95 protein-coding genes and 2 pseudogenes (2 of these 97 cut by a window edge) are annotated in these 115,343 nt (G+C 46.0%); 69 read left to right on the top strand and 28 right to left on the bottom strand.

The features are described from left to right. From BMZ72_RS19320 to BMZ72_RS19370, 11 genes are all read left to right on the top strand, one after another. A protein-coding gene (locus BMZ72_RS19320) for a TerD family protein (protein WP_089811228.1) crosses the window boundary here: on the top strand, positions 1-120 show its 3' portion. 549 nt of this gene lie to the left of the window's left edge; 120 of the gene's 669 nt are visible here — the last part of the coding sequence; its start codon lies beyond the left edge, outside the window; the stop codon is at positions 118-120. Between the two features lie 25 nt (positions 121-145). Continuing rightward, complete coding sequence (locus BMZ72_RS19325) at positions 146-784, top strand: vWA domain-containing protein (RefSeq protein WP_089811230.1); 639 nt, start codon at positions 146-148, stop codon at positions 782-784. Between the two features lies 1 nt (position 785). Further along, entirely contained in the window at positions 786-1,496 is a 711-nt protein-coding gene (locus BMZ72_RS19330) for an HAD family hydrolase (RefSeq protein WP_089811232.1), read from the top strand. Continuing rightward, positions 1,471-2,361 carry a phosphoribosyltransferase family protein gene (locus BMZ72_RS19335; protein WP_089811604.1) on the top strand — a complete coding sequence of 297 codons (891 nt, stop codon included), beginning with the start codon at positions 1,471-1,473 and terminating at the stop codon, positions 2,359-2,361. Before BMZ72_RS19330 ends, BMZ72_RS19335 begins: the two co-directional genes overlap by 26 nt. Next, positions 2,295-2,849, top strand: coding sequence for a TerD family protein (locus BMZ72_RS19340; RefSeq protein ID WP_012788843.1), 555 nt, complete (start codon positions 2,295-2,297; stop codon positions 2,847-2,849). Before BMZ72_RS19335 ends, BMZ72_RS19340 begins: the two co-directional genes overlap by 67 nt. Positions 2,850-3,037: 188 nt before the next feature. Then, on the top strand, positions 3,038-3,673 hold the full coding sequence (locus BMZ72_RS19345) for a vWA domain-containing protein (RefSeq protein ID WP_012788844.1): 636 nt from the start codon (positions 3,038-3,040) through the stop codon (positions 3,671-3,673). 80 nt (positions 3,674-3,753) lie between these two features. Further along, positions 3,754-4,005: a YggT family protein gene (locus tag BMZ72_RS19350; protein WP_089811234.1), complete on the top strand. Its 252-nt coding sequence runs from the start codon at positions 3,754-3,756 to the stop codon at positions 4,003-4,005. Continuing rightward, positions 4,002-5,060, top strand: a complete 1,059-nt coding sequence (locus tag BMZ72_RS19355) for a TerY-C metal binding domain-containing protein (RefSeq protein WP_089811236.1) — start codon at positions 4,002-4,004, stop codon at positions 5,058-5,060. The genes BMZ72_RS19350 and BMZ72_RS19355 overlap by 4 nt, the downstream gene beginning before the upstream one ends. After that, positions 5,060-6,472 carry a PP2C family serine/threonine-protein phosphatase gene (locus BMZ72_RS19360; RefSeq protein WP_089811238.1) on the top strand — a complete coding sequence of 471 codons (1,413 nt, stop codon included), beginning with the start codon at positions 5,060-5,062 and terminating at the stop codon, positions 6,470-6,472. The genes BMZ72_RS19355 and BMZ72_RS19360 overlap by 1 nt, the downstream gene beginning before the upstream one ends. Before the next feature lie 11 nt (positions 6,473-6,483). Further along, a complete protein-coding gene (locus BMZ72_RS19365; protein WP_089811240.1) occupies positions 6,484-8,001 on the top strand; it encodes a helix-hairpin-helix domain-containing protein in 1,518 nt (505 codons plus the stop codon). Between the two features lie 35 nt (positions 8,002-8,036). Beyond that, positions 8,037-8,852, top strand: coding sequence for a TerC family protein (locus tag BMZ72_RS19370; protein WP_089811242.1), 816 nt, complete (start codon positions 8,037-8,039; stop codon positions 8,850-8,852). 90 nt (positions 8,853-8,942) lie between these two features. Here BMZ72_RS19370 and BMZ72_RS19375 read toward each other — a convergent pair whose 3' ends face one another. From BMZ72_RS19375 to BMZ72_RS19385, 3 genes are all read right to left on the bottom strand, one after another. Further along, entirely contained in the window at positions 8,943-9,677 is a 735-nt protein-coding gene (locus BMZ72_RS19375) for a peptidase associated/transthyretin-like domain-containing protein (protein ID WP_089811243.1), read from the bottom strand. 111 nt (positions 9,678-9,788) lie between these two features. Further along, a complete protein-coding gene (locus BMZ72_RS19380) occupies positions 9,789-10,484 on the bottom strand; it encodes a LytR/AlgR family response regulator transcription factor (protein ID WP_089811245.1) in 696 nt (231 codons plus the stop codon). Further along, positions 10,481-11,650, bottom strand: coding sequence for a sensor histidine kinase (locus BMZ72_RS19385; RefSeq protein ID WP_177222844.1), 1,170 nt, complete (start codon positions 11,648-11,650; stop codon positions 10,481-10,483). The genes BMZ72_RS19380 and BMZ72_RS19385 overlap by 4 nt, the downstream gene beginning before the upstream one ends. Before the next feature lie 62 nt (positions 11,651-11,712). On the opposite strand from BMZ72_RS19385, the gene BMZ72_RS19390 reads away from it, so the two are divergent. Beyond that, on the top strand, positions 11,713-13,410 hold the full coding sequence (locus tag BMZ72_RS19390) for a peptidoglycan DD-metalloendopeptidase family protein (protein WP_089811249.1): 1,698 nt from the start codon (positions 11,713-11,715) through the stop codon (positions 13,408-13,410). Positions 13,411-13,427: 17 nt separating this feature from the next. Then, positions 13,428-13,889, top strand: coding sequence for a thioredoxin-dependent thiol peroxidase (bcp, locus tag BMZ72_RS19395; RefSeq protein WP_089811251.1), 462 nt, complete (start codon positions 13,428-13,430; stop codon positions 13,887-13,889). Positions 13,890-13,969: 80 nt separating this feature from the next. Here bcp and BMZ72_RS19400 read toward each other — a convergent pair whose 3' ends face one another. After that, complete coding sequence (locus tag BMZ72_RS19400; RefSeq protein WP_255373240.1) at positions 13,970-15,448, bottom strand: SUMF1/EgtB/PvdO family nonheme iron enzyme; 1,479 nt, start codon at positions 15,446-15,448, stop codon at positions 13,970-13,972. A 643-nt stretch (positions 15,449-16,091) separates the two neighbouring features. On the opposite strand from BMZ72_RS19400, the gene porU reads away from it, so the two are divergent. The 7 genes from porU (at position 16,092) to BMZ72_RS19435 (ending at position 26,122) form a co-directional block, all read left to right on the top strand. Beyond that, positions 16,092-19,448 (top strand): type IX secretion system sortase PorU, encoded by a 3,357-nt coding sequence (porU, locus tag BMZ72_RS19405; protein ID WP_177222845.1) that lies wholly within the window; start codon positions 16,092-16,094, stop codon positions 19,446-19,448. A 181-nt stretch (positions 19,449-19,629) separates the two neighbouring features. Further along, positions 19,630-20,742 carry a type IX secretion system outer membrane channel protein PorV gene (gene porV / locus BMZ72_RS19410; RefSeq protein ID WP_255373241.1) on the top strand — a complete coding sequence of 371 codons (1,113 nt, stop codon included), beginning with the start codon at positions 19,630-19,632 and terminating at the stop codon, positions 20,740-20,742. A gap of 126 nt (positions 20,743-20,868) precedes the next feature. Beyond that, positions 20,869-21,351, top strand: coding sequence for a 2-C-methyl-D-erythritol 2,4-cyclodiphosphate synthase (ispF, locus tag BMZ72_RS19415; RefSeq protein ID WP_089811258.1), 483 nt, complete (start codon positions 20,869-20,871; stop codon positions 21,349-21,351). Between the two features lie 70 nt (positions 21,352-21,421). Beyond that, a complete protein-coding gene (dut, locus tag BMZ72_RS19420; RefSeq protein ID WP_012788859.1) occupies positions 21,422-21,865 on the top strand; it encodes a dUTP diphosphatase in 444 nt (147 codons plus the stop codon). Positions 21,866-21,868: 3 nt separating this feature from the next. Next, positions 21,869-23,707 carry a tetratricopeptide repeat protein gene (locus BMZ72_RS19425; RefSeq protein WP_089811261.1) on the top strand — a complete coding sequence of 613 codons (1,839 nt, stop codon included), beginning with the start codon at positions 21,869-21,871 and terminating at the stop codon, positions 23,705-23,707. A gap of 42 nt (positions 23,708-23,749) precedes the next feature. Continuing rightward, entirely contained in the window at positions 23,750-24,583 is an 834-nt protein-coding gene (locus BMZ72_RS19430; protein ID WP_089811263.1) for a lipoprotein insertase outer membrane protein LolB1, read from the top strand. A 63-nt stretch (positions 24,584-24,646) separates the two neighbouring features. Further along, positions 24,647-26,122: a murein hydrolase activator EnvC family protein gene (locus BMZ72_RS19435; protein ID WP_143087728.1), complete on the top strand. Its 1,476-nt coding sequence runs from the start codon at positions 24,647-24,649 to the stop codon at positions 26,120-26,122. A 123-nt stretch (positions 26,123-26,245) separates the two neighbouring features. Here the strand turns inward: BMZ72_RS19435 and bshA are convergent, their stop codons facing one another. Further along, positions 26,246-27,397, bottom strand: coding sequence for an N-acetyl-alpha-D-glucosaminyl L-malate synthase BshA (gene bshA, locus BMZ72_RS19440; protein WP_089811267.1), 1,152 nt, complete (start codon positions 27,395-27,397; stop codon positions 26,246-26,248). A 252-nt stretch (positions 27,398-27,649) separates the two neighbouring features. On the opposite strand from bshA, the gene BMZ72_RS19445 reads away from it, so the two are divergent. Together BMZ72_RS19445 and BMZ72_RS19450 are read left to right on the top strand one after the other, a co-directional pair. Next, positions 27,650-29,026, top strand: coding sequence for a M20/M25/M40 family metallo-hydrolase (locus tag BMZ72_RS19445; RefSeq protein WP_089811269.1), 1,377 nt, complete (start codon positions 27,650-27,652; stop codon positions 29,024-29,026). 24 nt (positions 29,027-29,050) lie between these two features. After that, positions 29,051-29,428: a hypothetical protein gene (locus tag BMZ72_RS19450; protein ID WP_089811270.1), complete on the top strand. Its 378-nt coding sequence runs from the start codon at positions 29,051-29,053 to the stop codon at positions 29,426-29,428. A 168-nt stretch (positions 29,429-29,596) separates the two neighbouring features. Here the strand turns inward: BMZ72_RS19450 and BMZ72_RS19455 are convergent, their stop codons facing one another. From BMZ72_RS19455 to BMZ72_RS19475, 5 genes are all read right to left on the bottom strand, one after another. Next, the gene (locus BMZ72_RS19455; protein ID WP_089811272.1) at positions 29,597-30,304 is read right to left on the bottom strand and encodes an SAM-dependent methyltransferase; all 708 of its coding nucleotides are present in this window, start codon (positions 30,302-30,304) and stop codon (positions 29,597-29,599) included. After that, positions 30,288-31,067, bottom strand: coding sequence for an EI24 domain-containing protein (locus BMZ72_RS19460; RefSeq protein WP_089811273.1), 780 nt, complete (start codon positions 31,065-31,067; stop codon positions 30,288-30,290). Before BMZ72_RS19460 ends, BMZ72_RS19455 begins: the two co-directional genes overlap by 17 nt. Positions 31,068-31,223: 156 nt before the next feature. Then, complete coding sequence (locus tag BMZ72_RS19465) at positions 31,224-32,240, bottom strand: PorP/SprF family type IX secretion system membrane protein (RefSeq protein ID WP_089811276.1); 1,017 nt, start codon at positions 32,238-32,240, stop codon at positions 31,224-31,226. 202 nt (positions 32,241-32,442) lie between these two features. Further along, positions 32,443-33,096, bottom strand: coding sequence for a uracil phosphoribosyltransferase (gene upp, locus BMZ72_RS19470; protein ID WP_089811278.1), 654 nt, complete (start codon positions 33,094-33,096; stop codon positions 32,443-32,445). A gap of 129 nt (positions 33,097-33,225) precedes the next feature. Continuing rightward, positions 33,226-35,172, bottom strand: a complete 1,947-nt coding sequence (locus BMZ72_RS19475; protein WP_089811280.1) for a vWA domain-containing protein — start codon at positions 35,170-35,172, stop codon at positions 33,226-33,228. Between the two features lie 113 nt (positions 35,173-35,285). On the opposite strand from BMZ72_RS19475, the gene BMZ72_RS19480 reads away from it, so the two are divergent. Then, positions 35,286-36,365, top strand: a complete 1,080-nt coding sequence (locus BMZ72_RS19480; RefSeq protein ID WP_177222846.1) for an anhydro-N-acetylmuramic acid kinase — start codon at positions 35,286-35,288, stop codon at positions 36,363-36,365. 51 nt (positions 36,366-36,416) lie between these two features. Here BMZ72_RS19480 and ade read toward each other — a convergent pair whose 3' ends face one another. Together ade and BMZ72_RS19490 are read right to left on the bottom strand one after the other, a co-directional pair. Next, on the bottom strand, positions 36,417-38,054 hold the full coding sequence (ade, locus tag BMZ72_RS19485) for an adenine deaminase (RefSeq protein ID WP_089811284.1): 1,638 nt from the start codon (positions 38,052-38,054) through the stop codon (positions 36,417-36,419). A 12-nt stretch (positions 38,055-38,066) separates the two neighbouring features. After that, on the bottom strand, positions 38,067-39,074 hold the full coding sequence (locus BMZ72_RS19490; RefSeq protein WP_089811286.1) for a helix-turn-helix transcriptional regulator: 1,008 nt from the start codon (positions 39,072-39,074) through the stop codon (positions 38,067-38,069). A gap of 101 nt (positions 39,075-39,175) precedes the next feature. Between BMZ72_RS19490 and BMZ72_RS19495 the strand changes: the two genes are divergently transcribed. Together BMZ72_RS19495 and BMZ72_RS19505 are read left to right on the top strand one after the other, a co-directional pair. Beyond that, positions 39,176-39,760 carry a hypothetical protein gene (locus BMZ72_RS19495; RefSeq protein ID WP_089811288.1) on the top strand — a complete coding sequence of 195 codons (585 nt, stop codon included), beginning with the start codon at positions 39,176-39,178 and terminating at the stop codon, positions 39,758-39,760. A 267-nt stretch (positions 39,761-40,027) separates the two neighbouring features. Then, a complete protein-coding gene (locus BMZ72_RS19505) occupies positions 40,028-40,663 on the top strand; it encodes a peroxiredoxin (RefSeq protein WP_089811292.1) in 636 nt (211 codons plus the stop codon). A gap of 367 nt (positions 40,664-41,030) precedes the next feature. Here BMZ72_RS19505 and BMZ72_RS19510 read toward each other — a convergent pair whose 3' ends face one another. Genes BMZ72_RS19510 through rlmN form a run of 3 tightly spaced genes read right to left on the bottom strand, consistent with a single transcriptional unit; the run spans position 41,031 to position 44,418 of the window. Further along, a complete protein-coding gene (locus tag BMZ72_RS19510; protein ID WP_089811294.1) occupies positions 41,031-41,774 on the bottom strand; it encodes an RluA family pseudouridine synthase in 744 nt (247 codons plus the stop codon). A 3-nt stretch (positions 41,775-41,777) separates the two neighbouring features. Then, positions 41,778-43,340 carry a pseudouridine synthase gene (locus BMZ72_RS36995; protein WP_255373242.1) on the bottom strand — a complete coding sequence of 521 codons (1,563 nt, stop codon included), beginning with the start codon at positions 43,338-43,340 and terminating at the stop codon, positions 41,778-41,780. 34 nt (positions 43,341-43,374) lie between these two features. Further along, on the bottom strand, positions 43,375-44,418 hold the full coding sequence (gene rlmN, locus BMZ72_RS19520; RefSeq protein WP_089811296.1) for a dual-specificity RNA methyltransferase RlmN: 1,044 nt from the start codon (positions 44,416-44,418) through the stop codon (positions 43,375-43,377). A gap of 342 nt (positions 44,419-44,760) precedes the next feature. Here rlmN and BMZ72_RS19525 point away from each other — a divergent pair, with 342 nt between their 5' ends. Beyond that, positions 44,761-45,963 carry a thiolase family protein gene (locus BMZ72_RS19525; RefSeq protein ID WP_089811298.1) on the top strand — a complete coding sequence of 401 codons (1,203 nt, stop codon included), beginning with the start codon at positions 44,761-44,763 and terminating at the stop codon, positions 45,961-45,963. Between the two features lie 61 nt (positions 45,964-46,024). Here BMZ72_RS19525 and BMZ72_RS19530 read toward each other — a convergent pair whose 3' ends face one another. Further along, positions 46,025-46,597, bottom strand: a complete 573-nt coding sequence (locus BMZ72_RS19530; protein WP_012788880.1) for a sigma-70 family RNA polymerase sigma factor — start codon at positions 46,595-46,597, stop codon at positions 46,025-46,027. Positions 46,598-46,919: 322 nt separating this feature from the next. Here BMZ72_RS19530 and uvrA point away from each other — a divergent pair, with 322 nt between their 5' ends. Beyond that, positions 46,920-49,736, top strand: coding sequence for an excinuclease ABC subunit UvrA (uvrA, locus tag BMZ72_RS19535; protein ID WP_255373243.1), 2,817 nt, complete (start codon positions 46,920-46,922; stop codon positions 49,734-49,736). Positions 49,737-49,934: 198 nt separating this feature from the next. On the opposite strand, the gene BMZ72_RS19540 is transcribed toward uvrA, so the two are convergent. Beyond that, positions 49,935-50,375 (bottom strand): DUF4293 domain-containing protein, encoded by a 441-nt coding sequence (locus BMZ72_RS19540; RefSeq protein WP_089811302.1) that lies wholly within the window; start codon positions 50,373-50,375, stop codon positions 49,935-49,937. 120 nt (positions 50,376-50,495) lie between these two features. On the opposite strand from BMZ72_RS19540, the pseudogene BMZ72_RS37195 reads away from it, so the two are divergent. The 15 genes and pseudogenes from BMZ72_RS37195 to BMZ72_RS19610 all read left to right on the top strand — a co-directional run. Then, a pseudogene (locus BMZ72_RS37195) lies at positions 50,496-51,722 on the top strand (malic enzyme-like NAD(P)-binding protein); the annotation flags it as partial. A gap of 75 nt (positions 51,723-51,797) precedes the next feature. Beyond that, positions 51,798-52,781, top strand: a pseudogene (locus BMZ72_RS37200) (phosphate acyltransferase); the annotation flags it as partial. A gap of 165 nt (positions 52,782-52,946) precedes the next feature. Next, positions 52,947-53,978 carry a hypothetical protein gene (locus BMZ72_RS19550; RefSeq protein ID WP_089811305.1) on the top strand — a complete coding sequence of 344 codons (1,032 nt, stop codon included), beginning with the start codon at positions 52,947-52,949 and terminating at the stop codon, positions 53,976-53,978. A 57-nt stretch (positions 53,979-54,035) separates the two neighbouring features. Further along, positions 54,036-54,779, top strand: coding sequence for an MlaE family ABC transporter permease (locus BMZ72_RS19555; protein WP_089811307.1), 744 nt, complete (start codon positions 54,036-54,038; stop codon positions 54,777-54,779). Positions 54,780-54,856: 77 nt separating this feature from the next. Further along, the gene (locus tag BMZ72_RS19560) at positions 54,857-55,660 is read left to right on the top strand and encodes an ABC transporter ATP-binding protein (RefSeq protein ID WP_089811309.1); all 804 of its coding nucleotides are present in this window, start codon (positions 54,857-54,859) and stop codon (positions 55,658-55,660) included. A 65-nt stretch (positions 55,661-55,725) separates the two neighbouring features. Next, the gene (gene sucD, locus BMZ72_RS19565) at positions 55,726-56,607 is read left to right on the top strand and encodes a succinate--CoA ligase subunit alpha (RefSeq protein WP_012788887.1); all 882 of its coding nucleotides are present in this window, start codon (positions 55,726-55,728) and stop codon (positions 56,605-56,607) included. 220 nt (positions 56,608-56,827) lie between these two features. Further along, the gene (locus BMZ72_RS19570) at positions 56,828-62,953 is read left to right on the top strand and encodes an alpha-2-macroglobulin family protein (RefSeq protein ID WP_177222847.1); all 6,126 of its coding nucleotides are present in this window, start codon (positions 56,828-56,830) and stop codon (positions 62,951-62,953) included. A gap of 181 nt (positions 62,954-63,134) precedes the next feature. Then, the gene (locus tag BMZ72_RS19575; RefSeq protein WP_089811313.1) at positions 63,135-65,510 is read left to right on the top strand and encodes an ABC transporter permease; all 2,376 of its coding nucleotides are present in this window, start codon (positions 63,135-63,137) and stop codon (positions 65,508-65,510) included. A 28-nt stretch (positions 65,511-65,538) separates the two neighbouring features. Further along, positions 65,539-66,594 carry an NAD(P)/FAD-dependent oxidoreductase gene (locus BMZ72_RS19580; RefSeq protein ID WP_089811315.1) on the top strand — a complete coding sequence of 352 codons (1,056 nt, stop codon included), beginning with the start codon at positions 65,539-65,541 and terminating at the stop codon, positions 66,592-66,594. Between the two features lie 87 nt (positions 66,595-66,681). Next, positions 66,682-68,430: an aspartate--tRNA ligase gene (gene aspS / locus BMZ72_RS19585; protein ID WP_089811317.1), complete on the top strand. Its 1,749-nt coding sequence runs from the start codon at positions 66,682-66,684 to the stop codon at positions 68,428-68,430. Between the two features lie 210 nt (positions 68,431-68,640). Continuing rightward, positions 68,641-69,171 carry a glucosaminidase domain-containing protein gene (locus BMZ72_RS19590; protein ID WP_143087729.1) on the top strand — a complete coding sequence of 177 codons (531 nt, stop codon included), beginning with the start codon at positions 68,641-68,643 and terminating at the stop codon, positions 69,169-69,171. A gap of 45 nt (positions 69,172-69,216) precedes the next feature. Further along, positions 69,217-70,662, top strand: a complete 1,446-nt coding sequence (locus BMZ72_RS19595; protein ID WP_089811319.1) for an SGNH/GDSL hydrolase family protein — start codon at positions 69,217-69,219, stop codon at positions 70,660-70,662. After that, positions 70,634-71,908: a GDSL-type esterase/lipase family protein gene (locus BMZ72_RS19600; RefSeq protein WP_089811321.1), complete on the top strand. Its 1,275-nt coding sequence runs from the start codon at positions 70,634-70,636 to the stop codon at positions 71,906-71,908. Before BMZ72_RS19595 ends, BMZ72_RS19600 begins: the two co-directional genes overlap by 29 nt. Next, complete coding sequence (locus tag BMZ72_RS19605) at positions 71,905-73,389, top strand: MBOAT family O-acyltransferase (protein ID WP_089811323.1); 1,485 nt, start codon at positions 71,905-71,907, stop codon at positions 73,387-73,389. Before BMZ72_RS19600 ends, BMZ72_RS19605 begins: the two co-directional genes overlap by 4 nt. Positions 73,390-73,559: 170 nt before the next feature. Next, positions 73,560-74,867 (top strand): porin, encoded by a 1,308-nt coding sequence (locus tag BMZ72_RS19610; protein WP_177222848.1) that lies wholly within the window; start codon positions 73,560-73,562, stop codon positions 74,865-74,867. A gap of 3 nt (positions 74,868-74,870) precedes the next feature. Here the strand turns inward: BMZ72_RS19610 and BMZ72_RS19615 are convergent, their stop codons facing one another. The 3 genes from BMZ72_RS19615 to BMZ72_RS19625 all read right to left on the bottom strand — a co-directional run bounded on the left by BMZ72_RS19615 (position 74,871) and on the right by BMZ72_RS19625 (position 77,664). Then, the gene (locus BMZ72_RS19615; protein ID WP_177222849.1) at positions 74,871-75,917 is read right to left on the bottom strand and encodes a sensor histidine kinase; all 1,047 of its coding nucleotides are present in this window, start codon (positions 75,915-75,917) and stop codon (positions 74,871-74,873) included. Positions 75,918-76,062: 145 nt separating this feature from the next. Then, positions 76,063-76,746, bottom strand: a complete 684-nt coding sequence (locus BMZ72_RS19620; RefSeq protein ID WP_012788898.1) for a response regulator transcription factor — start codon at positions 76,744-76,746, stop codon at positions 76,063-76,065. A gap of 171 nt (positions 76,747-76,917) precedes the next feature. Then, positions 76,918-77,664 carry a DUF1003 domain-containing protein gene (locus BMZ72_RS19625; protein WP_089811327.1) on the bottom strand — a complete coding sequence of 249 codons (747 nt, stop codon included), beginning with the start codon at positions 77,662-77,664 and terminating at the stop codon, positions 76,918-76,920. 125 nt (positions 77,665-77,789) lie between these two features. Here BMZ72_RS19625 and BMZ72_RS19630 point away from each other — a divergent pair, with 125 nt between their 5' ends. From BMZ72_RS19630 to BMZ72_RS19675, 10 genes are all read left to right on the top strand, one after another. Next, on the top strand, positions 77,790-79,991 hold the full coding sequence (locus BMZ72_RS19630) for a hypothetical protein (RefSeq protein ID WP_089811329.1): 2,202 nt from the start codon (positions 77,790-77,792) through the stop codon (positions 79,989-79,991). A gap of 167 nt (positions 79,992-80,158) precedes the next feature. Beyond that, complete coding sequence (locus tag BMZ72_RS19635) at positions 80,159-81,829, top strand: ABC transporter ATP-binding protein (protein ID WP_255373244.1); 1,671 nt, start codon at positions 80,159-80,161, stop codon at positions 81,827-81,829. A 288-nt stretch (positions 81,830-82,117) separates the two neighbouring features. Next, positions 82,118-83,257 (top strand): F0F1 ATP synthase subunit A, encoded by a 1,140-nt coding sequence (gene atpB / locus BMZ72_RS19640; RefSeq protein WP_089811333.1) that lies wholly within the window; start codon positions 82,118-82,120, stop codon positions 83,255-83,257. 49 nt (positions 83,258-83,306) lie between these two features. Beyond that, complete coding sequence (gene atpE, locus BMZ72_RS19645; RefSeq protein WP_012788904.1) at positions 83,307-83,588, top strand: ATP synthase F0 subunit C; 282 nt, start codon at positions 83,307-83,309, stop codon at positions 83,586-83,588. Between the two features lie 118 nt (positions 83,589-83,706). After that, on the top strand, positions 83,707-84,201 hold the full coding sequence (gene atpF, locus BMZ72_RS19650; RefSeq protein WP_089811335.1) for a F0F1 ATP synthase subunit B: 495 nt from the start codon (positions 83,707-83,709) through the stop codon (positions 84,199-84,201). A 94-nt stretch (positions 84,202-84,295) separates the two neighbouring features. Then, on the top strand, positions 84,296-84,856 hold the full coding sequence (gene atpH / locus BMZ72_RS19655; RefSeq protein WP_089811337.1) for an ATP synthase F1 subunit delta: 561 nt from the start codon (positions 84,296-84,298) through the stop codon (positions 84,854-84,856). 86 nt (positions 84,857-84,942) lie between these two features. Next, a complete protein-coding gene (gene atpA, locus BMZ72_RS19660) occupies positions 84,943-86,520 on the top strand; it encodes a F0F1 ATP synthase subunit alpha (RefSeq protein ID WP_089811340.1) in 1,578 nt (525 codons plus the stop codon). Between the two features lie 184 nt (positions 86,521-86,704). Further along, a complete protein-coding gene (locus tag BMZ72_RS19665) occupies positions 86,705-88,855 on the top strand; it encodes a TonB-dependent receptor (protein ID WP_089811342.1) in 2,151 nt (716 codons plus the stop codon). Positions 88,856-88,907: 52 nt separating this feature from the next. Then, the gene (locus BMZ72_RS19670) at positions 88,908-89,555 is read left to right on the top strand and encodes a hypothetical protein (RefSeq protein WP_089811344.1); all 648 of its coding nucleotides are present in this window, start codon (positions 88,908-88,910) and stop codon (positions 89,553-89,555) included. Positions 89,556-89,742: 187 nt separating this feature from the next. Then, positions 89,743-90,588, top strand: a complete 846-nt coding sequence (locus tag BMZ72_RS19675) for a class I SAM-dependent methyltransferase (RefSeq protein ID WP_177222850.1) — start codon at positions 89,743-89,745, stop codon at positions 90,586-90,588. Between the two features lie 71 nt (positions 90,589-90,659). Here BMZ72_RS19675 and pdxA read toward each other — a convergent pair whose 3' ends face one another. Continuing rightward, entirely contained in the window at positions 90,660-91,724 is a 1,065-nt protein-coding gene (gene pdxA / locus BMZ72_RS19680; protein WP_089811607.1) for a 4-hydroxythreonine-4-phosphate dehydrogenase PdxA, read from the bottom strand. Positions 91,725-91,837: 113 nt separating this feature from the next. Between pdxA and rsmA the strand changes: the two genes are divergently transcribed. The 4 genes from rsmA (at position 91,838) to BMZ72_RS19700 (ending at position 94,642) form a co-directional block, all read left to right on the top strand. Further along, positions 91,838-92,587 (top strand): 16S rRNA (adenine(1518)-N(6)/adenine(1519)-N(6))-dimethyltransferase RsmA, encoded by a 750-nt coding sequence (gene rsmA / locus BMZ72_RS19685; protein ID WP_089811348.1) that lies wholly within the window; start codon positions 91,838-91,840, stop codon positions 92,585-92,587. Beyond that, positions 92,584-93,513 (top strand): NAD(P)-dependent oxidoreductase, encoded by a 930-nt coding sequence (locus tag BMZ72_RS19690; RefSeq protein WP_089811350.1) that lies wholly within the window; start codon positions 92,584-92,586, stop codon positions 93,511-93,513. The genes rsmA and BMZ72_RS19690 overlap by 4 nt, the downstream gene beginning before the upstream one ends. Positions 93,514-93,684: 171 nt before the next feature. Further along, the gene (greA, locus tag BMZ72_RS19695) at positions 93,685-94,158 is read left to right on the top strand and encodes a transcription elongation factor GreA (RefSeq protein ID WP_089811352.1); all 474 of its coding nucleotides are present in this window, start codon (positions 93,685-93,687) and stop codon (positions 94,156-94,158) included. 88 nt (positions 94,159-94,246) lie between these two features. Further along, a complete protein-coding gene (locus tag BMZ72_RS19700) occupies positions 94,247-94,642 on the top strand; it encodes an HIT family protein (RefSeq protein ID WP_089811354.1) in 396 nt (131 codons plus the stop codon). Here the strand turns inward: BMZ72_RS19700 and BMZ72_RS19705 are convergent. Together BMZ72_RS19705 and ruvC are read right to left on the bottom strand one after the other, a co-directional pair. Further along, on the bottom strand, positions 94,620-95,324 hold the full coding sequence (locus BMZ72_RS19705; RefSeq protein WP_089811356.1) for a response regulator transcription factor: 705 nt from the start codon (positions 95,322-95,324) through the stop codon (positions 94,620-94,622). The two genes, BMZ72_RS19700 and BMZ72_RS19705, sit on opposite strands and share 23 nt — an antisense overlap. 158 nt (positions 95,325-95,482) lie before the next feature. Then, positions 95,483-96,043, bottom strand: coding sequence for a crossover junction endodeoxyribonuclease RuvC (gene ruvC, locus BMZ72_RS19710; protein WP_255373245.1), 561 nt, complete (start codon positions 96,041-96,043; stop codon positions 95,483-95,485). 76 nt (positions 96,044-96,119) lie between these two features. Here ruvC and BMZ72_RS19715 point away from each other — a divergent pair, with 76 nt between their 5' ends. The 7 genes from BMZ72_RS19715 (at position 96,120) to BMZ72_RS19745 (ending at position 102,440) form a co-directional block, all read left to right on the top strand. Next, entirely contained in the window at positions 96,120-97,067 is a 948-nt protein-coding gene (locus BMZ72_RS19715; protein ID WP_177222851.1) for a lysylphosphatidylglycerol synthase transmembrane domain-containing protein, read from the top strand. A gap of 11 nt (positions 97,068-97,078) precedes the next feature. After that, positions 97,079-97,873: a DUF3108 domain-containing protein gene (locus BMZ72_RS19720; protein WP_089811362.1), complete on the top strand. Its 795-nt coding sequence runs from the start codon at positions 97,079-97,081 to the stop codon at positions 97,871-97,873. A gap of 121 nt (positions 97,874-97,994) precedes the next feature. Next, complete coding sequence (locus tag BMZ72_RS19725) at positions 97,995-98,696, top strand: response regulator transcription factor (RefSeq protein ID WP_012788920.1); 702 nt, start codon at positions 97,995-97,997, stop codon at positions 98,694-98,696. A 99-nt stretch (positions 98,697-98,795) separates the two neighbouring features. Next, complete coding sequence (locus tag BMZ72_RS19730; protein ID WP_089811364.1) at positions 98,796-99,500, top strand: response regulator transcription factor; 705 nt, start codon at positions 98,796-98,798, stop codon at positions 99,498-99,500. Beyond that, positions 99,497-100,873: a sensor histidine kinase gene (locus tag BMZ72_RS19735; protein ID WP_089811366.1), complete on the top strand. Its 1,377-nt coding sequence runs from the start codon at positions 99,497-99,499 to the stop codon at positions 100,871-100,873. Before BMZ72_RS19730 ends, BMZ72_RS19735 begins: the two co-directional genes overlap by 4 nt. A gap of 149 nt (positions 100,874-101,022) precedes the next feature. Beyond that, positions 101,023-101,502 carry a hypothetical protein gene (locus BMZ72_RS19740; protein WP_089811368.1) on the top strand — a complete coding sequence of 160 codons (480 nt, stop codon included), beginning with the start codon at positions 101,023-101,025 and terminating at the stop codon, positions 101,500-101,502. Positions 101,503-101,522: 20 nt separating this feature from the next. Next, positions 101,523-102,440: a bestrophin family protein gene (locus BMZ72_RS19745; protein ID WP_089811370.1), complete on the top strand. Its 918-nt coding sequence runs from the start codon at positions 101,523-101,525 to the stop codon at positions 102,438-102,440. A gap of 210 nt (positions 102,441-102,650) precedes the next feature. On the opposite strand, the gene ruvB is transcribed toward BMZ72_RS19745, so the two are convergent. After that, positions 102,651-103,679: a Holliday junction branch migration DNA helicase RuvB gene (gene ruvB / locus BMZ72_RS19750; protein WP_089811608.1), complete on the bottom strand. Its 1,029-nt coding sequence runs from the start codon at positions 103,677-103,679 to the stop codon at positions 102,651-102,653. A gap of 114 nt (positions 103,680-103,793) precedes the next feature. On the opposite strand from ruvB, the gene BMZ72_RS19755 reads away from it, so the two are divergent. Continuing rightward, positions 103,794-105,098: a M28 family metallopeptidase gene (locus BMZ72_RS19755; RefSeq protein ID WP_089811372.1), complete on the top strand. Its 1,305-nt coding sequence runs from the start codon at positions 103,794-103,796 to the stop codon at positions 105,096-105,098. 3 nt (positions 105,099-105,101) lie between these two features. Here the strand turns inward: BMZ72_RS19755 and BMZ72_RS19760 are convergent, their stop codons facing one another. Both BMZ72_RS19760 and leuS read right to left on the bottom strand, forming a co-directional pair. After that, entirely contained in the window at positions 105,102-105,776 is a 675-nt protein-coding gene (locus BMZ72_RS19760) for a peptidoglycan DD-metalloendopeptidase family protein (protein WP_089811374.1), read from the bottom strand. 221 nt (positions 105,777-105,997) lie between these two features. Then, entirely contained in the window at positions 105,998-108,766 is a 2,769-nt protein-coding gene (gene leuS, locus BMZ72_RS19765; protein WP_089811609.1) for a leucine--tRNA ligase, read from the bottom strand. Between the two features lie 139 nt (positions 108,767-108,905). Between leuS and BMZ72_RS19770 the strand changes: the two genes are divergently transcribed. The 4 genes from BMZ72_RS19770 (at position 108,906) to BMZ72_RS19785 (ending at position 112,279) form a co-directional block, all read left to right on the top strand. Next, complete coding sequence (locus tag BMZ72_RS19770; protein ID WP_012788929.1) at positions 108,906-109,781, top strand: cell division protein FtsX; 876 nt, start codon at positions 108,906-108,908, stop codon at positions 109,779-109,781. A 26-nt stretch (positions 109,782-109,807) separates the two neighbouring features. Then, positions 109,808-110,074, top strand: coding sequence for a DUF3098 domain-containing protein (locus BMZ72_RS19775; protein WP_012788930.1), 267 nt, complete (start codon positions 109,808-109,810; stop codon positions 110,072-110,074). 97 nt (positions 110,075-110,171) lie between these two features. Next, on the top strand, positions 110,172-110,981 hold the full coding sequence (locus BMZ72_RS19780) for an undecaprenyl-diphosphate phosphatase (RefSeq protein ID WP_089811377.1): 810 nt from the start codon (positions 110,172-110,174) through the stop codon (positions 110,979-110,981). Positions 110,982-111,076: 95 nt separating this feature from the next. Then, positions 111,077-112,279, top strand: a complete 1,203-nt coding sequence (locus BMZ72_RS19785) for a hypothetical protein (RefSeq protein ID WP_143087730.1) — start codon at positions 111,077-111,079, stop codon at positions 112,277-112,279. Here the strand turns inward: BMZ72_RS19785 and BMZ72_RS19790 are convergent. After that, complete coding sequence (locus BMZ72_RS19790; protein WP_012788933.1) at positions 112,276-113,493, bottom strand: alanine dehydrogenase; 1,218 nt, start codon at positions 113,491-113,493, stop codon at positions 112,276-112,278. The two genes, BMZ72_RS19785 and BMZ72_RS19790, sit on opposite strands and share 4 nt — an antisense overlap. Positions 113,494-113,560: 67 nt before the next feature. After that, positions 113,561-113,983 (bottom strand): tRNA (adenosine(37)-N6)-threonylcarbamoyltransferase complex ATPase subunit type 1 TsaE, encoded by a 423-nt coding sequence (tsaE, locus tag BMZ72_RS19795; protein WP_089811382.1) that lies wholly within the window; start codon positions 113,981-113,983, stop codon positions 113,561-113,563. Between the two features lie 195 nt (positions 113,984-114,178). Here tsaE and BMZ72_RS19800 point away from each other — a divergent pair, with 195 nt between their 5' ends. Then, positions 114,179-115,343, top strand: partial view of a heavy metal translocating P-type ATPase gene (locus tag BMZ72_RS19800; protein ID WP_089811384.1) — the 5' portion only. 941 nt of this gene lie beyond the right edge of the window; only the first 1,165 of its 2,106 coding nucleotides appear in the window; its start codon is at positions 114,179-114,181; the stop codon falls past the right edge of the window.

The raw sequence follows: 115,343 nt of genomic DNA on the forward strand, positions 1-115,343 counted from the left end.
ATGTGCTCACTGGTATTTGCAGAAGTATACCGTAACAATGGTACCTGGAAATTCAGAGCACTGGGAGATCCTCAGCCAGCTGATAGCTTCGTGGAAATCCTGCGGAACTATGTTTATTAATTAACCCTTTCTATAAGAGTCATTCATGAGAAGATTACCGGTTTATTTAGTGTTGGATACCTCTGGCTCTATGAGCGGTGAGCCCATAGAAGCTGTGAAAAATGGTGTGCAGGTACTGATCTCTACCCTGAGACAGGATCCGTATGCCCTGGAAACTGCATTCCTCAGCCTGATCACTTTTGACAGTGATGCGCGCCAGCTGGTGCCACTTACAGATCTGTCCTCTTTCCAGATGCCTGAATTAAAGGCTTCAGGCGGTACCTCTCTGGGTTCTGCACTGCAACTGGTGGCTGACAGTATCAACAGGGAAGTAGCGAAATCTACGCCTGACGTAAAAGGTGACTGGAAACCGCTGGTTTTCCTGATGACAGATGGTATTCCAACCGATACGTGGCAGAACGGATTGAATGCCTTTCAGAATACCAAAATAGGTATTACAGTAGCCTGTGCCGCTGGCAATGGCGCTGATGTGAACCTGTTGAAGCAGATCACCAATACCGTTGTTTCACTCGATACGGCAGATGCCGCTACAATCAAAGCCTTCTTCAAATGGGTGTCTGCTTCCGTAAGCACCGGCAGCCAGAAAGTAGAAAGCGGCGATAAAGAAGTAGCCGGCCTGAATGAATTGCCACCACCTCCACCGGAAGTGAATATCGTCGTGTAACATGGGAAAAATCAGGCACGTATCTTTCGATCTGTGGATGACGCTGATCCGTTCGCATCCTTCCTTCAAAACGAAGCGTGCAGCCCTGTTCCGCTCTTTCTTTTCCCTGGAGGCATTTGCGCCGGAAAAGGTAGAAGCCGTATTCAGGGAAACAGATGTGCTCATCAACAACATGAACGAAATTACCGGACGTAATGTGCATACATTCGAAATGTATCTGTTATGTCTGCACCTGTTGGGAATAGATATTAAAAGTGTACACCCGGACAAACTGGAGGAATTCTACAGTTTGTCCGAGGCACTTTTCTTTCAGTATGCTCCATTGCATTTGTATGAGGACACAACAACGTTGTTAGCCGCTTTGCAGGAACAGGGCATTACAACCAACCTGCTGAGCAACACGGGATTTATTCAGGGTCGTACATTACGTAAACTAATGGCAGAATGGGGATGGGACGCCCTTTTTGCATTTCAGTTGTATTCAGATGAAACCGGCTATTCAAAACCGGATGCGCAAATGTTCAACCGGATGCTGGACAAAGCTGCTTCTCTGCATACAGACCTTTTATCCACGGAGGTATGGCATCTGGGTGATAACCAGCTTGCCGATGTTCAGGGTGCACAACGTTTGGGTATAACTGCAACACTGACTGACATTGTCCATAACCCCTTAAACAAGTTGTTAAATGAAAGATGTTTATGCCTTACATAACATTGTAGATGCTGCTCAATTCCCGTTTGATCCTGCAGCTTACAGCTGCTTCAAATTTGGGGACGGAGCTGTTGCGGAGGCATTCGGTACTGCACTGGCTACCGGTTTCATTGCTACTTACGAAGACAGGTTGTCAGAGAATGAACAGCTGGTCGTGTTACCCAGCCCATATACTACTATCCCCACCGCTTCCTATCATATGACCACAGCATTTGTAAAAATGCTGAACCGCCATTTGTGTATGAGGGGATACAACCCGGCAGAAACCGCCAAGATTCATCGCTATAAAACTTATAGCATTGATTACGGCGCGCTGGATATGGAAAGCAGGAAAGCACTGATCATCAATGACAGATACCATCTGGATAAGGAGTTCCTTGCTGGTAAAACACTGATCTTTACGGACGATATCCGTATAACGGGTAGCCATGAACTGATCATCCGGAATCTGCTGAAGAAATTCGGGCTGAGCAACGATGCTTATTACCTGTACTATGCACAGTTGCAGAACCAGGATATTCATCCCAACATAGAAAATAAGTTAAACTACTATAGTGTACATTCCCTGCAGAGTCTTGAAGCCGTAATCGGATCACCTTCCTTCTGCTTCAATACACGAGTGGTGAAATACATACTCAATGCGCCCTTCGCTGAGTATGAAAAATTGCTGATGAAACAAACGCATGCGTTCCTCCAGGAACTGGCGGATTGCTGCATTGGTAATAATTATCACCAGATGGAAGAGTACAGGAACAACGCAAACTTTTTATTTGATCATCTTCAAAAAATCATACCATCATGGCAATCAATCTGCAAAAAGGAGAAAGAGCCAATATTGAGTTACCAAAATTCACTATTGGCTTAGGATGGGATATTAATGAATCTCATACAGGCGGCGAATGCGACCTGGATGCTTCTGTATTTCTTTTAGGAGAAAACAGAAAGATCATATCAGATCCATACTTCGTGTTTTATAATAACCTGGAATCTCCTGATGGCGCTGTAAAACATTCCGGTGATAACCGTACCGGTGCTGGTGATGGCGATGATGAAACCATCCACGTAGACCTGTCTGTTATCAATCCTGCTGTAAAGGAGATCTGTGTGGTTGTTACCATCCATGAAGCAGCTGCACGTAAGCAGAACTTTGGTCAGATCCGTAATTCATTTATACGCATCTATGATGCTGCGAAAAATGTTGAGCTGGTGAAATATGAACTGGGAGAAGATTTCTCTATCGAGACTTCCGTTGAATTCGGCCGTATCTATAAACGCGAGAACCAATGGCGTTTTGAAGCGGTAGGTATCGGACAGAGCGGTGGACTGGAACAGTTCCTTTCAAAGTACGCCTGATTCAATTAAGAATTAAAAATGGATAATTGATATTTAAGAATTATCAGGTGATAATAGTCTGTATCTCTAAAGAATAGATTCATTATTCATCTGATAATTCCTGATCCTTCAGTAACAGCAACCCAATGCTTAATTTTTAATTCTTAATTTATAACTACTAATTACAGACCCGATATTATTATAAGAGTATGAGACGTCTTCCGGTATACCTGTTGCTTGACACTTCCGGCTCCATGCGCGGCGAACGTATTGAAGCTGTAAAAAACGGCCTGCAGGTATTGGTGTCAAAATTAAGACAGGACCCCTTTGCCCTGGAGTCAGTGTGGATCAGTATCATTACGTTTGATCGTGAAGTGAAACAGCTGCTGCCACTGACTGCTTTGGAGTCATTACAGTTACCTGAGATCACAACGCCCGAATCAGGCCCAACCAATATGGGCGCAGCGCTTGAAATGCTGTGTTCCAAACTGGATGCGGAAGTTGCAAAGGGTAGCGATACGCAGAAAGGCGACTGGCGCCCCTTACTTTTTTTAATGACGGATGGTAAGCCTTCCGACCTGGCGGCTTTCCGTGAAGTCGTTCCTAAAGTAAAAAGTAAAAATCTTGCTGCACTGGTGGCCTGTGCCGCCGGGGCAGAAGCACAGGACAGTTTCCTGAAAGAACTGACGGATAATGTTGTACACCTTGACACGGCAGATAGTTCAACGCTGATGTCCTTCTTTAAGTGGGTATCAGCATCTATCGGTACCGGCAATAAGAGTGTGGGTACGACAGAAGAAATACAACTGCCACCACCACCGGCGGAAGTACATGTGATTATCTAAACAAATATAGCAGCAATCGCTATATAACATAACCATGGCTCATGCAGGTACAGCCGGCATGACATTAAAGAACTATACCAATGTTTTTATTATATCTGATCGTTAATATCCTGATAGTAGGACTCTTCTTATATTCCAAACTGCTGCCTTATGAGGAGCGCTTAACCGGCTCCTATAAGCAGGCATTCAGCTTTTTCAAAAGTATCTTCAAACCCGTACTGAGCTTATTCAGTGGTATCAAACCGTTTCAGGTAGGTACAGGATTGTCTGTGGATATGACGCAGATCATCTTACTGATCATCCTGCTCGTACTTAATTATTTCTGTCTATGAGAAGGTTACCCATTTATTTTCTGATAGATGTCTCTGAGTCTATGGTAGGGGAACAAATTCAGTTTGTTGAGGAAGGACTTGCAGCGATCATAAAAGAGTTGAAATCCGATCCATATGCGCTGGAAACTGCATGGGTATCTATCATCGTTTTTGCCGGTCAGGCAAAAACAATAGTACCATTGCAGGAAGTGATCAGCTTCTATCCGCCGAAATTTCCAATTGGCGCAGGCACCTCCCTCAGTAATGGCCTGGGACACCTGATGTATGAAATGCGTAAGAATACTATACAGACCACCGCTACACAGAAAGGTGACTGGAAACCGATCGTATTCCTTTTCACAGATGGTACGCCTACAGACGACACAAGCGCTGCTGTTCGTGAATGGAAGCAGAACTGGCAGAATAAATCTAATCTGATAGCAATCTCCTTTGGAGAAGAAAATAACCTGAGTGCCCTGAAAGAACTTACAGAGACCGTATTATTGTTTAAAAATGCAACCCCACAGTCTTATAAGGAGTTCTTCAGATGGGTTACCGCTTCCATCAAATCCAGCAGCGTGAGCGTCAGCAATAACGGTTCAGGTATAGAACTGGCCAAGCTGAGCGATGGCGTGATAGAAAAGGTGGATGTTGATAAACTACCACCGGTGAAGCCCGGATTCGTAGATACAAACTACGCCATCTTCGCCGCCAAATGTCAGAACACAGGTAAGCCTTATCTCATCAAGTATAAGAAAGGATTACGTCCTGTAAATATCAGCGGACTCGATATGCAGTCAATGGGATACCGCCTCAACGGTGCATTTCCTGTAGATAATGTGTATTTTGAATTGTCTGCCGAAGGTGGGGTGCTCAACAGCAAGGTAAGCACTGATGAACTGGAAGGATTTCCTACCTGTCCATGCTGTGGTAATCAGTATGGTTTCAGTGTCTGTTCCTGTGGAAAGGTACATTGTGTAGGACAGGAAGAAGTAAGTACCTGTTCCTGGTGTGGTAAACAAGGCAAATACGGCTTTGGAGACGGACACCTGGATATTAACAGAACTCAGGGATAATGACGAAACACGATCAGTCTTTTATAGAATCATTGCTGAGGCATAAAGGCAATACTGTAAGGGAAAACCAGCAGGCATTGTTCGAGAAGTTTATACAGGAAGAACATATCCTTCAGGCCGTGCAGATGATTATAAAATCTCAAAACGATATAGTGGAATCCTGGAAAGAAAGATCAATGATCGACGATATCCTGCAGAAGCATATTACATTGCCCAATGGCAGGGTAAACAAAGCATACAATTTCACATTTGATCCTGCAGCATTGGGATTACAGGAAATGGGAGACTTTGACTGGAGCATACCACCGGAACTGGGTATTGCTTTCGATGAAGCGACCAATACGATTTCCGGTATACCAAAACAGCAGGGCGAATTTATTTTGTCACTGCTGTTCCGTTTGAAGCATCATCCGGCTGACAGAGCATTCTCCGAAAAGAAAATACATCTTGTTGTTAACCCGGACCCGAAATCATTGTGGCAGTATCTGCCTTCCGATAAGGAAGATAAATACTGGCAGCCTGACCAGGATGCAGTAACGTTGCCTTTTGGTGACCGCAAACTGGTGATTGCTTCAAAGAGAGGACGTAGTCATGCGCATGAAGGTAAATTCAGAGATGATAGCTTTGGATGCGATTTTAATACGGAGAAAGGATGGGGGATCATAACAGTAGCTGATGGTGCCGGTTCTGCGAAATACAGCCGTAAAGGGGCTAAGATAGCCTGTAATGCGGCCGTGACCAGTTTCCAGGAACTACTTGCCAGCGACAGGATCACTGTGCTGGAAGAAGCCCTTGCTGCTTATCTGGGTGATCCTAATGAAGACAACCAGAAAAAAGTGAGTGTACAGTTTATCGAGCAACTTGGTAAGCTGGCCTTTATCGCCCAGGGAAAGATCAAACAGGAAGCCCAGGACAACGGAGCGGAAGTGAAAGATTATGCCACGACCCTTATTTTTGCCCTGGTGAAAAAATATGCAGCTGGTTATGTGATCAGCTCCTTCTGGGTAGGAGATGGTGGTATCGGCATTTACCAGGACACTACAGGCGAGGCTTTTGTCATGGGTACGCCTGATAGTGGTGAATTTGCCGGACAGACACGTTTCCTGACGATGTCTGATATTTTCGCAAACGGTGCTTATGTGAACCGTATCCGCTTCAAAGTAGTACCTGATTTCACAGCATTACTGCTGATGACGGACGGTATTACTGATCCTAAGTTCCAGACGGACGCCAATCTTCAGAAAAATGAGGTCTGGCGTGAACTGTGGAAGGATCTGAACGGCACTAATGAAGATGGTGCGAAAGTAAACTTTGCCGGTTCACCCGCAGAGGTACAGGAATGCCTGCTTAGTTGGCTGGATTTCTGGTCTCCGGGCAATCATGACGATCGTACCATTGCTATTTTATACTGATAAGGGATTACATGAGCAACATTATCACAGTAACAGCGCAGGACGGGAAAACCTATCAATATGTTGATAACGGTGATCCTATGCAGGGAGGAATGAAGGACGTGTACTTTTCTCCGGATAAGTCATATGTCGTGGCATTCTTCCGGGATAAACAGGACTTCAATTCCAAAGAACGACTCAACAATATTGTCAACGTTTTCAGAGACAGGATCTTCAATCAGCCGGGAGGCGAATACTGGAAAGACCTGTTCTGCTGGCCAAATAATATTGTAGAACGTGATGGAAAGACCGGCATTATCGTGCCGGTGTATCAGCAGAAATTCTTCTTTACCACAGGATATAATGCCGGCGCCGCCCAGATGGTTTCCATCGCGGGAAAGGAAAAAGAAGGCCGCTGGTTTGCCTCTCCGCAGTTCAGGAGCCGTCAGTTCAAACTGCACCTGGACCCGAGCGAACTGGGGGACTGGTTCAAATTCTTCCTTATCAATATCAAGATCGCACGTGCGGTAAGACGTATGCATGCTGCCGGACTGGCGCATTCTGATCTTTCCTATAAGAACGTGCTGATAGATCCCCGTACAGGGAGTGCGACGATCATTGATATCGACGGACTGGTAGTACCAGGTAAATTTCCTCCTGACGTGATCGGTACGCCTGATTTCATCGCTCCGGAGGTAATGGCCACCAAGCATCTTCCAAAAGAAGATCCGGCCCGTAAACTGCCTAGTATTGCGACTGACAGGCATGCCCTGGCAGTCATGATCTATATGTACCTGCTGTATCGTCATCCGCTGCGTGGTGGAAAGATCCATGATACGGATGCGCAGAAGGACGAAGAACTGTCTATGGGCGCCAGGGCTCTCTTTATAGAACATCCTACAGATGCCTCCAACCGGCCGCGTCTGGATCAGGTAAAACCAACACATCTGCCCTGGGCAGACGTGAGTAAAGTGCCATATACCATTTGTGGCCCGTACCTGAAGGAACTGTTCGATAAGGCTTTCATCGATGGTCTGCATAATCCATCCCTGCGCCCTACGGCGGACGAGTGGGAGCAGGCGCTGATCAAAACGGTAGACCTGCTGCAACCTTGCCAGAATAAGAACTGTGACCAGAAGTGGTTCGTATTTGACAATACGACCAGTCCCTGCTGTCCACATTGTAATACACCCTATCGCGGACAATTACCTGTGCTTAATTTGTATTGGTCGAGAAAACCGGGTAGCTTTACGCCCGAAAATCACCGGTTAATGGTTTATCATAACCAGTATTTGTATCCCTGGCATGTGAATAGAAACATTTATCCGAACGAAAGACTAACAGATCAGCAGAAAAAACCGGTGGGATATTTTGTATTTCATAATAATAAGTGGCAACTTGTCAATCAAACGCTTACATCATTGAAAGACGTTACCGAAGGAAAAGATATTCCGGTGAATTCTATGGTGGAGCTAACAGACAATAAACAGCTGCTGCTGTCTCAGGAAGAAGGGGGACGGCTTGTTGTGGTACAACTCGTAAACAATTAGTCTATCAACGAAAAACAAGAAAATAACAAACAACTATGCAAATCGCTGAAATGTTCCAGCAGATCATGGATAACCCGATCCCGGCGTTACTGATCGTTGGAAACCTGATTATTATTGAAAGCCTCTTGTCGGTGGATAATGCGGCTGTACTGGCTACAATGGTAATGGACCTGCCTAAGGATCAACGTAACAGAGCCCTGAAATACGGTATTATAGGAGCTTACGTGTTCCGTGGTATCTGTCTGCTGTTTGCGTCTCTCCTCATTAAAGTATGGTGGCTGAAGCCGATCGGTGGTCTTTATCTCCTGTACCTGACCTTTGACTATTTTAAGAAGAAAGCGGAGAAATCCCGGGCTGAAAAAGCTGGTGTTGTAGAAGAGGAAGCTGAGGAAATTGACAAAAGCCAGAACTGGTTATATAAATCTACTATTGGCTGGATGGGTCAGTTCTGGGCTACAGTGGCACTGGTAGAAATTATGGACCTCGCGTTCTCTATTGATAACGTATTTGCAGCAGTTGCATTCAGCGATAATATCGTACTGATCTGGACCGGTGTATTTATCGGTATCCTGGCCATGCGTTTTGTAGCACAGGGTTTCGTACGCCTGATGGAAAAATATCCTTTCCTCGAAACAGCCGCATTCCTGGTAATCGGTGTACTGGGTATCAAACTGATGCTGGCTATTTACGAACATTTCTTCCCGGAAACAGCAGCTTCCAAATTCCTGGAAAGCCATGAGGCTGACTGGGCTACTTCTATCATCACAGTGTCTATCTTCCTGATTCCTATCATCACAAGTGCACTGTTCAACTACCCTAAAAAACATAAGGTAGAACCAAAAGCTGAATAGTATTTAACAGATACACCCAACAGCAACATATTAAAAAGGACCAGCCTATCGCTGGTCCTTTTGCTTTGATAACAAGTGCTCACCCGTTACTTAAGCAGAAATGTAGATAGTATGCGTCAGATCATACCCCCCTGTGGTTGTGTTGGCAGTCAGCGTTGCCAGTTCATTGTCCAGTGAATCCATAATAATATTGTCCTGCGCATTGGTCATAGAATTCTGTCCATGTGCACTGTATAATGAGGTCTTATAAACTGCTGTGTTGATGGCATCCGGGAAAGCGATCTGCGTGGTCAGTTTCAGCGAACTATCCACATAGATCTGTGCATGTATGTGTGTGACACGACCTGTATACCATCCCGGATAAACAGAGGTGAATTTTACTTGTCCGTTACTATCGCTATATTGTAAACCTCTGCAGAATACCAGTGCGCTGTTGTCCTGTGTACCCAGATAGCCGGTATTACTGTAACCGGAATAATACCCATCCTTATCACAATGCCAGATATCCACGCGCGCATTGTTAACCACATTACAACTGTCCTTCACATTACGCACAGTGATGGTAATGCTCAGCGGCAGTCCTGTTTTACCATCTGTAATATCCACACGTTGAATGGATGAACCTCTGCTTTTATACAGCGGATATGGTCCATCAGTTTCTGTATCTGTTACAGTACAGGAGCCCCCTTCCGTATCTGTGCCGGTAGTTGTATCAGTATCCGTACTGGTCGTATCGTTATCTTTTCCGCACGCGTTCAGCATTGGTACGATGGAAGCGAGGCCCAGTATACCCATCCCGTTTCTGAGAAAATCTTTTCTTTCCATTGTGAGTTGGTTTAGTCAGTGATATAACTGCGTTACCCAGGCAAATATTTCCCTATTACGGCACATGGCCATAAGATTGAGGTCAAGGGGGTATTTGTTGCGGTAAATGAGTTACTGCTGCCTGAACTGACTGAAGAAAGCAGTCTCATAGCTGGTGCTGACAGGGATTTCCTGCCCGGCAATATGAATGGTTTTATTGCGTACCTGCTCTACACGGTCGAGTGCAACAATGTAAGATCTGTGTACACGGATGAATGATTGTGGCGGGAGTTTTTCCAGCAGGGTTTTCATGGTCATTCTGACGATGAGCGGTGGCTGCTGCTGCAGGTGTATTTTCAGATAATCGTCCAGTCCTTCGATAAAGAGTATTTCATTGACTTGTACTCTTGTCAATCCATAATCTACCCTGAATATGAGGGGAGGTGTGGCTGATGGTTGCGTGTGCCGGGATTGTATGAGTTGCTGTGCTTTCTGTATGGCCTGTTGGAAACGTTCGAATGTAAAAGGCTTCAGCAGATAATCGACCGCATTCAGATTAAATCCTTCCACCGCATATTCTGCATGTGCAGTCGTAAAGATAACCATTGCTTCCTGTTGCAGGGAACGATAGAAATCCGTGCCTGTAACAGAAGGCATATTGATATCAAGAAAGAGCAGATCGACCGGATATTTCCCGATATGTTTTAATGCTTCTGCGGGTACATTGAACGTTTTCTGTAACTGTATACCCTCTGTTTTTGAACAGAAATTTTCAATGATTTTCAGCGCCGGTAATTCGTCATCTATGGCGATCGCTTGTATGGTCATGATAGTTGTAATGAGAGAGACACTTCAAAATAGTTTATTTCATCTTTGATCACCAGTGTATGACTGGCAGGATATAATAACTGCAGGCGTTTGCGTGTATTTTCCAGACCGATGCCGCCTTCTGTTTCCGGCAATTCTTTTATGTTCACCTTGTTATTAAACGCAGAAAAGTGCAGTTGATTTTCCAGTATGCTGACAGCTATTTTAATGTCTGTATTTTCAGCTGCGTTGACGCCGTGTTTGAAGGCATTTTCGACAAACGAGATCAGTATCAATGGGGCGATCAGCTGGCCGGTAGCCTGTCCTGTCACTGTAAACGATAAGGGAAGCTGATCGCCGAAACGCATTTTCTGTAATTCAATATAATTGCCTAAATAGTCGATCTCTCTGGATAGTGGGACCAGCTGGTGCCCGGCATCGCTGATCACATAACGCATCATCTGTGATAGCTTGACGACCGCCGTGCCTGTCTGATCTGATTTCTCGACGGCCAGCGAATAGATCGTATTCAGGATATTGAACAGAAAATGTGGATTGATCTGTGCTTTCAGATAAGATAACTCCGCGTTGAGTTTTTCTTTTTCTGTTTGTCGCCACCTGTCGGTAATGCGGAGTATCAGGGAAAAGAAAAATACGGCCAGAAAGAGGAAGACCTGGTGGCCGATATCCAGTAAGATAGAACGGGATACCATGTGATGATCTCGTTGGGGCATGGCGCCGGGATGCATACCGGGCGGAGGAGCATCGTTACCCTGGCGGCTCATTTCGTCAGCCTGCTCCATCGGAGAATGCTGCATCTCGTGTGGATGCCTGTCTGAAGGCATTGGCATGGGATTATTGGCCGGCCACTCATAACCTTCCCGGGGAGGACCACCTCTGAAGTCCACCAACATATTTGGTAATAATACAATTACAGTGAAAGAAACCAGGGAGATCAGAAAGAACGCCAGGTATTTCCGCCGGAAATAGTACTGTGGGATCAGTACAAAATAGTTGAAATAGAAGAACAGCAGGATGACCAGGTATACCAGGAAATCTTTCAGGGCAGGCGGGTATCTCCATAGGTCTGACAGGTTGCTGGCATCCGGAGAGAACACGATGGGGAGTGCCAGAAAGATCACGCAACCGGTAATATGTATAAGCACCTGACTAACTCTTCCTTTCATAATGAGGAGATTCTGGTTATTACAAATGTAGGCAATCATTTAAATCGCCTTATTTTTGCGTCATGATAAAACGAATATTCGGGTTATGCATCCTGGTGCCTCAGCTGTTACACGCTCAATTACCGGAAAAGAACTACCCTCAGGGGTATTTCCGCAATCCGCTGAACGTGCCTATCCAACTGGCGGGTAATTACGGAGAGCTTCGTCCCAACCATTTTCACGCGGGCATTGATATTAAGACCCAGCAACAGGAAAACCTGCCCGTATATGCAGCGGCAGATGGCTATGTCAGCAGGATCGGCGTTTCTCATACAGGGTATGGCAACATCGTCTACGTCACCCACCCGAACGGGTATACCACTACATATGGTCACCTGAACCGTTTTTTCCCGGCATTGGAGCAGTATGTAAAGCAACAGCAATATGCGGCAGAGAGCTGGGCTACTGACCTGAAGATCCCGGCAGACAAGTTCCCTGTTAAAAAGGGCGAATTCATTGCCTGGAGCGGTAATACCGGCGGTTCTGCTGGTCCGCATGTGCACTTTGAAGTAAGGGATACACATACGGAAAAGCCGCTGAACCCATTACTGTTCGGTTTCGATATTCCGGATACGAAAGCGCCTGAAGTGACCAGGATCGCGATCTATGACATGGACAGAAGTGTTTATGATCAGACACCCCTGATACTGCCGGTAAAGAAAGTAGACGGGGAATATGTCACCACCACACCTGTGATAAAGGTGAGGGCAGCCGTTGCTGGTATTGGCCTGAATGCGGTAGACCGTATGAGCAATGCGCCTAACAGTTATGGGATCTATGAAGTGGTGATGTTTGATAAGGATGTGCCTAATAGTGGCTTCCAGATCGATAATATCGGCTTTGATGAATCCAGGTATATCAACGCGCATGTGGACTACAAGCTTAAAAAAGGTGGTGGTCCGTGGATGCAGCTGTTATTCTCTGTGCCAGGCAATAAACTGGGTATCTATAAGGATGTGCAGGGAGACGGTACTATTGACCTGTCAGACGGCACGCCTCATCCGGTAAAGTTGCTGGTGAAGGATGCCTATGGCAATTCCACGACTGTCAAATTCTCTTTACAGCAGAGTGGAGAGGCAATAGAGCCTACCAAATGCGCTAACACGATGTTTGCGGAATCCAGGAATATCTTTGAAAACAACCAGGTGGAGTTTTCGCTGGATGAGGAGGCATTATATGACAGGATCTGCTTTAACTATGCAGAGATTCCGGCAGGAGAGAAGTCTAAATCAGTTTCTTCTATCTTCAGGCTGCATTCGGCATTAATACCGATACACGATTATTTTACCCTGCGTATTAAGCCTGACAGGGCGATCCCTGCGGCGGTGCAAAACAAGGTAGTGATGATCCGCGAGGGGCTGGGAGAGACGATTGTGGGTACCAAACTAGATAATGGCTGGTATACCGGGGAGTTCAGAGAGCTGGGTAACTTCCACCTGGAAGTAGATACAGTGATGCCTAAGATCACCTTACTGGGTGGTGTAAAGAGTGGTGCAAACCTGTCCAAGGCAGCCAGACTGTCTTTCACGATCAGCGATAACTCGGGTATCAAAGCCTATAAGGCAGAACTGGATGGCAAATGGCTGATGTTCTCCCGCAAAGGCAATACAATCACTTATACATTTGACGAGCATTGTAAGGCTGGCAAACACAGTTTACGTTTACTGGTGACTGACCTTGCCGGTAATACAAAAGAACAGACCATTACTTTTACAAGATAGAAAGCACGGAATAAAGAATGACACATTTGAAAGAAGGGGACAAGGCGCCCATATTCAAGGGCATTGACCAGGAAGGAAAACAGGTATCCCTGACAGATCTGAAAGGAAAGAAGGTGATCCTCTATTTTTATCCGAAAGATATGACGCCCGGTTGTACCGCCCAGGCATGTAACCTGAGAGACAATTATCAGGCTTTGCTAAAAAAGGGATTTGCAGTGGTAGGCGTCAGTACGGACAGTGAGAAAAGGCATCAGAAATTCACCGAGAAATATGACCTGCCTTTCCCATTACTGGCAGATGAGGATAGATCGATACATACACAGTATGGTGTGTGGGGAGAGAAGAAGTTTATGGGGCGTATTTTTGACGGCACACATCGTACGACTTTCCTGATCAATGAAAAGGGGGTGATAGATAAGATCATTATCAAGCCTGATACAAAGAATCATACAGAAGAGATCCTTGAGATCTGGCAATAGGCGAAAGCTGATAAACTACTGATAAATAAAAAAGCCCTCCTGGATCCAGGAGGGCTTTTTTGTATGCACTGTGTGCAGTACTATCTTTTCTGGCGTTGTTTTTTGAACAGCTGACCAGTTTTGAACTTGTTACCTTCAGGGCTACCCACACGGTCCATTGCACAACGGAAACCTACTGTGTTAGTTGCCATATCTTCCTGCATGTAGCGACGTGCACCTGGAGACAGCCAGTAAGCGCGGTCGTTCCAGCTACCACCTTTTACAACGTGAGATTTATCGTTGATCAGGGAAGTGATACCGTAACCGTATTCTACGTTAGACAGGGAGTCACCATCGAGGTAGTTGATAACATCACCTTTCTGGTAGTTCAGACGGTTAGCACTTTCTTCGTCGGTTACGTCACGCATTTTCAGGTGACCCAGGCTATCTTTTTCAGGCTCGCTTTCGCCGTTCATATAGGTAGTCTGGAATTTGTTACCACGGAAATAGTTGAAGTCATCACCGTCGATTGGGTTCAGCGGACGATAAACGTCCAGTACCCACTCGCTCACGTTACCTGACATATTATAGATACCGAAAGTGTTCGGGAAGAATGCAATTACAGGACCAGGGATAGATGCACGGTCATTCAGACCACCAGCCATACCCATGTTATCACCGGAACCACGTTTGAAGTTCGCCAGGAACTGACCCTGCCATGCACCACGGCGGATATCTCTCAAACCGCTGTTGTTGGTACCCCAGGAATAAACCTGTTTGTTCATGATTAACTCCTCACCACGTTTACCTTCTTTTTTAGAAGGGCCAGGGTTCTGACCGATGTAACCGAGTGCTGCGTATTCCCACTCAGCTTCTGTCGGGAGGCGGTAGTTTGGTAACATTACACCATCTTCGAACTGAGCAGTACGAGGAGAACCGTCTGCGTTTCTGAATTGTTCCTTGGTAGATTTTGACATTTTACCAGGGATACCTTCGTAAAGACCCGCAGTATATGCTTTGGTATCGAAGGTGTTGTCGTCAGACTGGTTTTTTGTATCATTCTGAGACAGCAGACCTTTATCGATCAGCATTTTTTCGTTCACACGGTTGGAACGCCATTTACAATAGTCAACGGCTTGTTTCCAGTTTACACCTACTACCGGATAATCGTTATAGGCCGGGTGACGGAAGTAGTACTCTACAAGTGGCTCGTTGTAAGCCAGTTCGCTACGCCATACCAGGGTATCCGGTAAAGCTTTGCGGTATACTTCAGGGAAGGACTCATCGTACATACGGCGTAACCAGAAGAGGTACTCGCGGTAGTGAACGTTGGCAACTTCCGTTTCATCGATGTAGAAGGAAGAAACAGTAATACGTCTTGGGATGTTATTCCAGTCAGCCATTACGTCCTGTTCAGTCGCTCCCATGGCGAAGGTACCGCCCTGCACGAAAACAAGACCCGGACCAGTCTGCTGGTCCTTATTTTTGGCCACACTGAAACCACCCATCTTAGGATCATTGTAATTCCAGCCAGTAGCAGTGGATTTCTCCTTTTTCTTGCCAAATGAACATGCGGACATTGACAGGATTATACTGGCGCCTAAGAGCATTGAGACAGAGGTTAATCTATGCATGCGATTCAGCTTTTTTATTTGATGTTATTGGTAAACGCAAATGTAGGATAATTTATTTTATAGTAAAAATAATTAATCTGTAAGCGTTCACCGGTTTTAAGTGTTTATGTTATTGATAATCAGTTGATAGTATTTCTGTGGGCGGACTGAACTACGTATTAAGTTAATCTTAACTGTAATCCCTGCCAATGGCTTTCTGGCGGCTGTCTGGTAGTAGGTGGCGTTGGTTTTATGATTCATAGATATATGGTTACTACATACATATCACTCCATTACTTCCTTTTTTGCGATCCCCCGGGTACGTAAATATACGAATTTCCTGTTCCGGTTGTCAGTCCCGATAATTCATCTTTTATTTCACTGGCTACAGGCAGCAACGACCGATAATAGAACGCTGCAATACCGCTACTTATTATACTCAGTGGAAATACTATGTCATAAAATGTCCCGCCTGTGTATCTTCACATGTTATAAAAAGCTGAAATACAATCAGGCTGTCCCATGCAGACATTTCGTGACAACTGTCCTATTGGCTGATTTCGCCCTATAAATATATTTTATAATTATTATGTTTGCGCAAATAACCACTATGAAGCTAACCGTCTTCTTCTGTTTATTACTTGCCTGTTACCTGCCGGTAGCAGGAGCTAACGGGAGAGGTGGTCCTTACGCTGCACATTCAGTGCTTTCCCAAGGGAGCTGGTATAAGCTCGGTGTAACCCGGGAAGGCATCTACAAAATAGATAAGTCTCTGCTGAACAGAATTGGTATCAGCGGGAGTCTCAGTGAAGTAAGATTATATGGTACGGGAGGACAAATGTTACCTGAGAGCAATGCTGTCAGCAGGCATGATGATTTGCCGGAGGTAGCGCTGCTGGAGCAGGGAGATGCATTGTTTTTCTATGCACCGGGTCCTCACAGCTGGCAATACCAGGGAGGAAATTTTACACGGAGCACGAACCTGTATACTGATACGGCCTGGTATTTCGTAACCATTGGAAAAGGTCCGGGAAAGAGAATCACGCAGGATCTGACCACACCTGCAGCCACTGTTACTGTCAACAGTTATGATTATCGCGTATGGCATGAAAGCGATAGCATCAATTTTCTGAGCAGTGGTAAACAATGGTGGGGTACTAACTTCAGTAGCGTAAAACCTTCTGTTGGTATCGCATTTCCAATGGAACAGACTCCTACGTCACTGAAGGTAGGACTGAGGGTAGCCGCCAGAGGCACCAGTACCAGCAGGTTTTCCATAAAGGTGGGGAATAGTGTCGCGGGCACGCTTAATTTGTCGCCCGTCAGTGGCAATATATTTGAATCATTTGCAGCGGTGGCCTCAGGCTATTACCCGGCTTCCTATGCAGGTGAGATGCTGCCGGTTGAACTCACATTCACACCGGGTGGTGGCGGTGCTCAGGGATGGCTGGACTACCTCAGTGTGCAGGCCAGGTGTCCCCTGAAAAAAGGAGGTCTGGATCAGCTGTTTTTCCGGGACGCAACATCCGTTGCGGCAGGACAGATTGCACAGTATCGTATCGGAGAAGCAAATAACGTTACGATCGTACTGGACGTGACATCGCCCCTCGCGCCGATAAGGGTTACAACGCAGCTGACAGGTACGACACTCACTTTCTCAAGAGAATGCAGCACATTACATGAATATGTGGCATTCGACGGAAAACAGGATCTGACGCTTATTAACGGTGGCGTAGTACCTAATCAGGACTTACACGACATAAGTGGCGCAGATATGCTGATAGTGACCACACCGTCCCTGCGGACAGCAGCTTCCAAACTGGCTGCATGGCATGGTACACATGACGGACTGGATGTACGCGTGGTAACAGTGAATGAGATCTATAATGAATTTGCTTCCGGTTCGCCGGATCCAACGGCCATCAGGGACTTTGTGAAGATGTGTCATGATCGTGGAGGGCTGCAATACCTGTTGTTGTTTGGAGATGCGTCCTACGACTATAAAAACAGGATAGCAGGTAATACGAACATGGTACCAACCTGGCAAAGTACTATTTCTACGGATCCTGTATATGCCTATCCTTCAGATGACTTCTATGGTTTTCTGGATGATATGGATGATATTAACGATAACGGAAGGGTAAATCTGCTCGATGTAGCGATAGGCAGGTTGCCGGTGCAACAGCCTTCACAGGCGGAAAGTGTAGTGAATAAGATCATCGGATATAATGTGCCGGCTAACTACGGTCGCTGGCAACAGCATATTACGATTGTGGCAGATGATGGCGATGATAATCTGCATCTTGCCGATGCGGAAAGTATGAGTCAGATAGTAAGTACGCAATGGCCGGCAGGCAATATCAGAAAGATATACCTGGATGCCTATCCGAAAATAGCGGATGCAGGTGGTAGCCGTTATCCTGCGGTCAACACGGCTATAGCAGAAGACTTTTTTGACGGGACGCTGATATGGAACTATACCGGCCATGGTAGCTATTCCCGGCTGGCAGAAGAGGTCATATTGGAAGAAAGTTCTTTGGATACCTGGAAAAATGCTGGCAGACTGCCGTTGTTTATCACTGCAACGTGCGATTTTGCACCCTTTGATAACCCGGCCTATGTTTCCCTGGGAGAAAAGTTGTTGCTGAAGGAACAGGGTGGTGGTATTGCATTGATGACCACTACAAGGACAGTATTCTCTGCTTCCAACAAGGTGATGAATGCCAATTATCTGGAAAAGCTGCTGACACCCCGTGAAGATGGTCGTATGCCCACATTGGGAGAAGCGGCCCTGATGGCTAAGAATAAGACATCTGCTACACTCATTGACATTCCGAATAACCGGAAGTTTCAGTTGCTGGGTGATCCTGCGCTGACGCTGGCGTTTCCGCAGTATCATGTAGTGACGGACTCTATCAACGGAAAGGCTGTCGGAGATATCCCTGATACGCTGAAAGCGATGGGGAATTATACGGTGAAAGGCCATCTGGAAGATGAGCAGGGCATACGGCAGGATAACTACAAGGGGACCCTTTACACGACTGTGTATGATAAACCTGTTCTGCAGTATACGCTTGGTAATGATGCAGGAAGTTCAAAGGCGGCTTATTATCAGCAGCAGAACATCTTATATCGTGGTCAGCAAAGCGTTCAGAATGGTCAGTTTTCCTGCTCATTCGTAGTGCCGGCAGATATCGATTATCAGTCAGGCGCGGGTGCACTGAGTTTCTATGCAGCCAACAGTACCATGGCGGCTGGTGGCGTCTACTCAGGTGTGCAGATAGGCGGTACGGCTGACGATATTGAACAAGATCAGTCAGGACCTGTTATTAAAGCATATCTGGACAATGAGTATTTTCGTAACGGAGGGTTGACTGGCGAGAATCCGGTGCTGCTGCTGCATCTGAAGGACGACCAGGGTATCAATACTTCCGGCTATGGGATAGGGCATGATCTGATTGCGACACTTGACAATGATGAAGGGCAGTATTACATACTGAATAACTTCTTCGAAGCCACAACGGACAGCTATCAGGAAGGCCATGTACGGTTTCCGCTGTACAATCTTACAGAAGGGCCGCATACAATGGCTATCAGGGCCTGGGATACACACAATAACTCAGGTAAGGCCACATTGCAGTTCCGGGTGATAAAGTCATCCGGGATGACGGTAGGAAAAGCCAGCTGTTATCCAAACCCGTTTCATGACCAGACACAGTTCACGTTTGAGCATAATCAACAGAACCAGGTACTGGATGTCATCGTGCGGATCTATACGATAACAGGGCAACAAATAAAAACTATGCGTCATACAATAAATGATGGTGGTAGCCGTTATGTAGGGGCATCCTGGGATGGAACGAACGATTCCAAAGCAAGGGTGCCGCCTGGAATGTATATATATAGTATTTTGGTAACAGCGAATGGTAAAACATCGATTTTAGGCGGAAAAGTATCTGTATTTTAACCTATGCATCAAAATGCAAAAACTAAATTCGCACGTCCCTTACCAGGCCCCTGTTATTGAACATATTGAATTTCGTACTATTTTTACAACTCGTTCTAAACACTATTGCATGTATAATTGCATGATCAGAAAGGTGACTATCAACCTTGTCTTTATTTGTTGCATCCTATTTTCTCTGTCGATGAGTGCTCAGATTGGATCTGGTCAGCTCGATGGTCGAACAAACACTATTAATACAGCTGTACCTTTCCTTCGTATTTCGCCGGATGCAAGGGCGGGCGCGATGGGTGATGCTGGTGTAGCTACCTCTCCGGATGCGAATTCCATGTACTGGAACCTCTCCAAGGTGGCGTTTGCAAAATCCCGCTCTAATATTTCTGTTACTTATACTCCCTGGTTGAAGGAACTGGTAAATGACGTATTCCTCGCTAATCTGTCAGGTTATTACCAGCTGGATGAAATGCAGACTGTTTCTGCTTCCTTACGTTATTTCTCATTAGGTACTATCAACTTTACTGATATTACCGGTATGCCAACATATGATTATCGTCCACGTGAATTTGCATTTGATGCGGGTTACGCACGTAAGTTATCTGATAACTTCTCTGTAGCCCTGGCCGGACGTTATATCTACTCCAATCTTGCCAGCGGCGATATCAATGGCCGTGTGATCAAGCCTGGAACTGCATTCGCAACTGACCTCTCTTTCTTCTATACAAAAGACTACGAAAAGTCTGATAACAGTGTAAATACCTGGAACGTAGGTCTGGCACTGACCAATATCGGTACCAAGATCTCCTATACAGAATCAGCTACCAATAAAGACTTCCTCCCTACCAACTTTGGTCTGGGTACTTCCTACGCATTCGGCCTGGACGAGACCAACAAACTGACGCTGGCGCTCGACCTGAATAAACTGATGGTGCCTACGCCTGATAGTTTAGGTCTTTATCGTCAGAAATCCACTATCTCCGGTATCTTCTCCTCTTTTGGTGATGCACCGGGTGGTTTTGGCGAAGAACTGAAAGAGTTTACGGTGTCTATGGGTGGTGAGTATGCTTTCCGTGATCAGTTCTTCGTACGTGCCGGTTATTTCTACGAAAACAAAGACAAGGGTAACCGTAAGTACGCTACCGCTGGTCTGGGTGTGAAATATAACATGTTCGGTCTCAACTTCTCCTATCTGGTACCTTCCGGTAATGGTATTCAGCGTAACCCGCTGTCCAATACCCTTCGCTTCTCCCTGGTATTCGACCTGGATCACCACGAAGAAGATAACAGCAACACCTGGTAATCGCTGGAACTGAAATAGTTAATGTTTTTTTAAAATATAAGAATCCTCCGGAAATCGCCGGAGGATTTTTAATTTGCGATAACTTTAGCTTTTAAAAGCTTATATTTCAAAGTTTATACATCTGTCATGACTAAATTGCGCATCGGGCTGGGGGTAGATTTTCACCAGTTAACAGAAGGAAGAGATTTCTGGCTGGGAGGAGTATTGGTACCACACCACAAGGGCGCTCTGGGACATAGTGATGCGGATGTGCTGTTACACGCCATTTGCGACGCTATGCTGGGAGCTGCCAGTCTCGGGGATATCGGTCTTCATTTCCCTGATACAGACAACACGTACAAGAACATTGATAGCAAAATACTGCTGAAACGTACACTGGAACTCATCAATGAGAAAGGTTACCAGGTGGTCAATATTGACAGCACATTGTGCCTGCAGGCGCCTAAGATCAAGCCTTATGTAGTACAGATGCAGGAAACCATTGCCGGTATCCTGAACATCTCAACAGAGGAGATCTCTATCAAAGCCACTACTACTGAGAAACTGGGCTTTGTAGGGCGTGAAGAAGGTGTGGTGGCATACGCGACCGTACTCCTGGAAAAGGCCTGATAACTTATCATCAATCAACCAATTGTCTGTAGTCTGCCGACTATGGACTATTTAAAATACCTTTGCATCAATGGCAGCTATTACAGTTAAAATCATCAATAAATCCGCAAATCCGCTGCCGGCCTATGCCACAGCAGAAGCGGCCGGGATGGACCTCAGGGCTAACCTGGAAACAGCTATTTCTTTGCAACCACTGGAGAGGATGCTCATTCCTACGGGTCTGTTTATGGAACTACCTACCGGCTATGAAGCCCAGATCAGGCCACGTAGCGGTCTGGCCATCAAGCAGGGTTTAACCCTCCTGAACACACCCGGCACAATTGATGCGGATTACAGAGGAGAGATCAAAGTTATTATGATCAACCTGTCAAACGAGCCACAGACAATTGCCCACGGTGAAAGGATCGCACAGATGGTTATCGCACCATTTGTACAGGCCCAGCTCGAAGCAGTAGAACTGCTGACAGAAACAGAACGTGGTGCCGGCGGTTTTGGCCACACCGGTAAATCTTAATAAATGTTCAGAACCCACAATAACGATAAAACCTTGCCCGTAATAAACAGTCTGCCGGCTTTCTGCAGACGCGTAAGCCGGTTGTCTTTGTTACTGGCAGGTTTTTGTTGTGTGTTGGGGACTGCCTGCCGCACCGGCAAATCCGTTGCCTCCCGTCAGTCTTCTTCCCGGACCGTACACGTTATCCGGGATTCATCCCTCTTGCAGCAAAGGGCTGACAGTCTTTTCTTCTCTGCGGAACGCTCCAAAATGCTGGGCGACTACCGTACTGCCATCACACAGTTTTCTGACTACCTGCGCCTGAAAAGGAACAATCCTACTGCCTATTACGAACTGGCCCGCCTCTTCATCGAGGTACGGAACCCGCAATATGCACTGGGCTTTGCCCGCAGGGCAGCCAATATGGATACTGCCAATAAATGGTTCCAGATAACACTGGCAGATGCGTTCGGTGTCAATGCACAGTTTGACAGTTCTGCAGCTGTATATGACCGTCTTTCCAGGAGATATCCCGAAAATGAAGAGTATATCTACAACAAGGGGATGTTCCTGTCAAAGGCAGATAAAACAGAAGCCGCACTCGTCGTATTTGATACGCTCGAAGCAAGGACAGGACTGGTAGAGGAACTGGCCTTCCAGAAGCAGCGCCTGTACCTTAAACTGAACAGGATAGATGATGCCGCAGCTGAAGTACAGAAGCTTATTAATCAGAACCCGGAGGAAGTCAGGTATTACCTGATACTCGGAGATATTTACAATTCCAACGATCGTGTAGAAGAAGCAACAGCTATTTATAATGAAGTGTTGACGCGTGATTCTACCAATCCGCGGGCATTGATAGCGCTGTCGGGCTATGCTAAGAAAGATGGGGATACAGTCCAGTACTGGAGGTATCTGACCCGTGCATTCACCAATCCTGACTACAGCATTGACGAGAAAGTAGCGTATGTGTATCCTTACCTGCAAATGCAGAAACTGGATACCAGCAAACTGAAAGAAGGCTTACAGTTGTCTCAGCTGGTGATCAATGCACATCCTGATGAAGCAAAGGCCTATGCATTGCAGGCGGATATGTTTTCTCAGGCCGGCATGCTGGATAGTGCGCTGATTGATTATAATAAGGCTGTTACACTGGATTCCACACGTTTTACCGTGTGGTACCAGCTGATGTGGCTTTACTCCCGTAAAGAGGACCCTGCTAATTTGCTGAAAGTGAGTTCAGTAGTATCTGAGCGTTTTCCAAAGGAATTTATGGGGCATTATTTCAAAGGGGTGGCTAACTTTTTGCTGCAAAATTATCCTGCATCCATAGATGCACTGAATATGGCCGTACAGAACGGAAATAATGGTGATAAAGGCACCCGGGCAGATGTATATTCACTGTTGGGAGATGCCTACCATGCTACTGGCCAACATCAGTTATCGGACAGTTGTTACGACAAATCGCTTGCGATCAGACCCAATGACGCGCTGGTACTGAATAACTTCAGTTATTATCTCTCGCTGAGAGGAGAGCAGCTGAACAAGGCAGAAAGTATGTCCAAACGCTCACTGGAACTGGAACCTGAGAGCGCGAATTTCATGGATACCTACGCATGGATCCTGTTCCGTTTGGCCCGTTATGAACAGGCTAAAGAATGGATGGAAAAGGCTTTACAGCACGAAGATGCACGCGAGAATCCAGGTATGCTGGAACATTATGGAGATATCCTGTTCAATCTCCATGAAGTAGATAAAGCGCTTGAATATTGGCAGCTGGCCAAACAAAAGGGCGCCAATTCGGTAGGGTTAGCCCGCAAAATTGCAGAAAAACGGTATATACTTGCAACCGAAAGGGAATAGGGAACTTCCCGGTGAAACAGGGAATGTATTGAATTAAAGATCATGATGAAGCAAACATTAGCACTGATAGTATTAGGTATTGTAAGCACGGGACTCTTTTCATGCAGGCATAGCCGCCAGATAGCAGGTACGTCTTTTCCGGTAACGGATACCACTCATCATCAGGCCTCAGCAGCAGACAGCGCATCCATTGCTGCTGCAAATACTTTTAATAAAGAAATGCTCGCAAAACTGCGGGGCAACTATATCAGTTTTAACACCTTCTCCGCCAAATTAAAGGTTGATTTCGAAACGGAAGCCAAACAGATGTCGGGCATTAACGCTAACATGCGTATGCAGAAAGACAGTATTATATGGATCTCCGTATCGGCGCCGATCATCGGAGAAGTAGCCAGGGCGATTATCACACCAGATAGTCTGAAAGCGATCGATAAGTTTCATAAAGTAGCATATCTCCGTGATATGAATAATGCAAAGGACCTGCTGAATATTCCTTTCGATTTCAAGACTTTACAGGACCTGATCATTGGTAATCCCATCTATCTCACAGACTCCGTATATCAGGTCGTAAAAACGCCATCCGTGATATCTTTCACCTGTGATAGTACCATGTTCACCAGCCTGTTCAATGTCTTTGCTGATGACTATGTACTGCAACAAAGCAAAGTGATGGATAAGGACAGTACACGCAGGCGTTCTATCGAACTCACTTATGGTGAATACAAATCATTAGATAAGGTTAAATTTGCTACCCTCAGGCGGGTTTTTGTGGAAGAGAAGAACTACACAAAGATCAATATGGAATTTAACAAAATAGATTTCGAACAGCCTTTAAGCTTTCCATTCACAATTCCCTCCGGTTATACAAGAGAGTAGGAATGTATTGGATTGTACCTGAAATTTGTAAATTGCTATTTTGCAGCTATCTTTAAAACCATCATGCTGAATCTGAAGAAGTTTTTCCCGTTTGTATTGATCTTAGGTTTATTACCGGCCTTGCTAAACGCACAGGCTCCCCAATTGTCGCGGGAAGAACTCGAGCATAGAAAAAAAGAGCTGCAACGTGAGATCGATGAAGCGAATGAAGCACTGAAGAATACCAAGAAGTCTACCCGTGAAAGCGTGAGCCAGTTAAGAGCCTTACGTGATAAAATCACTTTACGTACCCGTCTTATCAATAACATCAACGAAGAAATTAACTTCATCAATGGCGATATCAACTCTGCCTACAGGGACATTAAAACCCTGGAGAAGGACCTGGATACGCTGAAGTCACAATATGCACAGCTGGTCGTATATGCGTATAAAAACCGCAGCACTTATGACATGCTGAACTTCATCTTTTCTGCTGAGACTTTCAATGATGCGATCAAACGATATCAGTACCTGAAACAATACCGTGATTATCGTCGCAGACAAGCGGACAATATTCTGGAAACCAGGGTATTGCTGAGCAAGAAGATCGAAAGTCTGCAGGAACAGAAGGAAAAACGTTCCGGTACCCTGAAAACAGAACAGGAGCAGCGTACGATCCTTGAAACGGATAAGAAGGAGAAGGATAAGGTATTGACCAATCTGAAAGGGCGTGAGAAAGAGTTGATGACCGACATCACGAAGAACAAGAAAGATGCGCAGAAGGTACAGGCTGCTATTCAGGCGGTTATTCGTCGTGAGATAGAGATCGCCCGCAGACAGGCCGAAGAGGAAGCAGCTGCTAAGCGTAAAGCTGCTGCTGACGAGAAACGCAGAAAAGAAGAAGCGGCTAAAAAGGCTGCCGCCCTTGCTGCTGCGAATGCTGCCGCTGCAAAAGCTGCCGCCCAGGCCGCCCAGAATGCAAATAACAATAATGCAGTAGCTGCTAACGATAAACCTGATAAACCGGATCCTAAGCCAGTTGAACCTGCGCCGAAACCTCCGGTTGCTACACCTGCTCCGGAGCCTGAAAAACCTGTACGTACAGAGAACGTACTTGAAGCTACACCGGAAGCACTGGCATTGTCAGAAAGTTTCGAAAGCAATCGTGGTAAACTGCCATGGCCGGTAAGTTCCGGTCATATCATCGGTCACTTTGGCCGTCAGCAGCACGCGGTAATAGAAAGGATCACTGTAGAGAATGACGGTGTGATCATCGGAACCGGCAAAGGAGCACCTGTAAAGGCAATCTTCCAGGGTGAGGTGAGAACAGTAGCTGTGATTCCGGGTGGTGGTTCGCTGGTGATCATCAGACATGGTCAGTATTTTACCAACTATGCCCGTTTGCAGAGTGTAAACGTGAGAACGGGAGACAGGGTGAGCACAGGTCAGGTGATCGGTACAGCCGGTACCAATGAACTGGAGAACCTGGGAGAGGTAGAATTGCAGATCTACAGAGGTATACAGAAGCAGAACCCTGAGTTCTGGATCAGAAAGAAATAACTACATGAATAACATACTGAAAAGCCCCTGGATTAACTTCCAGGGGCTTTTTTATTGCGGCTGAATAAAAAAGCGGCAGTCAGTATACCCTGACCGCCGCTTTTATGTAAAAGGCTTAAAGACTTATTTATCAACAGATTCCAGTGCTCTGTTCATCACTTCTTCATACAGTGCCTCATATTGCGGGATGATATTGTCGATGTGGAAACGTTGTGCCTGTTCCAGCGCACCTTTACGCAACGCCGCCAGCAGTTTCTCATCTTCCAGCAGTTTAATGGCGTTTTCAGCCATGCTGTCAACATCTCCTACAGGGCTCAGGAAACCTGTTTTACCATGGATATTTACTTCCGGCAGACCACCTGCATTTGAAGAAATAACCGGTACTTCTGCCGCCATCGCTTCCAGTGCTGCCAGACCGAAGCTTTCGTAATCAGAAGGCAGTACAAAGAGGTCCGCAATAGACATTACATCTTCCAGCTGTTCCTGTTTACCTACAAAACGGATGTCACCGCACAGGTTCATCTCACGGCACATCGCCTCGATAGCAGGCCTGTCCGGACCATCACCTACCAGCAGCAGCTTGGAAGGGATCTTTTCTCTTACCTTCTGGAATACTTTTACCACATCAGGTACACGTTTCACCTTACGGAAGTTGGATACATGCAGGAGTATTTTTTCGCCGTTAGGCGCAATCGCATTTCTGAAGTGCATCAGTTCCGATGAGCGGCGTTTGAAGCGCTCAGTATCCACGAAGTTGTAAATGACCTCGATATCTTTCTCGATCTGGAATGATTTATAGGTCTCTTCGCGGAGGTTGTTGGATACAGCCGTAATAGCATCCGACTCGTTGATAGAGAAGGTGACTACCGGGGCATAGGTCTTATCTTTACCTACCAGGGTGATATCTGTACCATGGAGTGTTGTGATAAACGGTACAATACGGCCCTGCTTGCTCACGATCTGTTTTGCCAGGTAAGCTGTAGAGGCATGCGGAATGGCATAATGTACATGCAGCAGATCCAGCTGCTGATTCAATATGACATCAACCATTGTGCTGCTCAGTGCAGACTCGTAGGGTGGGAAATCAAATAGCGGGTAAGTAGGAACCTGCACCTCGTGATAATATATATTGGCATGAAAGGCATTAAGTCTCACAGGTTGCTGGTACGTGATAAAATGGACCATATGTCCCTTATCTGCCAGTGCCTTCCCCAGTTCTGTTGCCAGTACGCCACTACCCCCATAAGTAGGGTAACATACTATTCCAATTCGCATGTGTTGTTATTTAAAACTTTAAAACGCTAAACGTCAGTGCCAGACGTTTAGCATCGAAATGCAGAACGCTTCACGCAGAACACAGTTTTTACGTTAATTACAGACTACAAAATTATAACATTTTAATTAGCTACTCCCTGTAATTGGGATTAGCGGCATGTTAAGGTTGTCTTGTCCTATTAATGTATGAGGCACCCATTTGAATAACAGGCTTATTTAATTAGTTTTAGTCCTTTAAAATCGACTGTGTTTATGAGAAATTACCTGCTGCCGGCACTGTTGGCCATCGCCGTTCCGGTATGTGCACAACAGAAAGAGAATGATTCCCTGGCCTTAAGAAGCCTTGCTAATGAAGTGCTTACGCACAGTAAGGCATATGCCAATCTGAAAGAGCTTACCCAGCAGGTAGGCGGCCGTCTGGCTGGCTCGCCACAGATGGTGAAAGCGGAGAAATGGGGTGAAAAGGTACTGAAGGACGCCGGTGCCGATACGGTGTATCTGCAGGCCTGCCAGGTGCCTCATTGGGTGAGGGGCGCTAAGGAGGAAGTGCGTATTATTTCCCGCCGCCGCGACTTTATACCGCCTTTAAACGTACTGGCCCTGGGTAATTCCGTTGGTAGTGCGCCCGCAGGTATTACCGCTCCGGTAATTGAAGTCGCTTCTTTTGAAGACCTGGAGGCGAAAAAGGACGAGATCAAAGGCAAGATCGTTTTCTATAACTATCACTTCAAACCAGAGCTGATCCACACCTTCGAGTCTTATGGCGATGCAGTGAAATACCGTGGCCAGGGTGCCAGCCGTGCTGCCAAATATGGTGCAGTGGCAGTAGTCGTGCGTTCCATGACACATGGAGCGAACAACCTCCCGCATACCGGCGCCATGAAGTATGATGAAGCTTTCCCTAAGATTCCTGCTGTCGCGATCGGTCTGGAAGACGCAGATCTGCTGAGTAACCGCCTGAAAGGGGAATCCGACATGAAATTATATCTCCGTACCAGCTGTAAAATGCTGCCTGACACGACTGGCCATAACGTGATCGGAGAGATCCGCGGTACTGAACAGCCTAATCAGATCATCACCGTTGGTGGTCACCTGGACTCCTGGGATGTAAATGAAGGTGCACACGATGACGGTACCGGCTGTGTACAGTCTGTCGAACTGCTGCGTGCCTTCAAAGCCCTGGGCCTTAAACCAAAACATACCATCCGTGTTGTACTGTTTGCAAACGAAGAAAATGGTACCCGTGGCGGTAAGAAATATGCAGAAGTTGCAAAAGCAAAGGGAGAGCATCATATATTCGCACTGGAAAGTGATGCTGGTGGTTTTACCCCCCGTGGTTTCTCCCTGATGATGCCTGATGAAAAACGTGCAAAGATTGCATCCTGGGCGCCGCTGTTCCTGCCATATGATGTATACGATTTTACAGGTGTTGGCGGTGGCGTGGACGTAGGAGAACTGTACGAAGCGATCGGTACCCCAATGGGAGAACTGATGCCTGATTCCCAGCGTTATTTCGACCTGCATCATGCTGCGAACGATACCTTTGAAGCGGTGAACAAGAGAGAGCTGGAACTGGGTGCATTCAGCATGGCAGGCCTGATCTACCTGATCGATAAATATGGATTGTAATCCTTACCTGATCAAATAAACAATATGCGCAGATTTCTTTTTATGGTAGTCGGAGGTGTTCTCCTGATGCTGGTTTTCTTCTTCCTTTACAAATACTACTTTGTATTTGGACGTGGCGTGAAGGCCGGAGAGTTAAACCAGTTCATGGAGAAAGGGTATGTCTTCAAAACCTATGAAGGCCGCCTTATTCAGAGCGGATACCGCTCCAAACAACCCGGCAGCCTGCAATCCAATGAGTTCCAGTTTTCAGTGGCTGACGAGCGTATCGCACAACAGTTAATGACTGCAAGTGGTAAGTTTGTAGAAGTGCATTACAAGGAATACCTGGGCGCAGTGCCATGGAGAGGGTTTAGCAATTTTATTGTAGACAGCGTGATTACGGTGAGAGACGTCAATTATTAGAAATTAGGAATTAAAAATTAAGAATTAAGCCGTTTAGTACAGCTTACTATAAAGCAAGCGCCTGATCTGTCATCAGATCAGGCGCTTGCTTTATAGTAAAAAAGATATTAACCAGGTGGTAGGCTTTTATTGCAATTCTTAATTCTTAATTTTTAATTCTTAATTGAATTACTGCGCCAGCATTAGAAAGATCGCTGGTTTCTTATGCAGTTCCGGTAAAGCCTGTTTCCACGCTTTTACTGTTTTCGTGCGGATAAACTCTTCCGGTCCTGTAATATCAGCAGCCACACATATCTGCGTAGTGTCCTTACAGTTATCCAGTATGTCTTTGAGTAACTGGTTATTACGGTAAGGCGTTTCTATAAAGAGCTGCGTTTGTTGTTTCTTCTGTGACTGCATTTCCAGGTCACGGATCGCTTTGATCCTTTCAGGTGGTTTTACCGGCAGATAACCAACAAACTGAAAGTTCTGTCCATTCATGCCTGAAGCCATCAATGCCAGTAGCATTGAGTTAGGCCCTACCATGGGAATGACTGGTGCTTCTATCGCATGTGCTACCTGTACGACAAGATGTCCAGGATCAGCGATAGCCGGACAACCAGCTTCACTGATCACACCGATATCTTTGCCTGATAGCAGTATCTGTTTTGCCAGGGCAGTATCAGGAGGCTGATGTTCAGACATCAGCAGTAGCTGGAGCGCATCTATGTTGATGCTCTTATCAAGCGCCTTCAGATATCTTCTGGCTGTACGTTCATTCTCCACAAAGAATACACTGATCTGTTGTACCACGGGCGTTACATACGCAGGAATGGTATGCAGCGTGTCTGCACTGAGTACAGTGGGGATCAGGTATACCTTACCAGGTTGCGCCATGCAATAATCTTTTGTCGGATAAGTGAATAGTTGCGGCAATGACTGCATAGGAAGGAGCCATTACCCATCCCAGTACCGGAATGAACATCAGGATGTAAAACACCATACCGTTGCCGAGTGCAATACCTCTGTGTCCTTTGATGAAATTGATACTCTGTTTTGGACTCATTTGATGCCTTTCGCAGCTGTAATCAACCATGGAGAAACCATAGAAATAGCATTCGATAAAGAAGGCGAACAATGGTGTGATCCAGCCAACGATCGGTATGAATGAGAGTATGATCAGGAAGATCACGCAGATCGTCTGATACAGCATGTTACGCAGCGAGATAACAATACCTCTGCCCATGTCTTTGAGGAACTGCTGCATGCTGAATGGAAAATCGCGTCTCTCCAGTATAGCCTCCGTCTTTTCAGAGAGGTAGGCAAACAGGGGAGAACCCAGTATAAGAAAGAGATATTTGTAATAGGAAAAATATAACAGCAATATCATGATCCTGATGGAGAAGGCCAGTAGAATAAAAAAGAAACTGACCCAGCTGCTTTCAAGATCCTGTATCCAGATTTTAAGTGGAAGCAGGTTAAAAAGGTATTCAACAAACTCTCCGGAATATCCCCAGACAAAATAGCTGCCCGTCATAAATAGTATGCAGTAAAGGATACCAGGCACAAGTATCCACTTCCATAACCTGTGCTGCATAATAAACTGATGCGCCTTCCCATATGCCTGAATGGCGGCCAGTACTTCTCTGAATGAAAACAAAATCCTGGATTTTAGTGGTTAGTTATTCGCTATAAGCATTGATCCGGTTGTAAATAACTAAAAATCAGTGGAACAATGGTAAAAAATATAGACGGACAATAAAAAACCTGCCAGCTTATGCAACTGGCAGGTTCTTTTTAAATATCTTTTATCAGATCAGAACCTCGGACAGAGCGTTCTGTATTTGCTTCCTTCATTGCGTCTATGCACGTAGATAATGGAAAGCTCCATACCACCACGATAGTTAGATGCTGGTTTCAGCGTAGATACGTTTGTGTCGTAAGAAGCACCGATGGTGAAACCGTTGATCTCAAGACCAACATAAGGGTTGATCGCATCTTTCAAACGGTACCAGCTACCGAGGTAGAAGGTAGTCGGATTTTCATCGTCTCCGTTCAGGTTGAAACCGTAAGCGCCACCGAATGAGAACTCAGATGCAGTACTTTGTTTCATGTACAATGCACTGAAGTGGATACGGTTAGCACCATTCACCGGTACGGAACCACCACCATGCACCGTGTATCTGGAAGTCAGGCGGTTGTTGTTCTGCGCCATGAACGTTTCAGTCGGCTGTGTGATGTGATAGTAAGACGCACCAACATAGATATTGGAAGATTCGCCTACGAGACCATTATACAGGATACCGATATTCGGATCGAAGTAGGAGATGGTTGGATTGACGAAAGATTCACCGCTTGGGATAGCCGGGTTGTAACCGTTATTGTCGATCTGGTTTTCGAATACCAGTTTCGTCTGGTCCAGGCGTTTTTGTACTAACGTTCCCTGTAAACCAACTGCCAGGGTATGGTTACCTTCCGGGTCCAATCCTTTATGGTAGGCTGTACTAAAACTTAAATATGTAGAGGTCAGTGCACCACCGCCCGTTCTGTCATACATTGCCATTATACCAACACCCCAGATGTCAGTGTAATTCAGCACATTCTTCAGAATGCCGAAGTCCACCGCTGCGGTTCCGGTAGTAAATGGAGTTGAAATACTTCTCCACTGTGAACGATAGTTCCCTGAGACACGAAAATCACCTGAAAACAGGCCCGTCATTGCCGGATTAAGTGTGAGTGGCGAAGCAAAGAACTGCGAAAAATGCGGGTCCTGCGCCCTGGCCGGGTTCATCAGATAAAGGGCAATTGTGAAAAACAGCAACACTTTTTTCATAAAAAAATACTTATAAGTATAGGGTTTTCTCATGGTTCCATGTGAAGGTACACAATGCTACTCATATTCCAAATTAAAAATATATAACATTGTGTTAGAGAAATCCCTAAAGTGTTATAAATGAATGCTTAAACAGTCTTGTTTTTATTTGGTTGAATACTCAATTTTTTTGAAATTGATCCATTCTCACGGTTTATAGGTCTTACTGCTGTAGCTTGTTTCCAAATGCGAGGTCTCCGGCATCTCCAAGTCCCGGAACAATGTAACCTTTGGCCGTTAGTTCGTCGTCAATATCACCGGCCCAGATGCTCAGATTACTGTCAGCGTGTCTTTGTACATACTCAATTCCTACAGTACAGGCGATGGCAACTACGAGGTGGATATGCTTTGGTTTACCCAGGCTCTGCAGGTGTTCGATGGTTTTTACCAGGGAAGCGCCGGTTGCGAGCATAGGATCTGAAAGGATAACTACCTGGCCATCAATGGACGGGCTAGATACGTATTCAAGGCTGATATCGAATGTGCCGTCGTGTTTATGCTTACGGTAAGCAGAAATGAAGGCATGATCAGCTTTATCAAAGTAGTGCAGCAAACCCTGGTGTAATGCAAGGCCTGCTCTCAGGATAGTAGCGAGAACGGGTTGTTGTTTTAATACCCGGCAGTTAGCGATACCAAGAGGCGTCTGTATTTCTTTCTCCTCGTATTCCAATGTTTTACTGATCTCATAAGCGGCGATTTCGCCCACTCTTTCCATATTGCGTCTGAAACGCATACGGTCTGTCTGGATTTCAGCGCTTCTTATCTCACTCAGCCATTCTCCTACTAACGAATTGGTACTACTTAGATTCACTATCATGAATGCAAAATACCAAAATTTTCAAAGTCCGGCAGGCTAAATAACAATAATGCAACGAAAATGTGGTTCAGGGTCTTAAAGCCCTGAACCACCCGGGAAAAACAAGGAAGAAAGGCCGGCTAAAACGAACTATTTAGTGCCATGATTGTTACTGATTAATTGCGCTTTTTTTACCAATTGAATGAATTCTGCCCGATAGCCTTCTTCGTCCGTCCCACGGGCGTTTCCAGCTAATTTCAGTACCTGCTCATAGCTGGCGTTCCCCTTGTGTTCGGAGTTACGCAGCAGTAGTCCGAAGTCTGCAACAGCAGTGGCCATACGGAAATCTTCCGGAGCGGCGCTGATATCCTGCTGTTTCCAGCGCAGTACCTGGGAAATCAGCTGGCTGCTGCTGTCAGCAGGGTTTTTATACCGCAGTTTTACAGTTAGCACTTCCGTGTTATTACCGGGCACAGGCTGTTGCTGCTGGTACTTCAATGGGTCAACCGCCGGCTGACCAGTCTTTACGCCTACTGGTACAATTTCGTACAGGGCTGTCACGGTATGGCCTGCACCCATATCACCGGCATCTTTTTTATCATCATTAAAGTCTTCGTTATTTAATAACCTGTTTTCATAACCTACCAGCCTGTACGATTGTACATATTTAGGGTTGAATTCCACCTGCAGCTTTACATCCTTCGCAATGGTGAACAGGGTGCCGCCAAACTCGGTGGCAAAGGTGCGGCGTGCCTCTTCGAAGTTATCGATATAGGCATAGTTACCATTTCCTTTATCTGCCAGCAGTTCCAGCTTGTTATCTTTATAATTCCCCATACCAAAGCCTAATACGGAAAGGAATATACCTTTTTCACGTTCTTTTTCGATGATGCGTTGCAGTTCGCCATCGCTGGACGGACCAACGTTAAAGTCACCATCTGTCGCAATGATCACGCGGTTGTTACCATTTTTCAGCAGGTATTCAGTAGCTGTTTTGTAGGCCAGTTGTACACCTTCTCCGCCAGCAGTGGAGCCTCCGGCTTCCAGTTTGTCCAGCGCATCGAGTATGACTGTTTTATGTTCACCGGAAGTAGACGGTAATACCAGTCCTGCAGCGCCGGCATATACTACAATCGCAACTCTGTCAACAGGTCTTAACTGATTCACCAGTAACCTGAAGGCCTGCTTTACCAACGGCAGTTTATTCGCATCACTCATAGAGCCGGATACATCGAGCAGGAACACCAGGTTGGAAGGAGGTAGGTTGTCTTTTGCGACATCTTTCCCTTTTAATGCAATGCGTACCAGCTGATGCGCAGTATTCCAGGGACACACGGCCATATCGGTCCGTATTGCTACCGGCACATTATCTGTTGGATTACTGTATTTATAATCGAAATAGTTGATCATTTCCTCTACTCTCACAGCGTCTACCGGTGGCATATTGCCTTCATTCAGAAAACGGCGGACGTTGGAATAAGAGGCCCTGTCAACGTCAATAGAGAAGGTGCTGAGCGGATCACTGGATACGGTGTGAAAGCTGTTCTCATTGACAGGACTATAGTCTTCTGTATTGTCTTGTGCCCGTCGTGTATACCCGATACTGGCCTGCGATCTTGATCCATAAAGTACATTAACGGTGCTCTTTGTGTGATTAGCCGGAATAGGTGAACTGGCTACCGTTTGCGGCGCCTGGTACATCATCATAGACCTTTCCACTACAACTTCCTCCAGACTTGTATTATCTGGTTTCAGCTGAATATTAAATGTTGATTTGGCCAGTGCTTTTCTGAGTGTAAAAACTTTGGTTTTATACCCAATGTACATCACATCCACTATGGTTGTGGTGTCTATCATCATCTCAAAGCGGCCATCTGCATCAGTTATTGTGCCCCATCTGCCACCTTTCCCATGTACGCTGATCGTCACGCCGGCAAGCGGATCTTTGTTGTCAGCGTCGGTGACGCGGCCTTTTATTTTAACAGATTTAAGTTTAGGGGAGGGTGCGGTGATCGATTGTGCAAATCCTTCATGAGGTATATCTGCTATGCCGAAAGCCATAAAGCTCAGGAGCAGAAGAGTGAGATGTTTTTGCATGGCGCATTGTTTTGAGTCCGCATTTAAGATGCAGGACTACCCCCTGATTCCATAAAACCCGAAAAAAAATTATGAAAGCGGCACATTATTTACTTTTGCACAAATTTTACCGCATGGTTTATAATGTAATTGGTGTAACGTCAGGTACTTCGCTGGCAGGAATGGACCTGGTTTTTGTGGCATTGACAGAAGTACGTGGAAAATGGACTTACGAAATAAAGGCGGCAGAACGCCTGGTATATACCTCCGAATGGGAGGAAAAACTACGTGCTGCGGCAGACCTGTCTGCCCGGGATTACCTGTTGCTCCATGCTGAATATGGCCATTTTACCGGCCATGCCATCAATCAGTTTATTACGCAACATGAACTGGACCATAAAGTACATTTTATTGCTGCACACGGACATACCGTATTCCATGTACCTGGACAGAAAATGACCGCTCAGCTGGGAGATGGCGCTGCTATTGCTGCCGTTACCGGTCTTTCGGTGATCAGTGACCTGCGTGCCATGGACGTTGCTTTAGGTGGAAAAGGGGCGCCAATACTGCCAATAGCAGAACAACTGCTGTTCCCTGATTACCGTTTCCGGGTGAATCTGGGAGAAAATGCCGCTATCGCCGCGGAACAGGATGGTCAGCTGATCGCATGGGACGTTTGCCCGGCTAATTATGTGCTGGATACCCTGGCGGGAATGCTGGGCCGTGCAGTTGACGAAGAAGGTAAACTGGCTGCTGGCGGTGTTACCGATCAGAAACTGCTGGATGCACTGAATGGTCTTGCTTTCTATAATGAGAAATATCCGAAGACACTGGCTGCTAAATTCGGAACCGGTACTATTCTGCCGATGATCCAGCAGCATCAGCTGTCAACACAGGGAAAACTGAATACCTATACCCATCATATCGCTGCACAGATTGCGGCCGCTGTACAACAACTTGCGCCGCAGGAAGAAGGCGCAGCACAGACGCTCTTACTGACAGGTGGTGGTACACGGAATACTTACCTGGTTGAGACAATACAACAGGCTTTACAAACACATAATATTACTGTAACTGTTCAGGAAGAACCATTCAGAAATGCCCTCATGATCGCATTACTGGGCGCATTACGCTGGAGACAGGAACCGAATGCGCTGGCAGCTGTAACAGGTGCTGAAAAAGATAGTGTAGGCGGGGCTTTGTGGGCAGTATAATAAACAAATTGCAGGTATATGTGAACATATACCTGCAATTACAATCATATGCTATAAAACAGCTGCTGTAAAGCTGAAATGATCTCCATCAAACAGTCCCTTATCGCTCAGTTTCAGATGCGGAATAACCAGCAGCGCCATGAATGATAATGTCATAAAAGGCGCATCCAGTTTACTCCCCAGCGCTTTGGCTGCTTTGTCCAGCTGACTATATTGTGCCGCTACTTCATAACCATCCAGGTTGCTCATCAATCCTGCAACAGGCAAAGGCAATACATTTGCTTCACCATTGCTGACCACACTCACACCTCCCTTATGTGCAATAACGGCATTTACCGCCTGTGCAATGCTTTCATCATCGACACCTACTACAATGATATTATGACTGTCATGTGCAACAGATGAGGCAATAGCACCCTGTTTAAAACCAAAGTTCCTGATAAAGCCCAATGCCACAGGAGCTTCCTGGTAACGGTTCACAACAGCGAGTTTCAGTATATCTTTTTCTGTTGAAGAGAATAACTGATTGTCTACTAAAGGCAGTGTCTCTGTAAAACTGTTTGTGATCAGTTGTCCGTCGAGTGCTTCTATTACCTTCACTTCCGCAGTGATACCGTCGGCGGTGATACGAAAATCGCCTGTTGATTTCGGTGTGCAGGAAAAGTTGTTGATCACTGGTGCAATCACAGAAGGGATCAGTGTTTCCCCGTTTTGTGCTACCAGCTGACCATTGATATAAGTTGCTTTGATGTTGAATGTGTCAGGATGATCTGCAATGATAAAATCAGCAGGATCACCTACGCGCAACAATCCGGCAGGTATCCTGTAATGTAATACAGGGTTCACACAGGCAGCACGCAGTACTTTAAACAGATCGATCTTTAATGCCAGTGCTCTTCTTACCAGCGCATCGATATGTCCTTCCACAAGGTTATCCGGATGTTTATCATCGCTGCAGAACATGATCTTTTCAGGATGATCATGTAACAGGGGGATGAGTGCGTCGAAGTTACGCGCGGCACTGCCTTCCCTGATCAGGATATGCATACCGTATTGTAGTTTGTCAAGCGCTTCTGCTGCAGTAAAACATTCGTGGTCGGTACTGATGCCGGCGGCGATATATTTTTTTGCGTCTTCACCACGCAGACCAGGTGCATGTCCATCAACAGGTTTACCGATACGTTTTGCTGCCGCGATCTTCGCCATTACATCCGGCTGTTCGTGCAGTACGCCGGGAAAGTTCATCATCTCTGTGAGATAAAGTACTTCAGGTTTTTGCAGCAATGCTTCCACATCAGCCACAGTCACTTCTGCGCCTGCTGTTTCGAAGATCGTTGCAGGTACGCAGGAAGGCGCACCAAAACAGAATTTAAAGGGAACGGTCTTCCCGTTTTCCAGCATGTATTCCACGCCCTGTACGCCCAGTACATTCGCTATCTCATGCGGATCTGAAACAGTGGCTACGGTGCCATGTACAACAGCCAGTCTGGCAAATTGTGAAGGTGTCAGCATAGAGCTTTCCACATGCACGTGTGCATCTACAAAACCAGGCAGCAGATACTGTTCATATGTCGCCGCGTCTTCTGTAATACTGGCAATACGGCCGTTTTCAACGGTAACGGTAGCAGGATAGATCTTCTGTTGCAGGATATCTATCAGGTTACCGGATATCTGAAATGAGGTGGACATTCCCGGTTGGTTTTATGATGAATAATTTTGCAGCATTTTTTTAGCTTCTGCTGAGAGCTTTTCTGCCAGTGCTGCAGGTTGCATCACTTTCACGTTTGCTCCATAACTCAGGAGCAGCATCTGTAGTTCATGATTGATCACGACATTGATAGAAATGCGGCATTCCTTGTCATTGTCTTTCTCCACCAGCTGTGAAGGATGGATCGGTTGTGATTTAATGTATTTACCCTGTAATGGAGTAAATGCCAATAGCACTTTCTCCGGTTCACCCTGTGGAACCGTTACACCAATGGCATGCTGATAATAGCTGGCGTCATCGAAGTTCTTTTCATCGAATGTTTTGTTGGTCGGCCATATGTCTACGATCCTGTCCAGTGCAAATGTCAGCAGGGTACCGCCTTTTGCTTTCTGACTTTTACCGATCAGGTAAAAGCGGTACTGGTACTCACGCAGGTGATAAGGCTCTACCCAGTGTTCCTTCGGCTCATTCCTGTCAAAACTCTGATAGGCGATACGTATTACTTCCCTGCCTTTGATCGCATCTACGATGAAGGGAATATGTGCCGCGCCTTTGTACTGTGTGGTACGGGCAAATTTGATCAGCCCTTTGTGTTCAAGTACTTCCCTGTTCTTTTTCAGGCTGGTCGCTATTTTGAGTATAGCGTCCTCAAACTGTACAATGACAGGGAGACTACGGAATTGCTCCAGTATACCGATGGCGATTTCCAGCCCCTGGAGATCAGCTTCATCTATGGGCAGACTATTGATAGAGTATGTTTCGTCAGTATAACGATAAGTGCCTGTACTGCGATCGTACAGGATAGGCGCCTTATAGTTCAGTTCGGGGTCATGGCGCATGTCCTGAATATCTTTCTGGATCGTACGTACGGAAATGGTGGTGTCCATTTTCCCGGATACGAACTCAATCAGATCCTCCAGGGTGGGTTTTCTCAAACGCTTGTTGCGTAAACGCTCGTCTATCCAGCGATAACGCGAAACAGCATCCTTGTTTTTAGGCATGCATGGAAATATTTAGAGGATAAAAATAGTTAAAATTCGCTACGCAAATTCTCTGCGTTTTGCACCGGTATCTTTGTATCGTTATCAACAACTAATCGGTTATGAAACAGACAAATACCGCTACTGTTAGTACCTCCGAAGCAATATCAGTTGGCCAGATCATCCTGGATGATACCAATTATTTAACCTTCTGGGGGCACATCAAAAAAGATGATACCTGGCAGCGTTGTGACTTCATCACAACCTACGAAGTGTTAAATACCATGTTACGCTATGTGCAGGACAGAAGTGATGCAGTGCAGATGATCATCGTACAGAAGCTGGAAAACATGGAGCAAATCCCCGATATGATCGATCTGGAGATGGAGCTGGGAAAAGCAGTGTTGTTTAATAACATGTATTTCAGGTTAGCCCGCCCCGGAAACCGTGAGAACGGCAACTGGGTTGAATATACAGCAGGAGAATGCTACTATATAGAGCAGGTGACCCCATTACCTTCTGCCAGCGTACCCCATTACGTCAGAAAAATAGACCATTGTATGGAGATGCTCCACAAGAGCTATGAACTGTACCTCGGGTATATTGAACTGGAATTTGATGAAGATGCAGCACGTAAAAAATCCGATCTGGCAGACGATCTTAAGTTTACCCTGGCATACTATGCCTGGAAAGAAAGGACCTTATAAACTCGTACCCCATACTATCCCCGTGAACCCCTGAAAGAACCCTGAAAAACCCTGATAACCCCGAAAAAGCGACCCGGTTACCCCTAACGGTGTTGTGTTGCGCTTCCAGGTAAGCGTTATCCCTAATACCTTTTGCGTCCAGTTGTTTGTCTTAACTCCGCCCTGCCTGTTCTTCAGGCAGGGAATTTTTTTTTGAAAAATCATTGTAAAGTCTATAATATTTGTAGGAAAATCCTATTTTTGAATACTCTAAAAACAAGAGAACTTATGGGCTTAAGATTAGGAGATACTGCACCGAACTTTCAGGCTAAGACTTCACAGGGTGATATTGATTTTTATGAGTTCCTGGGAGACAGCTGGGGAGTATTATTTTCACATCCGGCTGACTACACACCGGTATGTACTACCGAATTAGGTAAAACAGCACAGCTGAAAGACGATTTCGCAAAGCGTAATGTAAAAGTACTGGCGCTGAGCGTAGATCCGCTGGAAAAACACCTGGGCTGGATCAACGATATCAACGAAACACAGAACACAGATGTTCAGTTTCCTATTATCGCTGATGAAGACAGGAAAGTTTCCGATCTTTATGATATGATTCATCCGAATGCGTCAGAAACCTTTACAGTAAGGTCTCTGTTCATCATCGGACCAGATAAGAAAGTAAAACTGATGATCACTTATCCGGCTTCTACCGGCAGAAACTTCCATGAGATTCTGCGTGTGATCGACTCTCTGCAGCTGACTGCTAACTATAGCGTAGCAACTCCTGCAAACTGGGTTGATGGTGAAGACGTTATCGTGACCCCTGCGGTGAAAACCGAAGATATTCCGGGCCGCTTCCCGAAAGGTCACAAGATCATCAAACCTTACCTGAGAACAACACCTCAGCCGAACAAATAAGGCAGAAGGCTGTTAACAAGTAAGCAAATTGATAAACTTGTTCGTTTAAAACCTGCACCGTATGTGTGTCAGGTTTTTATTCATAAGATTTTTTAATGGTTGGTTTTTGATTTTTACGAAACGGGGATTTCTCCCCGTTTTTTCTTTTTATACCAGTCTGTAAAGGCGGTACCAGGCAACACAGATGCCCGGTACCGCCTTTAATATTGAGAGGAAGTCTTATAGGTAATACCGTTGTTATGAGGTTGTAATGGACATGAGGTGGACTTGATGCGTACCTGTCAGATACTTAGCAGGGTAGGTGAGGGCATAAAAAAAGGCGGTCTCTTGTCGAAACCGCCTGTATATCAATAGTCTGTATGCTCTTTTATAAAACCAGCTCTGTGCTTCTGCCACTGTTTTTACGCAGCTGCGTCACAACGGCCTGAATATCTTTTGGCAGTGGTGCTTCAATCACGTTCTCTTCTCCCTGCTGATCTTTGAATTGCAACTGCCATGCATGCAGTCCCAGTCTGCTCAACAGCGGACGTTCTTCTTCTACTCGTTTACCCAGTTTATAGTTCTTCTTGATAGCAGACAGATAAACCGGCGAAGCAGTGCCATATAGCTCGTCTACAGCGATCGGATGGCCCAGATGCTTCATATGTACACGGATCTGGTGGGTACGGCCTGTATGGATCTGTAATTGCACCAGACTGTAGAGACCAAAAGCTTCCAGTACCTGGTAGTCAGTCAGGGCGTTTTTACCCTTTCTGTTGGTCACCATTCTGCCCTTGATGGTCGGATGTTCCATGATTGCTTCATCCACGCTACCAGTTTCCGGGTGTAATTGTCCGTTTACCAGGCCTTTATAGAATTTCTTCACGTTACGGCCTTCAAACAGCTGCGAATAATATTTGTGTGCTACCTCATTTTTTGCAAACAGGATCACGCCACTGGTGTCTTTATCCAGGCGGTGTACAGTAAAGATCTCGCCGTAATGCTTTCTCAGCAATCCCTGGAGGGAATCCAGCTGGTTGTCATGTCTGTCCGGAATCGTCAGCATGCCTGCAGGTTTGTTTAAAATAACAAAGTCTGCTGTTTCTTTTATAATGATGTCGTTAATGCGCATAGTTTACTTAAAGTGCTTCAGAAGGATGATCTCTTTTTCTGTCAGGAAACGCCATTTACCGCGATTGATGTTTTTCTTGGTAAGACCGGCGTAAGTAACACGGTCCAGTTTTTCCACTTCATACTCCAGGTGTTCGAAAATGCGGCGTACGATGCGGTTTTTACCACTGTGAATTTCAATACCAACCTGTGTTTTATCACCTGCTTCCACATATCCGAGTGCATCTACATTGGCCACACCATCTTCCAGGGTCACACCCTGCAGAATGTTTTCAAAGTGCGCTTTGGTTAATGGTTTATTCAGTCCTACGTGATAGATCTTTTTGATATTGTGCTTCGGATGCGCCAGTTTCTGTGCCAGTTCGCCGTCATTGGTCAGCAGCAGCAGACCAGATGTATTACGGTCAAGACGGCCTACCGGATATACGCGCTGTTCTTCTGTGGTTGCGTCCTGGATCAGTTCCATGACTGTTTTACGGCCTTCCGGATCATCAGTGGTAGTGATGTAGCCTTTTGGTTTGTTCAACAGAATGTATACCAGGTTTTTCTGGATGTTGATCTTTCTGTTATTGATCGCTACTTCGTCTTTTGCAGTTACCTTGAACGCCGGCTCGGTAATGAGTTCGCCGTTTACGGTCACTTTTCCTTCCTTCACAAAATCAACTGCTTTTCTGCGGGAGCAAAGTCCTGAGTGTGCGATGTATTTATTCAGGGGCATTTCGCCGGGTGCATTACCGGATTCTTCGTTCCTGGATGATTTTTTGCCATAGGAGTCGTCTTCATGACGTGCCCTTCTGGTAGCCAGTTTACGATCCTGTTTACCGGCAAAACGTTCATTGGCGGTATCAAAGTATTTTTTACGGTTAAATCCGCTTGGTGTAGGACGTTCGTCTCTGCTGGTGCGTTTGCCGGGTTTTTTATCGTCAGCACCATGGAAAGCGCTGTCGTCGTCCTGTTGTGGTTTCGGTTTGAAAGGCGTTCTGCCGCTTGCGGTTTTACGTACCGGCTCTATGCGGCGTCTGCGGCCATTTTCATCTCTTTCCGGACGTTTGGAAGCTGGTTTTTCAGCGCCATCTTTACGGAATCCACGAGGACCTTTATGTTCGCCGTCATTCTCTTTACGTTCGGTACGGAAAGGGCGGTCATTCTTTTTGAAGTCTCCGCGGTCTTTATTATTGTCATCTTTACGCGCCGGACGGAAAGGACGTTCACTTCTTTTAAAATCTCCACGTTCCTTGTTATCATCTTCTTTGCGTGCCGGACGGAAAGGGCGATCGTTCTCTTTACGTTCGGTGCGGAAAGGACGGTCATTCTTTTTGAAATCTCCACGCTCCTTATTATTGTCGTCTTTACGTGCCGGACGGAAAGGACGTTCACCTCTTTTGGATTCTTCGCGGCTATCACCACGTGAAGGGCGTTCACTTCTCTTGTCGCCACGACCTGGCTTCTCATCATCACCTCTTTTGCGGTCAGTGTTGCCAAAGCGTTGACCACCTTTATTGGAACTGCTGCTTTTATTTTCCTTGAAAGGGGAAAATCCTTTCTTAGCAGGTGTATTTTTTCTCATCTGTTTGTTTTTGAAATTGTATGCAGGAAACTGATCAACCTTTATTAGCCAACTGACCACAGGCCGCATCGATGTCTTTACCACGACTACGACGAAGACGGGCATTTACCCTGTTTTTGGACAGGTATTCCATGAATGCCTCGGCAACGTCCTCATCCGGCTTCATGAAGCGGGCGTTGGAAATTGGGTTGTACTCAATAATGTTGACCAGATCTGCAGGTACCTGGCGGTATATGCGGATCAGCTCATCGGCATCTTTCAAGGAGTCGTTAAAGTCCTTAAAAAGAATATATTCGAAGGAGATCTGGTTCTGTGTTTCTTTATAGAAGTAGTTCAATGCTTCGATCAGTACCTTGAGGTTGTTGGTATCATTGATCGGCATGATCTGGCTGCGTTTTTCGTCATTGGCAGCATGCAGGGATAATGCGAGGTTGAATTTAACCTTATCGTCTCCCAGCTGACGGATCATTTTGGCTACGCCGGCGGTAGATACGGTGATACGTCTTGGGGACATACCGAGACCATCCGGAGAAGTGATACGCTCGATGGACTGCAATACGTTCTTATAGTTCAGGAGCGGTTCTCCCATACCCATATACACGATATTGCTGAGCTTTTTGCCATATGCTTCCATTGCCTGCTGGTTCAGGAGGGCCACTTCATCGTAAATTTCGTCGAAGTCCAGGTTACGCTTACGGTCCATATAACCGGTTGCGCAGAACTTGCAGCTCAGGCTGCAACCCACCTGGGAAGATACGCAGGCGGTCTGACGGGTGTCAGTAGGGATCAATACCCCTTCTACCATATGCCCGTCATGCAGCCGGAAACGGCTCTTGATCGTGCCGTCATCGCTGTGCTGGGTAGTATCTGTCGTGATTGCCGGAAGACTGAAATGTTCTTCCAGTTTACTGCGTAAGTCTTTGGAAATGTTGGTCATAGCTTCGAAGCTGGAAGCGTGTTTCAGCCACAGCCACTCATACACCTGTTTGGCGCGGAAAGGCTTTTCCTCTATAGACCCAAAGTATTTCTGTAATTCCGGTAAGCTGAGGTGCCGGATATTTGTTTTGCCCGATTTCATTCCTGACCTTTAATTGAGATAATGTCTGCCTTACGGCAGTCGGTAGTAAGCGGCAAAGGTACGACATTTTATCCACGCACCATCAGGAAACGGGTAGATCCTCTACAGATAAGGGTTCCCGGCTAATATTCGGCTATTTCTCCGTTGTATATCGCTATTATACCGCTATTACGCCGCTATCCCTTCGCTCATGAGCGGAGGGATAGCGGCGTAATAGCGGCGTAGTAAGGGTTTAATCGAAGAAACAGGCCATTTTAGCGTAGAAAACAGCCCCTGTATTGGTATTACCCCCGATTCCACTACATTTACAACCTTTATTAACCAAAGCAATCCATCCAAGCAATGCAAGCTGCTTATATAGTAGACGCGGTCCGCACCCCAATAGGCCGTTATGGTGGGGTTCTGAGTACGATCCGGCCAGACGATATGCTGGCTCACCTGATCAAAGCCATTCTTGAACGCAATCCGACATTAGATCCTGCTGGTATTGAAGATGTTATAGCCGGCGCTACCAACCAGGCCGGTGAAGATAACCGGGATGTGGCCCGTATGGCTGCCTTACTGGCCGGACTGCCGGTGACGGTACCAGGTAATACGGTTAATCGCCTCTGTGCCTCGGGTATGCAGGCTATCATGGATGCAGCAAGGGCCATTATGTGCGGAGATGGAGATGTGTATCTCGCCGGAGGAGTGGAAAGTATGACCCGCGCTCCTTTAGTGATGCCAAAGGCAGACGGCGCCTTCAGCCGTAAAACAGAAATCTATGACTCTACCATAGGCTGGCGCTTTACCAATAAGAAGCTGGCAGACATGTATCATCCCTATTCCATGGGCGAAACGGCAGAGAATGTCGCCCGTCAGTGGAATATCAGCAGGGAGGAACAGGACTTATTTGCTTATCAGAGCCAGCTGAAGTATAAAACTGCCTATGACGCCGGCAAATGGGCAGCAGAGATCATCCCGATAGCGATCACCCCTAACAAACAGGGACAGGTGATCATCAGCGATGACGAACCACCAAGGGAAACATCCCTGGATAAGCTGGCAGGCCTAAAACCTGCTTTTGCCAAAGAAGGGAGTGTCACTGCAGGTAATTCCGCCGGTATCAACGATGGTGCTGCCTGTGTGCTGGTAGTGTCTGAACAGGCATTGAAACAATATAACCTGAAACCACTCATGCAGATAAAGGCCATGGCGGTGGCAGGGGTAGATCCTTCGATTATGGGCATCGGTCCGGTACCTGCTTCACAGAAAGCATTACACCGGGCAGGGCTCACAGTAGATCAGCTTGATCTGATCGAATTGAATGAGGCATTTGCGGTGCAGGCCCTGGCTTGTATCCGTGACCTCGGACTGGATACTTCGAAGATCAATGTGAACGGAGGCTCTATTGCCATCGGGCATCCGCTGGGATGTACGGGCGCGCGGATTGCAGCTACACTGTTGCATGAATTCAAACGCAGGCCACAGGCCAAGTATGGACTGACCACCATGTGTGTGGGAGTGGGACAGGGTGCTGCGATGATTTACGAGAACCTGGTATAGGAAAATAAAGAACGGGCGGTCGGAGTCTCCCGGCCGCCCGTTGATGGCAAGCAAAAAAGGATTACAAACAAATCTGTTTCTCCGTCATCATCTTCCGGAGATTTATCAGGCCATATCTCATACGGCCCAATGCGGTATTGATACTCACCTGGGTGAGATCGGCAATTTCTTTGAAACTCAGGTCTGCGTAATGGCGGAGGATGATCACCTCGCGCTGTTCTTCCGGCAGCAGGTCGAGCATACGTCTTACACGATCGTGGCTCTGTGCCGTGATCATTTTTTCTTCTGCACTGCTCTCGCTGAAATTCAATACGTTGAAAATATCTTTGTCGTCGCTGGTCTTGATGATAGGAGTACGCTTGATCTTACGGAAGTGATCCACACACAGGTTATGTGCAATACGCATCGCCCAGGGGAGGAATTTTCCTTTTTCCGTATAGCGTTCAGCTCTGATAGTATCTATGATCTTTATAAAGGTATCCTGGAAAATGTCTTCTGCCAGGAAAGCGTCTTTCACAAGTAATACGATAGAGGTATAGAGCTTATCTTTGTGTCTGTGCACTAATTCTTCCAATGCCGAAGCGTGACCCTTTTTGAAGAGGGTAATTAGCTGCTCATCACTTAGTTTGTACATTATTTGCATAAACTTCTACAATAGCGGGTTTATAATAAAAATAGGACTTGTGACAGTCGTAGGAAAAATGTGTAGAGTTTATGCTATAATAGGTAGTTTTAGTGGTTATAAATCTGAACCTGAGAAGACGTTCAGGTTTCATCTAATGCAAATATAAAGTAATAGTTCAATAAAACAATCCCTCATTTGTGCAATTTTCCTGTCATTTAATATAGCCACAACCCCACGGAATTGACCGGCCCTTGCAGGTTTCGCCTGTAACGCGTTCAGGTAGAATGGAATGCTGCCGGAATGGTTTACTTTCAGTATTTTTACATCCATTATGGCTACTAAAGTGAAGAAAACGGAAACAATAACTGAAGCTCAGTCAGTTAGTACGCAAGATCAGATTTTCATTAAGGGCGCACGCGTTCACAACCTCAAAAATGTTAGCGTAGGCATTCCAAGAAGCAAGCTGGTAGTGGTAACCGGAGTCTCCGGTTCAGGCAAGTCTTCACTGACCATGGACACATTGTATGCTGAAGGTCAGCGCCGCTATGCGGAGAGCCTCAGCGCTTATGCCCGTCAGTTCCTTATGCGCATGAACAAACCTGATGTTGATTACATCAAGGGGATTTGTCCTGCCATCGCCATCGAGCAAAAAGTGATCACCCGTACACCACGTTCTACCGTGGGCTCTATGACGGAGATATATGACTACCTCCGCCTCTTTTTTGCCCGTATCGGCAAAACATACTCTCCTGTATCCGGTCAGCTCGTAAAGAAACACGAGGTGAGCGATGTGGTGGATTATATCAAAAAATTGCCCGCCGGGTCGAAGATACAATTGCTGGTTACCTTCCGCCGTCACGAAAAACGCGACGTGAAGGAAGAATTGCAGATCCTGATGCAGAAAGGTTTTTCCCGGCTGTATGTAAAGGAAAAAGGCAATGGTTCCCTGCTGCGTATCGAAGAACTGCTGGACGAAAAGAAACCAACGCTCCCCAAAGAGGCTTACCTGCTGGTAGACCGTCTGGTGGCAAAGGAATTTGAAGAAGATGACCTGCACCGTATTGGTGACAGTGTGCAGACTTCATTTTACGAAAGCGAGGGCGACTGTCTGGTAGAGGTAAATGGCGCGGAGATGAAACATTTCTCCAACCGTTTTGAACTCGATGGCATGCAGTTCGAAGAACCAGTCCCCAACCTGTTCTCTTTCAACAATCCTTATGGTGCTTGTCCGGTGTGTGAAGGTTTTGGCCATGTGCTGGGTATCGATGCCGACCTGGTCATTCCTGACAAACGCCTGAGTGTATATGAAAACGCCATCGCTCCCTGGAGAGGTGAGAAGATGGGCGAATACAAGGAAGCGCTGATAAAAGCCTCCCGTAAGTTCAATTTCCCGATCCACAAACCGATCGTTGATCTTACGGATGAGCAGTACCAGTTGCTCTGGACAGGTAACGAGCATTTCTACGGACTGAACGAGTTTTTCAAAATGGTGGAGCAGAACCTGTACAAAGTACAGTACCGTGTGCTGCAATCCCGCTACCGTGGCCGGACTGGTTGTCCGGAATGCGGAGGAGGCCGCCTGAGAAAAGAAGCGCTATACATCAAAATAGCAGGCGCTAACATCGCGCAACTGGTAGATATGCCGGTAAGCAACCTCTACGAATGGTTCCAGCAACTACAGCTGTCAGAATATGATCAGCAGGTAGCAAAGAGAATACTCGTGGAAATTGATCACCGTCTGAAGACATTACTTGATGTAGGTCTCGGTTATCTTACCCTGAACCGTGTGGCCAACACGTTAAGTGGTGGTGAAAGTCAGCGTATTCAGCTGACCCGCTCGCTGGGTAGCAATCTGACCAATTCCATGTACATACTCGATGAACCAAGTATCGGTCTGCATGCACGCGATACGCATCGCCTCATTGGTGTACTGAAGGAACTGCGTGACCTGGGTAACACCGTTGTCGTAGTAGAACACGATGAGATGATGATGGAAGAAGCCGACTATATCATCGATATGGGACCACTGGCCAGTCACCTGGGTGGTGAGGTGATCTTCGCAGGTAATTACCAGGAAATCCTGAAAGACAGTAAAAGTCTGACAGGTAGATACCTCAGCGGACAGCTGAGCATCGAGCCGCCGATTAAACTCCGTAAATGGAAAAAGGCGATTTCTCTCGAAGGTTGTCGTCAGCATAACCTGAAAAATATCGACGTAGATTTTCCTTTACAGGTACTGACTGTTGTGAGCGGTGTGAGCGGATCAGGTAAGACCACACTGGTAAAACAGATCCTCTATCCGGCCCTCATGAAACTAAAAGGTGAATTTGCAGATCGCGTAGGTCAGCACCGTGCATTGAAAGGCGCCGTGGATGATATCACACAGATCGAAATGGTGGACCAGAATCCGATCGGTAAATCATCCCGTTCTAACCCGGTTACTTATATCAAAGCATATGACGAAATCCGTGATCTGTATGCGAAGCAGCAGCTGAGCAAAATGCGCGGATTCCAGCCAAAACATTTCTCTTTCAACGTAGATGGCGGCCGTTGCGACGCCTGCAAGGGAGAAGGAGAAGTAATTGTGGAAATGCAGTTCCTGGCAGACGTACACCTGCAATGTGAAACCTGCGGTGGCCGTCGTTTCAAGGAAGAAGTACTGGAAGTGACCTATAAAGGCAAAAACATCTACGACGTACTTGAGATGAGCGTAGAAGAGTCGCTGGAGTTCTTCAAAGATGAAAAAGACGTGTGTAACAAGATCCGTCCGCTGAGCGATGTGGGCCTGGGTTATGTGAAACTCGGTCAGAGCAGTGATACACTGAGCGGTGGCGAAGCACAGCGTGTGAAACTGGCTTCCTTCCTCGGTAAAGGAAAAGCACAGGGACATATCCTGTTCATCTTTGATGAACCGACCACCGGTCTCCACTTCCATGACATCAAGAAACTATTGGCTTCCTTTAATGCTCTGATCGATCAGGGACACAGCGTACTGGTAATTGAACACAACATCGACGTGATCCGCAGCGCTGACTGGGTAATTGACCTGGGCCCTGAGGGAGGCGCCGGTGGCGGACAGTTATTGTATGCGGGATTGCCGGAGGGGCTGAAGGATGTGAAGGAGAGTTATACGGGGAAATACCTGTAAATAATTAGGAAATTTGGAATTAACAATTAGGAATTAATTCTGTAATTGATTGATTAGTAATTAAGTGTATCGATGCTGAAAATGGCATTGAGATAAAATAAAAAAGCTGCGGAGATGATCTCGCAGCTTTTTTATTTTATGGAAGTACATTGGGACAGGCCCAATTCCTAATTGATAATTCCTAATTCGTAATTGAATTTATCTGAGTCTGTCCAGTGACTTAATCAGCTTCTCATCCTTGAAAATGCCTCTTGCCGCCAGCAGCAAAAAGATAAATATCAGGACTGGCAGGAAAGCGCCTGGCAGATAAGTGGCAGTAGTGATCAGTTTGCCCTGAGCCTGGAGCTCATTAGCACTATCCTGTACTTTGAAGTATTGGAGGGCAATGGCTGCTAAAGACAGCAGAATATTCAGTATGGTCAGTCTGAACTGTAATTTGCGGTTTTTGAACAGGAAAATACAGAACAGGGCCAATCCTACTACCAGCATCAGCACCAGAAACACTATAAAGCTCGACTGTGCATTGAAATATCTGATCGATCCGTCGTTAAGGGTAGCTTTCCAGATATTCAGGAACCAGGTACCGATACCGGCCGCAGCCGCTAATAAAAGGTAAAGACTTTGAATGCGTTGTATCATGTTTGTCAGGGAGATTTACCGGGTAAAAATAAGTAAATATTGTGAACCTACTCTTTCGTGGTACTCACTGTTCCTCCAATACTTCGTATATTGCACGCCCAAGAACAATCTTTTATTGAAATGGCAAGAAAACAGAACAAGCAGGATGCACTGGATTACCATGCATTGGGGCGGCCTGGAAAAATTGAAGTAATACCTACAAAGAACACCAAGACACAATGGGACCTTTCACTGGCTTACTCTCCCGGAGTAGCAGAGCCATGTAAGGAGATCGCCAAAGACGTAGAGAATGTGTACAAATATACCGCCAAAGGGAATCTGGTTGCGGTGATCAGTAATGGTACGGCAGTACTTGGTCTGGGCGATATTGGTCCGGAAGCGGGTAAACCGGTAATGGAAGGTAAAGCCGTATTGTTCAAAATCTTTGCAGATATCGATGTATTTGACATTGAACTGAACACCAAGAACGTGGACGAGTTTGTACAGGTTGTGAAAGCGATGGAACCAACTTTCGGTGGTATCAACCTGGAAGATATCAAAAGTCCGGAGTGCTTTGCCATAGAAGAGCGTCTGAAAAAGGAACTGAGAATTCCGATCATGCACGATGATCAGCATGGTACCGCCATCATTTCCAGTGCAGCCCTGCTGAACGCCCTGGAACTGGTGAAAAAAGACATTAACAAGGTTAATATCGTTATAAATGGCGCTGGTGCAGCTGCCATGGCCTGTGTGAAACTGTATGTATCACTGGGCGCGAATAAAGAAAATATCATCATGTTTGACAAGGATGGCGTGATCAATACTTCCCGTCCTAATTTGTCAGATATGCACAAACAGTTCGCTACAACTTCAACTGTAACTGAACTGGCGGAAGCGCTGAAAGGTGCGGACGTATTTGTTGGTCTGTCAGTTGGTAACGTTGTTACCCCTAACATGATCAAGAGCATGGCGGATAATCCGATCGTGTTTGCAATGGCCAATCCGGATCCGGAGATCGCTTATGATCTGGCTGTTGCATCCCGTCCTGATGTCATCATGTGTACCGGTCGTTCAGATCATCCTAACCAGGTGAATAACGTACTGGGTTTCCCTTATATCTTCCGTGGAGCGCTGGACGTACGTGCTACCCAGATCAACGAAGAGATGAAACTGGCAGCAGTACATGCGCTGGCAGAGCTGGCGAAAGAATCCGTACCGGATATCGTGAACCTCGCTTACAATGAAAGAAACCTGTTTTTCGGTCCGAGATATATCATTCCAAAACCACTGGATCCGCGTTTGCTGAGCCACGTAGCTCCTGCGGTAGCGAAAGCAGCGATGGACAGCGGTGTAGCGCAGCAGCCTATTACAGACTGGGACGCTTATGTAGAAGTACTGAACAAACGTCTGGGCCTGGATAACCAGTTGTTCCGCGTGATCGGTACCAAAGCCCGTCAGGACCCACGTAAGGTTGTATTCGCGGAAGCGGATAACCTGAAAGTACTGAAAGCTTCACAGGTAGTAAGGGAAGAGGGGATCGCGTATCCTATCCTGTTGGGTAATGAACTGCGTATCCGTAATCTGGCAGCAGAAAACGGTATCGAACTGGATGACACAGTGATCATCGATCCGAAGAGCGATGAAATGAGTGAAAAACGTCATCATTTTGGTGAACTGTTCTTCAAAAAACGCCAACGTAAAGGATTTAACCAGTACGAAGCGAAGAAAGTAATGCGTGAGCGTAACTACTTTGGTTGTATGCTGGTTGAAACAGGAGAAGCGGATGCGCTGATCTCTGGTCTGACACGTAACTACCCTGATACTATTCGTCCGGCGTTACATGTGATCGGTATGGAGCCGAATGCAAAACGTGTGGCCGGTATGTATATCATCAATACAAAACGCGGTCCGCTGTTTCTGGGAGACACTACGGTGAACTTCAACCCTACTGCGGAAGAACTGGCGGAAATCACCCTGCTGGTGGCAAATGAAGTGAGACAGTTCAACATCACGCCACGTATCGCGATGCTGTCTTATTCCAGCTTTGGTTCCAGTGGTACAGCGGAAGCGCAGCTGGTGGCAAAAGCGCGTGATATTGTAAAACAGAAAGATCCAACCCTGATCGTGGATGGTGAGATCCAGGCGGCGATGGCCTTTAACCAGGAGATCCTGAAGGATAGTTATCCTTTCAGCGAATTGCTGGGACAGGAGGTTAACACGCTGATCTTCCCGAATCTGGCGGCAGGTAATATCGCATATAACCTTCTCCAGGAAGTAGCGGGCTTCGATGCTATCGGTCCGGTATTGTTAGGTATGAAGAAACCTGTGCATATTCTTCAGCTGGGCAGCACTGTTCGTTCTATTGTGAACATGGTGAATATTGCGGTTGTGGATGCGCAGCATAAGTGTTGCGACGGGAAGAAGTAAGAGATTAATTAAGAATTAAAAATTAATAATTAAGAATTTTTGCGTCAATATCCTGAAGATGAATCAATAACGGTATTGATTTATTAACTTAATAAAAAGTTAGGGAATCTGGTATTATCGTAAGTCCACCAATTCTTAATTCTTAATTTTTAATTCTTAATTCTTTTGCAGCATATATCAAAAAAGAAGGCCTTTTTCCCCCTGAATCCTTCCTTCAGAGGTTATCTTAAACTATACGAACGGGAGGTAAAACTACCTGTCTCTTATGAGGAGATGCGTTATTTTGATAACAGCATTCCGGTATACGATAAGGATGGAAAAGACACCCTGTGGGAGTCTGTTTTTTATCCGCAGAGTATGCATCAGCAGTTACATGCAGGCCTGAAGAGAATTTATTCTATTATGAAAGCGGGAGGTGATTTCACTGCGGAGGAACACCTGGAAGTGGAGCGTATTGATTTCTGCACCTTTGGTAATTCTCATCCATTCCGTATCAGGATACGCAACACATACAATGATGTGTATGACTACTTCTATGTAAAGGTGGCGGATGCTTCCCGTATTTACGGACTGGAGCTGGAACACATCTTATCTCCTTATGTGATCAATTTTATTGTTGATGGAAATACGCTGATTGAAGAGCATATTGCCGGCGTACCGGGAGATCAGTTCATTCTGCAATATATGAACCGGCCGGAGTTTAACCCTAAGCGTATTGCCAAGGAATTCGTCAAATTTAATGAGCGTTGTTTTGTACGTCTGCTGGGAGATATGCGTTCCTACAATTTCGTATTTGATATTACCCAGGACTTTGACGATGTACAGTTCCGTATCCGGGCGATCGATTTTGACCAGCAGTTCTATGAGGGTAAGCGTACCTTATATATGCCGCAGTTTTTCAAGGAGAACAGGGTGTTTGTGGAACTGGCGATGAAACACCTGAATGCGGAAGTGGTAAAGCAGTACCAACAGGAGGAACGTTCTGTTATTGCCCGGAGGATCAAGACCCAACGGCATCGCATAAAGGACCTGAGAGACGTGATCATGACCGATCGGGTCTCCTTTCCCGAAAAAATAAGTCAGCTGGGACATGAACTGGCACAGTACTACGAGGATCCTGTCTTTTCACGTTGTAAGACAATGGGTGAGATCATTGAACGTAGTCTGAAGCGCCTGCTGGTGAAAAGTCTTAAATAGCCGGAACCCGCCGGGGGCTATGTAGTCCCAACTATTTTTCCCTATCTTTGGCCAGTTATGGAATTTAGATTCTTTCATCATTTCGGAAGCTACCTGCTTATGCTCAAGGGCATGTTTTCCCGTCCGGAAAATATGCGTATGTTCTGGAAGGAGTTTATGCGCCAATGTGTGGATATCGGTATCGGATCATTAGGGATTGTACTGATTATTTCGATGTTCATGGGAGGGGTAACCACCCTGCAGATTGCTTATCAGCTGGTAAGCCCTGTTATCCCCAGATCAACGATTGCACAAATTGTAAGAGATACCATCATACTTGAATTTGCCCCCACACTGACCTGTATCGTACTGGCGGGTGTGGTAGGTTCCAAGATCGCCTCTGAACTGGGGAATATGCGTGTATCTGAACAGATTGACGCGCAGGAGATCATGGGTATCAACACCAAAGGATACCTGATCATGCCTAAGATCCTGGCTGCTATCATTATGATACCCTGTCTCATTGCCATTGCCGGTTTTCTGGGTATCTGGGGTGGTCAGAAGGCGGGAGAGCTGGGAGGGATCCTTTCAGCGGAACAATACTGGCAGGGACTCAGACAGGACTTCAGGGCCTATAATATATTTTTCGCCCTCTTTAAGGCCTTCGTATTTGCCTTTATTATTGCCAGTGTACCCTCGTACTATGGTTATCATGTGCAGGGGGGAGCGTTAGAGATCGGTAAAGCCAGTACCAGTGCGGTAGTGGTGACCTGTGTCCTTATATTATTCATGGATTACCTGCTGGCAGCACTCCTGTTATAAAGAAAATCGCCCATTACAGACGGAAAGAAAGGCATTATTCAGCGTTTTGTAGTTCGGTTCCTAATTCGTAATTATTTATGATTGAATTGGTTAATATTAAGAAGGGCTTTGGTGATAAGGTCATTTTGCCGGATGTTACTGCCACAATGGAGACCGGGAAAGTGAACCTGATCATTGGTAGCAGTGGCAGTGGAAAGACGGTAATGATGAAATGTATGGTGGGACTGATGCCGGTGGATGAAGGTAAAATACTCTACGATGGCAGGGATTTTACCAATATGAGTGAGCATGAGAAGAAGGAGGTCCGCCAGCAGATCGGTATGCTGTTCCAGGGATCGGCCCTGTTTGACAGTATGACAGTAGAAGAAAACGTAATGTTTCCCCTGGAAATGTTCGGAAAAGGCAGCCATAAAGACAAAAGAAACCGTGTCATGGAGTGTCTGGAAAGGGTGCAACTGAAAGATGCGGCAAAAAAGTATCCTGCGGAGATCAGTGGTGGTATGAAGAAAAGGGTGGGTATCGCAAGGGCTATTGTATTGAATCCCAAATACTTATTCTGCGATGAGCCCAATTCAGGCCTGGACCCGCAAACCTCCCTGCTGATAGATAAGCTGATCAAAGATTTAACACTGGAGTACAACATTACGACGGTGATCAATACCCACGATATGAACACCGTAATGGAAAGCGGTGACCATATCGTATATATGTATAAAGGGCGCAAACAGTGGGAAGGAAGTAATAAAGACATCATTTTCAGTAAAGATGAGAAGCTGAATGACTTTATCTTTGCATCCGACTTCCTTCGCGAGGCGAAAGAAATGCGGCAGATGGAAATGTTCCAGAGTCAGGATTGGCGGAATAAGTTAAAAAAAGATTGATTTGGAAATTGGCATTAGGACTTTAATTTTGCCGATATCTATTATAAAACAATAAACCAAGCGCGATGAGTGTTTTAGTTAATAAGAATAGCAAAGTGATTGTACAGGGCTTTACCGGTACAGAGGGCACTTTCCATGCCACACAGATGATCGAATACGGTACGCAGGTAGTAGGTGGCGTTACGCCAGGCAAAGGCGGCAGTAAACACCTGGATCGTCCGGTTTTTAACACCGTAGACGATGCAGTAAAAGCAACAGGCGCTGATGTTTCTATCATTTTCGTTCCACCAGGCTTCGCTGCAGACGCCATCATGGAAGCTGCAGAAGCTGGTATCGCACTGATCGTTTGTATCACTGAAGGTATTCCTGTACAGGACATGATCAGAGCTAAAAACTTCCTGGTTGGCCGTAACAGCCGCCTGATCGGACCTAACTGCCCTGGTGTAATCACTGCAGAAGAGGCTAAAGTAGGTATCATGCCTGGTTTTATTTTCAAGAAAGGTAACATCGGTATCGTATCTAAATCCGGTACTTTAACATATGAAGCTGCTGATCAGGTAGTTAAAGCTGGTCTGGGTGTATCTACCGCTATCGGTATCGGTGGAGACCCAATCATCGGTACGCCAACCAAAGATGCGGTTGAACTGCTGATGAACGATCCGGAAACTGTTGGTATCATCATGATCGGTGAGATCGGTGGTAGCATGGAAGCTGACGCTGCAAAATGGATCAAAGAAAACGGTACTAAACCGGTAGTTGGTTTCATCGCTGGTCAGACTGCGCCTCCAGGCCGTCGTATGGGCCACGCTGGTGCGATCATCGGTGGTGCTGACGATACAGCAGCTGCTAAGATGAAGATCATGGCAGAATGTGGTGTTCACGTAGTAGAAAGCCCTGCTAACATTGGTAAAACAATGGCAGAAGTACTGAAAGCTGTTAAAGCATAATAATCAATAGATTATGTAATATTAATCCTCCCTCGGTTTAATCCGTGGGAGGATTTTTTTTTCGCCCCGGCATATTTTTATTGACTTTTACAACGGAACCCTGTGGAATAGGAGCAAAAATTGCATCCTGTTCCGGAGACAAACTGAATATCAAATGCTATCCCACATGCGTTTAATCGGAATTGCTTTTATTTTATTAATCCTAAGCTGTACAACCGCCATGGCACAGTTCAATTATGACTCGCACTGGAAGAAGGTAAAAGAGTTAAATGACAAGAATCTATTCAAATCGGCCCTGCAGGAACTGGACGCCATTGCTGAAAATGCCTCAAAACAACAGCATGAATCCCAGTTACTTAAAACGTACATCTACAGGATCAGGTATGTTGCTGAAGTAGAAGACGGTATCCCCGAAAATGGACAGGTGGCCCGCTGGAAAACCCAGTCGTTTTCCCTTGCCTCCCGCGCCATACTGAAAAGTATACAGGCAGAATCCCTGCTGAGATACCTGCAGAATAACAGGTATGAACTGTACAACCGCACCGACGTACAGGGCGATACCTCCATGGATGTATCCACCTGGAGCGAAGCCCGTCTGCATCGTGAGATAGCTGCAGCATATGCGGCTTCCCTCAAAGATGTGGAAGTACTGAAAAAGACAGATATCAGCAAGTACAGCGATATCGTAAAAGAAGGTGTCGGCGATACCCGCAAACTGCGGCCTACCCTGTATGACCTGCTCGCACACCGTGCACTGGAGTATTACAAATCTGGAGAAAGCCTGGTGACCAGTCCGGAGAATCAATTCGAAGTGACTGACCCCGCTGCATTTGCTCCGGCGGCCGTTTTCATGCAACATGCATTCATTACGACCGATACCGTTTCCCTCCAATATAAAGCGCTCCTGTTGTTACAGGACCTGATGCGCCTGCATGCGAAAGAAAAAACATCGCTGCTGAACCTGGACCTGGAAAGAACAGCATATGTCAACCAGGTGTCTGTAATGCCTGAAAAAGATGCAGCCTATCTGGCTTTGCTGAAGTCACAGGAACAGGCCTATGCCGGTGAAAAAGAAGTAACGCAGGTACTCGCGCAACTGGCAAGCTATTACTATACACAAAGTAATCAGAAGGATGCTGTCAACATAGATGGAATGACCGCATCCGAAGCGTCTAAAAAAGCGAAGGAATTATGTGAGAAAGGCGTAAAACTGGCGCCGGGATCAGTTGGTAGCGCCAGCTGTGGCGATCTGCTGGCAAGCATCAACCGTAAACTGCTGCAACTGCAAACAGAACTGGTGAATCTCCCGGATCAACCTTTCCGTACACTGGTAACCTATCGTAACACAGATAAGATCTATCTGAGAGCAGTGCGTATTGATGAAGATTTCCGCGCCTCTCTGCGTGCAGCACAGAACGACTATCGTGATACGACAAACCGTTACTGGCGACTGATGCTGGAAAGACAACCTGTTAAATCCTGGGAGCAGGGGTTGACAGGGGCAGATGATTACCGTTCACATTCCGCAGAGATCAAAATAGATGCATTGCCTTTAGGAATGTATATGATCGTGGCAAGTGTGAAGAAAGAATTCTCCCTGAAGGAAAATCTGCTGGCAGTACAGTTTGTACATGTTTCCAATATCAGTTACGTATTGCGTGAGTATAACGAAAGTGATATCACCAACAAGTATTATGCACTGCATCGTCAGACAGGGCAGCCATTACCTGGTACCACACTGAAAATATGGTCACAGAAAAATACGGGGAATAAAGAAAAAATGACCCTGTCTCAGACTTACACCGCAGGCAAAGACGGCTCAATGGATGTGAAGTGGGAAAACAACCGTGAGAATGTAAGACTGGAATGGACCAATGGAAGTGATGACCTGTTTATCGACGAACACAAATACGTATACAGTTATAAATACCAGCAGGAGTCAGATGAAATGAAGGACAAACATAGCAGCTTCCTGTTTACCGACAGGGCTATTTATCGTCCGGGACAAACGCTGTATTTCAAAGGGATCGCATTAGCCAGAAAAGAGAAAGGCAGTCGTGTGGTAACCGATCTGCATACTACTGTACAGTTGTATGATGTGAACGGAGAACTGGTGGACAGTATCAAAGTAACTACCGGTGAATTCGGTACTTACGCTGGTAAATTCACTCTCCCGATGGGCCGTCTGAATGGTGAGTTCCATATTCAGGAAATTGGCGGAGAAGGATATACCACCTTTAATGTAGAGGAATACAAACGTCCTAAATTCTATGTAGAATTTGAGCCGGTACGTGGCACTTATCGCGTGAATGATTCCGTAAAAGTAACAGCAAAAGCACTGGCTTACGCCGGTAATAATATTGATGGTGCAAAGGTAGAGTACAGAGTAGTGAGAAGGGCGCGTTTCCCCTATCCATGGATGATGTGGAGAATGCCTTATCAGAGTGCTTCCCGTGAGATCGCACATGGCGAAGCAAAGACAGGTGCAGATGGTACGTTCAATGTGTCATTTGCTGCATTACCTGATCTGAAAATACCAGCATCCCTGAAACCGATCTTCACTTATGAAGTATCTGCAACCGTAACAGATCTCAACGGAGAAACACACAGCGGAGAGCAGACAGTGAATGCAGGTTATCAGGCATTGGAAGTAAAGATCAATCTGGCAGACAGGGTACAGGCAAAAGACCTGGATTCAGTAAGCATCGTTACACAGAACCTGAATGGCAATTTCGAATCAGCGAATGTAGCAGTAACTGTTAGTCCGGTGAAACCAGCTGCACGTCTGCTGAGAAGCAGATTCTGGGATAAACCTGATCAGTTCATCATCCCGCAGGCGGAATACGAAAAACTGTTCCCGCATGATATCTACAGAGATGAGAATGAACAGGAAAGCTGGGCAAGAGAAAATGCCATACTGACACAATCCGCTACTACCAGTGCACAGTCAAGAGTAGCATTAGGTAAGCAGAAATTGGCTGCTGGCTGGTACGAACTGAAAGTAAGTACAAAAGATAAATACGGTGAAGAAGTAACACAGAAGCAGGTCTTTGAAGTGATAGATCTGGAGGCGAAGAAACCATCCTATCCTGTGTATGTGTGGAAATACAGCGATATTAAAAGTATCGAACCAGGAGAAAAAAGACAACTGCGTATCGGTTCATCTGCAAAAGATGTACATGTATTACAGTTGTCACAACATCCTGACAAGAAAGAACTGTTCAGCAGTTTTGATATCAATGGCAGCATTGAAAACAAAGACTACACTGCACTGGAAAGTGACAGAGGTAATGTCGTGTTCCAGTATGCATTTGTAAAAGATAACAGGCTGTATACAGTTGCAGAAACAGTGAGCGTGCCATGGACAAACAAGGATCTGGATATCACGATCGCTTCACATCGCGATAAACTGCAACCAGGTGAGAAAGAGAAATGGCAGGTGACCATAAAAGGGTACAAAGGTGAAAAGGTAGCAGCAGAAATGCTGGCGTCTATGTATGATGCATCACTGGACGAATTCCGTATGCAGAGCTGGACAGCCCCATCATTGAATCCTTATCTGGATGCTTACAGATACTGGACAGGCGATAACTTTAAGGCCACGTATTCCATGCAACGCGATGATATCAGAGAGAAAGCAAGACCATTTGCTACACCATTCTCTTATGATGATATTGATTGGTTTGACTGGTATCTGTCAGGTGCGTATGTGCTGTTGCAGGATAAAAATGCGACACAGCAGGAAATAAGTATTGTAGGGTACGAGCAGGAGAGAAGAAGAATGATGATGAAGAGGAGTTTAACGCTTGCTGGTGGAATGAGAGCGGAAGCTGCTATGGCAGTACCTGCTCCGGCAGCCCCGGCGAAAGAGATGGAAATAGCAGGTAATGGATATTTGGCTGCCGATCAGGCGGCTGTAGCACCGGGAGCACTTAATGAATCTGTAGTAGTTGGGGATGGAACAAAAGCTGTTAAAGAAGCAGAGGCAGCGAAAGTCCAACCACGTAAAAATTTCAACGAAACCGCCTTCTTCCTGCCTGATCTGCGTACAGATAAAGATGGTAATATCACGTTCGAATTCACTGTTCCGGAAGCATTAACACGCTGGAAATTCTTATCACTTGCGCATACAAAAGATGCTGCCTTTGGTACTGCTGAAACGAGCATCGTTACACAGAAACCACTGATGGTACAGCCAAATGCACCGCGTTTCATGCGTGAAGGAGATAAGATCGAATTCTCTGCGAAGATCAGCAACCTGGCTGATAGCACCTTACACGGTGAAGCAAGACTGGAACTGCTGGATGCGACGACTATGCAACCGGTAGATGGCTGGTTCCAGAATATCTTCCCTACACAACATTTCACTGTTGAGAAAGGACAAAGTACTGCTGTAAACTTCCCGGTACAGATACCGTTCAACTTCAATAGTTCACTGGTATATCGTGTAGTAGCACTGGCAGGTAAATACAGCGATGGTGAGGAAAATGCATTACCGGTACTGACCAATACCATGCTGGTAACAGAAACATTGCCGCTCTCTATGCGCGGTGATGGTACCCGCAATTTCACCATGCCTAAGCTGCTGAAAAGCGGAGAGTCTGAGACTTTACAACAGCATGCCTTTACTTTGGAGTTTACTTCAAATCCTGCATGGTATGCCGTACAGGCACTGCCTTACCTGATGGAGTATCCTTATGAATGTTCTGAACAGATCTTCAACAGATATTATGCAAACACACTCGCAACGCATATCGCGAATGCAATACCTGGTGTAAAAAGTATGTTTGAAAAATGGCGTACAACTGACACCTCTGCATTGCAGAGTAACCTGCAGAAAAATGAAGAACTGAAATCAGTATTGCTGCAGGAAACACCATGGGTGCTGGAAGCGAAAAATGAAGCAGAACAGAAGAAACGTATCGCATTGCTGTTTGATCTGCAACGTATGAGCAGCGAGCAACACAGAGCGATCGAACAGTTAAAGGAACGTCAGCTGAGTAGTGGCGCATTCCCATGGTTCAATGGTATGTGGGAAGACCGTTATATCACACAGTATATCCTTGCCGGTTTAGGCCGTCTGCGTGAAGTAGGCGCACTGGGAGAGAAAGAGCTGGAAGACGCAGATGATATCCTTTCAAAAGGTATCCACTATGCAGATAAAACGACTGATGATACCTATCACAGACTGAAACAGCTGAAGGTAGATATGAACGCACAGCAGATCGGTTATATCGAAACACATTATCTGTATACGCGTAGTTTGCTGAAAGGTCAGCAAGAGCTTCCTGCTGAATTCAGAGAGTCTTATCAGTATTATATCACACAGGCGAAGAAATACTGGACGAAACTGGGTATCTATCAGCAGGCAATGCTGGCATTTGTATTCAACAGAAGCGGAGACAATAAAACAGCAACGGATATTGTTCGTTCCCTGAAAGAACGCGCTATCAATAATCCTGAAACAGGTATGACCTGGAAGGAACTGCGTGGTGGTTACTGGTGGTATGAAGCACCAGTTGAAACACAGTCTATGCTGATCGCTGCCTTCAAAGAAGTAGGCAACGATTCGGTTGCTATCGGTGATATGAAAACCTGGTTGCTGAAAAACAAACAGACCAATAGCTGGAATACGACGAAAGCAACAGCAGACGCTTGTTATGCGATGTTGCTCGGTGGTGGCAACTGGCTGGAAGCAACACCGGAGGTAACGATCAAAGCGGGTAATACTACTGTCAGCAGTGCAACTGAAAAGACAGAAGCAGGAACCGGATACTTCAAAAAGCAGCTGAATACAACTGAGGTGAAACCTGCTATGGGTAACATCGCAGTAACCGTGAAAGGCAGTAAAGGACAGCCTTCATGGGGCGCCGCTTACTGGCAGTATTTTGAGCAGCTGGATAAGATCACCGGTGCTGAAACACCGCTGAAACTGGAGAAGCAGTTGTTCATTGAAAAGAATACTGCGAACGGTCCGGTGCTGACAGCCATTGAAGACGGTAATAGCCTGAAAGTGGGCAACAAAGTAAAGGTGCGTGTGGTAATGCGTGTTGACCGTGACATGGAATACGTACACCTGAAAGATATGCGCGCTGCCTGCTTTGAACCTGAAAATGTGATCAGTGACAGTAAATGGCAGAATGGAGTGAGTTATTATGAAAGCACGAAAGATGCAAGTACTAATTTCTTCTTTAGCAGTCTGCCGAAAGGTACCTATGTGTTTGAATACACCCTGTTTGTAACACACCAGGGTAACTTCAGCAATGGTATCAGCACTGCACAGTGTATGTATGCGCCTGAGTTCAGCGCACACAGCGAAGGTATCAGAGTGAAAGTGACCGAATAGAACATACCTTTGTTCAGATAAGAAGAGCGGATGGGCAACCATCCGCTCTTTTTTTTGAAACCGGACATATTTGTACCGAAACCGGACAATAGATGGTTTCTAATATATTGATATTCAGTTATAATTTGCGTGGCATTCTTTTGGGGCCTTTCCTGCCAGGTGTCATATAAAAACGAGCCATATGTTCAAAAGTTACCTGAAAGCCACATTGCGCAGCCTCTGGAAAAACAAAACCTTCAGCTTCCTGAATATATTCGGACTGGCTATTGGTATTGCATGCGCCGGCGTCATTTTCCTCTGGGTAGAAGATGAGCTGAATTATGACAATGTGCATCTCAAAAAGGATAGTCTGTATGAGGTAATGACCAATGCCGATTATGCCGGTGACATCCGCACCTTTGGCTCTACACCGGGATTGGCTGGTCCGGCTATCCGTGAAGAGATACCGGGCATTGTGAACAGTTGCCGGATGACGGATTTCTCCCCCTCTTTCCTTTTTAATACCGGTGATAAACCCGTATATGCAAGTGGCAGATATGTAGATGCCGCTTTCTTTTCTATGTTCACTATTCCTTTTACGGAGGGAAATCCGGCTACTGCTTTTAAAGAACCTTATTCCATTGTTGTTTCACAACAGGCGGCCAGGAAAATCTTTGGCGATGATAAGAATGTTGTAGGAAAGAGAGTGAAAGTGGACAATAAACAGGAATTTCTGGTAAGTGGTGTAATGAAAGATCAACCGGAAAATAGTTCCTTTCGTCTTGAATGGGTGGCATCATTTGATCTCTTTTTTCAGCAGAATAAAGTCTCCTTGTCAGTATGGGCTAATAGCTCCCCTTTGACGTTCGTTGAATTAGGTCCGAATGCAGACGTTGCGGCAATCGATAAACAACTTTATTCCTTTATACAACGAAAATCGGATGGCGCCAGCAACCGTCTGTTTCTCTTCAATATGAATGACTGGCGGCTGCATGGCAATTTTGAAAATGGTAAACCCGCAGGCGGGCGTATCACCTATGTCAGGATGTTCTCCTTGTTGGCCTGGATCATTCTGCTGATAGCCTGTATTAATTTTATGAATCTTGCTACGGCCCGTAGTGAAAAACGTGCAAGAGAAGTAGGAGTGCGTAAGGTGATGGGCGCCGATAAGAAAGGGCTTGTCATGCAGTTCATCGGTGAGGCGATCCTGATGGCGGCCATCGGTTGTATGTTGGCAGTATTGCTGCTGGCGCTTGTATTACCCCTTGCTGGTCCATTAGTAGGTAAGACGCTTGATATCGGACTTAACAATCCTGTGCATCTGATAGCGTTGCTTGCAGTGACGTTGTTATGCGGATTGATCGCTGGCAGTTACCCGGCATTATATCTTTCATCTTTCAATCCGGTAAGTGTATTAAAAGGAATGAACCTGAAGGTGGGCGGCGCCGGCTTTATCAGGAGGGGATTGGTCGTATTACAGTTCTCTGTGTCTATCATTTTAACCATTTGTACAGTTGTGATCTATCAGCAGATACACCATGTGAAAAGTCGAGATATTGGTTTTCAGAAAGAACGTCTGATCAGTATAGATCTGAAGGGGAATATCCTGAACAATTATACTGCTGTCAGACAGGAATTGTTAGGGACGGGTGTAGTGGAGAATGTTGGTCTGTCAGATCATCCTACATTGTATGATGGTAATAATACCAGTTCGCTTACCTGGCAGGGAAAGCCTGAAAACAGTGAACTGATTGTATCAACGAGACAAGCCAGCCCGGGATTTTTTAATACGATGGGCATGCAGCTGATAGAGGGAAAGGATTTTAATGAAGGCAGTACGGATAAACTGTCTGTTGTGATCACTGCTTCTCTGGCAAAGAAAATGGGAACGGGCAGCGCTGTTGGCAAAACGATAGAAATGCCAATGGATAATGCACCATCTATGTTTCTGACGGTGATAGGTGTGGTGAAAGATTATGTGTATGGCAACATGTATGGGACTTCCGATCCGGTATTGTTTTACAATATGCCCGGGGCGGCCAATGTAATGTACCTGCGTCTGAAGGCTTCGGTAACGCCGGAAAAAGCCATTGCTGCTATCGGAAAGGTCATTTCGACTGCTAATCCGGCTTATCCGTTTGAATATACGTTCGTAGATGACCAGTTCAATAACATGTTCCAGTCAGAAATGCTGGTGAACAGGTTATCCCGCGTATTTGCGATACTGGCACTGATCATTTCCTGTCTTGGATTATTTGGCCTGGCAGCCTATACTGCTGAGCGCAGAACAAGAGAGATCGGTATCAGAAAAGTGTTGGGCGCCAGCGTTACCGGGATCACAACCTTATTGTCCGGAGAGTTCCTGAAACTGGTACTTATCTCCTGTGTGGTGGCATTTCCTTTTGCCTGGTGGGCAATGTCGGTCTGGTTACAGCAATACGCCTACCGCGTTGCAATACAGTGGTGGGTGTTCCTACTGGCGGGGATGGCGGCTGTGGCGATCTCTTTGCTGACAATCAGTTTCCAGTCGGTGAAGGCGGCACTGATGAATCCTGTGAAGAGTCTCCGGGCGGAATAGCCGGAAAGGGTTGTATTTTGCAGCCCAAATGAAGGTAGATTTTCTGATCATAGGACAAGGCATTGCCGGTACTGTACTGAGTTATACGCTGATGCAGGCGGGACAGTCAGTGCTGGTCATGGATGAGTATAAACCCAATAGTGCGTCACGCGTAGCGGCTGGAGTAGTAAACCCCGTATCCGGCCGTCGTTTTACAGTAGCCTGGGAGTATGATGCGATATATCCGGTAGCGGTAAAGGTTTATCGCGAACTGGAAGCCCTGCTGGGTATTACTGTTTTCAAAGAAAGAGATATTTATAATGTGCTGCCATCCGAACAGCTGAAACAGGCGTTTATGGAGCGGACGGCAGGATTGTCCTATATGGAGGATCCTTCGGAAGAACGGATCGCCCATTACGAACAATGGCTGGATCAGCCTTTTGGTGCTGCGATTGTGAAAGGAGGGACGGTCATCCTCAGTAAACTGTTACCCGCCTGGCGTGATTATCTGAAAGCCCATAACAGTCTGCTGGAAGAAAGAATGGAGCTTTTCAGGCTGGAAGTAAGTGCCACCGGTGTCACCTATGGCGATATCAGTGCCCGATACCTGATCTTCTGCGAAGGGGCGGCTATTGTCAATAATCCCTGGTTTAACTACATCCCGTTTCTGCTGAACAAAGGCGAGGTACTGAATGTAAAAGTCCCTGGTTTTTCCACACCCGATATTGTCAAAAGAAGTGTTTCGCTGGTACCCCAGGAAGAAGAGACCTACTGGGTGGGATCGACGTTTGCCTGGGACTTCCCGGATGAAGCGCCTACAGCTGATAAGCGGGAATACCTGGAAAAAGGACTACAGCAGTTACTGAAGGTGCCTTATGAAGTAGTGGATCACGTGGCAGCGGTACGTCCCTCTGGTACAGACCGCCGTCCGATGATGGGATTACATCCGGAATCGCCGGTTTTGGGTATATTTAACGGCCTTGGTACCAAAGGTTCATCCCTGGCGCCAGCTATGGCAGCGGAATTTGCAGCACATATCCTTCAAAAAGAGCCGCTGCGGGCGGATACAGACATTAAACGCTTTTTTAACAGGTATAAGGGTTAGAAATGCTGGCGGCAAACTGTATCTTTGCCCACCGTTTGGGCCTCGACCCCCCGGAAAACAAAAAGTTGAACTTTATAATATAATTATATGTACAGAACGCACACTTGCGGCGAACTACGACTCGAGCATCAGGGCACACAGGTATCGTTGTCTGGCTGGATTCAGACAATCAGGAAATTCGGAAGTATCACATTTGTCGATCTGCGCGACCGTTATGGTATTACGCAGCTGCTGTTCGGAGAGTCTTTCAATGATCAGCTGGACGCACAGCCGCTGGGCCGTGAGTTCGTTTTACAGGCAAAAGGTACTGTAACTGAGCGTTCTAATAAAAACCCAAACATTCCTACGGGTGATATTGAGATCACAATTAGTGAGTTTACTATATTAAATGCGGCTAAAACGCCTCCTTTCACTGTACAGGATGATACTGATGGAGGAGATGAGCTGCGTATGAAATACCGTTATCTTGACCTGCGTCGTAACATCGTAAAGCAGAACCTTGAACTGCGTTACCGTGTGAACAGATCTGCGCGTAACTATCTGGACAGCAGAGGTTTCATGGATATTGAAACCCCTTTCCTGATCAAGTCTACACCAGAAGGTGCACGCGATTTCGTGGTACCAAGCCGTATGAACCCTAATGAGTTCTATGCTTTGCCACAGTCTCCGCAGACCTTCAAGCAGCTGCTGATGGTGAGTGGTTATGACAGATACTATCAGATCGTAAAATGTTTCCGTGACGAGGATTTACGTGCTGACCGTCAGCCGGAGTTCACACAGATCGACTGTGAAATGAGCTTTGTTGACCAGGAAGATATCCTGAACAACTTTGAGAACATGATGAAACACATCTTCATGGAGATCAAGGGTATCAGCTTTGAGGGTGCTTTCCCGCGTATGACATGGGATGATGCAATGGAGTTCTATGGTAATGACAAGCCGGATATCCGTTTTGACATGAAGCTGGTAAACATGAACGATACTGCCAAGGGCGCTAACTTCAAAGTATTTGACGATGCGGAACTGGTAGTAGCGATCTGTGCAAAAGGTTGCGCTGAGTATACCCGTAAACAGCTGGATGAACTGACTGAGTGGGTAAAACGGCCTCAGATCGGCATGAGTGGTCTGATTTATGCGAGATATAATGCAGATGGAACAATAAAAAGTTCTGTAGATAAGTTCTTTGATGAAGAGAAACTGAAGGGCTGGGCAGCAAAATGCCAGGCAGAACCAGGTGACCTGATCCTGGTACTGGCGGGCAAAGAAGAACGCACCCGTAAGGCGATGAGTGAATTACGTCTGGAAATGGGCGAACGTCTGGGACTGAGAGACAAGAATGTATTTAAGCCACTGTGGGTGATCGATTTCCCGCTGTTTGAATATGCTGAAGAGGAAAACCGCTGGGTAGCCCGTCACCATCCATTTACATCTCCTAAACCGGAGCATATCGAATGGATGAATGACCTGTCCAAATATGCAGACATCAAGGCAAATGCATATGATATCGTGCTGAACGGTACAGAAGTGGGAGGTGGCTCCATCCGTATATTCCAGCGTGATCTGCAGGAAAAAATGTTTGCAGCGCTGGGTATGAGTCCTGAGGAAGCAAACCATAAATTCGGCTTCCTGCTGGGAGCATTTGAATATGGTGCACCGCCACACGGAGGTATCGCCTTCGGCTTTGACCGCCTGTGCTCGCTGCTGGGTGGAAGTGAAACAATACGTGACTTTATAGCATTCCCTAAGAATAATTCCGGCCGCGACGTGATGCTGGACGCGCCTAGCGCGATTGATCAGGCTCAGCTGAATGAGCTTAAGATCAGCCTGGTGAAATAGACTGGCATGGAATTTGACTAAGTGGGTGGCACAAAGAACTGAATCCCCCTTGATGCTGATAAAACGGTGTTAAGGGGGATTGGTGCTAACTAAAGAGTAGCCCCTAAACGACAGGAATTTAATTTAGAACAGATTATTAAATTTTAACAAGTTATAGTCATATTGTACAAATATTTCAACTATATTGCCAAAACAAAAAACAATTCTGCCATGACATCTAAGAAAATGTTCAGCAGGGGATGGTTTTGTGCAATGCTGGGTATACTTTTGCTGATAGGCAATTCGGCTTTTTCACAACGTTCGGTAACTAACTACGTGAAGAAGTACAAGCCTACAGCTGTCCGTATTATGAATGAAACGGGTATACCGGCAAGTGTGATAATGGGAGTGGCTATGCTTGAGTCGGGGATGGGGACCAGTAAGAATGCAAAATACCTGCACAACCATTTTGGGATTGTCGGACGTAACACCCTTCACAAACAGAAAGGAGTGGCCTACCGCTCCAGATACAAAGAGTTCGCCAGCGCAGAGGCATCGTTTGATTACTTTGCGAATATGGTGAAGAAAAAGAAGTGGTTCTCTTCACTGAAAGGAAACACTGAATACAAACTCTGGCTCAAACACATGAACCATGCAGGATATTCGTCCGCAGGACATGAATGGGTAAAAAGAGTTACAAGCATGATCAGTCGCTATAAATTGTACAAACTGGATGAGCAAATGGCATACACGGGGAGTTAATTTATAGTTTGTAGTTTTTATACGAACAAATCAGATTCAGCAGCTATGTCCGGCAATAATAAATCTGCCTATCCTTTCTACATTACCGCGGGGACTTTAGTGTGTTTAGTGGCTTTGTCACTTATCAACAACCAATTCTCTATCCTGGATTTTACAACCCGTCCCCTGGACCTGTTGGCCGACGTTAGAAAGGATGCCCCTGTACCCCCTTCAGAAGATATTGATACTACCGCTTATGCTACAGTACCCGTTACCGGTACTACTGATACGGCTGTAACTGTAACAGAAGATTCGACTGCTATGGCAGCCGCAGCTGCTATTCCTGATCCCGATCACCTGCATAACTTTGCTACCTATACGGGCATCCTGAACTATCACCCACCAGTTGGAAGTGATAGCGCTGTTACGGCAGGCCTTGAGCATTTCCTCGTGGCCCTGGATGACCTGAAAGCTAAAAAAAGAAAGAAGGTACGTATCGCTTACTTTGGTGATTCCATGATCGAGGGAGACCTGATCACAGAAGACCTGAGAGATAGTCTGCAAAGACTGTTTGGCGGACAAGGCGTTGGCTTCGTGCCGGTCACTTCAGTCGTAGCCGGTTTCAGAACAACGATCACGCATACTTTCTCTAAAGACTGGAAAGATTACAGCTATAAACAATTGCCACCAGCAGCTCTGCCACTGGGTATTTCCGGACACACTTTTATGCCCGGAGAAGGCAGCTGGATCAAATATCAGTCTGTGAAGAAACGCGGTCTGAGCAAATTTGAACAGGTGAGCGTGCTGTATGGACCTTCCTCTTCCGGTAATATTTCCGTAAATAATAAAGCATATGCATTATCCGGTCATCAGGCAGTGAACAGACTGTCCCTGCATGTGGATTCTGCTAATTCAAAACAGGTGACCATCAAATGGGCCGGCGGTAGTGCTGCGCCATTGTATGGCGTTTGCTTTGAAGGAGATACCGGTGTTTATGTGGACAACTACTCTTTCCGCGGTATCAGCGGTATTGAGTTGGGTAAACTGTCCGGTAAACTGTTACAGCAGATGCAGTCAGAACATCCTTATGATCTGATCGTCCTGCACTATGGGGCTAACGTATTGTGGAAACCAGAGCTGACCGATTATTCCTGGTACGGCAATCCAATGAAAAAGGTGCTGGATTCACTGCGTAATGACCTGCCAAATGCTTCTTTCCTCGTAATAAGTACAGCCGATAAATCATACAAGAAAAGTGGAAATTATGTAACTGCACCAGGTGTGACTGCGTTGCTCAAAGTACAGCATGAGCTGGCGAAGGGACACGGCGCTGCCTACTGGAACCTGTATGCTGCAATGGGTGGACACAACTCCATGATCCGTTGGGTAGAAGGCGACACGGTGCTGGCTAATAAGGACTACACGCATTTTAACCGACAGGGAGCGGCCAGAGTAGGGGCGCTGCTGTATAAAGCGATGATGGATGAATATAAGCAGCTGGAACGCCAGTAAGAAAGGAATTATCAGTCTATTTACAGGAGTGTTGACTACCATCAGCAGCGTTGTTGCGGGGCAGAGCAATACTATTGCCCAGGATACGGCGCTTTACCGTTTCTTCAAGGCACTGCATCATGCTGATAGCAACGTTGTATCTGTTCTTCACCTGGGAGATTCCCATATACAGGCAGGCTTCTTTCCTTTTACGACTGCTTTTTTCCTGCAACAGGATTTTGGAAGCGCAGGCCGGGGATGGGTATTCCCCTATAATCTGGCCAATACAAATGGTCCTTCAGACTACCGCTGGAACAGTACCGGCAAGTGGGATGTAGACAGGATCATTGACAGGAATAAGTCTACCGATATACTGGGACCGGGCGCTATTGTGCTCACTTCCAGAAATGAAGCGCCGGCACTGGCCTACAATGGCCGGGAAGACGATGAAAAAATGGATAACAATATCCGTCAGGCAGAACTGTTCTATGATGCGGGTGCAAACGATGCGCCGGTTACGATACCTGGTGCAGGTGTAGATATATCGGCTACGCCGTTTGAAGGCGCCGGTACCACCCTGAGAAAGGCTTCTGTTACCTTTCCCGATGCGGTACAATCCTTCCAGGTAAGGTGGGATCGTCAGAATACACAGCCTTTCCGCTTTTATGGCGCCTTGCTCCAGAATGGCCATAATGGCGTGCTGTATAGCGCCGTAGGGATTAACGGGGCCATGTTTCAGCATTACAACGATAATAATAACACCCTCATTTCCGAAATGGAGGTGATGCAGCCGCAACTGGTTGTTATTTCCCTCGGTACCAACGAAGCCTATGGTGCATTGAACGCACAGGCATTCCGTACACAGATGGATGACGCCGTGAAAATGATCCGGAAGTATCAGCCGAATGCCTGTATCGTGATGACGACCCCTCCTGAGTGTAAGCGGGTGAGTAAAAAGGCATTCCGGAAGAAAGTGGGGAAAAAATATAAGACGTATTACCGTATCGCATATTACCCGAACCCTTATATAGCAGTTGTTACACAGCAAATGATGAGCTATTGCCGGGAAAACGGACTGGCCTGCTGGAATTTTAATGCTGTCAATAAAATGATGGTAAAAGCCTTTGCAGGAGGTTGGTCTGGCGATCATATCCACTTTAACGCCCGAGGATATCAGTTGCAGGGTAAATTGCTGTACGAGGCATTGCGGAACAGCTACGACAAATATTTAAAAGTAGAAAAGACTCATAAAAATATCGCTGAATGATCGATGTAAATAAGCTGCTGGATATCCTACTCTACCATAAAGATGATCCGTTACTATTAAACAGCGCTTTTTTCCTGTATTACTTTTTCGCTTTTTTACTCTGTTACCTTGCGGTAGCCAGGAGTAAAGAGGGAAGAGTTGCTGTATTTACCCTCTTTTCACTTTATTTCTTTTACAAAGCCTGCGGCATGTTTGTAGGCCTTGTGATCCTTTCGGCAATCGTAGACTTTAATCTGTCGCGGTGGATCTACCAGTCGGAAGACGACCGCCGGCGAAAGGGCCTGCTGATACTGAGTATCGTGCTGAACCTCGGCCTGTTATTTTATTTCAAATACACCGACTTCTTTATTGGTATCATCAACCAGGTATCTAACGGGGATATTCCACTCCTGAAACTGATGCTGCCGATCGGTATTTCCTTCTATACATTTGAGAACCTCAGTTATACGGTGGACGTATACAGAAAGGAGTTCAAGCCGGTTGACAATTTCATGGATTATCTCTTCTTCCTGTCATTCTTCCCTAAACTGATGATGGGACCGATCGTAAGGGCGCATGACTTTATTCCGCAGATCTCGAAACCATATGAGCTGAATTCAGAAGATATCGGAAAGGGCATGTACCTGATCATAGCTGGTCTGTTCAAGAAAATGGTGATCTCCGACTTTATCTATCAGAACTTTGTGCAATATATTTTCGATGATCCGTCCAGGCATACCGGTCTGGAATGTCTGTTAGGTGTTTATGGTTATGCCCTGATCATCTATTGTGACTTTTCAGGGTATTCTGATATTGCTATTGGTATTGCCCGCTGGACCGGCTTTAAGATCCCGCCAAACTTTGATTCTCCTTACCAGAGTTCCAATATTACAGAGTTCTGGCGCCGCTGGCATATCTCCCTGTCTTCGTGGCTGAGAGACTATCTGTACATCCCGCTGGGAGGTAACCGTAAAGGGAAGGTTCGTCAGTACGTCAACCTGGGATTAACTATGCTGATCGGGGGCTTCTGGCACGGTGCAAACTGGAATTTTATCTTCTGGGGAGCCATGCACGGTGGCGCACTGGCGATAGACAAGGTACGCCTGGACTGGTTGAAGAAACGCGGTGGTGGTGCTACTGGTTGGTTGGGAAATGTGCTGAAAGTAGGTGGTATCATTGTTACTTTCCATTTTGTCTGCTTCTGCTGGGTATTTTTCAAAGCAAGCACTTTCCAGGATGCCTGGAACCTGTTACACCAGGTAGCGTTTGATTTTCAGCCTGAAGTGTGGCTGGAGCTCTATAATGGTTATACCGCGGTATTCTGGGTGATGTTGCTGGGCTTTGTCCTGCACTTCCTGCCTAAACGCACAGAGATCTTTACGGAAGAGTCACTGTCAAAGGTGCCTGTGATAGCAAATGTGGCGATTATGGTGCTCTTCTTCTGGATATTGATCCAGGTGAAGTCATCCGAGACCATGATGCCTATTTATCTGCAGTTCTAAAGATAACGCCCCTGGGCGCAAAGAGATAGAAGGGCTATCCGCTAAAGGCGGATAGCCCTTTTTATTTGGAAGAATCATACAACTGAAGAGCTTTTTGGTTTGTTAAGTTTTTGTTATGAGATTCTTTTTCCGTTGCTTTGCGCAAATTTTCCTGAATGCGACTAAAACATATGGCAATCATTTGCTTGCCTTTGTTATGCTCCGGGATTGCCCGGGGCCAGTTTCTGATGGACATGATCGATACGACCACCAGCGTGGGTAAAGGCATGTTCTCACTTTATCAGAAGTATGACGCTGTGCGTTTTAGTGGCTATATCCAGCCACAGTTTCAGTATGCCACACATAAGGGGATCAATAGCTATGCCGCAGGGAATTTTCCCGATGAGGTAGATAACAGGTTTTCCTTACGCCGTGGGCGTTTCCGCCTGGATTATGCCCGTTATGATGACGATCATATGCCTGTGGTGCAATTTGCCTTCCAGTTTGACGGTACAGAAAGAGGGGTATTTATCCGTGACTTCTTTGGCCGTATTTTCGAGAATAAATGGGACGTCTTTTCCCTGACGGCGGGTATGTTTGCCCGTCCGATCAGTTATGAAGTGAACCTGTCGTCAGGCGATCGTGAGACCCCCGAACGTGGTCGTATGTCGCAGATCCTGATGCGTACGGAGCGTGATATAGGTGCCATGGTGAGTTTTGAACCCCGTCGACCTAACCATCCCCTGAAGTTTATGAAGATAGATGTTGGTCTGTTCAACGGACAGGGTCTCACGGCGACCAGCGACTTTGACAGCCATAAGGACATCATTACCCGCTGGGCCGTTAAGCCAATAAAACTGAACAGCCGTAACTGGCGTTTATCAGGTGCGGTTTCCATGTTGTATGGCGGGATGGAGCAGTTTACCAGGAATATTTACAAAACCGGTATGCAATCCGGCAAGCCGGCGTACTACGTTGACTCAACAGCAAGCAACATGGGTAAGATCGCTCCAAGACATTACTATGGAGCTGATCTGCAACTACGTATCCCGAACGGCAAGGGAAAGGGTGCTACGGAGTTCCGCCTGGAATACCTGCGTGGTACACAGACGGCAACCGCTGCTACTTCAGAGACGCCGGGAACTATTCCAGCCAGTGGAGGTATAAACTCACCATTGTATATCCGTAAGTTTGATGGTGCTTACCTGTATTATATGCAAAACCTTGGTAATCCGAGAGATCTGATAGTGATAAAATACGATTGGTATGATCCTAACAAGCAGGCAAAAGGAAAAGAGATCGGTGCCACCGGTAGTGGGATGTCAGCTGCGGATATCCGTTACAATACCCTTGGACTGGGATATGTACATTATTTCAACCCTAACATGAAGGTGATGTTGTATTATGACATTGTGAAGAATGAAGGGACATCACTGGAGGAATATACAGACGACCTGCCGGATAATGTGTTTACCTGCAGACTGCAATACCGTTTCTAAAGCTTATTCTCCTGATTCCAGTGTGAAGCCGAAAGTAGAACCTATTTCAGGTTTACTGCGGATGTTGATGGTCTGGCCGTGCGCTTCAATGATATGTTTCACGATGGCCAGGCCAAGACCTGTACCTCCGATATCACGGCTACGGGCTCTGTCGGTACGGTAGAAGCGTTCAAATACACGTGGGAGGTGTTCTTCCGCAATACCAATACCATCATCTGATATTTCCATCAGCACACGTTTGTCATCCATTACATAGATGCTGGCGACGGTATGGCCATCAGTACGGCCGTATTTGATGGAGTTGTCTACGAGGTTGATCAGTACCTGTCTTACCTTTTCCTTATCGGCCAGTACGTGTATGGGTGCTTCACAGCCTTTCTTCACGTTGAATTTGATGCCTTTGGTGTTGGCTTTGAGAGACAGGGTATCGAATACGTCCTTGATCAGGTCCTGGATAACGAAGTTCTCCGCGTTAATGGTCATTTCACCACTTTCCAGTTTGGATATTTCGTCCAGGTCGTCAATCAGACGGCAAAGTCTGTCGATATTTTTAGTAGCGTTCTTGAGGAACAGCTTATTTACATTCGGATCTTCCAGCGCGCCATCCAGCAGGGTGTGGATATACCCCTGTACGGCGAAGATCGGCGTCTTCAGCTCGTGACTCAGGTTGAGCAGAAATTCTTTACGGAATTCCTCGTTACGGCGAAGGTTGTCAAGTTCCTCTTTTTTCTGGCTGGCCCATTTCTCTACATCTTCACTTACCTCTTCGATCGTTTTCAGGGGCAGGATATTCTTGTTGAAGAATTCTTCCCTTTTGGATGCTTTGGTCTGGTAAATGAATTTGTAAATGAGTTTTATTTTCCTGTAAATGAAGTTCTGTAACGTATACAGATACAGGTAATAAGAGACGAGGAACGTCAGTAAAAATGCTATCAGGATGATTTTCCACGGAGCGCTGATTAGCACAGTCCCCAGCGTAATGATCACTGAAAGTATAAGGGCAGTAAAACCTGCCAGTTTTTGCGGAGAAAGATTTTTGGCTTTAAACATACTCCAAAGTGAGTAATTGCTATAATAGCGGGAAATTAAACCAAATTTTTCACTTGACATAACACACAAGACTGGATACGCAATACCCGTTGCGTATCGCCGTTACGAATAATGGTGGTTAAATGGTAGAGATCTGAGTGGTGGCTTACATTTCGAATTTGTAACCAACTCCCTTAACAGTGGTGATAAGGTCGATACCTATTTTCTGGCGTATTTTACGGATATGCACATCGATAGTACGGTCGCCTACGATCACTTCTGTACCCCATACCTGATTGAGGATCTCATTGCGGAGGAATACACGACCGGGTTTTGAGGCCAGTAACTGCAGCAGTTCGAATTCTTTCTTTGCCAGGATGATTTCCTGACCCTTGTATGTTACGGTGAATTTTTCGCGGTCGATGATCAGATCACCCAACTGTACCTGTGTATCTTCAGGTTTGTGCAGACGGCGGAAAAGCGCGTTGATACGGCTTACCAGCAATTTTGGTTTGATAGGTTTTGCGATGTAGTCATCCGCACCCATATTCAGACCATCAATTTCTGATTTTTCATCATTCAGGGCTGTCAGGAACAGCACCATTGTATCTTTAAACTCAGGAAGCTTTCTTATCTCCCGACAGGTATCGATACCGTTTTTGTTTGGCATCATGATATCAAGCATGATAAGGTCGGGGCGGAATACTTTCGCTTTCTGTACAGCCTCACTGCCATCCTTTGCTGTAATGGTATCATATCCTGCTGACTTCAGATTATAGCTGATAATTTCCAGAATGTCGATTTCATCGTCCACCACCAATATTTTACCTGCAACCGCTTGGTCTATCATATACTTTGACTTTTTAAAGACGACACAAAATTATAACGCCGGCTTTGCTATTAATGAAAAATTAACATTATCTAATTGTTAATTCGATCACAATGTAGAACAGTACAGGGATACAAGTCATGCAAAAGTACAGCATTTCAGGCTGCCTTTGCACATGGTATAATAGTATTATTAAACAGGTTTTTCATTCGTATGTTTATGGTTATTACCATTTCCTGCGATTTTTTTCAGTGCCTGGTTCACCTCATTCAGCATTTCCAGCTGTGTTTGCTGTATTTCCATCATGTCCTGTTGCTGATGAAGGATCAGGTGATCGATCTTTTCATGGAGGATCCTTACTTCCAGTTCGGACTTAAGGTTGATCATATAGTCATTTTTCGACCTTTGCCGGTCTTTTTCCTCCTGTCTGTTCTGGCTCATCATGATCACAGGGGCCTGTAGCGCGGCAAGACAGGACAGAATGAGGTTCAGCAGAATAAAAGGGTAGGGGTCAAAACCCTTGTTGGCCAGCCAGTAAATGTTGCCCGCGATCCAGAGCAGAATGAATGCCAGAAAGGAGATGATGAAGGTCCAGCTGCCGCCGAATGAAGCGATCTTATCGGCTACCCGCTGTCCGAATGAGAAAGTCGCCGGATTTTCCCCGTCATCCAGCTTATCGGTCAGCGTCTGCTGCTCTTTCAGCTTGTCCAGCACCATTTTTTCCATCTCTGTCAATGCGCCGATTTCCTTTGAGAACAGGTGTTCCAGGTACTTTTGCCGGTACTCATTTATTTCGGAGACAGCGAGGTGAGATTTGCCGGTGATCTGAGGGTGATCTTTCTGTAAAAGTTCCAGGACATTCTTGCTGACGGCGCGGCAATGTACCTTTTCGGAAGCGGGGTATGATTTCCCGGATAGATCACTGATAAACGTTTGCATGTGACACTCACTGTTTTGGATGCTCAAAAATACGCCTAAAAGCCCGGAAATGCGGCGCTGTAGTATTTTGGTCGTAAATTTGCTATACTAGCTTGATAAAGTAAGAGTAAAGCCTATTTACATTAATGAAAAAATTTATAACTGTTATCTTATTGCTGGTTGCCCTGCAGGTGACCCTGGTGCATGCTCAGACGACTCAGAAAATTGATATACCTATCGGACGAATTGGTTTCCATGATAATATCGATAAAGAACAGGCTGCCGCACTGAAATTTGACGGAAAGGCGGATGACCTGGTACGTGTTTCGGATGATCAGACGATCAATCTGCAGGTGACAGATGCGCTTATTAAACAGATCGACGACATGCAGACCCAGATTGAACTGGATTCTGCCCTGGATCACCGTCTGAAGATCAAATACCTGTCAGGCCTCTATGTAATGATCCACGATTATAACACCAAACGTGCCTATACCCGGATCGCTCCGGAAGAAGCACCCGTTATGGTGACAGCTTATCGTGAGATGATGAAGGCTGACATAAAGGGCCAGAGTATATTACCTTACGTATACCCGCTGTCCTTTGACGCAGGTGAACGTATGATAGAGCCATTCAAGGATAACCCGGGTTATAAGGACGCCCGCGGGGTGTTATTTGCAAAATTTGCTTTTAATAATCTCGAAACGGTGATGTCCCAGATAGGTAACTACCTGGAATATCCGGCTACTGACTCTGTCATCGCAGCCGTAGCCAGGAAGTATCCGAACCAGGTGCTGACTTACGCTACTTCTTATACACCGGTGGCTACCGCCATTAAAAGGAATCCTGATCCGATCGTACAGCTCATCGTACAGATAGGTAATTCCGGTAATTCTACCCTGATCCTGCCGTTTATCGACGAACTGATGGCAGGAACAACAACTGTTGAAAAGCTTTCTGCGATAGCAGAAAATGAAGATAAATACTTCAGACAACTGGTGAAAAGCGCCATTGTACTGCAGCACAGAAAAAACAGCGGCGAAAACATTATTGGTCTGAAAGCCATGCTGGAAAATATGCAGGCACGCTCCCTGCGTTACATCCGCGAAATGAACGACCTGCATGAGGAGCCTGCAAATGTGCGTTTCAGAATTGTAAAGGACTTTACACCGGAAGAACTGTACTACCTGATTGTGAACGGTCAGGAAGAACTGTATACTTCCAGTTATACCAACCATAACAACGCCGGTTTATACGACCAGATGATGGCCCGTATGAAACCTCCGCGCGGAGATAGTCTGCTGATGCTGGTGGAATTTGACAGGTTCAAAAAATTCATCGCCATGGCAGCTGGTTTCAATACGCTTGACAACTTCCTGAAGTCAATGGCGCCGGAGAATGCAAACTACCTCATGAAGAAGTATGTAAGCAGTCTCGAAAAAACAGAAGACCTGGAAGATGCAGTGGATGTGGCCAACTCATTCGGCAGTATCCGTGATCAGAAGCTACTGGCTTTCCTGCGAGAAGAAGTGCAGAAAAACTATACGTTCGTATCCCGTAAGAAAGACAGAAGAGGTACCGTGATCTATGAACTGCTGGGGAGTCTTTTTGATACAGAGAACAATAGTGGCAGCGATTCTACCAAAGCAAGCCAGATGGCTGCCAAACTGCAATTGCCACCGATCAACTTCGTGACTTATAACGCGTTACTGAGCGATAGCGGCCGTGTATACCAGCAGGTATTCTTTTATGGAGATAAAGACGGTCATGATTCATACGTAAGCTTTATGGGTAACTTCCCGGCCAGCGAATGGAAGATCAGCAAGAACAAGTACTGGACCACCATCCAGTCTACGAAAGGCAAGCCGATCACCATCTACGCCAACCTGCCGCTGGAAGAACCGGAAGATAAAACAGCGATCGAAAAGCTGAGCGAATACCTGGATGAAAATGATATTCATCCGACCGTATTCATCCACCGTGGTCATAGTTATCACGTGAATACGACACTGGATAATCTGCAGAGTTCTGCGAAGATCGTCGTACTGGGTTCCTGTGGTGGTTACCACAACCTGGCGATCGTATTGCAGAAATCGCCTGAAGCGCATATCATTTCTTCTAAACAGGTGGGTACGCGTTTCGTGAATGAACCGATCATCCGCACTCTGGACGAGACGATCCGTGCCGGTAAGAATGTTGACTGGGTACAGATGTGGGCTGCATTAGGAAAACGCTTTGCAGGTGATGCCCGCAATAAAGAGCTGTTCAGTGACTATGTGCCTCCGCACAAAAACCTGGGCGCTATTTTTATCAAGGCCTACAAACAGATCATGAAGGAAGACAAGTAAAGGAATTATGAAATAAAGAAAAAGCCCTCCGGCAATGTTGCCGGAGGGCTTTTTCTTTATACTTTTGTACGGTGGAAAATACAGCGGTCAAGAAGGTTTTTGATATTAGCTTATTAAGGAGGATATTCACTTATGCAGTTCCATACAGGCGCTCGTTCTATCTTTCGATGTTCCTGACGGTATTACTTGCCGTTATATCGCCCATGCGGCCGTACCTGATACAGCTAACAGTTGATAAATATATTGCGGGTCAGCTGATGCAGATGCTGATCTACATCACTATCGTACAGGTCATTCTCCTGTTACTGGAAACGGTGATGCGTTTCTATTTCTCCTATCTCACAAACTGGTTGGGGCAGTCGGTTGTAAAAGACCTCCGTGTGGCGGTGTACAGAAAGATCGTACACCTGAACCTGGGCTTTTTTGACAAGACGCCTATTGGTACACTGACGACCCGTACCATCAACGATATTGAGGCAATTAACGATGTTTTCTCAGAAGGTCTGATCTCCATTATTGCTGATATGCTGATGATTGTCGCTATCCTGGTGGTGATGTTTATCGAAGACTGGCGCTTAACACTGATAAGTCTTTCTCCTTTCCCGATACTGATCATTGCAACCTACATTTTCAAGGAAAGTGTCAATAAGTCTTTTCACCGGGTAAGGAATGCTGTATCAGCATTAAATGCCTTTGTGCAGGAGCACCTGACAGGCGTAGTGATCGTACAGGCTTTCACTGGTGAAAAACGGGAATATGCCCGCTTCCGCCAGATCAACAAAGAACACCGTACTGCCAATATTGACGCCATCTTCGCCTATTCTGTATTCTTCCCGGTAGTGGAAATAATACTGGCCATTTCTCTTGGTCTGATGGTATGGTGGGGCGCTAATAAAGTACTGAACTATGAGGTGACACAGGGTGTGATGATCGCATTTATCATGTACCTGAATATGTTGTTCCGCCCGCTGCGTATGCTCGCGGATAAGTTCAATACCCTGCAGATGGGAATGGTGGCCAGTGAACGCGTATTCCGTATCATGGACAGCGATGATCATATTACCGATAGTGGTACTAAAGATGCCGCCGGTATGAAAGGTGCGATCACCTTTGATCATGTGTATTTTGCCTATAAAGATGCCGAATATGTGCTGAAAGACATTGACTTCAGCGCTAATCCGGGAGATACGATCGCTATAGTAGGACATACCGGCTCCGGTAAAACAACCATTATCAGCATCCTGAACCGCCTTTATGAAATACAGAAAGGACGTATACTGCTGGATGGTACAGATATTAAGGACTTTACCCTGAAAGCATTGCGCAGTAAGATAGGTGTGGTGTTGCAGGACGTGTTCCTGTTTGCCGGGTCAGTGTATGAAAATATAACGCTGCGTAACCCGGCTATCAGCAGGGAACAGGTAGAGCAGGCCGCTCAACTGATAGGATTGCATGACTTCATTTTGCAGTTACCGGGCGGCTATGACTACCAGGTGATGGAAAGAGGCAGCACCCTGTCCCTGGGACAGCGGCAGCTGATCTCATTTGTACGCGCATTGCTGTACGACCCGTCCATCCTTATACTGGACGAGGCTACCTCCTCCGTAGATACAGAGTCCGAAATACTGATCCAGCGTGCTATTGACAAGCTGATCTCCGACAGGACCTCTATCATCATCGCACATAGATTATCCACTATCAGTAAAGCGAGCAAGATCATTGTGCTGGACAAAGGGGAGATCCGCGAAATGGGTACCCATGAAGAGCTGCTGAAACTCGAAGGATTCTACTATAAGCTGCACAGCATGCAGTTCAAACAGACAGGGGTATCAGCGTAAGGTGATACAGACACATTATGTCTGCCTGTAATAAGTTGTTAATCAGGAGAGGAACTGATAAAATACCCCGTGACAACATAAAGCCGGAAGCGTTCCCGAAAGATGGATAAATCCTACAGCCCGGTTGTAGCCGCTGAGCAGAAATATGTTTCATTTAAGTAAATAATTCAATATGTTATGCGCGAGAGGGGCCGTCGAAAGCGGTCCCTCTTTAGTTGTATATATTTTTTGGAATCGCTACCTTTTTGATAATAAAACTGCTATCTTTGCGCAAAATTTCAGAAAGCGGTGATTTCCTACACTCTGTCCAAATATAGACTGGTAGCCCTTATTCTTGCATTTTGCATAAGCGGTTTTAGCACGTTTGCGAATACTTCAGAAGCTCATGAGGAGCCTAAGAAGGGTTTTGACGCCAAAGAGGTACTTCTTGGCCACGTTAAGGATGCCCATGACTGGCACCTTTTCAGCCTTGGAGAGTCACATGTGACTTTACCTCTGCCCGTTATAATCTACAGTAAAGAGAAAGGCATTAGTAGCTTTTCTTCCTCAGCGTTCCATCATGGCCATGCGTCTCATGAAGGTTACCGCCTTGTAAACAAGCATTACCGTGAGGAGAAAGGTCTGGAAGAGGCAAAGTATCCTGACGAGCGCATCATTGCAGTAGATGCAAATGATAATCCGACAGGAGCTGAGATCTACGATCTGTCTATCACAAAGAACATCACTTCCATGATCATTGCAGCGATCCTGCTGATCTGGCTGATGATCTCCGTAGCGAAAGCTTATACAACAAGAGGTTCCAAGAAAGCGCCTAAGGGTATGCAGAGTCTGTTGGAGCCGGTGATCATCTTCATCCGTGATGAAGTGGTGAAACCAAACATTCCGGGTATCAACGCAGAACGTTATACGCCATTCATTCTGACCTTCTTCTTCTTTATATTAATTAATAACCTGCTGGGTCTGTTACCAGGATCTGCTAACGTAACCGGTAATATTGCTGTGACATTCGCCCTGGCGCTGATCAGCTTTATTGCAACAATGGTTAGTGCTAATAAGCATTTCTGGTCTCACATACTGAACCCACCGGTTCCGGGTTGGGTTAAACCGATCCTGGTGCCTGTAGAGATCATCGGTATCTTCACTAAGCCGGTGTCTCTGATGATCCGACTGTTTGCCAACATCCTGGCGGGTCACATCATTATCCTGAGCATCATCTCCCTGGTATTCATCTTTGGTTCCATCAACAAGGCGGCTGGTTACGGTTTCTTACCGATCACTGTGCTGTTCAACATCGTAATGATGATGCTGGAAGTGCTGGTTGCTTTCATCCAGGCGTTCATCTTCGCTAACCTGACGGCTGTATTTATCGGCCAGGGTATGGAAGTAGCTCACCACGATGATCATCATGCAGGTGACAAGCACCATTAATATATTTCATTAGGACAAATTAGTAATCAAACATAAATACACATTCATTATGGCAATTTTAACTGTTTTATTGCAGGCTGCTCCTGAAGCTGCTGCTGCTGCTGCTGCTTCAGCAGGTCTGGCTAAAGCTGGTGGTGCTATCGGTGCTGGTATCGCTGCTATCGCAGCTGGTATCGGTGTAGGTAACATCGGTAAGAGCGCGCTGGAGTCAATCGCTCGTCAGCCAGAAGCTGCGAACGATATCCGTGCAAACATGATCCTGGCTGCGGCGCTGGTAGAGGGTGTTGCCCTGTTCGGCGTTATCGCTGGTCTGTTGGCAGTAGTGCTGTAAGGCTAAACTTATTACTGCATCTGGCGCACAGGGCAAAGGATGCAGTAATCTTCACTTTAAGGATGTGTATCCTGATTGCTTATAAAACAACTTGCGAACAAATTAAATATTCATACTCATGGATCTGTTACAGCCCGCGTTAGGCTTGTTTTTCATTTCATTAATCATATTCGTAATAGTATTCCTTATCCTGAAGAAATTCGCGTGGAAACCAATCCTCTCTACGCTGAAAGAAAGGGAAACATCTATCTCTGATGCGATCGCATCTGCTGAGAGAGTAAAGGAAGAAATGGCTCAGATGAAAGCTGAACATGAGCACGTACTGGCAGAGGCAAAAGCTGAGAGAAGCAAGATTCTGAAAGAGGCAAAAGATGCTAAAGATCAGATCCTCAGCGAAGCTAAAACTCAGGCTCAGGCTGAAGCTAAGAAAATCATCAGCGAAGCTTATACTGCTATCGACAACCAGAAAATGGCTGCGCTGACCGATGTGAAAAACCAGGTAGGTAAACTGGTAATTGAAGTAGCTGAGAAGGTGTTACGCAAAGAGCTGGCTGATAAAACAGCTCAGGAAAGCTACATCAAAGAACTGGCAGGAGAAATCAAATTAAACTAAAGCGATAGGCTGAAAGGCGAAAGCTACAGGAAATTGATGACATGATTGTCCTTTTCCTGTAGCTTTCAGCTTGAAAGGCCAAAAGATATATAATATGCAGAATCCCCGTTTAGCATCCCGCTACGCAAAATCTCTGGTAGATCTGTCCTCTGAAAAAGGACAGCTGGAAGCTGTACAAGCTGACATGCAGTTCCTGCAACAGCTGGCCAAAACCAATCCGGATGTAGTAGCTCTGCTGAAAAGTCCGATTGTGAAGCCTGATAAGAAACAGCAGATCCTTGCCGCTATCTTCGAAGGTAAACTGAACACTATCTCAGCTGCCTTTATCAGGTTGCTGGTAGCGAAAGGAAGGGAAGGTAACCTGCCTGAAATCGCACAGGAATTCGGTAAACAGTATGATATCCTGAAAAATATCAGTAAGGTGAAGATCACCACAGCCGTGCCCGTAGACGCAGCTGTACTCGATATGATCAAAGCTAAAGTACAGGCCGGCACTGATAAAAAGGTGTCGCTGGAAGCTTCAGTAAACCCTGATCTGATCGGTGGCTTCGTACTGGAGTCAAATAACAATTTGTACGATTCTTCAGTATTGCGTGACCTGAACGATATCAAAAAGCAATTTGCTGAGAACATTTACGTTCACAATATCAGATAATACAATTAACAGCAGCCGCTGCGTACACGCAAAGCTGTTGTCGTTATATTCATTCTCTTAACGACTATTTTTAAAAAGTATACATTATGGTGGAGATAAAACCTGATGAAATTTCGGCGATATTACGCCAGCAACTAAGCAACTTCAATGCTGCTGCTGACCTGGAGGAGGTTGGTACTGTATTGCAGGTCGGAGACGGTATCGCTCGTATCTATGGATTAAACAACGTTGGTTACGGTGAACTGGTTGAGTTCGAGAATGGCGTAAAAGCTATCGCACTGAACCTGGAAGAAGACAACGTAGGTGTGGTATTGATGGGTGAGTCCGGAGAGATTAAAGAAGGTTTTAAAGTACGCCGCACCGGCCAGATCGCATCCATTAAAGTGGGTGAAGGTATGGTTGGTCGTGTTGTAAATACACTGGGTGCTCCTATCGATGGTAAAGGCCCAATCACTGGCGAACTGTATGAAATGCCACTGGAACGTAAAGCTCCCGGCGTTTTGTTCCGTGAACCAGTAAAAGAACCACTGCAGACAGGTATCAAAGCGATCGATGCGATGATCCCGGTTGGTCGTGGTCAGCGTGAACTGGTGATCGGTGACCGTCAGACTGGTAAAACCGCGATCTGTATCGACACTATCATCAACCAGAAAGAATTCTTCGACGCTGGTAAACCAGTATATTGTATCTATGTAGCAATAGGTCAGAAAGCTTCTACCATCGCAGGCGTAATGAGAACCCTGCAGGAAGCTGGCGCTATGGCTTACACTACGATCGTTGCAGCTTCTGCATCCGAACCTGCTCCTCTGCAGTTCTATGCTCCATTCGCTGGTGCTGCCATCGGTGAGTTCTTCCGTGATACCGGTCGTCCTGCACTGATCGTTTATGATGATCTGTCCAAACAGGCGGTTGCTTACCGTGAGGTATCCCTGCTGCTGCGTCGTCCTCCTGGTCGTGAAGCTTATCCAGGTGACGTATTCTACCTGCACTCCCGTTTGCTGGAACGTGCGGCAAAAGTGATCAGCAAGGATGAAATCGCTCAACAGATGAATGACCTGCCAGAGTCTATCAGACACATGGTAAAAGGTGGTGGTTCCCTGACAGCATTGCCTATCATCGAAACACAGGCTGGTGACGTATCTGCTTACATCCCAACTAACGTAATCTCCATCACTGACGGTCAGATCTTCCTGGAATCAAACCTGTTCAACGCAGGTATCCGTCCGGCGATCAACGTAGGTATCTCCGTAAGCCGCGTAGGTGGTAACGCACAGATCAAATCCATGAAGAAAGTATCTGGTACCCTGAAACTGGACCAGGCACAGTATCGTGAGATGGAAGCGTTCTCCAAATTCGGTGGTGACCTGGATGCTGCTACCAAAGCAGTACTCGATAAAGGTGCACGTAACGTGGAAATCCTGAAACAGGCACAGTTCTCTCCATACGCTGTGGAAAAACAGGTAGCAATGATCTATCTGGGTACACAGGGTCTGTTGCGTGACGTTCCTGTTAAGAATGTAAAAGCATTCGAAGAAGCGTTCCTGAACGAAATGGAAGTACGTCTGCCTGAAGTACTGGGTGAATTCAAGAAGGGTAACCTGCCTGATGATGGTATCAAACGCATGGTGACGCTGGCTAACGAACTGAAACCAAGATTCGCTTAATCAGCATACATCTTTTTATCAAGCCCGCCGGTTTTACCGGTGGGCTTTTTTATTTCCCTATCTTTACGCGCTATTCCTACCGACAATTCCCCTGTTTTCACCGATATTATTCCCTCTCTTTGCCTTTTATGGATTGAAAAGAGACGGCAGCCCAGGTAGTTTTGTTAAAAATTCACACTCCCCCATGAAACACTTAAACCTGATTCTGTTAACAATGCTCTTGCCGGTCTGTATGATGGGACAGCAACGGATCTCCGGTAAGATCACTGATAGCAAAAAGCGCCCGTTACAAGGGGTAAACGTCTCTATTAAAGACTCTTACGACGGGGCTACCAGCGCAGCAGACGGTTCATACTCATTTACCACCGACGCAAAAGGAACGCAATATATCACCGCCACCCTGCTCGGATTTACCAGCCAGGAACAGAAGATCTTTATTACCGGTCCGCAGGAGATCAACATTGTCATGAGAAATAATGTAAATGACCTGAAAGTAGTCACCATCAGCGCAGGTAGCTTCGAAGCCAGCGATGAAGGTAAAACCACCGTCCTGAAACCACTGGACATAGTGACCACTGCCGGCGCCGGTGCAGATATCGTAAATGCACTGAAAACATTACCAGGTACCCAGCAGACGAATGACAGAGAAGGTCTGTTTGTACGTGGTGGTACCGGTTATGAAACACAGACCTTTATCGACGGTATGATGGTGCGTAACCCATTCTTCTCAGGATTGCCTGACCAACCAGGAAGGGGCCGTTTTTCTCCTTTTCTGTTTAAGGGTACTACCTTCAGCAGCGGTGGTTATTCTGCCCAGTACGGCCAGGGATTATCCTCTGCACTGATCCTGGAATCGACTGACCTGCCACAACGCTCTTCCTATACACTGGGTGCTTCCGTGATCGGTGTGAGCGGCGGATTGGAAGAACTGATGAAAGACAAGAAAGGATCATACGGTGTGGAAGCTGACTATACCAACCTCGGACCTTACCTGGGTGTGGTAAAACCTAAATACGCTTTCAGCAAAGACCCGGAGATCATTGGTACCTCCGCCAACTTCCGCAGAAAAACCTCTTCTACCGGTATGATCAAATTCTATGGCTACTATAACCAGACCAATATGGGGACCATCCGTCCCAGCCTGGAATATCCCGGTTTTGATGAACTCTTTGAACTGAAAAATAAGAACGTCTATACTAACCTGACCTATAAGGAAAGCCTGGGTCATGACTGGAAACTGAATGCCGGTTTCTCTTTCAGCTCCAACTCGGACGATCTGAACCTGGATACGCTGAAGAAATCAAATCCTTTACACGGTAAAAACGTGTCACAGCTGACCCAGACACGCCTGGTGCTGACAAAGGGGCTCGGACAATATTCTGTGCTCCGTTTTGGAGGAGAATATCAATATGGTGTCGAGAAATCAAATTTCGGTGGATGGCAGGCCAATTATGTAGATAACTACACCGCAGGATTCGTAGAAAGTGATATCTATTTCACACCAAGACTGCTGGGTAGGGTAGGTGGAAGAGCGGAATATACCTCCATACTGGCGAAAGCTAATTTCGCACCCCGTGCATCGCTGGCTTACAGACTGACAGGTAACAGTCAGGTGTCACTGGCCTATGGTGACTTCTACCAGAAACCTGAGCAGCAGTACCTGCGCTTTAAAAATGACCTGGGATTCACAAAGGCAACGCACTATATCGCCAGCTATCAGCTCGTAGCAAAAAACTATACGCTGCGTGTGGAAGCCTTCTACAAAAAGTATCATGACCTGGTTAAAACCGGTATCGATACCAGTACAACAGGTACAGGTTATGCCAAAGGTATTGAGGTGTTCTGGCGCGATAAAAAGACCTTTAAGAATACCGATTACTGGATCTCCTATTCTTACCTGGATACCAAACGTAACTACCTGAATTATCCGTTTGAAGTACAGCCTGATTTTGCTGCAAAGCATACAGTAAGCGTGGTATACAAATATTATATCCCGGCTATTACGACCAATCTGGGGGTGACTTACAGCTTTTCCACCGGCAGACCATATTACAATCCGAACCTGCCGGAAAGCAAGTTTATGTCAGAAAAAACGATGACGTATAATTCTGTCGGACTCAGTGCCAGTTATCTGACCTCTATCCGTAAAGCGTTCACCATCTTCGTACTGTCCGTATCCAATGCGCCTAATATCAAACAGGTATATGGTTACCGCTATTCAACAGATAAACTGCGCAGACAGGAGATCGTTCCGAATATGCCACGATTCATCTATATCGGTATGTTCATGAACTTCGGTATCGACAGAAGACAGGATGTGATCAACAACATGTAGCCCATTCTAAAACCACTATATAAACACTTTAAACACTTTTAAACCACTTACAATGAAGCGTATTTTATTTTCCATTTGTCTGTTAGTTGGCCTGGCATCTGCCTCCATGGCACAGAGCGCGCAATATGAGGGCGCAATGACCAAACAGGTAGCGATGCTGGATGATTCCACCAACTTTACCCCTGACAGATTACTTGAAATTGCCAATACATTTGAGCGTATCGGTGCTGCTGAAAAATCACAATGGCTGCCATTCTATTATGCAGGTTATTGTTATGTGATGAGCACATTTATGCAGAAAGACAATGATAAAGTGGACGACCTGGCAGATAAAGCAGCGGTAAACATCGAACAGGCAGAAGCTATCAGCCCTAAGAACGATGAGATCAACTGTATTAAATCACTGATCGCTACTTCCCGTATCCGTGTAGACCCGATGAACAGAGGGATGAAATATGGTATGGAATCCGCCAATCTCCTGGTGCAGGCTAACCAGATCAATCAGGAGAATCCGAGAGTATACATGCTACAGGGCCAGTCTTTATTCTATACACCAGAGCAGTTCGGTGGTAGCAAAACAGAAGCAAAGAAGAAGTTTGAAGTAGCATTACAGAAATTCAGTTCCTTCAAACCAGCCAGCAGCATCGCACCACACTGGGGTGAGGCGTATACAAAAGGTCTGATTGCCCAGATCAAATAGCATTAAACATTAAGATTTTTGCCTTTTTAAGGTCCGGACGATATCATAAGTCCGGGCCTTTTTTTATTGCATCAACAGTCTGTTAACCGCTACAGCCTGCAAGGCGATGTCAGTGCGCCGTAGTAACTTTAAAAAGCACGTTAACAAACTAGCCCTGTCATCTGTTAACCTTGAAAATGTAAATTCCATGAAAACTGGTGTGAACAAGCTGAGCGTGGCTTCCACTTCAGCGTTGGTATTGACCTATGTCAAAAGTTTGTATGAAGAAGGCCTTGGAAAAGCGTATCTGTCCCACATTGATTTTAGCCAGGTAAAAGGTTTGGCGGATGAACTGAGCAGGATCACGCCATTATTCAGAGAGGCTTTACTGATCAGAAAAAGAATTATCCGGCAGATCATCAGACAACTGATGACACAACATCCGCGCCCGCAGATCTGTATCCTGGCCGCCGGACTGGACCCGCTTGGTTTGCAGATCACAGAGTATTTCCCTGATCGCGATCTGAGTATTTATGAGGTGGATAGTTCCAATATGCGGGAAAAGCAGGAGATCTATGCAGCCATCGCTTTCTCTGATGACAGACTCCATACATTACAGGCGGATATCAATAATACCGCTCAGCTGATGCGTACACTGGTGGATGCCGGATATGATCCGCAGCAACCGGCGCTTATCATTTTTGAGGGTATTATGCATTATATCTCTGAAGAACAGTTCCTGAGCATTATGCGCAATTTTACCAGCAGCACCAAACAGAATGCAGTGATCATGGATTATATGGAATATGCGGAAGGCCTGCCGGTAGGTTCGGTATCCAAAGCCACAGAGATGCTCGATACGATGGAAAGTTATATCGGTAGTCGTTTACAGCAGTTTAGCCGGAAGAAGATCCTGAACCTGTTATCCCTGCTGGATGCCGATCTGATTGAAGTGTATGATATGCAGGCGGCAGAACTGGCCCTGAATGGGCAGAACCGGGTGTATAAGGGCGAGCGGAAAGGCATGCTGGAAATTATATCCTTTCATATATAGATATGATAATAAAGAGAAAGGGAGTCTACCACTATGGTGGACTCCCTTTCTCTTTGTATTTACAGGCGTTCCTATTCGGAAGCCAGTTCTATTTTCTTCAGCGGATTGCGGGTGTTTTCCGCATATGTTTCTCTCTTTTCCAGGATATCCAGACAGGTGAAAATAGCCTGACGGAAAGAGTTATGATCAGCCAGGTTCTTACCAGCGATGTCGAATGCAGTACCATGATCAGGAGAGGTACGTACGATCGGAAGACCGGCGGTATAGTTGATACCATTTCCGGTAGCCAGTGATTTGAAAGGGATCAGTCCCTGGTCGTGGTACATGGCCAGTACGCCGTCAAACTGCTCGTGCATATTGCGGGCGAAGAAGGCGTCAGCACTGTAAGGACCAAAACACAGCAGACCATTGTTCTTTGCGTGTTTGATAGCAGGGATAATCTCTGTGATCTCTTCCTGACCGATCAGGCCATCATCACCGGCATGTGGGTTGAGGCCCAGTACGGCGATACGCGGACTATCGATACCGAAGTCCCTGATCAGACTATCTTCCATCATCTGGAGTTTCGCCAGGATGTTATCCTTTTTCACATATTTGGAGATCTCTGCTACAGGTACGTGTTCGGTTAGCAGGCCCACTCTCATGTTGTCGGCTGTCATGAACATCAGTACATCTTTAGCGTCAAATGCATCACGCAGGTAAGGTGTATGACCTGTGTAGTTGAACTGTTCGCCCTGGATATTCTTTTTGTGAATAGGAGCGGTGATCAGTCCCTCGATATGCCCTTCCTTGAGGCATTCGATGGCTACTGCCAGGGAGCGGGCGGCGTATTTACCGCCTATTTCGTTCAGTACACCGGGGGTGATCTGTACTTCTTCTTCCCAGCAGTTGAAGACGTTCACCTGTTTGTGGTTCAGGCGGGCGAATTCTTTTACGCTCTGGTAGTTGAAGTTGTTTTCGTTCATCAGCTTCCTGTAGAAGTTGATGGTTTTATTGGAAGCAAATATCACCGGCGTGCAGAACTCAAGCATTCTGGCGTCAGCAAAGGTTTTGATGATAAGCTCTGTGCCTATGCTGTTGATATCGCCAACTGTAATGCCGATAACCGGTTTATTTGTATGGGTGTTGCTACTCATGTTAATTGGAGAATAATGGGCAAATATAAGAATATTAGCCGGGAGCTGTACAGGCATACCCGCTCTATCTTGCAGCTTTGCTGCTAAGTTTTCCTTAATTTTGCGGGCTAATCATGTATACACTCAAAAAATCGCTGGGACAGCATTTCCTGAAGGATGAGAACATCTGCAGGAAGATTGTGGAAGCATTACCGGTAAATCCCGGGCAGCAGATAGTGGAAGTCGGCCCCGGAGCGGGCGCCATCACCAAATACCTGCTACAGATACCGGATGTTCACTTCAAGGCTGTAGAGCTGGACACTGAAAAGGTGCAGTACCTGGAAAAGACATATCCCGCTATTCAAGGCAAGATCATCAATGAAAGTATTCTCGACACCCCTGTTCCTTACCAGGGCGAGTTCAATGTGATCGGCAATTTCCCTTACAACATTTCTTCACAGATCATGTTCCGCGTACTGGAATGGCGCCAGCAGGTACCTTCCGTAGTAGGTATGTTCCAGAAGGAAGTGGCCCTGCGTATTGCGGCTACGAAAGGGAAGGAGTATGGTATTCTGAGTGTGCTGACACAGGCGTTTTACAAGGTGGAATACCTGTTTGAGGTGCATGAGAACTGTTTTAATCCGCCGCCGAAGGTAAAATCCGCTGTTATCAGACTGGACAGACTGGAGACGTCATATGATATCGCCAGTGAACGTAAGTTCTTTGTGTTGGTAAAAACGGCTTTCGGACAGCGGCGCAAGCAGTTGCGTAATCCGTTAAAGGGTTTATTTGCTAAAGAAGTTTTGCAGGACAGCATTTTCAACAAAAGAGCAGAAGAGTTGAGTGTGGCTGATTTTGCAGCATTATCCCATAAGATGTTATGAGCAGGAAAGTACTGATCACCGCCAAGGTGCATAATTATTTGATTCACAAGCTGGAAGAGAAAGGTTTCGAAGTTAATTACCAGCCGTCTATTACATATGATGAAGTGGTGGCAGCCATCCCGGAATGTACCGGAATGATTGTGACAACCAGGATCAAAGTGGATAAAGGGATGCTGGACCGCGCCGGGCAACTGGAGTGGATCGGCAGACTGGGGAGCGGTATGGAACTGATAGATGTACACTATGCGGAAGGCAAGGGCGTCCGTTGTGTAAGTAGTCCGGAGGGCAACAGGGATACGGTAGGAGAGCAGGCAGTGGGTATGTTGCTGGTGCTGATGAACAATATTCTGAAGAGCAACCTGGAGTTGCGTGAAGGGATATGGGAACGCGATGGCAACAGGGCGACCGAGCTGGGAGGCAGAACGGTAGGTATTATTGGTTATGGTAATACCGGTGGTGCTTTTGCCCGTAAACTGAAAGGTTTTGATGTGGAGATCCTGGCGTATGATAAGTACAAGACCGGATTCAGCGACGAATATGTCAAGGAGGCTACAATGGAAGAGCTGTTTGAAAAAGCAGATGTGGTGAGTGTACACCTGCCCTTGACGGACGAAACGCATCATCTGGCTAATGCGGCATTCTTTGCATCCTTCAAAAAGCCGATCCGTTTCATCAATGCGGCGCGGGGAAAGATCGTAAATACACCTGACATTGTTGCAGCTTTAGAAGCAGGGACAATTGCAGGCGCTTGTCTGGATGTACTGGAAAATGAAAAACTCGCTACGTACAGTGCCGCAGAAAAGGCACAGTTCGAAAAACTGCTGCATATGCCGAATGTCGTAATGACGCCGCATATTGGAGGTTATTCACATGAGGCCAGTATCAAAATGGCAAGGATCGTACTGGAAAAATTACACATTATTTAGTGGGTTAATCACCTGTCTCGTCTATTATAAATACCGTATATATGACAATATTTATGTCATGAAATCGGCGAGGTGATGTAAAAAATATTATATTTGCGGTATACCAATATTGCAACGCTTCCGTGCGAACGGAGGCGTTGATTTTTTTTCTTTATTCTAAAACATAACGTTATGTCTGGTATAAACTACGTTACCAAAGAGACCCTTGACCAGATGCGTGAGGAACTCAGTTTCCTGAAAACCAAGGGCCGCGCAGAAATAGCCAGGGCCATTGCAGAAGCAAGGGAAAAAGGTGACCTCAAAGAAAATGCTGAATATGATGCTGCAAAAGAAGCCCAGGGTATGCACGAAGCAAAAGTGGCCATACTGGAGAGTGCTATTGCAACAGCAAGAATAGTGGAAGCAGAGTCTATTGATACCTCTAAAGTATCCATATTGTGTAAAGTAACTATTACAAATATGGCTAATAAGAAGACGTTTACCTACCAGCTGGTTTCAGAGAAGGAAGCTGATCTGAAACTGAATAAGATTTCTGTAACTTCTCCTATTGGTAAGGGATTGTTGGGAAAGGCTGTAGGAGAGATCGCTGATGTACATGCTCCTAATGGCAGTATGAAGTTCAAGATCGAGAACATCACTATATAATTAAGCGTTTTTGAATAAAAAGCCCGCTCTTGTTTCCAGGCAAGGGCGGGCTTTTTTTTATAACTTTATGCGGATTAAAACAAAACTCATGTCTGTTTTCACAAAGATCATCAAAGGCGAAATACCCAGTTATAAGATAGCCGAGAACGATAGTTTTTATGCATTTCTGGACATCTTTCCTTTAGTAAAAGGTCATACGCTGATAGTACCTAAAGTAGAGATAGATAAGTTTTTTGATGTAACGGATGATCTGCTGGGCGAGTGGTTGCTGTTTGCGAAACCTATTGCACAATCGATAGAGCGTAACTTTCCCTGCAATCGTGTAGGTATGAGCGTTGTAGGGCTGGAAGTGCCTCATGCGCACATGCATCTGATACCTATCAACACGGCGGATGATATGAATTTTGCGCGGCCCAAGCTGAAATTAACGGAGGAAGAATTCAAGGCTGTACAGCAGCAGATTATAGCTGGCCTGGAACGTTAAAACGGAACCCTACCCCATGAAGGGTTTCTAATTTGACAGAAGGATCGGACTTAAAATGTTTCCTGAGTTTGGTGATAAACACATCCATGCTGCGGCCGAGGAAATAATCATCCTTGCCCCATACGTGAAATAATATCTCTTCCCGTTTGAGTGTCTTATTGGCGTTATCGCACAGATACTTCAACAGGTCGGCTTCTTTTTGTGTAAGTGTACTTGATACCTCTCCGTTTTTTTCACGGAGAATAAGATCATTATAGTCAAAGGTGAGTTTGCCTATATTGTATTGTGTGCGCTTTTCTGACGTGCTGTGAGCGGCTTTACTCCTTTTCAGGAATACTTCTATTCGCAGCAGGAGCTCCTGCATGCTGAAAGGTTTGGTTATGTAATCATCTGCGCCGGTCTTGAAGCCTTTGATCTTATCCTCATCCAGCGCTTTCGAGGTCAGAAAGAGTATGGGAATGAAGTCATTTTTTCTACGGATCTGTTCTGCCAGTGTAAAGCCGTCTTTCTTCGGCATAACAACATCCAGTAAACATATGTCAAAGGTCCGCGACTGGAATTGCTCCCAGGCCATCTGGCCGTCTGTGCTATGTACCACGTCGTAGCCCGCTTCTTCCAGTCGTTTCTTTGTTACCGCACCAACATTCTGATCATCTTCCACCAATAGGATTCTTGCTTTCATAGCTTGTGATGCTGATTATATAAATACCATATTCATGGTGTAAAGCCCCGAGTACCTTACAGGGGCCTCTATGAAGATTTTACTTCAAAGTAAATACAATTTATCAACTTCTGGAAAAACGTCAGCGTTAAACCTGGAATTATCTGTCATACAAAATATTATCCTACAATCCTTTCGGGGTTTTTTTGAAGGAACTGTTCCCATCCTTTGGCTTTACGTGTATCCGGTATTACGCTTGATTCCTGGAAGAAATGACAGACCGCTACTGCGAGCGCATCGGAAGCATCCAGGAATTCAGGACGTTCATTGAAATGTAATATTCTTTGTAACATCTGCCAAATCTGTTCCTTATCGGCATTACCATTGCCGGTAATAGACTGTTTGACTTTTTTTGGAGAGTATTCCGTTACCGGTACTCCTGCCTGCATAGCAGTTGCTATCGCTACGCCCTGAGCGCGGCCCAGCTTTAACATACTTTGCACGTTCTTACCAAAGAAAGGAGCTTCAATTGCGCAGGAAACCGGTTTGTGCTCGCGTATCAGTTCATGTACACGCGCGTGTATCAGTTGTAGCCTTTCGTAGTGGTCTTTATGACGGGACAGCTTGAGTACGTTCATTTCCAGCAGGCTGGCCTTCGATCCTTCCACAAGTATCAGTCCGTAACCCATCACAAGCGTACCGGGGTCAATGCCCAGAATTATTTTTGACTTGTTTGCCAACCACAGTTTATTTTTGCCAAAATCTTGATGTCTGAACAAAAATACCAAAATAATTCTCAATTACCTGCTGGGAGCAGTGCTTTTTACGTGGTTAGCCTATTCCATCTATACACAATTGCTGCATCAGCCTAATCTGAAGGCTTCTTTATGGCAGATGATGGCCACCCTGAAGGAGAAAGGTGCACTCACCGTAGCGCTGGTACTCATTGGCATGTTGCTGAACTGGGGCCTGGAAGCCCGTAAATGGCAGCTGCTGGTCAGGCCGTTACAACATATATCGTTTCTTCGCGCTTTCAGCGCCGTGTTGTCTGGTGTCTCCTTTTCCATCAATACCCCTAACCGTATCGGTGAGTACGGAGGACGGGTATTATACCTCCGGAACAACCGTAGTAAACTGAAAGCAATCGCCGCTACCATGGTAGGTAGCTTCAGTCAGCTGATCGTCACTATTATTTTTGGGTTAACTGGCCTTTGCTACTATATCAACAAATTCCCGCTGGTAAAGGGAAGCGGCTATTTCGCCCCGCACTTCTGGGAGAAAATCCTGTTAGGATTGCTAATAGTAATTTGCGCCTTGGTCATATTGTTATATTTTCGGTTACAGATCATCCTGGCAATATTTGAAAAGATCCCATTGTTGAGAAAAGCCCGGGTATTTGTACAGATCATTGTTCGTTACTCAGCCGGTGACCTAGAACATTTACTCCTGCTTTCAGCCATCAGATACGTGGTCTTCTCGGCACAGTATTTGATTTTGCTTGACACATTGGGCGTTGAGATGCTCTGGTGGCAAGGTTTTTTGATGAATGCTGTTGTTTATCTTGTAATGGCCCTGGTACCTACTATCGCTATTGCGGAACTTGGACTCAGAGGGAAGGTCAGCCTGTACTTTATGGGATTACTGAGTACAAATAGTCCGGGAATTATCGCTGCCACTGTATGCATCTGGGTAATCAACCTGGTTTTGCCAGCCATCTTAGGAAGTGTGTTGTTGCTCGGAATAAAGATTTTTAAGGAAAAATAGCTTTCATCAAAATGAGGTTCCTTCTACTATTATTCGTTTGTCTGGCCACTATTTGCCCTGTATCAGCCCAGAATCAGAATGAATTCTGCGGACTTACCAATACCAGCTTCCGGGCAGGCGAAACTATCACGTTCAAGGTGTATTACAACCTGGGAAAACTCTTCGTAGGAGCCGGAGAAGCTACATTTACCTGTAACCTGGAGAAACTGAACGGAAAGGACGTATACCACATCTCCGGAGATGGTAAAACATTCCGCACCTATGACTGGTTCTTTAAAGTAAGGGATAAATACGAAAGCTTTGTAGACACCGCCTCCCTGCAACCCCTGCGCTTTATCAGAAATGTGAACGAAGGCGGTTATAAGATATACCAGAACGTTACCTTCAATCATGCTGATAATACCGCTGTCAGTAACGAATCTACCCTGAAGATCCCTAAGTGTACACAGGACGTGATCAGTGCCATCTATTACGCCCGTAACATCAACTTCGATAAGTATAAACCAGGTGACAAGATCTACTTCAATATGTACCTGGACGAAAAGTTATACAATATCTATATCCGTTATATCGGTAAGGAAACCGTCTCCACCAGGTTTGGTAAGTTCCGCGCCATCAAATTTGCTCCCCTGCTTATCCAGGGTACCATGTTTGAAGGTGGTGAGAAAATGCTGGTGTGGGTGAGCGATGACGGGAATAAAGTACCGCTCCGCGTAGATAGCCCCATCTCTGTAGGCAGTATCAAGGTAGATATGGTCGAATACAAAAACCTCCGCTATAACTTTACATCCCTGATCAGTAAATAAGCCCCTCCCTGACGCCTGTCATCCTCTTTTTACCTAATTTTAACGTTCTGTATGCAATGGCCTGCCATTTGCGGACTATAATAATACCTATATTTGTTTGCACATTAATACTTTATTGAATATGGAAGAGCGTAAACCAAAAATATTGCTGGCGGAAGATGATACCAACCTGGGTATGGTACTGAAGAATTATCTCGAACTGAATGACTACGACGTAGAACTGTGCCGTGATGGTATACTCGCGCTGGCAGCCTTCAGACGTGAGAAATTTGATATCTGCCTGCTCGATATCATGATGCCTAATATGGATGGTTTTAAACTGGCAGAAGAGATCCGTGACGTTGATCCGGACATTCCTTTGTTCTTCCTGTCTGCCAAAACAATGAAAGAAGATGTGATCCATGGCTATAAACTGGGCGCTGATGATTATATCACCAAACCTTTTGACAGTGAACTTTTACTGCTCAAGATCAAAGCGATCCTCAAACGTAACCAGGAACTGAACAGCAAAGAAGAAGAACAGCACGAGTTCCGCATTGGCCGCTATGCATTCAATGCACGCCTGCGTACACTCACCAGAGACGGCGACTCACACACTTTATCTCCTAAGGAGAATGAACTGCTGCGTATGCTGTGCGAACATAAAAATGACCTGCTGCCAAGAGAGCTGGCCCTGAAAAAGATCTGGGGCAGCGATACTTATTTCAACGGCCGTAGCATGGACGTTTATATCGCGAAACTGCGTAAATACCTGAAGGAAGACCCGGATATCGAGATCGTTAATATCCACGGTAATGGTTTCCGCCTGGTAGTAAAGGACTGATCATATTACGATAGTATAATGGGAAAGCTCCCGGCGAACGAGGTTTTATAACTCCACGCCGGGAGTTTTTTGTTTGTAGCAAAGCATATCAGAGATGTAATGAAACTTTTACTAATAGAAGATGAACCGTCGGTCGTCTCATTTATACGACGCTATCTTGCAGAAGCCGGCTATGACGTCAGTGTTGCACTGGATGGCGTGTCGGGACTGCAGATGGCCACCGAAAATAATTTTCAGCTGATCATCCTTGATGTCATGCTGCCGGGTATGAACGGTATTGCCGTGTGTAAGGCGTTGCGGCAACAGCAACTGAGCACACCTATCCTGATGCTGACTGCATTGGGATCTACAGAAAATGTAGTCACAGGTCTTGACAGTGGCGCAGATGACTATCTGGTAAAACCGTTCAAACAGGCAGAATTACTCGCCCGTATCCGCTCCCTGTTGCGTCGTAACAATGATACGGCTGCTGCCATTCCGGCTGTAACGCAGACCAACGGTAACGTGCTTAAAGTAGCCGATCTGGAACTCGACCTCAATACCAAAAGCGCCAGCAGATATGGACAGACCATTGTGCTGACCGCCACCGAATACCGGCTGCTGGAATATATGATGCGCAACCCCAAAAGAGTACTGTCCAGGATGGAAATACTGGAGAACGTCTGGGGCGTTGACTTCAACATGAATACCAAAGTAGTGGACGTATATGTCAATTACCTGCGTAAAAAAGTAAACCGTAAAGACCAGCCGGCACTGATACAGACAGTGGTCGGCATGGGTTATATGCTTAAAGAAGAAGAATGACGATACGTAATAAGATCATGGGCCTTTTCACCGGTCTGACTGTTTCTATCATACTCATGATGGTCGCATTTGCCTATTTTCTTATTAACAGACAGTCCTTCGACGACTTCTACAAACGCCTTGAAATCAGGGCGTATATCGCCGCCAGGGCCAGACTCACACAGGATGAGGGAAACAGTGCGGCCTATGCAGAGATCAGGAATGAACACCTGGAACGCCTGCCGCATGAAAGGGAATACTTCATCCGGCTGGATACAACCGGTAAACCGCCACATTATCCGGAACTGTCGCCCCTGCGCAACACCTTCTATGACAAGGTAAAAGCCTCGGGTAAAGCTACCTACCGCTTCAGGGATACTTTCTTTCAGGGGGTATTGTTTGAGAATGAATCCGGCCGTTATATCGTTATTGTTTCCGCCAGCAACGTATATGGGCAGGAGTTTATGACCGAACTGAGGAGAACGCTGCTCATCTGCCTGATCATCGCTGCCATCGTGATCGTAACAACAGGTTTGTTCTTCTCCCGTTACATCCTGCAACCAGTCAGACTGATCACCTCCCGTGTAAAGGATATCAGGGCACATAACCTGCACCTGCGCCTCGATACACCGGATAGTGATGATGAAATGAGTGAACTGGCCATGACCTTCAATAATATGCTGGACCGTCTGGAAACAGCTTTTGAAACCCAGAATAACTTTGTCAGTAATGCCTCCCATGAACTGGGTACACCCCTTACCGCTATCATCGGAGAAGCAGAACTGGCGCTCAATAAACAACGCTCCGAACTACAATATCAGCAGTCCATCTCTGTTATCCTGAAAGAAGCAGAAAGACTGGAACATATCACAAAGAGTCTGTTAAGTCTCGCCCAGACCGGATTTACCGATAAAAAACAGCGACTGGAGCATATCCGTACGGATGAGCTCATATTCACCGTAAAAGAGACAATTGACCGTATCAATCCTGATAACCAGGTAGAAATAGACTATTCCATGCTACCGGAAGAAGAAGATAAACTGGTTATACTTGGTGATCCCCAGCTCTTACAGCTGGCATTGAGCAATATTGTGCAGAATGCCTGCAAATACTCAGATAACCGCCCCGCATCTATAGCCCTGGCTGCTACCGATCACGACAATATCATTATTATTAAAGATAATGGTATCGGTATCCCTACCCAGGACCTGCCCTTTATATATGATCCTTTCTTCCGCGCTTCTAACACCAGCGGTTATAAAGGGTATGGAATTGGTTTACCGCTGGCGCGGAATATCGTGCGTCTCCATGGTGGAAATATCATTGTAAACAGCCACCAGAACCAGGGAACGGAGATCCGCATTACCATTCCTACGTATATTCCTTCCAGGTGATTCTTACCGTTTTCTTACCACTTTTTGATGGCTTTCTTACCTAACGCCGTTTTTCTTACAACATTTTTACCGCTTTTTTAAACAGCTTTTATCTGTTACTTACCTGTTGCTAACCTCGTGCTGGTAGCTTTGTGTTAAAATAATTACCAATGAAGCACGTATTGATTCCAACGGATTTTTCTATCAGGTCTCTGCGCGTAGTACACGGTGTGGTTGAGCGCTTTGGAGGTGAACCGTTAAACATAGTTCTGATGCACGCAATAGAAATGCCTACATCGATCATGGATCTGATGATGCTCTCCAGAAGATCATCTCACCAGGATCTGATCACGGCAGATTATAAAGATGCATGTGAGATCATAAAAAACAAATATGCCTCTGTTATTCAATCCATGAAAACAGAGTTCCTGATAGGTAATGGCAAAGGAATATTCAGAAATTTCCTGCTGTATCACAACATAGATGTGATCGCATGTGCCGCAAAAGAAGAATTCCGCAAAGCAGGTCCTAATAGTTACAATCCTGCTGAGCTGATCCGGAAAAGCAAATATCCTGTACATCAGGTACCACTGGCGCCAAGAAAAGAGAAGTTCCTGGTATCTGCAATGTCTGAGCTATTTGAAGCATAGACCATTTAAAACCGTTACCGATGTTATTGAAGAAAAATATCCCGTTACAATACGTTTTCGGGAAAATCAAATACGAGGTTCTGCTTGTAGCGGTATATACGTTAATCATAGTAATACTGCATGACAGGTTTAACCTGAAGCACATGGCAATTCCATTGTCTGTGCCGATGATCATGGGTACTGTAATATCTCTGTTGCTCGCCTTCCGTTCCAACCAGGCGTATGACCGCTGGTGGGAAGCAAGAACAATATGGGGTGCGATAGTAAATGATTCAAGATCTTTTACCCGACAGGTGCTGTCCTTTATTGACGACTCTGCCTATGAATCCGAGGAAATCAATCATTTCCGGGAAAGAATGGTACGCAGACAGATAGCATGGTGTTATGCGCTTAGTCAGTCACTGAGAGGACTGGATGGAAAAGAAGGTCTGGAAAAACATATCTCTAAAAGAGAGGTCGCCTACGTATCAAGATTTGCGAACATTCCAATGGCATTGCTCGATCTGCATGCAAGGGATCTGAACTATGCCCTGAAAAAAGGCTGGGTCAATGAATTCCAGCAGGTAACGCTCGACCAGACATTAAGCCGTCTGTGTGATGCAATGGGTAAATGTGAGCGTATTAAAAACACCGTGTTCCCGGCTACGTACAGCTTGTATATTCATTTTGCAATGAACTTTTTCATACTGCTGTTACCGTTCGCACTGATAGAGTATTTCGGTCTGATTGAAGTACCATTGGTAGTAGCCATCGCGGCATCTTTCCTGCTGATAGAAAAGATGGCCATTCATCTGCAGGATCCGTTTGACAACAAACCAACGGATACGCCGATGACAACAATTTCGAGAAACATTGAACGTGATCTTAAGCAATTGCTAAACGATCATCATTTGCCGGAAACGACGCAAAATGTTGATCATAAGTTCTACGTGATGTAAAAATTATAGCTGTACAACCTACACTTACTCTGTTGGAGGAGGGATAGCGTTCTGGCGTATTTGAATCGCAGACTAAATCAAAGAATCAGGAAGGGGAGAATTATTGCGCCAGACGCGGTCCTAACATGGATATAGAGTGTTATATGGAGGAAACAAGTAAGGGAGCTTTTGCTCCCTTAAGTTTTTTATACCCTTTTGCAGATCATGTGATCAGAATAATAAGCCTGGTCCGCTTCCGCCTCTCGGCGCCTTACCAAGATGTATGTAAGCTTTCTCTGTTACTTCCCTGCCTCTTGGTGTACGTTTGATAAAACCTTCCTGTATAAGGAACGGTTCGTACACTTCTTCCAGCGTACCTGCTTCTTCACCTACCGCTGTGGCGATGGTTGTAATACCCACAGGGCCACCTTTAAAGTTTTCGATGATAACCTGCAGAATACGGTTGTCCATTTCGTCCAGTCCGTATTCATCTACATTCAGGGCTTTCAGACTGAATTGCGCAATTTCCAGATCGATGGTGCCATTACCCACTACCTGTGCAAAGTCACGTACACGTCTGAGCAGGCCGTTTGCAATACGTGGGGTACCACGGGAACGGCGGGCTATTTCAAGTGCAGCCTCCGAAGTGATCTTTGTATGTAGTATATCAGCAGCTCTCCAGATGATCTTCTGGAGGGTGGCTGCACTATAATATTCCAGTCTTGATTTGATCCCAAAACGGGACAGGAGAGGAGCCGTCAGCAAACCCGAACGCGTAGTGGCGCCGATCAGTGTGAACGGATGCAGGGTGATCTGTATGGAACGGGCACTGGGTCCTGTATCGATCATGATGTCAATACGGTAGTCTTCCATGGCGGAATAGAGGTATTCTTCCACCACAGTACTGAGCCGGTGTATTTCATCGATGAAGAGCACGTCTTTATCTTCCAGGTTAGTGAGCAGTCCTGCGAGATCGCCGGGTTTTTCTATAACAGGTCCGGAGGTCTCTTTGATGTTCACACCCATCTCATTGGCCACAATGCGGGACAGGGTTGTTTTACCCAGGCCGGGAGGTCCGTGGAACAGGATATGATCCAGCGCTTCTCCTCTCATCTTGGCTGCCTTGATAAATATTTTCAGGTTCTCGATGATCTGGTCCTGCCCGGAGAAATCTACGATCTCCCGGGGCCGGATACTATTCTCAAATTCCTTTTCTGCCGCACTCTGGCGGTGTTCATCTGGTCTTATCGGATTAGACATATCGGGGTGAAAGTTACCAAAAATATTAGCTGTCCCCATACTCCCGGTACCGCTTTGTTTGCTATATTGTATATATTGAACCCAAAATCAACCGTAACCCGGAAAGGTCACAACATGAGAAAACACTTTATAACATTACCTGCACTATGCCTGGCCGCCCTGTTTGCACAGGGACAGCAAATAAAGAAATCGGAGGTGAAACGTATCCTGTCAACTTTGGCGGCTGACGATATGCAAGGCCGCGAAACATTTAAGCCAGGTGCGGAGAAAGCCGCTGTATTCCTGGAAAAAGAGTTCGCTGACGCCGGATTACAACCGTTGAAAGGAGATAATGACTTCAGACAGTCCTTTTTCCAGTATGATACCAAACCTGTACGCCAGGACCTGATCCTGAACGGACAACCGGTATCCAGCAGCCGTGCTTTTATTGCCGGTGTGGAAACCAGTATCAAATGGACGCAGGATACAAAACTGGAAGTGGCAACGATTGGCGCTGCGGATAATTTTGACAGCAAAGTAAGAGAACTGAGACGTAGCAGTACACAACCGACGCTCGTATGGGTTGATAATGCGCACAGTGAGAAATTCGGACTGTACTACAAAGGGTTACAGGAACATGGCGCCCCTAAAATGGACAGTGCCGTGACAGTAGCGTTTATACTGAAGAATGCAGGTGATGGAGACATTGACAGCTGGTCACTGGAAGCTAAACAGGAAGTAACCCGTTTACCACTCTGCAATATCGCAGGGATGATCCAGGGAAGTGGCAAACCAGATGAATATGTGATCTTCTCTGGTCACTATGACCATATAGGTATCCTGCCGCCGGTGGAACAGGACAGCATTGCAAATGGTGCAGATGATGATGCAAGTGGTGTAACCGCGGTATTGTTACTGGCTAAATATTTCAAGGCACATCCGCCGGTACGTAGCATTCTGTTTGTAGCGTTTACAGGAGAAGAGATCGGAGGATACGGTTCCCGCTATTTTTCCCGTCAACTGGATCCTGAAACAGTGGTAGCGATGTTCAACATCGAAATGATCGGTAAGGAGTCTAAATTCGGCAAAAACAGTGCTTTTATCACCGGATATGAGCGCTCCAGTTTTGGTGAGATTCTGGCTAAGAATCTGGCTTCCTCCAAATTCCGTTTCCACCCGGATCCATATCCGGAACAACAGTTGTTTTATCGTTCAGATAATGCCACCCTGGCAAGACTGGGCGTTCCTGCACATACTATTTCCACTACACAGATCGATAAAGACACGCTCTATCATAGCGTAAACGATGAAATGGAAAGCATGGACCTGGACAATATTACCAGCATTATCCAGGCGATTGCTACCAGTGCGACCTCTATCGTAGACGGTAAGGATACTCCCAGCCGTATTGACAAAGCGACTGTCGGCAACCGCAGATAGTGCCTATGGCATGAGTTGGAGGATCAGGTCAGGATTGGGACAGTTAGCGAGATATTTTTCTCTTTCACTGTAGCGGCACACACCGGGATAATCCCCCTGATTCCCCTGCATATCAGTGATGATCTGGAAATGCAGGTGAGGAGGCCAGTGACCGTTTTCAGGGATCTCTCCGAAGTGAGCGATCAGTTGTCCGGCGGCCACTCTCATCCCTTCATGCAGCCCTTCCAGGTCTTTGAGTGAAAGGTGACCATATAGCGTGTGGAAGGTATGTCCTTCCAGCTGATGCTGCAGGATGATGGTTGCACCATAATCACCGTGTACATCGTTGAAACGGAAGCTGTGTACAGTGCCATCCGTGGGGGCGAAGACATAGGTGCCGGCTGGTCCCCAGATATCGATCCCCAGGTGCAGGCGGCGGGGTTCTTCCCCTGTAGAGAAATGCGCGCTGCGGGCATAGATCGTGCGGTGTTCCGCATAACCGCCAATACCAAAGGTACAGTCATGGTCTTCCAGCAGCTGATCGACATAAGCGGTGAACCGCTCTGTATTATCAAGTATTTCAGGTGTAATGGATGTATTCCGGTCGGTGAAGTCCATCAGCAGTAATCTGTCGGTTTCCGGATCGAGCAATACTACGGGCTGAAAAGGTTGATAACGCACTAATATCTGGTCTAACATTCAAAATGATTGAGACGGGAAAAATACGTAAATTCCCAGTAAATAAAGGGTCATCCGATACCCTGAGTATAGTTATCCTACGCTCGTGCTGCGATAGAAACGGCGCATTAACGGAGCGTAACTATAGTCAAAGTATAGACAAACCGATATCAGCTAACAGGCATAAAAAAGGAGCGCTCCATCTTTTGATGGAGCGCTCCTTTTTTATATTTCAGACAGCATTAGACAACCAGGTTGATCATCCTACCTTTTACGATCACGATCTTCTTAACTGGTTTACCATCAATCCATTTCTGGACAGCTTCGTTTTCCAGTACTTCTTTCTCGATAGCAGCATTGTCAGCATCCAGCGGGAAGCTCAGTTCGGTACGTGTTTTACCGTTAACAGCTATCGGATAGGTAAATGCGCTTTCTTTCGTGTATTTCTCATCAAATACCGGATATGGTGCATCCAGGATGCTGGTAGTATTACCCAGCTGGTGCCACAGTTCCTCTGCGATGTGCGGTGCATAAGGCGCCAGTAATACCAGCACAGCTTCCAGCACACTACGTTTATTACATTTCAGGCTGCTCAGCTCATTCACACAGATCATGAACTGGCTGACAGCTGTATTGTAAGAGAAGTTCTCGGTATCTGCATCGATCTTCTGAATGGTCTTATGCAGGACCTTCAGTTCTTCCGGAGTAGCCGCATCGTTGTTGACGATAATGCCTTTCTGCTCGTCAGCGAAGAGACGCCACAGTTTCTTCAGGAAGCGGTGTACACCTTCGATACCTTTGGTATCCCATGGTTTGGATTGTTCTACCGGACCAAGGAACATTTCGTACATACGGAAGGTATCTGCACCAAATTTCTCTACTACGTCGTCTGGGTTTACTGTGTTGTACTTCCCTTTACTCATTTTTTCAAGGACTACACCACAGATATATTTACCGTCTTCCAGAATGAATTCCGCGTCTTTATTGGCTGGACGCCAGTTTTTGAATGCCTCAATATCCAGTTCCAGACCGTCTACGATATTTACGTCAGTATGCAGTTCGTCTGTTTCGTACTGATCTTTCAGACCATGAGAAACATAGGTATTTGTACCACGCACACGATATACCATGCGGGAACTACCACCGATCATACCCTGGTTGATCAGCTTTTTATAAGGCTCCTGGAAGCCGATATAACCGAGGTCATACAGGGCTTTGGTCCACATACGGGAGTACAGCAGGTGACCAACGGCGTGCTCTGTACCACCAACATATACATCTACCTGGTTCCAGTAGTCAGTAGCTGCGCGGTCAGCAAATACTTCAGTATTTTTTGGATCTGCATAACGCAGGAAGTACCAGCTGCTACCTGCATAGCCAGGCATGGTGTTGGTTTCTCTCTTTGTGCCTGCATCTACGTTTACCCAGTCAGTGATATTGGCCAGCGGACCTTCACCTTCTTCGCCTGGTTTGTAGTTTTCTACGTGCGGCAGGGTAAGCGGTAATTCTTTTTCATCCAGCGCGTAAGGCGTACCTTCTTTAAACACGATAGGGAATGGCTCACCCCAGTAACGCTGGCGGCTGAAGCCGGAATCTCTCATCTTGTAGTTGATCTGGCGTTTACCTATACCCAGTGCTTCTATTTTATCGATCACGACATCCATGGCGTCCCGCATGTTCATCCCATCCAGGAAATCACTGTTTTGCAGGGTCGCATCTTTGGTCGCATTGGCGTCTTCACCGTTGAAGGCGTCGCCAATGATATTGGTAATGTGGATATCGAAGTGTTTGGCGAAGTTGAAGTCGCGCTGGTCGCCACAAGGTACGGCCATGATAGCACCGGTACCGTAGCCTGCCAGTACGTATTCAGAGATCCACACAGGGATGCGCTGTCCGTTGAATGGATTGAGCACATAGGCGCCGGTGAAGCAACCAGTGATCTGTTTTACCTCAGCCATACGCTCTCTTTCGGAGCGGCTCTGTACATAGTCCAGGTATTTCTCTACATCTTCTTTTTTATCAGCAGTTGTAATGAGGGATACGAGGTCATGCTCAGGTGCCAGTACCATAAAGTCCACACCAAAGATGGTATCAGGACGTGTGGTATATACGGTCACACCGGCATTTTCCATACCATCTATCTGGAAGGTGATCTCAGCACCCTGGCTCTTACCGATCCAGTTACGCTGCATTTCCTTCATCGCGTCGCTGAAGGATACGGTATCCAGTCCTTCCAGGAGGCGGTTTGCATATTCGGTGATACGCAGGAACCACTGTCTCATTTTCTTTTTGACAACAGGGAATCCGCCACGCTCGCTGACACCGTTGATCACCTCATCGTTCGCCAGTACAGTACCCAATGCTGCGCACCAGTTTACTTCTGCGAAGGCGAGGTAAGCCAGGCGGTAGTGCATGAGTATTTCACGCTGACGTACTTCGGAGAACTGTTTCCATTCCTCAGCAGTGAATTTGATATAACGGTCACCGGGACATTCGTGGGCCGCATTACCAGACTGTTCGAAGATGCTGATCAGTGTGGAGATCCTTTCTGCTTTCTGCAAAGAGCGGTTGAACCAGCTGTCAAACAGTTGCAGGAAGATCCACTGTGTCCATTTATAATAACCCGGGTCGCTGGTTTTTACCTCGCGTTCCCAGTCGAAGGAGAATCCGATGTTGTCCAGCTGCCTGCGGAAGGAAGCCAGGTTATTGGCAGTGGTCACTGCCGGATGCTGACCGGTTTCCAGTGCATATTGCTCTGCCGGCAGACCAAAGGCGTCCCAACCCATTGGGTGGAGCACGTTAAAGCCTTTTAGTCTTTTATAACGCGCATATATATCCGATGAAATATATCCAAGTGGGTGTCCCACATGGAGTCCCGCTCCCGAAGGGTAGGGGAACATGTCCAGTACGTAACATTTGGGTTTGGGGCTATTGTTGCTGACCTGATAGGCTTTCGTTTCTACCCAGCGTGCCTGCCACTTTTTCTCAATCGCCCTGAAATTGTATTCCATATAATTAAATAATAATCTGTCTGTTCTGTCCATGAGTCTATTCAAGCTGCTCATGTATCAGCTTAAAATAACGTTAAAGGATGACAAAAGTAAACATAACTCCTAATTTTTGTTATTTTCGCCAATAAACGGCAGATTAATGGCGCAGCAACCCGGTAAATCATCATCAAAAAAATCCAAACCTTCCTATCTGTACTCTATTATTGGGGTAGCTCTTGTCCTTTTCCTGTTGGGAACATTGGGACTGATCGTTATTCATGCCAATAAACTGAGTGAATTCTTTAAGGAAAGTATTGAGATACAGGTGATTCTAAGGGATAACGTGAAAGAGGACCAGGCCATTGCACTGCGTGATTCTATTGCTTCCCGTCCTTACGTGAAGTCTATTGAATACGTTTCCAAGGAGATGGCTGCCGACCGTTTCAAGAAAGAATTCGGTGAGGATTTCATCACCCTCTTACAATATAACCCTTTGTACGCAAGTATCAATATCAAAGGTAATGCGCCATACGTGAACCCTGACAGCCTTCGTATCATTGAGGCCAATCTGTCACAACAGAGCATTGTAAGAGAAATCTCTTATCAGCGCGGGCTGGTAAGCAAACTGAATGAAAACGTTCGTAAGATCGGACTGGTGATCCTCGGCATTTGCGTGCTGCTGGCACTGGTAGTGATCGTACTGATTGACAATACAATACGTCTGGCGATGTTCAGCAACCGTTTCCTGATCAAAACCATGCAGATGGTAGGAGCGACCCGCTGGTTCATTGCCAAACCATTCGATATCCGCAGTATCATCAATGGCGCTATCAGTGCCCTGATGGCAATCGCTGGACTGATCGGTATTGTTTATTTTGCAGACCAGCTGCTGCCGGAACTGGCAGGTATGAGGGACTATTTCATGATGGCCGTGCTTTTTATCGGGATGATCATTATAGGGATCTTTATCTCCCTGGTGAGTACACACCGTTCGGTAATGAAATACCTGCGTCTGAAGCTGGATGACCTTTATTAAACTGATAATTACACCATACTACAGATATGAGTAAAGCAACTAAGACAATCAATGTCGAGAAAACAGGCGTAGACGTCCGTGCTGTTTTTCCAAAAGAAAACTACAAGATCATGATCGCCGGCCTGGCAGTGGTAGTAGTAGGCTTCCTGTTAATGATGGGTGGCAACAGCGATGATCCTAATACCTTCAAACCTGAAGAAGTATACAGCTTCCGCCGTATCACACTGGCTCCTATCGTAATTTTACTGGGACTGGTGGTAGAGATCTACGCGATCATGCGCAGACCTAAATAAGCAGTAAAAAGATATGATTTTCATATGGCGATGACCAGTTCATCGCCTTTTTTTTGGATAAACAAGCAACCTCAGAAATTAAAACCCGTTAATTGTCATGGAACTCTGGCAGGCCATCATTATTGCAATTGTGGAAGGATTAACCGAATTTTTACCTGTATCATCTACAGGACATATGGTAATCACCAGTGCATTGTTAAAGCTCAACAAAGACGAATTTACCAAGCTGTTCGAAGTCTGTATCCAGTTAGGCGCTATCCTGGCGGTAGTGGTACTTTACTGGAAGAAATTCCTGGTATTTGATAAGAACCGGGTGAACTTTTATATCAAACTGGTAGTGGCAGTATTGCCTGCATTGATCGTAGGTTATCTGTTTGCCGATAAAATTGACGCCCTGCTGGAAAGTCCGCTGGTTGTTGGTATTACATTACTCGTAGGCGGTGTCATACTGCTGTTTGTGGACAACTGGTTTACCAGCCCAGCTACCAAAAAGATCGAAAAGGATGAAGATATCAGTCTGTTTAAGGCCTTGCGTATTGGTTTCTGGCAATGTGTAGCCATGATACCAGGTGTAAGCCGCAGCGCGGCTACCATCATAGGAGGTATGCAGCAAAAGCTGACCCGCAACGTGGCAGCTGAATTTTCCTTCTTTCTCGCTGTACCAACCATGGCGGCTGCCACCGGTTACAAATTGCTGAAAGGACGTGAATTGCTGATGTCCAATACCGACAATCTGAAAATTCTACTGATCGGCAATGTTGTAGCATTTGTTGTAGCCATGATAGCGATCAAATTTTTTATCACTGCGCTGCAAAAATATGGCTTCAGAGTATGGGGCTACTACCGTATCGTGGTAGGTATTGCTATCCTTGTGGCTATTGGCCTGGGATATAAATTATCTGTGTAATCTTAACTTTCCATATGAGGCCCCGTCTGCACCTGACGGGGCTTTTTGTTTCTTTATTTATTTTTATGAGAATTATTACCCTGTATCTGTGCTGTATGGCATTAGCATGTGTTGCTGTTGCCCAGCGGAATTATGTCCCGGCCACTATCATTACTTCGCAGAATGACTCCCTGAAGGGATTTGTTGACTTCCGTGACTGGTTTATGCCACCAAAGGAAATTACCTTTAAACAGAGTTTATCTGATGCTACTGAACAGCATTTTGGCCCCGGAAATATCAACGGCTTCAGGATCGGAGAGCCGGACATTGAATATGTTGTACGTAAAGTAAGTATAGATGTTACAAAGGAAGACTATTCCAGCGATAAGGAAGCATGGGAACGTACTATACAGGATACGATCGTGTTTCTGAGAAAACTGGTAGGCGGTACTTATAATCTCTACGAATACGCTGACGTGCATGCAAGAGTGCACTATATTGTCGATGGGAAAAACACGCCTGTTCAGGAACTGGAAAAAGTATCGGCATTCGTGAGGCGTTCAAATATGGAGGGGATGTATACTGATAACCGCTACCAGAAACAGTTAGCCACCTTATTTGCAGATAACCCCGCGATAGCACATAAAGCAGAAAATGTAACTTATCACGAAAAGAACCTGGTTAAGCTGTTTGTCGCATATAACAGCGCAAAAGATCCGTCTACAGTAACGACGGCGGAGGTGAAGAATAAGATCAAATACCCTGTATCTTTTGGTTTAATGGCTGGGATATCTTTTAACTCCTACGATTTCAGAGGGGATGCTTTCAGACTGGATGGTCCTGCAAAATCGAACAGCAGTCCTGTAGGTGGTATCTGGCTGAATGTTCCTTTTGGAAGAGTTGCGCGTAACTTTTCCGCTGATATAGAAGTGATATATAAGCAGTCCAGGACCAGTTCAGTTACTAAAAAAGGAGATTTCAGCAGATTTGATTTTCGTTATCTGCAACTGAATACATTGGTCAGATATACTTATCCTACCAAAACAGGTATCAAACCGTATATTAATGCGGGACTCGGAAATGGAATGGCCATAAAAATTGCGCAGAATGACTTTGCCTACGCATCCAGACCTGACGAATGGCAGGTTAATATTGCCGGTGCCCGCAAATACGAGCAGTCCCTTGTGGGTGGTATTGGTGTTATAATATATAGACTGGGTGTTGAGGTCCGCTACAATAGTGGTAACGGCTTTTCTCCTTATGTAGGAGGAAAGACTGCCTTCAACAGTTTACAAGTACTGGCGAAATTGAGTTTTTAACCCTTTACTGCCAGCAGCAGTTCCAGATCTGTATACTTTAGTTTGAATTTTTCGCTGAGATGATAGTTGGTCAACGCGCCTTTGTACAGATAGATACCATTACGTACACCGCGTTTGATCCATACCAGGTTTTCAAAGCCACCATCATCTGCAGCCTCCAGCAGCAGGGGCATCAGCACATTGCTGATCGCTTCTGATGCTGTACGGGCAAATCCGGATGGGATGTTAGGTACGCAGTAGTGCACGACGTCGTATTTCTTAAATACAGGATTTTCGTGGCTGGTGATCTCAGAGGTTTCGAAACAACCACCACGGTCTATACTGACGTCAACGATTACAGAGCCGGCCTTCATATTGCTGACCATTGCTTCTGTTACGACAATAGGTGTACGGCCATTCTGCGAAGAGAGTGCGCCTACAGCTACATCCGCATTACGAAGTTGTTCTGCCAGCACTTTCGGTTGCATCACAGAAGTGAATATACGTACGCCGATGTTATTTTGGAGGCGTTTCAGCTTGTAGATATTATTGTCGAATACCTTTACGGATGCACCGAGGGCCATCGCTGTTCTGGCAGCAAATTCACCTACGATACCTGCTCCGATAATCACCACCTTGGTAGGAGGGATGCCCGTTACGCCACCCAGTAAAATACCCTTTCCCTTATTGCTGTTACTGAGATACTGACCTGCCAGCAGCATGACAGCGCCTCCGGCAATTTCACTCATCGCTCTCACAATCGGATAAGTACCCGCATCGTCTTTCAGGTTCTCGAAAGAAAGCAGGGTAATCCTTTTTTCCATCATCTTCTGTACCTGCTCAATTTTGAGTGCGGCAAGATGAATAGGAGAAATAACGATCTGGTGGGGACGCAGCAGCTCTATTTCCTCATCATTGAGAGGGGCGGATTTTACGATAATCTCTGCCTTGAAGACCTCTTTTTTGTCATATAGGATTTCAGCGCCTGCTTCTGAGTAATCGGTATCATAGAAATGGGAACCGTCGCCTGCTTTATGTTCAACCACGATATGGTGACCATTATTAGCCAGGATACTTACCGCATCCGGTGTTAATGCAATACGGTTTTCCTGGAAGGAGTTTTCTTTTGGTATGCCAATAAATAAACGGGAATTTTTTTGAGGAATATCCAGCGTTTCTTCCAGCGGTGAATATGTAAAGCCAGCACTCACAACAGGTTTTTGCCTTTGCTCCATATGATTATCAAGATTGGTCCGGGTGATTTTTTCCGAGTATCCAAAGATACGTCATTTGTTCAAAGCATTATCCGGCGCGTAAAAGCCTTTTTTTATCCGGTAACACTGATAACTGCAGCCGGATCGTATCCGGAGGCAGCAGGTCGTTAATGATATCAGGCCATTCCACAAAACTGATCGCATGATCGCGGTATATGGTGTCTTCTACGCCTGCAGCGATGGCTTCTTCCTCGTCCTTGAGACGATAGAGATCGAGGTGAAAAATGCTGTACTGCCGGCCATCTTCCCTGAAAGCATATTCATTGATAATGGAAAAAGTGGGACTGGCAGTTGCGTCCTCCACACCTCTGGCGGCGCACAATGCTTTTATAAACGTGGTTTTGCCTGCTCCCATCGGGCCTTCCAGGGTAAATATATGTTGCCCCTTGTAATGTTGCCAGAAGCTTTCAGCCGTGGCAGGCAGATCTTCCTGAGAAAATGTCCATTCCATGGAGTAAATTTAGCTAATTACTATGTCATTGGTTGCTACCCAGTTGCATTAAAAATCCCGGTACCCGGAACGGATTGATAATCTGTATGATAAGCCCGTATGCCGATACTCCGTTGCATTAATATTTTATTCGCGTAAAACGGTGCATGGTACCTTTGTAATGGTATTTTGATATTAATATTTATTCAGTAGAACATGGAAACGATCAGTTGTAAAGTAAGGGGTATGCATTGCACCAATTGCGCGCAATCGGTGTCTAAATACCTTGAACATAAAGGCATGCAGGACGTAAATGTGAGCTTCGCCACAGAAGAATTGAGCTTTACCCTCCCGGAAGGCATCGCATCCGCTACTGAAGTACTGAATGGGGTCAGCCAGATGGGCTATCAGATCATACTGCCCGACCAGCCTCTGCCTAAAACAGCATTTCTAAATACCCTGAGCTTTAAATTTATTTTCTGCGCCATATTTACCGCCCCATTGTTACTGCATATGTGGGTACACTGGGCGTGGTTGCATAACCCATATGTACAGCTGGCTTTATCCACACCGGTATATCTGGTAGGTTTATGGCACTTTGGGCGTAGCGCATGGCGTTCCCTGGTCAACAAACTGGCCAATATGGATGTACTGATCACATTGGGGGCTACTGCTGCCTATGGATACAGCCTCGCAGGTACTTTACTGCATCTTGGCAGTGAGTATATGTTCTATGAAACAACAGCTGCGATCATCACACTCGTTTTTCTGGGTAATCTGCTGGAAGAACGTTCCGTGAAACAAACGACTACCGCGATTGCGGATCTGGCACGTATGCAGGTGACCACAGCCCGGTTGATCACCGATCACGGGAATCATGAACATATTCATATCGTCGATAACCAGACCCTGAAACCTGGAGATAAGGTATTAGTCAATACAGGTGACAAAATCCCTATGGATGGTACTATTTACTGGGGCAACGGGCATATCAACGAGTCCATGATCACCGGAGAGAGTACGCCCGTATCCAAAAAGGAAAAGGATAAGGTCATCGGTGGTACCATCATGGAAGATGGTAGCGTCAAAATGTTCATTACCGCAACAGGAAAGGATACCGTATTATCCTATATCATAGAACTGGTAAAACAGGCCCAGGGGAGCAAACCCAATATGCAAAGACTGGCAGACAGGATCAGCGGTATTTTTGTGCCCCTGGTGCTGGGTATTTCCATTGCCACTTTCCTTGGATGGCTGCTTTTCAGTCAGGTGACTACCGGAGAGGCGATTATGAAGAGCATCGCTGTACTGGTCATTGCCTGTCCCTGTGCAATGGGACTGGCTACACCGGCAGCTGTGATGGTGGGCCTGGGACGTGCTG

This window comes from Chitinophaga sp. YR627 (assembly GCF_900114995.1).
Taxonomy (GTDB): domain Bacteria; phylum Bacteroidota; class Bacteroidia; order Chitinophagales; family Chitinophagaceae; genus Chitinophaga.

Excerpts from the sequence above, each read along its gene's own strand:
- BMZ72_RS19770 (WP_012788929.1), top strand. The coding sequence starts at position 108,906 with ATGGCGCAGCAACCCGGTAAATCATCATCAAAAAAATCCAAACCTTCC.
- BMZ72_RS19480 (WP_177222846.1), top strand. The coding sequence starts at position 35,286 with ATGGTTTATAATGTAATTGGTGTAACGTCAGGTACTTCGCTGGCAGGA.
- BMZ72_RS19780 (WP_089811377.1), top strand. The coding sequence starts at position 110,172 with ATGGAACTCTGGCAGGCCATCATTATTGCAATTGTGGAAGGATTAACC.
- bshA (WP_089811267.1), bottom strand. The coding sequence starts at position 27,397 with ATGCGAATTGGAATAGTATGTTACCCTACTTATGGGGGTAGTGGCGTA.
- BMZ72_RS19370 (WP_089811242.1), top strand. The coding sequence starts at position 8,037 with ATGCAAATCGCTGAAATGTTCCAGCAGATCATGGATAACCCGATCCCG.
- BMZ72_RS19790 (WP_012788933.1), bottom strand. The coding sequence starts at position 113,493 with ATGGAGCAAAGGCAAAAACCTGTTGTGAGTGCTGGCTTTACATATTCA.
- BMZ72_RS19335 (WP_089811604.1), top strand. The coding sequence starts at position 1,471 with ATGAAAGATGTTTATGCCTTACATAACATTGTAGATGCTGCTCAATTC.
- BMZ72_RS19675 (WP_177222850.1), top strand. The coding sequence starts at position 89,743 with ATGAAAACTGGTGTGAACAAGCTGAGCGTGGCTTCCACTTCAGCGTTG.
- BMZ72_RS19735 (WP_089811366.1), top strand. The coding sequence starts at position 99,497 with ATGACGATACGTAATAAGATCATGGGCCTTTTCACCGGTCTGACTGTT.
- rlmN (WP_089811296.1), bottom strand. The coding sequence starts at position 44,418 with ATGAAATCGGGCAAAACAAATATCCGGCACCTCAGCTTACCGGAATTA.
- rsmA (WP_089811348.1), top strand. The coding sequence starts at position 91,838 with ATGTATACACTCAAAAAATCGCTGGGACAGCATTTCCTGAAGGATGAG.
- BMZ72_RS19530 (WP_012788880.1), bottom strand. The coding sequence starts at position 46,597 with ATGTACAAACTAAGTGATGAGCAGCTAATTACCCTCTTCAAAAAGGGT.
- dut (WP_012788859.1), top strand. The coding sequence starts at position 21,422 with ATGGCAGCTATTACAGTTAAAATCATCAATAAATCCGCAAATCCGCTG.
- BMZ72_RS19505 (WP_089811292.1), top strand. The coding sequence starts at position 40,028 with ATGGGCTTAAGATTAGGAGATACTGCACCGAACTTTCAGGCTAAGACT.
- BMZ72_RS19635 (WP_255373244.1), top strand. The coding sequence starts at position 80,159 with ATGTTCCTGACGGTATTACTTGCCGTTATATCGCCCATGCGGCCGTAC.
- BMZ72_RS19425 (WP_089811261.1), top strand. The coding sequence starts at position 21,869 with ATGTTCAGAACCCACAATAACGATAAAACCTTGCCCGTAATAAACAGT.
- ade (WP_089811284.1), bottom strand. The coding sequence starts at position 38,054 with ATGTCCACCTCATTTCAGATATCCGGTAACCTGATAGATATCCTGCAA.
- BMZ72_RS19690 (WP_089811350.1), top strand. The coding sequence starts at position 92,584 with ATGAGCAGGAAAGTACTGATCACCGCCAAGGTGCATAATTATTTGATT.
- BMZ72_RS19775 (WP_012788930.1), top strand. The coding sequence starts at position 109,808 with ATGAGTAAAGCAACTAAGACAATCAATGTCGAGAAAACAGGCGTAGAC.
- BMZ72_RS19400 (WP_255373240.1), bottom strand. The coding sequence starts at position 15,448 with ATGTCCGCATGTTCATTTGGCAAGAAAAAGGAGAAATCCACTGCTACT.
- BMZ72_RS19340 (WP_012788843.1), top strand. The coding sequence starts at position 2,295 with ATGGCAATCAATCTGCAAAAAGGAGAAAGAGCCAATATTGAGTTACCA.
- BMZ72_RS19625 (WP_089811327.1), bottom strand. The coding sequence starts at position 77,664 with ATGCAAACGTTTATCAGTGATCTATCCGGGAAATCATACCCCGCTTCC.
- BMZ72_RS19330 (WP_089811232.1), top strand. The coding sequence starts at position 786 with ATGGGAAAAATCAGGCACGTATCTTTCGATCTGTGGATGACGCTGATC.
- leuS (WP_089811609.1), bottom strand. The coding sequence starts at position 108,766 with ATGGAATACAATTTCAGGGCGATTGAGAAAAAGTGGCAGGCACGCTGG.
- BMZ72_RS19570 (WP_177222847.1), top strand. The coding sequence starts at position 56,828 with ATGGCACAGTTCAATTATGACTCGCACTGGAAGAAGGTAAAAGAGTTA.
- BMZ72_RS19495 (WP_089811288.1), top strand. The coding sequence starts at position 39,176 with ATGAAACAGACAAATACCGCTACTGTTAGTACCTCCGAAGCAATATCA.
- BMZ72_RS19430 (WP_089811263.1), top strand. The coding sequence starts at position 23,750 with ATGATGAAGCAAACATTAGCACTGATAGTATTAGGTATTGTAAGCACG.
- BMZ72_RS19445 (WP_089811269.1), top strand. The coding sequence starts at position 27,650 with ATGAGAAATTACCTGCTGCCGGCACTGTTGGCCATCGCCGTTCCGGTA.
- BMZ72_RS36995 (WP_255373242.1), bottom strand. The coding sequence starts at position 43,340 with ATGAGAAAAAATACACCTGCTAAGAAAGGATTTTCCCCTTTCAAGGAA.
- BMZ72_RS19455 (WP_089811272.1), bottom strand. The coding sequence starts at position 30,304 with ATGGCGCAACCTGGTAAGGTATACCTGATCCCCACTGTACTCAGTGCA.
- BMZ72_RS19745 (WP_089811370.1), top strand. The coding sequence starts at position 101,523 with ATGTTATTGAAGAAAAATATCCCGTTACAATACGTTTTCGGGAAAATC.
- BMZ72_RS19615 (WP_177222849.1), bottom strand. The coding sequence starts at position 75,917 with ATGTTTAAAGCCAAAAATCTTTCTCCGCAAAAACTGGCAGGTTTTACT.
- BMZ72_RS19510 (WP_089811294.1), bottom strand. The coding sequence starts at position 41,774 with ATGCGCATTAACGACATCATTATAAAAGAAACAGCAGACTTTGTTATT.
- BMZ72_RS19450 (WP_089811270.1), top strand. The coding sequence starts at position 29,051 with ATGCGCAGATTTCTTTTTATGGTAGTCGGAGGTGTTCTCCTGATGCTG.
- BMZ72_RS19705 (WP_089811356.1), bottom strand. The coding sequence starts at position 95,324 with ATGAAAGCAAGAATCCTATTGGTGGAAGATGATCAGAATGTTGGTGCG.
- atpA (WP_089811340.1), top strand. The coding sequence starts at position 84,943 with ATGGTGGAGATAAAACCTGATGAAATTTCGGCGATATTACGCCAGCAA.
- atpF (WP_089811335.1), top strand. The coding sequence starts at position 83,707 with ATGGATCTGTTACAGCCCGCGTTAGGCTTGTTTTTCATTTCATTAATC.
- BMZ72_RS19365 (WP_089811240.1), top strand. The coding sequence starts at position 6,484 with ATGAGCAACATTATCACAGTAACAGCGCAGGACGGGAAAACCTATCAA.
- BMZ72_RS19390 (WP_089811249.1), top strand. The coding sequence starts at position 11,713 with ATGATAAAACGAATATTCGGGTTATGCATCCTGGTGCCTCAGCTGTTA.
- BMZ72_RS19385 (WP_177222844.1), bottom strand. The coding sequence starts at position 11,650 with ATGAAAGGAAGAGTTAGTCAGGTGCTTATACATATTACCGGTTGCGTG.
- BMZ72_RS19665 (WP_089811342.1), top strand. The coding sequence starts at position 86,705 with ATGAAACACTTAAACCTGATTCTGTTAACAATGCTCTTGCCGGTCTGT.
- BMZ72_RS19605 (WP_089811323.1), top strand. The coding sequence starts at position 71,905 with ATGATCGATGTAAATAAGCTGCTGGATATCCTACTCTACCATAAAGAT.
- BMZ72_RS19555 (WP_089811307.1), top strand. The coding sequence starts at position 54,036 with ATGGAATTTAGATTCTTTCATCATTTCGGAAGCTACCTGCTTATGCTC.
- uvrA (WP_255373243.1), top strand. The coding sequence starts at position 46,920 with ATGGCTACTAAAGTGAAGAAAACGGAAACAATAACTGAAGCTCAGTCA.
- BMZ72_RS19670 (WP_089811344.1), top strand. The coding sequence starts at position 88,908 with ATGAAGCGTATTTTATTTTCCATTTGTCTGTTAGTTGGCCTGGCATCT.
- atpH (WP_089811337.1), top strand. The coding sequence starts at position 84,296 with ATGCAGAATCCCCGTTTAGCATCCCGCTACGCAAAATCTCTGGTAGAT.
- BMZ72_RS19620 (WP_012788898.1), bottom strand. The coding sequence starts at position 76,746 with ATGATAGACCAAGCGGTTGCAGGTAAAATATTGGTGGTGGACGATGAA.
- BMZ72_RS19580 (WP_089811315.1), top strand. The coding sequence starts at position 65,539 with ATGAAGGTAGATTTTCTGATCATAGGACAAGGCATTGCCGGTACTGTA.
- BMZ72_RS19760 (WP_089811374.1), bottom strand. The coding sequence starts at position 105,776 with ATGTTAGACCAGATATTAGTGCGTTATCAACCTTTTCAGCCCGTAGTA.
- BMZ72_RS19600 (WP_089811321.1), top strand. The coding sequence starts at position 70,634 with ATGAATATAAGCAGCTGGAACGCCAGTAAGAAAGGAATTATCAGTCTA.
- BMZ72_RS19325 (WP_089811230.1), top strand. The coding sequence starts at position 146 with ATGAGAAGATTACCGGTTTATTTAGTGTTGGATACCTCTGGCTCTATG.
- BMZ72_RS19355 (WP_089811236.1), top strand. The coding sequence starts at position 4,002 with ATGAGAAGGTTACCCATTTATTTTCTGATAGATGTCTCTGAGTCTATG.
- BMZ72_RS19785 (WP_143087730.1), top strand. The coding sequence starts at position 111,077 with ATGGCATTAGCATGTGTTGCTGTTGCCCAGCGGAATTATGTCCCGGCC.
- ruvB (WP_089811608.1), bottom strand. The coding sequence starts at position 103,679 with ATGTCTAATCCGATAAGACCAGATGAACACCGCCAGAGTGCGGCAGAA.
- BMZ72_RS19740 (WP_089811368.1), top strand. The coding sequence starts at position 101,023 with ATGAAGCACGTATTGATTCCAACGGATTTTTCTATCAGGTCTCTGCGC.
- BMZ72_RS19525 (WP_089811298.1), top strand. The coding sequence starts at position 44,761 with ATGCAAGCTGCTTATATAGTAGACGCGGTCCGCACCCCAATAGGCCGT.
- porU (WP_177222845.1), top strand. The coding sequence starts at position 16,092 with ATGAAGCTAACCGTCTTCTTCTGTTTATTACTTGCCTGTTACCTGCCG.
- BMZ72_RS19700 (WP_089811354.1), top strand. The coding sequence starts at position 94,247 with ATGTCTGTTTTCACAAAGATCATCAAAGGCGAAATACCCAGTTATAAG.
- BMZ72_RS19595 (WP_089811319.1), top strand. The coding sequence starts at position 69,217 with ATGTCCGGCAATAATAAATCTGCCTATCCTTTCTACATTACCGCGGGG.
- tsaE (WP_089811382.1), bottom strand. The coding sequence starts at position 113,983 with ATGGAATGGACATTTTCTCAGGAAGATCTGCCTGCCACGGCTGAAAGC.
- BMZ72_RS19360 (WP_089811238.1), top strand. The coding sequence starts at position 5,060 with ATGACGAAACACGATCAGTCTTTTATAGAATCATTGCTGAGGCATAAA.
- BMZ72_RS19490 (WP_089811286.1), bottom strand. The coding sequence starts at position 39,074 with ATGCCTAAAAACAAGGATGCTGTTTCGCGTTATCGCTGGATAGACGAG.
- ispF (WP_089811258.1), top strand. The coding sequence starts at position 20,869 with ATGACTAAATTGCGCATCGGGCTGGGGGTAGATTTTCACCAGTTAACA.
- BMZ72_RS19590 (WP_143087729.1), top strand. The coding sequence starts at position 68,641 with ATGACATCTAAGAAAATGTTCAGCAGGGGATGGTTTTGTGCAATGCTG.
- sucD (WP_012788887.1), top strand. The coding sequence starts at position 55,726 with ATGAGTGTTTTAGTTAATAAGAATAGCAAAGTGATTGTACAGGGCTTT.
- BMZ72_RS19610 (WP_177222848.1), top strand. The coding sequence starts at position 73,560 with ATGGCAATCATTTGCTTGCCTTTGTTATGCTCCGGGATTGCCCGGGGC.
- BMZ72_RS19375 (WP_089811243.1), bottom strand. The coding sequence starts at position 9,677 with ATGGAAAGAAAAGATTTTCTCAGAAACGGGATGGGTATACTGGGCCTC.
- BMZ72_RS19575 (WP_089811313.1), top strand. The coding sequence starts at position 63,135 with ATGTTCAAAAGTTACCTGAAAGCCACATTGCGCAGCCTCTGGAAAAAC.
- BMZ72_RS19630 (WP_089811329.1), top strand. The coding sequence starts at position 77,790 with ATGAAAAAATTTATAACTGTTATCTTATTGCTGGTTGCCCTGCAGGTG.
- BMZ72_RS19730 (WP_089811364.1), top strand. The coding sequence starts at position 98,796 with ATGAAACTTTTACTAATAGAAGATGAACCGTCGGTCGTCTCATTTATA.
- BMZ72_RS19350 (WP_089811234.1), top strand. The coding sequence starts at position 3,754 with ATGTTTTTATTATATCTGATCGTTAATATCCTGATAGTAGGACTCTTC.
- BMZ72_RS19475 (WP_089811280.1), bottom strand. The coding sequence starts at position 35,172 with ATGCAAAAACATCTCACTCTTCTGCTCCTGAGCTTTATGGCTTTCGGC.
- BMZ72_RS19560 (WP_089811309.1), top strand. The coding sequence starts at position 54,857 with ATGATTGAATTGGTTAATATTAAGAAGGGCTTTGGTGATAAGGTCATT.
- BMZ72_RS19725 (WP_012788920.1), top strand. The coding sequence starts at position 97,995 with ATGGAAGAGCGTAAACCAAAAATATTGCTGGCGGAAGATGATACCAAC.
- aspS (WP_089811317.1), top strand. The coding sequence starts at position 66,682 with ATGTACAGAACGCACACTTGCGGCGAACTACGACTCGAGCATCAGGGC.
- porV (WP_255373241.1), top strand. The coding sequence starts at position 19,630 with ATGAGTGCTCAGATTGGATCTGGTCAGCTCGATGGTCGAACAAACACT.
- BMZ72_RS19755 (WP_089811372.1), top strand. The coding sequence starts at position 103,794 with ATGAGAAAACACTTTATAACATTACCTGCACTATGCCTGGCCGCCCTG.
- atpE (WP_012788904.1), top strand. The coding sequence starts at position 83,307 with ATGGCAATTTTAACTGTTTTATTGCAGGCTGCTCCTGAAGCTGCTGCT.
- bcp (WP_089811251.1), top strand. The coding sequence starts at position 13,428 with ATGACACATTTGAAAGAAGGGGACAAGGCGCCCATATTCAAGGGCATT.
- BMZ72_RS19345 (WP_012788844.1), top strand. The coding sequence starts at position 3,038 with ATGAGACGTCTTCCGGTATACCTGTTGCTTGACACTTCCGGCTCCATG.
- BMZ72_RS19540 (WP_089811302.1), bottom strand. The coding sequence starts at position 50,375 with ATGATACAACGCATTCAAAGTCTTTACCTTTTATTAGCGGCTGCGGCC.
- BMZ72_RS19465 (WP_089811276.1), bottom strand. The coding sequence starts at position 32,240 with ATGAAAAAAGTGTTGCTGTTTTTCACAATTGCCCTTTATCTGATGAAC.
- BMZ72_RS19720 (WP_089811362.1), top strand. The coding sequence starts at position 97,079 with ATGAGGTTCCTTCTACTATTATTCGTTTGTCTGGCCACTATTTGCCCT.
- BMZ72_RS19380 (WP_089811245.1), bottom strand. The coding sequence starts at position 10,484 with ATGACCATACAAGCGATCGCCATAGATGACGAATTACCGGCGCTGAAA.
- greA (WP_089811352.1), top strand. The coding sequence starts at position 93,685 with ATGTCTGGTATAAACTACGTTACCAAAGAGACCCTTGACCAGATGCGT.
- BMZ72_RS19435 (WP_143087728.1), top strand. The coding sequence starts at position 24,647 with ATGCTGAATCTGAAGAAGTTTTTCCCGTTTGTATTGATCTTAGGTTTA.
- pdxA (WP_089811607.1), bottom strand. The coding sequence starts at position 91,724 with ATGAGTAGCAACACCCATACAAATAAACCGGTTATCGGCATTACAGTT.
- upp (WP_089811278.1), bottom strand. The coding sequence starts at position 33,096 with ATGATAGTGAATCTAAGTAGTACCAATTCGTTAGTAGGAGAATGGCTG.